This is a genomic window from Rossellomorea sp. GAMAL-10_SWC (assembly GCF_049568075.1).
GTDB lineage: Bacteria > Bacillota > Bacilli > Bacillales > Bacillaceae_G > Gottfriedia.
Genome location: NZ_CP144911.1, coordinates 2,709,583 through 2,824,925 on the forward strand (window position 1 = coordinate 2,709,583; position 115,343 = coordinate 2,824,925).

The window sequence follows — 115,343 nt, forward strand, 5'->3', positions numbered from 1 at the left end:
AAAAAACGACTCGGCCAATTATGTCCGAGTCGTTTTAAAAATTATATTCTTCTTTGGATATACCTTACAACGTTCGTAACTAATTTTCTTGGCATGAATCGAACAGAATTTGCTAGTATTTTATTCGTCATACCAGGAATCACAATTGTTTTTCCATCTCTAAATCCCCTATATGCTACTTTAGCAACATCTTTTACATTCCCTACTCCACTTTGGAATAGATTTGATTCATGCATATTAGCACGTTTTCCAAAATTCGTTTCTGTTGCACCAGGACAAACAGCTGTTACCTTAACATTTGTTCCTTTCATTTCATTCGAAAGTGCTTCCGTAAAAGAAAGAACATAAGACTTTGTAGCATAATAAACAGCCATTAATGGCCCAGGCTGAAATGCTGCAGTAGAAGCAATATTCATCACTCCACCCTTATTTCGATCAATCATCCCTTTTAAAAACAATTTTGTAAGATGTGTTACTGTACGTATATTTAAATCAATCATATTTAACTCTTCGTTTAGATTTGTAGTTGCAAACTCCCCAAATAATCCAAACCCAGCATTATTCACTAAATAATCAACTTGAATAGTTTCCGCATTTAATTCCCTTTGTAAAGAAACTATTTCCTCTTCCTTAGATAAATCCTTTGAAAATAGATGAATCTTTACTTTCGACATTGATTCAATTTCATTTTTTACTTCCATTAAATTATCAATCGATCTTGCTACTAAGACTAAATCGAATCCATCCCTTGCAAATAAAATAGCTAATTCTTTACCAATTCCTCCGGATGCACCTGTAATTAATACAGTCTCATTTGACTTCATCGTTATTTCTCCCTACTCTTCCCACTTATATTTTTTATCATTTAATCAAGATTAAGATTATACGTTTAAACATTTAAACTCATTTGATGAAACTTACTATACCTTATAAAAGAAAAAAAGACAATATTATATTGTCTTGAGAATGTTGAAATAAGCTAGTATACTTTGCTGCTTATTTATCAAGTTTTTTGTTTCAATAACTTGATAGTCTACTGATCTTTTTTTAAGTTTTCGTTTATCTTATCAAGTTTTGCTTCAACCCTCTGCATTTGAAGCCTATTTTTCCTACTGGAACGAAAAATAAATACAACTAAAATAATAATAGCAACTGGTATTAAAAATACAATCAACTGAAAGATTAAATCTCCTATAGCCATACCATTTACTCCTTTCTTATTTTAAGTGCATTAAAATAATTTCTCACTTCTAATTAAAGTATAAACGAAATTGGTAAATTATGTAACATATACTTATACCTAAAATAAATAGAGAGTACAAGTGTACTCTCTAAAGTGGATAGAATTCAACTACATTCTGGACAAAGACCGTATATCTCAAATTTATGACTTTGTACTGTATAACCAGGTAAATCAACAGATAAATTGTCCATAGGGCATCTATAAATACTTTTTGTATTACCACAATCTAAACAAATAAAATGATGATGATGCTCTGAGGAAGAGCACTTCGATCGAAAACGTTTTTCACCATCTAGTTCTGTAACTTCCACTACATCAACCTCAATAAATGTTGATAAATTACGATAAATCGTATCGAAGCTAAGTCCTTTGTATTTATCTTTTAATGCTTGTTGAATATCTCTTGCAGTTACATATTTATTTTGCCTAAAAATATATTCAAGCATATCATATCGTTTAGGCGTATTTTTGAAGCCTCTTTCTTTTAGTAATTTTGATGCATCTGCTAATTTCATTTAATCACTACCTTTGTCTCGTTCTTAATTTCTTCAAGCTTAAAGTAAAAATAAGAATAAGGATTTGCAGGATCACAATCGTACCACCAGGCGCGAGATTTAAATTATAAGAAAGCAAAATACCTGCAACAACTGAAAACTCTCCGAAAATAATAGAAAAGATAATTGTTTGCTTAAAACCCTTCGAAATTCGTATGCTCGCTGCTACTGGTAAAGTCATTAGAGATGATACTAATAAAACACCTACAACTCTCATAGAAATGGATACTACCAAAGCAACTAATAAGATAAACAAATAATGAATCCATTTTGCATTAATACCTGAAGCAACTGCATATTCTTCATCAAATGATAATAGGAACAATTCTTTATAAAGTACTATGATAGATATTACTACAAATACAGCTATAATTATGACAGTAATTAAATCTTCTTGTGACACAGCACTAACACTACCAAATAAATAACTAAATAGATCTGTATTAAATCCATTAGCTAGTGATATTAAAATGACACCTAATCCCATTCCTCCTGAAAGAATGATTGGAATTGCTAACTCTTGATAATGTTTATAAACACTTCTTAGTTTTTCAATTAAAAATGCTCCTGCAACTGAAAATGTCATCCCCATAAATAAAGGACTAATAAAGCCTGATGTAAAGAAAAACTTTTCAAGTAAAAGACTTGCTGCAACTCCTGATAAAGTCACGTGACTCAATGCATCAGAAATAAGTGATAATCTTCTAAATACAACAAATACACCTAATAATGGAGCCATAACTCCAATTATCATACCAGTGATTAATGTATTTCTCAGAAAATCATAATGAAAGAAATCCATCATATTCGATCTCCTCCATTCTCGTGATTGTGAGATAATACATGCACAGAATGGCCATATAGAAGAGACAAATCCTTCTCAGTAGCATCTTTAAACTTATCTCGACTACCATGGAAGTGTAGTCTTTTATTTAAACATGCAACATGTGATACTTTATCCGTAATAATGCCAATGTCATGAGAAACTAATAATAAAGTAATACCAAGCTTAGTATTTAAATCGCTAAGTAATTGATAAAAGCTTTCTACATTTTCAGCATCTACCCCAACGGTTGGTTCATCGAGTATTAATAGTTCTGGATTACTTACAAGTGCTCGTGCAATAAAGACACGCTGTTGTTGTCCACCTGAAAGTTCGCCGATATTACGATTTGCAAATTCATACATTCCAACTGACTTCAACGCTTCAGCGACTTTTTGTTTATCCGAATTTTTAAAACCGTTAAACAATCCAATTTTAGAAACAAGACCTAATGATACTACTTCAAAAACCGATGCTGGAAATCCAGAGTTAAAACTATTCGCTTTTTGAGATACATAACCAATCTTATCCCAACTTTTCATTTTTCGAATATCTGTACCGAATATCTCTATTTTTCCTTCATCTGGTTGTTGGATACCTAATATACATTTTAGTAAAGTTGATTTGCCACTACCGTTTGGACCAACTAAACCTAAAAAGTCTCCTTTTTTTACTAGAAGATTAATGTCTGTTAATACCTTTTGACGTTCATAGCTATAAGACAAATCTTCAATTTTTATGATATCTTGACTCATTTATTAAAACACCTTCATCTATTTAGGAATAATTACGTTTTACTTCAAGTTCTTAGTATAAGAGAATACTTCTTATTTGTAAACAAAGAAAACTCGGCAAAATATTATTAGTTTTTTAATTCATTTCTTCTGTATCAAAACTTTAAATCCCTTAATTCCTCAGTGGATTTTTAATGTATTTTTAATAAATAAGATTTATCACTTTGTGACAAAAAATACAATGTGTTACAATTATCATATAAATATAGATAAAGAGGTGGTTTTTTGAACGCAATTACACATCGTAAGCTTTCAAACTTTAAAATTATTAGACGGGGGTTTTTTATCACACTAGGAGCTGCATTGATGGCAGCTTGCTTAAAAGCATTCTTTATTCCAACTGATATCATTGATGGTGGAATCGTAGGTATCTCTTTGATCCTCTCCCATATTACTTCGATTAATCTCGGTATTTTTCTATTCTTGTTAAACTTACCTTTTGTAATAGTAGGTTATAAGCAAATCGGTAAAACATTCGCTATCTCAACTTTATTTGGTATCACTGTACTTTCAGTATTTACCTCTCTTTTTAAGGACATTCCTCATTTAACTAATGACCCTTTACTAGCTGCATTATTTGGTGGATTAGGTTTAGGAATTGGCGTAGGCTTAGTAATTCGTAATGGTGGCTCACTTGATGGGACTGAAATTATAGGAATACTTTTAACAAAATCATCACCTTTTTCAATTGGTGAAGTTGTTATGGCATTTAATGTATTTATTCTCGGAAGTGCAGGATTTGTATTCGGATGGGATAATGCTATGTATTCATTAATTGCCTATTATGTAGCATTTAAAACAATTGATTTAACAATTGAAGGGTTCCAGGATACTAAATCTGTTTGGATTATTAGTGATAATGATAAAGAAATCGGTGATGCATTAAATGCCCGATTAGGTCGAGGTGTTACATATTTTCATGGCGAAGGTGGCTTTATGGGTGAAGATAAAAAAATCATCTTTACAGTCATTTCAAGACTTGAAGAAGCAAAATTAAAATCGATTGTTGAAGACTATGATGAAAATGCCTTTGTAGCAATCGGAAATATAGCAGATGTCAAAGGTGGAAAGTTTAAGAAGAAAGCAATCCACTAATAGTAAACAATTAAGCTTGAATTCTATCATGAATTCAAGCTTTTCTATTTTAATAGTTTAATTGAGTTGTTCAAATAATCCGCTTTACGACGCCTCAATGATCCAATTATAAGATACCGCGAATAGGAGTGTCTTTTATTTTTTTCTGAATCTCCATGTGAAATCAGTACAGTTTTTTGCACTGCCTCCCACTGTTATCCATAATAGTTTTGAAAAATCAATTGAGATTAGTGTCCTATGCTCATTATTTATAACAACCCTTCATAAAATTTATTGATGAAATATTTCACCCAAGAGGAGGTTCAGAATGAATATTATCCAAACACTCATAAATAAAAAGGTAAATAGTATAACACCAAAGGATTTATTAAAATTAAGCCAGCAATATCAAGTGTATATTACGCCAGATCAAGCCAATAAAGTGGCTGCAATATTAAACGGGAAAAATTATAATATTTATGACGCTGAACATAAAAAGCAAATTCTTTCCCAAATTGCAAATGTTACTTCTAAAGCCACTGCACAACAAGTTGATATTATTTTTCAAAAGCTAACTTAAGCTTGGTTTAAATGTTCATTAAAAAGCTTTAATTTATAACTCTACTCATTTCACAAATCATATAATGCTCATACAAAGAATCACCTAACTATTTTAAAACGAAATGAGAGGGATTAATATGGATTTGCATGAGCTACATTATGAAATAATTTATTTAGACAAAGAAACAGATGACGAAGTGAAATTCAAACACATGTTTCATATGGATGATTTAAGCCATAACTTAGCTCTTAATATCGCTAGTAGTTTAATCGAACGTGACAAGGCACATGTGGTCTATATTAAATTAATGCACTTAGACGAACATGATCACGAATTAGTTAGTAATGTTGTCACTGTGAAAAGAATTATTGATGGAAAAATAATTGCTTCATATTTGGATAGTAAGTTAAAGAAGGTTGTAGAAATAGAATTATAAACTAGATTGAATGGGGCTGTCTCATAAGTCGAATTAACTGACTTATGGGTGCCCTTTTTTTATTACTAGTGCTATTAGGGGTATATCATTATATTGCTTTCTATTTGTAACTGATAATTTAAAAATAATTAACAGTTTATTATTCACTTAAGTAAGAATAAGAGCATATTTGCTAGAATTCATTTAAAGGTATCTACTTTTATCTGATTTCCAAGTCGTTATACTTCTAGGGGTATGGGTAATGTTGGATATTATTTGCGATTCTTAGGAATTTAATTGCAGTTTTGCTAAATTTATTTGCGATTCTCTAATTTTAATTGCAGTTTTACCGATTTTAATTGCGATTTCCAGATTTTATTTGCAGTCCAATAAGAAAATAAAGAAAACCAGCCCATTATTTAAAATGAACTGGTTCTTTGAATTAAGCTTTCAATAATTCTTGAATTAAGTTTTCGTTAAATTCTTGATTGCGTAACATTACAATTTCTAATTTATACGGTGGTACCTTGTTGTTTTTATCTTCACCAACATATGGAGTTTCTAAAATTTTAGGGATGTCCATTAGTTGTGGATGATGAACAATATAGTTTAATGCTTTAAATCCAATCGACCCAAAGCCAATGTTCTCATGTCGATCTTTTCGACTTCCCATTGGATTTTTACTATCGTTAATATGAAGTACTTTTATTTTATCGATCCCAATTAAGTGATCGAATTGCTGTAAGACACCATCAAAATCATTAACGATATCATAACCAGCGTCATTAATATGGCATGTATCAAAACAAACTGATAATTTATCGTTGTAGTGTACACCTTCCATAATTCTCGCTATTTCTTCGAATGATTTACCACATTCTGAACCTTTTCCAGCCATTGTTTCAAGCGCAATTTGTACTGGAGTTTCAGCTGTTAATACTTCATTTAAACCTTGAATAATTCTGTCGATTCCAGCATCTTCACCAGCGCCTACGTGAGCACCTGGATGTAATACGATTTGTTTTGCTCCTAATGCTGCTGTACGGTCTATTTCTTTTTGTAAAAATTCAACACCTAATTCATATGTAGCTGGATTTGTCGTATTGCCAATATTGATAATATATGGTGCATGGACAACTATATCAGCAATTCCATTTTCAGCCATATGTTTTAAACCCGCTTCAATATTTAAATCTTCAATTGCTTTACGACGTGTATTTTGAGGCGCACCTGTATACACCATAAATGTATTAGCACCATAGCTTGCAGCTTCTTCACTAGCGGCCAAAAACATCTTTTTACCGCTCATTGAAACATGAGATCCTATTCGTAACATTCTTTCAGCTCCTACCTTAATTAATCATACTTACCATTTTAACATGAAAATCAATCATGTTAAATTGTTCGCCTGCTTATAAAGAAAACTTTCCGATTGGCAAGGCTTAGGCGAAGACAGAGGTTTAGTTGCACTTATACTTTATTCCTAAAATTGGCTACCACGTCGAATTAACTTCTCGTTGCCAATTTATACTTCTTAAAGTGTAAAAGAAAAAGAAAGGAATATTCTTCCTTTCTTTTTTCAAACTATCTACTCGTTTTTCTTTTCACTTTATTTTTAAATGATTCTCTTTGTTCATTCAGTTTACGTTTATAGCCAGGTTTAACTTTAGATGGCTTTTTAATTGCTTTACCAGCAACTGCATCTAAATTACGATCAGTTCTTTTACGTAGCTTACGTTTTGAACGCGGTCCTAAATCAACCCATTCACCATTTTTAAGTTCACGATGCTCAAATGTAATTCCACGATCTTGAAGTTTGTCTAATGCTTGTTCATCTTCTTGATCATAAATTGTAATAGCAGTTCCAGAGAAGTTTGCACGCCCTGTACGTCCTACACGGTGTACATAAAAGTCTAAATCTGCTGGTAGTTCGATATTGATTACATGACTTACACCTTCAATATCGATCCCTCGGGAAGCTAAGTCAGTAGCAACAATATATTGGAACTCTAAATCTTGAATTTGCTTCATCATTTTTTTACGTTCACGAGGAGTTAAATCTCCGTGAATTTGACCAACTTTTAAGCCATATGATGCTAATTGAGTAGCAACTTCTTCAGCCTTTTTCTTCGTATTTGTAAAGACAATTGCTAAATATGGCTGACAACTTAATAAAATATCTTTAGCCATTTTAACTTTGTCTTTATGGCGACTTGGAACAATAATATGTTCAATTTTCTGAGCTGAAAGTTGTTGCGGATTAATATGAATATGTTCAGGATTTTCCATATACTTTTTCAAAAACGGTTTAAGCTTTTCAGGAATTGTCGCTGAAAAAACAAGCATTTGTAGTTTCTTTGGCATTTTTGATGCAACTTGGTCCACATCATGAATAAATCCCATATCTAACATTAAATCCGCTTCATCCACTACTAAATACTTCGTAGTATGAACTAATAATACATTATCGTTTACTAAATCTTTAATACGTCCAGTAGTACCGATTACGATATGTGGCTGTTTTTTTAGTTTTTCAACAGTACGTTTGTAGTCGGTTCCTCCAACGAAGTTTTTTGCAGTTAATTGCTCATCTTCTGGACAACATTCAATGATCGCTTGAACATCATTATAAATTTGAGTCGCTAATTCACGAGTTGGAGCAGTTATTACTAATTGCACTTGATCTAAAGATGGATCTAATGTATTAATTGTCGGAATTAGATATGCATGAGTCTTTCCTGACCCTGTTTGCGATTGACCGATTACACTACGTCCAGTTTTAACTTGAGGAATGATCTTTTGTTGAATTTCTGTTGGTTCTGTAAAGTGTTTCTTCTCTATCGCTTCCAAAATAAATGGTTTTAATTGAAAATTTTTAAATGAAATTGCCATATAACTCACCTTCTTAATTTAAACTTTCTATGTAATGAGGAAACTATATCCTCTTACAAAATAGCTACAATTATCTATTATACAATAGATTAGCCCAATAAAGCTAATTCTAATTTTTCTTTCTTCTTTAGTAGCATTTTAATTTTTATTCTGTCCTATACTAACCATTTCAAATTATGTGCATAGCCTAAGTAATAAAGAGTATTTTTGAAAGGAGGTATTAGAATGGGATTACTTGATAAATTTAAGAAAAAAAATAAACAGCCTTTTCCTATGAACGGTCCAAATTTTTATAATAGTTATCAACAGCCTTATCAAAATTTACAAAATCCATACGGTGCAAGACCAAATTTTGATCAACGATACCCATATCCCCAATCACCGCAGCAACCTTATATGCAACATCAACAACAGTTTTATCCACCTGTCCAACAAATTGTTGGGCAACAAGGTCATTATCAACAACCAATTTCATATCAACCACAGTTAAACGCACATCAACAATATATAAGCCAAAATAAAATTTTACAACCTGTTCCTTTTCAAAACCAACCAGTAATGCAGCCACAGGGCGGTAGTAATTATCAGCAACAAGGATCACAAAATCAATACCCAATGACTGGGCAACCACCCGAAAAAGAAGATGATGGAAGTCCAGGTTTTTTCTCGCGATTAATGGGAGGAGACACTTCAATTACAGGTGTCATCGGTGGTATGCAAAAAGCTGTTCAAGCAGCTCAACAAGTCACGCCAATGATCCAACAATACGCTCCTGCTATTAAAAATTTCCCTTCAATCTATAAAATATTTAAGGCAGTAAATACCGACGACCCAGTCGACACAAAAAAAAGTAAAAAAAATGATTCAAATGGAATAATAGATGCTGTGCAAACAGAAGAAAAAAAACCTAAAAAAAGAAAGAAAGCTCCAATTAAGTCAGAAGTAGTAGAACCATCCCATAGTATTGAAGAAACTGCATCAAACGTAAATCCAAAACCAAAATTGTTTATGTAAATTTTCTTTTTCTTTGTATAGTAGTATCTCCCTCCTTTATAATAAAAAATGACAACAATATTATAAAGGAGGGGCTACTCCATGAAAGTTATTAAAGTTACCCCACGAGGCTATTGCTACGGAGTTGTAGATGCAATGGTCATTGCTAGAAATGCAGCTAAAGATCCATCATTACCAAGACCAATTTATATACTTGGTATGATTGTTCATAATAAACATGTTACAGACGCATTTGAAGAAGAAGGTATCATTACTTTAGATGGTCCAAGCAGATTAGATATCCTAGATAAGATTGAAAAAGGTACTGTTATTTTTACGGCTCACGGAGTTTCTCCAGAAGTAAAATCAAAAGCAATTAAAAAAGGGCTTACGACGATTGATGCGACTTGTCCAGATGTAACGAAAACTCATGATTTAATTAAAGAACGAATGGCTGAAGGCTATCACTTTATTTATATTGGTAAAAAAGGACATCCGGAACCAGAGGGCGCAGTTGGAATCGCACCTTCGATTGTTCACCTAATTCAAAATAAATCTGATATTGATGCTTTAGAAATTCCTACTGATAAAATTATCATTACAAATCAAACAACTATGAGCCAATGGGACGTAGTTGAATTAATTCAATACGCAATTATAAAGTACCCGACTGCTCATGTTCATAAAGAAATTTGTATGGCAACTCAAGTTCGTCAAGAAGCAATTGCTGATCAAGCTAGCCAAGCAGATCTAACAATTGTTGTAGGTGACCCAATGAGTAATAACTCAAATAGACTTGCACAAGTTTCGCATGAAATTGCAGGAACAAAGGCATTTCGTATTTCAGATATAACTGAACTTCAGTTAAAATGGTTAGAGGGCGTTGAGACTGTAGCTGTTACGTCTGGAGCTTCTACTCCAACACCGATCACACGTGAAGTTATCGCATTTTTGGAGAAGTATGATCCAAACGATGAAAGCACTTGGGATACAAAATCTGGAGTAGAATTAAGTAAAATACTACCTAAAGTTAGAATAAAAGACTAAAAAATAGGACTTCTGGATTTTTAACCCGGAAGTCCTATTTTTTAATTCGCAAAAAACGTTTAAATAAATGTAAATGGATCAGTGTGGATCGTTGAAGCGATAATTTCACAAGCCATGTTTTTTTCTTTTAATTTATTATCTAAAAGACGTTTAACACCTAATTTCATCACTTTTTCAATATTGTGACCTGCATCAACTATATTTAAATTAAGCATTTTCCAATCCTGTGCTACGTGGTAATATATATCACCACTTAAATAAACATCTGCACCGTTTCTTTTTGCATGATAGGCAAACTTATTTCCGTCTCCACCTACAATAGCAACCTTTTTTACTCGATCACTTAAGTTCCCTACCACTCTTACACCTTGTAAATCTAATTTTTCTTTTACATAATGCGCAAATTCTTCTAATGAAATCTCTTCTTTAAGGCTTCCGATTCTCCCAATCCCGAATGTTTTGCCTTCATTTTCTAGTGTGTATGTATCATATGCTATTTCTTCATATGGATGAGCTTTTTGCATCACTTTTAGCACTTGTTTTAATTTTAATTGTGGAACAACTGTTTCGAGCTTTACCTCATCAACTTCTTCTAATTGCCCCTGTTGCCCAATAAATGGTGTTGTCCCCTCTAACGGTATAAATGTCCCTGTTCCATTCGAAATAAAGCTACAATGGCTGTATTGACCAATATGACCTGCTCCAGCATCACAAATTGCATTTAATACAATTTCAGCATGTGTTTTCGGTACATATACAACTAACTTAATTAATTTTTCAACATAAGTTGGAGCGAGAACATTCGTATTTTCTAATTGTAAAGCTTCAGCTAAAAAATCACTCACACCGTTTTCTGCGATATCAACATTTGTATGTGCTGCAAAAACAGCTAGATCATGTTTAATACAAAGTTCCACTATTTTACCCGGTTCACTGTCTGTATCAATCTTTTTTAAAGGACGATAGATAATAGGATGGTGAGCAATAATTAGGTTTGCACCAATTGAAATTGCCTCTTCTACAACCTCTTTTGTGACATCTAATGCAATTAATACCTTTGTCACTTGTTTTGATAATGTACCAATTTGAAGACCATTTGGGTCACCTTCCTCAGCTAAATGCTTAGGGAATAGTTCTTCAAATTGCTGTACTAGCTGAAAACCATTTATCGATTTCATGAAAGCACCTCTTTTATCCACTCAAGTTTCTGTTCAACTTCTTTCATCTTCTGAACTGATTCCTCTGTTTGTTTTGCTGATTCAAGTTGTGTTAAGATTCTTTCAAAATTCTTTTTTTCATGCTCCCATTTCTTCTTAAATGCATCATTTTTGTTTTTTAATAAGTAAGGACCTATAAATAGCTCCATATCTTTCTTTTCACTGTATGCACTATTTGGATTTGATTTAGAAGCTACTAGAATTTCATAGATTTTTCCATCCTCTTCTAATATATCTTCTTCCACAAGAGAATATCCTTCATAATCAAGCCAATTTCTAATTTGATTTGCACCAATATTTGGTTGCAACACTAACGTTTCAACACCTTGAAGTTTTTCTTTACCTTTTTCTAATATGCTCGAAATTAAAGAACCACCCATTCCAGCTATTGTTATGACATCTACTTCGTTCGGTACTAAAACCTCTAGCCCGTCTCCCATTCTCGCTTCTACAATTCCTTCTAACCCACTTTGACGAATCGTAGATCGTGCTGAATTATATGGACCTTCAGTAATTTCCCCTACAATAGCTGAGGTGCATCTTTTATTTAAAACTGCATAACAAGGTAAATAAGCATGATCTGATCCAATATCAGCTAATTTCGTGCCCTCTGGTATGTAATCAAATACTCTTTTTAAACGATTTGATAAATTAACTTCATTCATAATAAAATCACCATTTCATTTTATTTTCATAACATCATTTTACACTATAGTAGTCAAGAAACCAAAATGACCCCTTCTAACGAAGAGGTCATTTTATATGCTTGCTTATTTTTTCTCAGATAACCATTTAGCAACAGCATCCAATTGTGGTCCTTGTAGTAAACCAGCTGGCATTCCGCCTTCTTTACCGTTTTTAAGAATGTTTTTGATTTGATCTTCTGAGTATCTTGAACCTACTTTAGTTAAGTTTGGTCCTACAACCCCTTGTAATTGATCACCATGACAGCTAACACATGTTTGAGCATATATTTCATCTGGCTTAGTTGATGCTGTTTGCGCCGGTTTTTTATCACCGTTTGCAATTTCATCAGCCTGTTTTGCTCCTTTTAATGAAATAATTAGCATGACTGCGATTCCTAGTGCTGCAATTAGAGCAAAAGGAATTAATGGATTTCGTTTCATTATGATCCCCCTTATGTAACCCCTTAAAAAAATAAAATTAATTACTATAACATTATTATTGTATACGATTAAAAACAATAAAAAAAGTATTATATTGGATAAATTTAAAAATTGTTAAACGATTTCAAAATTATATAAACCTTCCTACTATAAAGAATTAAATTCTATATAGCATAATTACAAATTATATTTGTATAAACTCACCTCTTGATAAATGAAATAAGTAAGTTTTTTTAAGAAACCATTTAAAACCATCGTTACTCATTAAACTTTTATTTTGAATTTAATCATTTTCACAAAAAGCTTAAGCAAAAGATTTAACCCATTCTATTAAAAACTCTAATAAATAATTGCTATTACGATATAGGTAATATGTCTTCAATCCATTTATTTTATATTTAGTAGTATTGAACTAATTATAAAAATTATTAAAAAAGTAGGGAAAATGAGTATTTGCAAATTTAAAGACAATTCTGTAAAATAAAGTAAATAGGTATCCAATTGTTAAAATGATGGAATTACTACTAGCGTCTCCATATTTTATAATAACCATTTTTGCTTAAATTATCCTTTGATTCATCTTTAGAATAAATTATTAAAAGATCAACCGTTTTAGCATTACTTAGTATGTAGCATAGCACTACAATTATATATTTAGTACGGACATTCGATATATTTTGACAAATTTTTTATTGTGACATATTTACTAATTAGAACGTTTTCATTTTTTATTTTTTAGTTGAAAATAAAAAAGTTTACCCAATAAAGGATAAACTCTTTTTAAACATTCTATTCTAAGAAATCTTTTAGACGTTTGCTTCGGCTTGGATGACGTAATTTACGTAGAGCTTTTGCTTCGATTTGACGAATACGCTCACGTGTAACTCCAAATACTTTACCAACTTCTTCTAAAGTACGAGTTCGTCCATCATCTAAACCAAATCGTAAACGTAAAACATTTTCTTCACGATCTGTTAATGTATCAAGAACATCTTCTAATTGCTCTTTTAGCATTTCATAAGCTGCATGCTCAGCTGGTGAAGTTGCTTCCGAATCTTCAATGAAATCACCTAAGTGTGAATCATCTTCTTCACCAATTGGTGTTTCTAATGAAACTGGCTCTTGAGCAATTTTAAGGATTTCTCTAACTTTTTCTGGTGGTAAATCCATTTCTTCACCAATTTCTTCAGGAGATGGCTCACGACCTAAATCTTGAAGCAATTGACGTTGAACACGAATTAATTTGTTAATTGTTTCCACCATATGAACTGGAATACGGATTGTTCTAGCTTGATCTGCAATTGCACGAGTAATCGCTTGACGAATCCACCAAGTCGCATATGTACTAAATTTATAACCTTTACGATAATCAAACTTTTCAACGGCTTTGATTAATCCCATATTACCTTCTTGAATAAGGTCTAAGAACAGCATACCACGTCCTACATAACGTTTTGCAATACTTACTACTAATCGTAAGTTCGCTTCTGCTAGGCGTCGTTTCGCTTCTTCATCGCCTTCTTCAATACGTTTCGCTAAATTGATTTCATCTTGTCCAGAAAGTAAATCAACTCGGCCAATTTCTTTTAGGTACATACGTACTGGATCATTAATTTTTACTCCAGGAGGAACGCTTAAATCATTTAGGTCAAATTCTTCTTCCTTCTCTAATTGAGTTCCTCTAGGTTCATCATCAGCGTCACCAACAATATCAATACCTTGTTCACCTAGTTGTTCATAAAACTCTTCAAGTTGATCTGAATCAATTTCAAATCCATTTAAACGATCTGCAATTTCTTCATATGTAATTACACCACGTTTTTTACCATTTTCAATTAATAATGCTTTTACTTGATCAAGTGTTACTTCTGTTTCCGTATCTTTAGAACGAGCCGATTTATCAGCCATCTGTTCCCCTCCTTCGAAAAGTTCGCGAATCATTTAACATATTTCATACTAGATCTTAGCTGTGTGATTTGTTGGAGAATCGTTGCAGCTTTTACAAAATCTCCTTCACGTTCGGCTTTTTTCAGATCTATTTCTTTTTCACGTATACGTTGTTGTTTATCATAGTTGTTTAATGCATCTAAATAATCCTTTAACTCTCGCTCTGTTAGTTCAGGTGCTATCTGTAAATTGACAATTTTTGAAACTACTTCAAGTAACCTTTTTGAAGGAAGGTAATTCATAAATTTACTAATATTAGACTCATTGCCCTCTTCATAATAAGCATAAAGATGGATTATAATCTCGGAATAATCATTATTGTAGAATAGACCCTGATATTGCTGTCTTACTTTTTCAGCCACGTCACTGCTATTTAACATATGAGCTAAAAGTAATTGTTCAGCTCTAACATGTGCAGGAAGAAGTGTCTTAGTAGTAATATCGCGTTTGATATCAGTTTTTACTTCTGTTACATTAGATATACGATTTGCCTGATTACTATATTGTCCAAATTCCTTCTTAAGTACTTCAATCGAGATAGAAAACTCTTTTGAGAGTTGATTTAAGTAATAATCTTGTTCGATCAGTTGACTTAGTTTAGCAATTTCTTGTAGCATTTCTTTTATATACTGAAATTTAACAGTTTCATCTAAAAGATTTTTTCCTTTTCGATGATATTGCATTTTAAAACTCATTAATGATACACTAGCTTCAATAATAGAGGTATTAAATTTTTCTGGACCAAATTGTCTTATATATTCATCAGGATCTAAGCCATCAGGCATTTGTGCTACTTTAATTGTAAATCCTTCTTTTTGAAGAACTTTAGCTGCTTTTTCAGTTGCATTAATACCAGCCTGATCTGAATCATAACAAATAATAATTTGATCAACAGATGTTTTCAAGACTTTCGCTTGATCCTCTGTTAATGATGTTCCCATGGTTGCAACTGCATCATGGACACCAGCTCTAAACGCAGAAATGACATCTGCAAAACCTTCCATCAAGATTGCCCGATTTTGCTTTCGCATGACATTCTTTGCTTGGTAAAATTGATATAATAATTTTCCTTTATGGAAAATTGAAGATTCAGGACTATTTAAATATTTTGGTGACCCTTCACCCATTATTCTTCCACTGAATGCAACAATTTTTCCTTGATGGTTATGAATTGGAAAAATTAATCGATTTCGAAATCGATCATAGTAATTACCATCACGTTCACTTCGAACAACTAGACCAGCTTTCTCCATGATTGGCATTGGATAGCCACGTTTTTCTAACACCTTAGTAACAGCATCCCAAGAATCTAAAGCAACCCCAAGCTCAAAATGCTTTATTTCCTCTCTAGAAATTCCTCTATTAAGTAGGTATTCTAATGCTTGTTTACCTTCTGTTGTGTTAACTAATAGATGATGATAGTACTTTTTGACAAACTCATGAGCTTCAAGCATAATGCCTTGCTCAGTAGCTTGTGGATTCTTGACTGTGTCAACCGTATCTGTAGGTAAAGTGATATTTGTCTTTTTTGCAAGCTGATGGACAGATTCTTGAAAGTTAAGTCCTTCAAGCTGCATAATGAAAGAAATCGCATTTCCTCCAGCACCGCATCCAAAACAATGAAAAATTTGTTTTTCAGGAGACACAGAAAAAGATGGTGTGCTTTCTCCATGAAAAGGACAAAGTCCAAAATAATTTCTTCCTTGTTTTTTCAGAGGAACATACTCACTTACTACATCAACTATGTCAACTGACTGACGAACCTGCTCGACAAGTTCATCGGGAATTCTGTTTCCCATACTGACAGCTCCATATACTATTTTATTCGATAAAACTCACTGTATTCCTTCATGATTCGACAAAAATATTTCCATATATTTTAAACTTAAGTTAATTCACTTTATTAAATCATATATGAATTATTAATTATCTAAAAAGAAGTGCTAAACAGTAGTTCATAAGCATTGCATCCAACTGCTAGTTCTGGTTTTCATTAACCCATTTATTTATCGCTTATGATTAATTTCTACACGTCTTTTGTAATTCCTTCAAAACATGTATCGATTTATGTAGTTTTATTTCCATCTTTCAATAAACTAGGAAGCACATATTCATAGTTTATTCGTAAGTATAAAAAGTTAAACCTATTAATTAGTTCATTTCATACAATTTTTTATTATAATCTATTTTAATTAGGAAATCTAGCAATAAGTACTAAAGAATTTTAACTTTTACATACAATCCTAATTTAACTAATTCCCTATTTAAAAAAGATGAAAACACATTAGATTACTCTAATGTGTCAGTCTAAAAAGATCGATCATTTTTAATTTCAAAAAAATTATCTAATTTGCTTATTTTGGTAATAGAAATTTAATATTACATTAGCGGATTCTTCTACTGCCTTACTTGAAACATCTACCACTTTACAGCCAATTTGTTTAACAACATTATTGAAATGTTTTAGTTCATCTTCAATTCTTGAAATATTAGCATAACTAGCTCCATCGTGAAGTCCTAATGAAATTAATCTTTCTTTTCGAATATGGTTTAACTTTTCTGGAGAAATCATTAGTCCTATGCACTTTTCTTTCGGAACATTAAATAGTTGTTCTGGTGGATCAACTTCTGGAACTAAAGGCACATTGGCAACTTTAAATCCTTTATGAGCAAGATATTGTGATAAAGGAGTCTTTGATGTTCTCGATACACCGATTAAGACTATATCAGCTTTTTCAATACCTCTGGGGTCTCTTCCATCATCATATTTAACCGCAAATTCAATTGCCTCTATACGCTGGAAATAATCTTCATCTAGTTTACGAACAACACCAGGTTCATTTCTAGGTTCAAGTTTATGAATCGTTGAAATTTTATCGATTAATGGACCGATTAAGTCATATACGATTACACCAGCACTTTGCGATTCCTCTAATAATTTCTTTCTCATATCAGGTTTTACTAATGTAAATACAATAATACCATTATTTTCTTTTGCTACTTGAACTATTTCAATTAATGTTGCGTTATCTTCAACGTATGGTACACGTCTAATCTCGAATTTTTGATGAAATTGACTAATAGCCGCCTTTACGACATGCTCTGCTGTTTCACCAACAGAATCTGATACAACATAAACGATTGAATTGCCCATATGTTCACCTCTTAACTTTACTAAAACATATCATTGTTCATTAAGTCTACAATCGCACGAGTAAAATTTGTTTTTGTAAATCGACCAATAACCTCAAGTCCATGCTCACTTTCACGAACAACAGGGACAGCATCAATTTGTTTTTCAATTAAACTCTTAGCTACATTATAAATTGTATCATCTTTAAAGCAAATTGTAATGTTTGGCATCCTCGTCATGATAATATCTACGGGTAATGTATGCAAATCTTTATTTCCTATACTTGCACGGAGTAAGTCTTTTCTCGATAGTACTCCTGTTAATATCGAATTTTGATCAACAACAAATAACGTTCCTACATCTTCAAGAAACATTGTAACTATCGCATCATATACTGATGAACTTCGATCTACTACAACAGGAATAGCCTGAAAATCCTTTACAGTCAATTTTTTAATTCTGTCAATGACTTGTGCACCGCTTGTTCTTCCTGTGTAATAATATCCTACTCGTGGTCTTGCCTCTAAAAAACCAGTCATTGTAAGAATAGCTAAATCCGGGCGAAGCGTAGCTCTTGTAAGTGCTAGCTGATCAGCTATATGTTCACCTGTAATTGGTCCATTATTTTTTACAATTTCAAGTATTTGAGTTTGTCGCTTTGTCAGTTCTATTTCCCTCACCCCTAACTATCCAATATGTTATACTCTCTAATAAATATTATATACTATTTTTACAATTTAAAAAAGAAAGAAGGAAATAGGTAGCCTATTTCCTTCCTTAGGTTTCTGAATTTTTATTTGTTTTCAGAAAATTATCCATATTTTTTAATTGCTCTAAAAATTTGCGTGACTTTAAATAGATTCCACTATATTCATCATAGTATGAAAATAAAATTTGTTGTAAGTTTTTCTTTGTTGCTTCACTAACCTCAATTTTTCCAAGTCGATTTACATCAAAATGATAAAATAATCTCATTAACTTAACCGACTTTTCAGTAACAGAAAAAGCATATGGATCAGTATGTTTACAACGCTGACATAAAAACCCACCTTCTTTAACAGAAAAGGCTAAAAATATATTTTCATTTGCACTACATCTACAATTCACACACAGATCAAAAAATGGGTGATATCCTAATACAGGTATCATTTTTGTCATAAATAAATAAGTCAAAACTTCAGCGTCGGCACCTTCATTCATGTGCTGTAGTAATTGAAGGACCAATTCAAATAAATACGGATTATTTTTTTTCTCTTCAACCGCTTTATCAGTTAGCTCTACAACAATCGAAGCATACGCTGTTGCAACTAAATCACTTCTTAACTCACGAAATGAATCAATCAGTTCTCCTTGACTTAATGTACCTAAACCGGATCCTTTTTGAATCAAAAACGACCCATATGTAAAGAGTTGTGTAACAGAAGCAAGTCGACTATTCGTCTTCTTTGCTCCTCTTGCCACAACTCCTATCTTACCTAATTCTCTTGTTAAAAGAGTAATAATAACATTTGATTCTCCATAAGCGTTTGCCCGTAATACAATTCCTTCTACACGCTGTAACATTTAACTCACCATCCAATTGGATGAAGGTTAAGTATGTAGGGAATCAATATCAGCTATTTCTTCATCAATGTAACTTTTCTGATCCACATGTTCCTGTTCAAGCTGCTTAAACAATAAATATGTCTCAACATTTCCAGTTTTAGAAAAGACATCCCAGGTAAAATTCAACATTGAGAAACCACCTTTCAAGAATAGCTACAACTCATTGCTCATTACCTATAGCCAATTACTTTCCCTGCTTACTTATAATGTGACCTTCTCTCCCGATTTTCATGTGTATAAAATTTATTAAAATAACAAATAAAAAGCTTGCAAAATCCAGAAAAATATGTTGGGCTTTTTTGAACAAATGGTAATATTATTAGCCCCTGATGCTAAGCCCTAGTCCCTTGATTTTTGCTTTTTAATATTCATCCTCACGGAAACCTAAATCTCTTAATTGAGACATACGATTACGCCAATCTTTTTGAACCTTAACCCATAACTCTAAGAATACTTTTGTATCAAGCAAGTTTTCTATATCTAAACGAGCACGCTTGCCAACCTCTTTTAACATGCTACCTTGCTTACCGATAATGATTCCTTTTTGGGAAGACCTTTCAACGACAATTGTTGCATTTACGTATATTGCATTTCCTTCTGGTCTTCTTTCAATTTGCTCAATAATAACAGCAATTGAATGTGGAACCTCTTCTCTAGTCAAATGCAATACTTTTTCTCTTATTAATTCTGAAATGATAAATCTTTCAGGATGATCTGTAACTTGATTTGCAGGATAATATTGCGGACCTTCTGGTAAATAAGTTTTAATAACTTTTAATAAGCGATCGACATTATTCCCTTGTAATGCTGAGATCGGAACAATTTCAGCAAATTGGAATAAATCTTTGTATTTATTGATTAAATCAAATAACTGATCAGGATGAATTGTATCAATTTTATTAATAACTAAAATTACTGGACTACGACTTCCTTGCAGCTTCTCAATAATGAATTCATCACCACGACCAAATCCTTCATTGGCATTTACCATAAATAGCGTAGCATCAACATCCTTAATCGAATCTTGAGCTACCTTTACCATAAAATCACCAAGCTTGTGTTTTGGCTTATGGATTCCTGGCGTATCTATAAAGACAATTTGTGCATCATCTTCTGTAAAAACGCCTTGAATTTTATTACGAGTAGTTTGAGGCTTATCACTCATTATAGCTATTTTTTGACCTATTACTCGATTTAGGAATGTACTTTTCCCTACATTTGGTCTACCTATAATTGAGACAAAACCTGATTTATAACTTTCTTTATTCATTCAAATCCTCCGATGTAAATGCTCCTGGCAATAATTCTTTTACTGTTGTTTCTTGGATTACTCCATTTAAGTTTGATAAATATACGACTGTATCTGGACCACTAAGTTCAAATAAAACTTGACGGCATGCCCCACAAGGAGCAACAGGTCCCTCGGTATCAGCGACAACTGCTACTGCTGAAAACTCTGTAATACCATCTGAATATGCTTTGAATAATGCAGTTCGCTCTGCACAATTCGTTAGACCATATGATGCATTTTCTATATTACAACCATGAATAACTCGACCATCCTTTGTTAGTAAAGCTGCACCAACTTGGAATTTCGAATATGGTACATATGCGTTTACTCTAGCTTTTATCGCTTCATTTATAAGTTGTTGTTTATCCATTATGTAGCCTCCTATTATAAGCCCGAACACGAAAGTGGGGTCTTATTAACGTAGTATAGTAAAATACGGAAAAAATAGCAAAGCACCTATAATGATTGAAACGATTGCAGCGACTAACACCGCCCCAGCTGCCACATCCTTTGCTTTCTTTGCTAAAGGATGTTTATTAGGTGATGCTAAATCTACAACTGCTTCAATAGAGGAATTAACTAACTCTAGCGAAATGACAATTGTAATAATAAGCAGAAGAATTAACCAATCTATTCGACTAATATGTAAATAAAACGCAAGGCCGATTGAAATAAGTGCTGCAAATAAGTGGATTTTTATATTTCTTTCATCCTTAATGACTTTAAAAATACCACTAAATGCAAAACCAAAAGATTTAAGTAATGTCGCTCTTTTTTTAGAGTCTTTCAAGGCCATATCTTTCTAATATTTCCTTTTGTTTTGTAAACATCACTTTCTCATCGGCTTCATTCATATGATCATAACCAAGTAAATGTAAGCATCCGTGAACTGCTAAAAAACCTAATTCACGGCGGAACGAATGACCATACTCCTCAGCCTGTCTCTTAGTAGTAGGAATCGAAATGACAATATCACCTAAAGTACGCGGTAAGTCCACTCCAATGATTTCAATTTCACCTTCCCCTAATTCTTCCATTGGAAACGAAATAACATCTGTAGCACGGTCTTTCTCTCGATACTCCTTATTAATTTCATGAATTCTTTCATCATCTACAAATGAAACCGCAATTTCAACTTCACCCGTTACACCCTCATATTCAAGTGCGCACTCTAGTAAACCCTTTATATCAGATTGCTGTTCTTTAGTCACTTCATTTGTTTCATCTATAAAATCAATTTCTAGTTCAACCATTATCTCACCTTATCTTTCATCTGGATACTGTATTCTCGAATGGAAAGTTCCTTTTAAAGTCTCACACAATGATTTCTCAACAATATGTAATTCTTTTAAATTTAATTCACACATTGCAAACTGACCATCATTCAAACGATCATGCATAATGGAAGAAACTAATACCTCGATTTTTTCCATATCAGGCTCCTTTAACGAACGAACTGCTGCTTCAACACTATCAGCAATTCCTACAATAGCAGATTCCTTTGAATGAGCTTTTGGACCTGGATATCTAAAATCAATTTCTTTAACATCAGGATTCGTCTCTTTTTCCTTATAATAAAAATACTTTAATAAAGTTGTACCATGATGCTCCGCTGCAATATCAATAATATCTTTTGGCAAATTATATTTTTTTAGTATTTTTACCCCATCACTTACATGTCTTAAAATGATATCTTTACTTTGAATTGGTTTAATTCGATCATGAGGATTATGACCACCCATTTGATTTTCTATAAAGAATCCTGGATTATTCGTTTTACCAATATCATGATAATAAGCTCCTACTCTAGCTAACAAACCATTTGCACCGATTGCTTCACAAGCACCTTCAGCTAAATTTGCAACCATTATACTGTGATGGTATGTACCCGGAGCCTCTAATAATATTTTTCTTAATAAAGGATGATTTGGACTACCTAACTCAACAAGTTTAAATGAGGACACCATTCCAAACGAATCCTCTACAAAAGGTAAAATCCCCATCGTAATAACACTTGATAAAACTCCAGAAGTAAGTCCCATTAATAAATAAATCCCAATTTCTACTGATGAATATTGACCATTCCGAATTAAGATTAAAGAAAACAGGGTTGCTATATTAACAAGCGAAATTAAAAATCCCGCATGTAGAATCATTGAACGCTTATTTTTAACCTCATTTAAAAATAAAACAGTGATTGAACTAAATAAAATATAGATTCCAGTCGAGTAATTAATTGCGCCATTTACATCTTCATTAAACATTAAACTACCGCAAATAGAGAAAATAATCGACGATACCATTAAATATCGATTACCTAATAAAAACTTTATCAATAAAGTCCCAATCGCAACTGGAGCTACATATACAAGGCCAGAAAACTCAACTTTTTGAAACAAGCTTACAATTTTCAAAATTAAGATTGTAAAAATTACAATGCTATAGTATGTAACGATGTATATATTCCCTTTTTCTTTTAAACTTGCCGTTTGCTTCAATACGAAGTACGCCAATACTCCAATTAATAAAATTAATCCAATATACGGTTGAATCGACTGTTTGTTTTTTATTAAACCAACTAATTTTAACTGATCATATTTTTCCTTTGTAATTGTCTCTCCGGCTTTAACTAAGACTTGTCCTTGTAAAATATAGACACTATCTACACTTTCACTTTCTAGACGTCTTCTTTCTTTTGTCGCTTCGACATCATAAAAGTAGTTTGGAACAATAGCAAAATCGCCTATAGCGATCATCGCATCTTTTAGTGAAGGATTAATGCTTACATATGATAATTCAGTTCTTAACTTTCCACGAGATTCTTCGATTTGATTCGCTGTAATTTCCTCAGACATCACATTATTAATCGCAGTATTTAACGAAGCTTTAGAAATATTTAGCTGTTCTTCAGACGATTTTATTAATGCAGTATATACACTATCTTCTAAGCTTTTACGAATATCTTCAGGCAGTTTTTTCTTAACATCACTTGTTTCTTTATCAATTAATGCTTGTCCTGTAGGATTATCACTATTGGCATTTTTATTTTTCACTTCTGTTACAATATCAAAAATTGAATTTACTATGTCAATACGTTTTTGTGTATAACTTTCCTCGTACTTATATACATCCTCAACTCTTGATTCAGCCTCAAGTCGTTTTTTAGCCGTAGCTCCTTTGTCCTCAATCGTGATAGGTGAATAAATATTATCATCAGCAATTGATAATAGCTGAATGTCGTATTTTACTGGTCTAACATGACTAACTAAAAGAAGAAAACTTAATAAGCTGAATGCAATAGTACATAGTAATATGACAAGAGTTTGATTCTTAAAACGCTGAATTAAAGCTTGCAAACTATTCATTGTTTCCCCTTTCTAGAAATGCACCTCATCATAAAAATACGAAATGACCCTATCAATGTAGGGTCACTACGAATCATTCTTTTGCTAAATCATAAGCTTGAATAATCTTTTGTACTAGTGGGTGACGAACTACGTCAGTTTGTTCTAAGATTGTCATACCAATACCCTCAACACCTTTAAGTGTATTTTGAGCTGATAGTAAACCAGACTTTACTCCTTTAGGTAAATCAATTTGTGAAGGGTCACCTGTTATAACCATTTTAGAGCCAAATCCTAAACGGGTCAAAAACATCTTCATTTGAGCCATCGTCGTATTTTGAGCTTCATCCAAAATGACAAAGGCATCTTCTAAAGTACGTCCCCTCATGTATGCTAAAGGTGCAATTTCAATCGTTCCTCTTTCAATTAAACGTACAGTATGCTCTTGTCCTAAAACATCATGTAGGGCATCGTATAATGGTCTTAAATATGGGTCAACCTTTTCCTTTAAATCTCCTGGTAAAAATCCTAAACTTTCTCCAGCTTCCACAGCAGGTCTTGTTAAAATAATTTTACTTACTTTATTATTTTTTAATGCTTGAACAGCCATGACAACTGCAAGATATGTTTTACCTGTACCAGCAGGTCCAATCCCAAATACTAAATCATTTGATTGAATTGCACGAAGATAATGTCTTTGTCCAAAAGTCTTAACTCGAATTGGTTTTCCTTTTGAATTCTTAATAATTTCTTCGTCATACAATCTAGCAAATGATGACAGCCTTCCTTCTTTAGCCATCTGAATTGAGTACGTAACATCCCTCGATGTAATACTCACTCCATTTCGAATAACCTCTAAAAGAGCTTGAATGATTTGCTCAACAGTTTTCACATCTTCATTCGTACCTGAAACTTGTACAGATTGACCACGTGACACAATCTTAACATCAAGCAAATTTTCAATTATTTCTAGATGCTTATCGTTTGTACCAAATAAGGCAATTGCTTCGTTTGGATCCTCTAGTTGTTGATTAATCGTTAGTAGTTGTTCTGGCATTACTCAGTCCCCTTGAACAATAGTTTTCGTTTTTGTGATATCTTCTAAAACTTTATAATACATTCTTAAATTAACTTTACCATTGTCTATTGACTCGTGCAAAACTTTTTCTTGTAAAATCTTGGCATCTGGACTTAACTTTTTCATTAATTCCTTCTTACCAATTTGTTTTCCAAGTTGAGCAGCCTGCACTTTAGAGTATGTTCTTACATATTTTTCACTTTCTAGAGTTGTTTTTTTACTAAAAAAGATCGGTAATTTCCATTTTAAAAATTTAAATTGATACGAACTACTTTCATCTTCAAAAGACTTATATTTATTCTTATCAAAACCCCAAAATTTTATTTGATTTTCCTTAGTTCCAATATAATAACTAGTTTTTCTCTCTCCTGTAAGAACCGTAAACGGAGTATCTAAAGGAACACTAATAATTTCCTCTCTCCAAACTTCCCCCATGATTTTGCCAACTGCTGGGACTAAAATAGGATGTTCTTCCGTTCCGATTATTCCAGATACTAATATTTGACCTTTTTTCACAAAGTCATTCTTTACTACAAGAGGTTTCCCTTTTTCAACAAACATACTTGAAATAACAGCTTCTTCTCTTGCAATAATATGACGTGGACTTAACGCCTTCTCAGGCTTAGGAATATGCTTTTCTACTACTTCAAAATGAAAGGTAGTCCCATTTAATTGTACACCGATCCAGGTTAATGTTGGATTATCATCTTGTAGCTTTTTCTGGATTGTTTGCATTCTAGGTAAAGTAAATTGAGATGCGCCTGTCTTAACACCCATCGCAGTTAAATCTTTCCGAAGTTTATATTCCACTTCAGGTGAAGCACCCTTTATATCAATTCGCCAAACCATATTTGAAAGTAAAAATAATACAACTAAAAAACCAACTACCCCTACAACAAATCCAAAATACTTCCATGCTCGTCTAACTTCAAAAGGCAGCCCCTTCCTGCCAATAAAATAAACCTTATACTCTTTTTTCCGAGGAATATTCTTGATTCGTTTATAATCTTTCAACTCAATTGTAAACGTAATCGAATTTGTTCCACTTTTCTTTACATCACGAAGTGGAATCCCCTTTCGCATACAATCATTTAAAAAACGTTCTGGTCCAAGCCCAATTACTTTTACTTGAACCATCCCCGTAAGATTTGAAGTCCATTGGTTTTTCATCCTAAATCCCCCATGTTCATTAGACTGATCATGGTGTAAGTTCTAGATGCTATTCATTAATAAAATACACATGCTCAATTTCGCCTTCCAACAAAATCTCCTCAGGCAACATCGTCTTCAAAACAAAATCTTTTCCCTTAATCAACAACTGCCCCTGCTTCATTAACAAACGCAATTCATTATCCGAATACACAAGTAACCCTCTATGGTTTTCAATATAAATATGTAGTTGACCTAACATTGTAATACGTGGCAATTCCAATAGTACATCTGGTGGTAAGTCCATCTTACTTGACATCCAGGTTTTTAAATTATGGGCTAATCTTTTCAAGATAGACTCCTCCCCCTTTCATATCATATTTATGATGAATTTTGTGAAGGTATGATATAAAAAGAAAATGGTAAAGGAAATTTAAGATGAATATTTAGATTTCAAAAAGTGTGTTTATTGATTTAATTTATGGGGATGAAGTTGGGTTTTATAGGAACTAGCGTCTGTGTAGTGCGGAAAATCAATCAATATTTAGGAGTCGAATGTCTTTCCCAAGAGCCCTCTTATAGTTTTATGACAAAGAAAAAAACCGAGAACTAATACCTATTCTCGGTTTAAATTTTTTTACATTTTTACATTCTTCTTTGGAGTGAAACATCTTGATAAACATCTTGTTTACCTTGGGAAGTAGCAACCCACCATAGAACCCCTTGTGTGAGAAAGAACAGACTCCACATGACTACAAGACCAATTGAAGTTATATCAATATTCCCATCACCATATATCCCTTTGACTGTAACATAAGTGATGAGTACACTCACTACCAAACCTACCAACTTAAGTGGTAACGGCCTTTTAGCCATAGTTGTATCCATTTGTGGTGAATCAGTTGTTTCTGTTATGAACTGTTTTTTATTTGATCTAGCATAGTCATGAACCCCTTGTTTGATCTCATCTTGTAATCGTTCTTCGTCACCTATTGCCATCTCTCTCGTAACATAGATTAATGTAAATGCGAATGGTACGACAATTATTAACCAACCTAAAGCAAATGCTATCCCCCCAAGATCATTGTGTAAGTCCCCGAACGGTGTCATTATTCATCTCTCCTTTACCAGTAGGTGTTAATCATATGAATTGTTTATCTGAATTCATCATACCGAATAACATCATTTCTTTATGTGACATAAATCACACAATTAGATAAATATTGACTAAAATATTAATAATTTTTTTCCATTGACTCTTTTGATTGGAGTTTTCTCTAGACTGGAATTATGCAGATATTAAAACAACCAAACTGGATATGAGGAGCTAAATAAGTTTGCACATGACTGAATATGGTGCAGTTGTAGGATTGTGGATAAGAATAGTTAACGGTTTTAAGAGAATTTAGATTTTTTTTGTGAACCGTACTGTTTTCGTGAAAATTTAAGCAGTTTTATGTGATTTATTGGACTGAAGCAACATTTTGAAGGAGTTAATTGCAGTTTTGATTTTTTTATTTGCAGTTTCAAGAAATTTATTTGCAGTTTAGGAAATTTTATTTGCTCTTCCGAAGCTTTTAATTGCAGTTTTGGAAATTTTATTTGCACTTCCGAAGCTTTTAATTGCAGTAACTAAAAAAACAAAAAAAATAAACGTCTATAAATAGACGTTTATTTTAACAGACTTGCTACAGCTTTATTCACAGAAGAGCCATCAGCTTGTCCTTTTACTTTAGGCATAACTGCACTCATTACTTTCCCCATGTCAGCTTTTGATGTAGCACCGACTTCTGAAATTGTAACACGTACAATTTCAAGAAGTTCCTCTTCAGATAATTGTTGAGGCAAGTATTCTTTTAGAATCAGTAACTCTTGCTTTAATTTATCCACAAGGTCTTGACGACCAGCTTTTTCGAATTCCAGGAGGGAGTCTTTACGTTGTTTCACTTCACGAGTTAAAATTGTTAACTCTTGATCAGCTGACAATGTCACATTATTCCCTAAGCTAATTACTTCATTTTGTAATGACGCTTTCACCATTCGAATAACTGCTAACTTGTCTTTGTTTTTTTCCTTCATCGCTTGTTTCATATCTGAATTCAAACGTTCGAGAAGACTCATAGTAACACCCTCTCTTAGAATTTACGTTTTCTCGCTGCCTCTGATTTTTTCTTACGTTTTACACTTGGCTTTTCATAAAATTCGCGTTTTCTTGCTTCTTGTAGCGTACCAGTTTTAGAAACTGAACGTTTAAAACGACGAAGAGCATCTTCTAAAGATTCGTTTTTACGAACGACTGTTTTAGACATCTTACTTTTCCCTCCCTCCAAGCTACCAATCAATAAAACACTGCAAAAAAGAACACTTTTCCACATGTCTTTTACGATTATAATACATAAACTATTGATAGGTCAACAGGTAAATGTCAAGTTTGAAACTTAACAGCCTTTGCTTTTAAAAGGAATCAATAGCCTTCTGTTGCTACGTTTCCTTGGACAATCGTGATTCCATTACTTGTACCAATTCGAGTTGCTCCGGCTTTAACCATTTCATTTACACTTGCTATATCACGTACTCCGCCAGAAGCTTTAACTCCAATATCAGGTCCAACTGTTTTTCTCATTAGTGCTACATCCTCAACAGTTGCACCACCAGTTGAAAATCCTGTAGATGTTTTAACGAAATCTGCTCCAGCCTTTACAGAAAGCTTTGAAGCCATTTCTTTTTCTTCATTCGTTAAAAGACTTGTTTCAATAATTACTTTTACTAATGCTTTACCTTTTGCTGCATTAACAACCGCTGCTATATCTTGTTCAACAGTGTCATATTCCTTATCCTTTAAAGCTCCGATATTGATTACCATATCGACTTCCCCTGCACCATTTTCAATGGCATTCTTCGTTTCAAACGCTTTCGTTTCTTTTGTATTCGCACCTAAAGGAAATCCAATTACAGTACAAACTAATACTTCAGAGCCTTTTAACAAACTTGCACAATGACTCACCCAAGTTGGATTCACACAAACTGATGCAAAATTATGTTCTTTTGCTTCTTGACATAATTTTTCAATTTGAGATTTAGTTGTTTCAGGTTTTAAAACTGTATGATCAATCAATTTATTGATATTAGTTGTCATTTTGTAGTGCTCCTAACTTATGTTTATTTCAAAATTTCTCTTTTAATAGACACTGAAATATCAGCATTTATTATTATTTGTTTTTTAATTTTAATTATGTGAAACCTAAGCTTTAAATTTAAAAACTCAGCCAAAAAAATTCAAAGCATCAATTTTATATAGATGCATTTGAATTTTTTTCGACTGTTTTATGATTATCTTTTACTTTAAGCATCATGAAAAATGAAATTGTAATAAAGAAGCAACCATACAAGAACATAAACTTGAATCCAATTAAATCCATAATTGCACCTAATAATGGTGGTGATATAATATTGGCAATCGATGAAAATAAATAATATAAACCTGTATATGTTCCAATAAAACCAATCGGTGCCATCTCGGCTAAGAAAGGATAAGAATTAATATTTACTAATGCCCATAAACATCCCATAATCAAAAAGACTAATCGAATGAAAAATAAATCTTTTAAGAAAAATAAAATAATAAATCCTATGATAATTCCAAATATACCAATTAATATGCTGCGTTTCTTACCAATTTTTGTTCCAATAAACCCGGCAGGAATGGCAAAAATTAAAAATGCTAGTGATATGAAAGCAAATGAAAACGCTGCTGCACTAACTTTTACTCCTAAATAAACTTCCCCATAACGTGTAAAAAAGGTTTCAATTCCATTAAATCCCGTGAACCAACTCAGAATTGCTAATAATAGAAATAATGCACTATTATTCTCAATAGCTGAACGAAAACCTTCTCTTAACTTTACCTTTTCTTCAGCCTGCTCATAATTTAGAACATCTCTTTTTTCTCTAATAAAGAAAAAAAGAATTAGAAAGCTAAATAACATTAAAAATCCAGCCAAGTAAAAAGGAAATCCTTTATTTAAATCCCACAATATTGAACCAATAAAGAATGCAATTAAAGCACCAATTCCACCCATAAAATTAATGACACTGTTCGCCTTGCTTCTTTGTTCAACTCTTGTTAAATCGGGCATAAGTGCTATTACTGGAGAACGGAAAATACTCATACTTAAATTCATAAACACAATAAAAAAGATCAACATAAAAAGTGTTTTATGCACTGGAATTAAAAAGGTAAATAATGCTGCAAGTGGCATACCGACTATTAAAAATGGCATTCTTCTTCCAAATCGTGTATCTAAACGATCACTATACATTCCAACGGCAGGTTGTAAAAATAATGCAAAATAATTATCAAACGTCATAATAAATCCGATTAAAGCAGATGACTTTAAATAATCGCTTAAAAGCTTTGGCATAAAAGCATTATAGACTGACCAAGTAAGACTGATTGCAAAAAATCCAAATCCTAAAAGCATAATTTTTTTGTAATTTAGTTTAGCCATTCGAATTTCTCTCTTCTTATCTGTCTAAAAACATTTTCTAAATGAGTTCGATCCAATGACACAATCATCCCCCCTCATTCTCAGTATAGTAAGCACAACAATCAAATATTTACCCTTTTTTCAATTTTAATAAAATATTAATTTATTAGAAAAAGTTTATAAAATGGACTTCTTTCATAAAAAAAAGAGCTTTAAACCGACAAAAATACCTAGCGTAAACACTAGGCATTTTCTTTGACCATTTTAATAATATAAAACGTACAACCGGTAATAATACCGCAGCACCCACCAATTAAAAAAGATAATAAGTAAATCATTATTCCTCATAAAATATCTCTTTTACTTGCATTTTACATTCTTTCTTCTAAGGCTTTCGCAGTATTACTTGTAACTACTTCCTTCTCATCCTTCAATGTACCAAAAATTCCATCAAAGATAGGTGTCGATACGCCATACCAAAAGTTTTCATTTTTAAAATGATGCAGGATATGTAGCTTCTTAATCTGTCGCCCTACTTTCGTTAATGGTTTAATTGGCCTATGAGCTACATAATGCTTCCATTCGTACACTAGTAACATAAAAACTAAACCAGAACCAAATGCGATCGCTTGAATTAGATCTTTCGATATCAAAAAATATATGATACAAAGTGAGCCTAAATTCGGAATGCTATACCATATCGGTAAAAATAATAATTTCAAATCATCTGGATACGTATGATGATCATAATGAATTCTTTTCATAAATTTAAGTAATAGTTTATGTTTTGGTGCTTTTAAATGAAAAATGAACCGATGAGTTATATACTCACTAAACATAAAAAAGATTAATCCTATAATGAAAATTAAGACAGTAAGCCATGATAAATGTAATCCTACACTATAAATAATTCCAACTAAAAAAAGTACTCCCATTACAATAATATCGAAATGAAGAAAAAAGTCTCGATATAGTCCTTTCATAAATTCCCCCCTCATCTATACATAAATTATCTTAATATCAAATTTATATTTCAATATTATTTATGAAATTCCTTTTTATATTCCACTCAAGCTTATTATTAATTTTGAATAAAGCACTGGTCGGTGAGGATAATAAAAAGGATAACCAAAAATACGTAAAAGGGAGATCTATATGGAAAAAAGGAGATATTATGTATCCGTTCAAGCAAAAACAATTGTTCCAAACCAAGGGGACGCACCTTATGAGCTAGAAATCGATGCTACGATCGATGAAAAACATAGACTCGAAAGAATTTTCCATCAGATTGACAGCTATGATGAAGCAGCAGGTATTCAAACTGCTTTCATCATTCCAATCACAAATTGGAGCCAAGAAAACAATGATGGATATGACTATTTTTTAAAACAAGCCTATGCGATGATTTATGAATTAGGTACTGAAGAAACACGTGCTCATATAAGCCAAATGAAAATTTTAAAATAAAAAGAAAGCTCCATGAGCTTTCTTTTTATTTTAAACATCAATTACTTTTGTTTTTGCAATTAAATCATGTAGAGTTCTTCGTTCAGAAGAAAAAATGAAAAACGGATCAACAAATGCAACAAAACCTACAACTAATGATAAATATGGTATTTTTATGTATCCAAAAAGGAAAAAAATTTCTCTTATAAACATCGTCTTTAAATTTACTTCTTGATCATCGTTCTTAACGATTGCAATATTTAACCAACGCTTTCCTATTGTTTGCCCTTTCCAAACAAATGTAGGGATCAAAATAAAAAATATAATGACACTAATAATAGATAGTAGAGAGGATCCAATATCAAATTCGTCTACTCTATTAGGATTAAAAAATGTTGAAAACTTTGTCATTCCAGTAATAATCGATATGACAAAAATAAAAAGAAAACTTATAAATCCATCAACCAATATTGCTAATAACCTACTTGATCTACTTGCTAATTTAGAATACGATTCCAATAAAATCTCCACCTTTAGTTTCTAAGATGTCCTTAACGACAGTTTAAATTATACAGAATTTTTAATTAGAAAAATATAAAAAGCCTAACAGAAATTTCCTATCAGGCGAATAAATATTGATTAAGCTTTTTTATGTAAATTCAATTATACACCTGGAGCATCTACTAGTGTCCAAGTAACAATTGCTTCATGATTACCTACTGTTGCTGAACCACCAGGAATTTTTAATGTAACATTATTATTTATTGCACCATCATTTACATCAGGATTTGGACCTAACCATCTTGTTAACCAAGTACCAAGTCCCGTACCAGTTTCAGCAGTAACAACTGAAGATTCAGTTAATCCATCTGTATTTAGAGTAATCGTTTGAGCAGGCGTTGGGCCAGTTCCACTACCTGGTGTTACAACTGAACCATTTTTAAAAGTAAGAACCGCTCCGGGTAGTGATTCTTTTTTACCGTCTGTAAACTTACTAGCTTTCGCTGTCACTTTCCACCCTGCACCAGTACCTCGGCGGTCAGAAACTTGGATAAAAGGCTTTTTAGATGTAGAAGAATAAACCTTATCACTAGTTGAAACTTCATTCGAACCAAATTGAACTGAAGAAACAAAGTCTAAAGTTAAAGCACCTGTCTCACCAGTAGGAGGATCTGTTGGATCAGTAGGACCAATTGGCTCTAACGGAGTTGATGGATCAGTTGGATCTACAGGTGTTACTGGACCAGAACCTTCTGTAAAATTAATAACTGCTTTTGAATTTGCTTGAGACGTAACAGCTGCAAATGATGTATTTGCCGCTCCTACAAGTGTTGAAAAACTTACTACTCCAATTGCTACAATCTTAGAAACTTTCATTCAATCAAAACCCCTTACAAAAAATTCTTCATATAAAGATGCTTTCAAAAAAGGACTAAACATCTATCTAGAAGTTACAGCCAATTATAGTAAAGGAAAATAGAATTGTCTGTGAATAATTTGTGAAAGTGTTCACTAATTTTTTACTTTTAACATTACAAATCCCCTAAATATAAGGAATTTAATAGAGTCAAAAATGAATATTTTGTGAAGCAACTGACTTAGTTTTATTATTTTTAATTCGAAATTTCTAACTTCCCGATTAAAATCCACTAAAAAAAAGGAAGCCTACTTAAAAATAAGTAAACTTCCGAGTTAAAATTATATTGAAAAATTACTGAAATTTTGGAATAAGGAAAGATATTTCCCTACTTACTTTTAAGTGTTATTTCCCATTCTATACCTGTATCAATTCCGTATTCATCAGTAAACGATCCTTGATTTACAGCAACTGCCATTTGATCTAGACTGTTTGCATATAAGATTGGTTCTCCAATGGCTACATCAGCAAATGATTTTCCATATTTTACGGCTTCTTTGTATACTTTTCTTCCTTGGTGTGTAATTAGTACTTCGGCAAAGTCCCCATGAGAAACGCCTTGTTTGAGAAAATCTGATCGACCAATATTCGTCCAAATACTACCATAGCGAACATCAAGTATATCAATTGTTCCTGTTATCGAATTGTTTTCACTCTGACATTCTTTAATTGGTAATTTTATGTATGAATCTGAATCTACTTCTGGACCAATATTTTCGAAATCGATTATTCCAGAAGCTAATCTTGCACCTGTAAAAGCAAAAATATCTCTCCCATGAAAAGTATAGGATTCACTTGAATTTGGTAGTCTATTAATTTCTTCGTCAATGACTCTTAATTGGTTGATTCCATATATTTTGCCAACATGTGTTAATGTTCCGTTATCAGGTGTTATAATGAAGTGATTCGTATTTGTGCGAGCCACTATACTTCTACGATCCGAGCCTACACCTGGGTCTACAACTGAAACAAATACTGTTCCAACTGGCCAGTAATTCATTGTTTGTACAAGTCGGTAAGAAGCTTCCCATATATTGTATTGAGGTATATCATGGGTCAAGTCGTAAATCTTTATATCTTGATTTACACTACAAGAAACACCATACATAGCGCTAACTGCTCCATCTAGTAATCCAAAATCTGACTGAAACACTAATGCATTTCCCATCTAAACACCCCTAGTTGTTTGAATATTTAAAATTAAATATAAATTCAATCTATTATTTAGTCAATGATATTATTCTTATTTTATTGAATGAATTTAATTATAGCTTTGATTTTTTTTATTATTACGTTGGAATTGTATAGTTTTGGTAAATTCTAATTCTTTTAACCTTAATGTCTGTTTCGACTTCAAAATAAAAAAGATATAGTTGTTAGAGACTATATCAATTAATTAGCATTTGAAAGTATATAATTTTGAAATGCTGGCACATAAACATTTATTATTACCTTTAGTGTCCCCTAGGTTTATGTAAAAATGTATTCTAAATTAAAAGATACAATTTGGGGGAACTTTTTCATTTAAGTGGACATGTGATAAGTAAAATTTTCTTTTATTTTAATAGAAATCTTCCTATTAAATGTTAGAGTGGACGAACTGTACGAATGTCTTGAAGATAAGATCATATAATGGATGCCATATAGGTTCTGCATTGTATATCCCCCTCCATTTTTTAACTCCCTTACAATAACAACTAAAGCACTAAAAAAAGAATTGGCTATATATAGGAAAATAGCACCCACTATTTCATCAGATGGAATTTCCCTATACTTTAGTAACACTCCAATTAACTTTAAAAAGGGAATTTAGTCCTCTATAACGAATAGTTATTATGTGGAAAAATATAGGGAGGCTGACTATTGTACACTTTTATTGAATTTTTATGTCTTATAGGAATCCTATTCTTTATTATTAAGGGGATTATCTCTTTCTTTAAAATGAACGGAAAATCTTTAAAGAATTTTATTATTGCTGGAGCCTTATTTTTTTTATTTATTTTTACCTCTATTGCAGATCCTTCAAATGAAGTAGAACATAAAGAAGCAACAGAAAAAGACAAAAGTATTAAGCCAACCAAAGTAATTTATAAAACTGAACACTCTAAACTAGATACTGTTCAAAAAGAAAAAACAAAAATATTTAAACCTAAAAACAGTAGGAACCTAATTCAATCCTGTAAGAATAGAGTAGGATGTAAAACGAAATCTGATAAAGCACCTATCCAAGAACCGAAAAAAGTAAAAATAGAAAAAGGAACATATAGAATTGTTTTTATGGTATTCGGGTTGATGTAGTAGTATATAGCTTTTGACGTGCTTTAATATGTAATTGGGGGCTATATGGGAGGTTGTTTTACCTCTCATATAGCCCCCATTTTTATATCGATTCTTTTAAAAAAGGTGAATTATTTTGGAGTGAAGAGTTGAATTAATTCTGCGCAACTAATTTTCCTTAGTAGATCGAAACTTGCCCAACTACAAACACGATCCTCCCAAGCTACTAAGCAATGATTATCTTTAGTTTCCATAACCGTTCCCACAGCACCATCTAAGCTAAACATAACATAGTTGCCTATCGAGAACATTCCCATCACCCCAATCTAAATATAATTCCGTGCCCACCTTTCGGATATTCCCATTTAATATTTTGATGAGGACAGCCTATTCTACAGCTTCCACATTCATGACATCCCTCGTATCCAACATGCATTCGAATATTTTCCCATTTATAAACTTCAGCTGGACAAAATATCGTACAGATTTTATCAGGACATTTTGTCATACAAATATCGGAATCTAGTACAGTTAAGTGCGATTTTGTATCAGCATTAAAACGAACGAGATACTGCTTTTCTTCGATTGTACTTTCTTTTTTTGTCTCACTCATTTATTTCATCACCTTCCATGCTTTGTATACATCTTTCGCAAGCTTAAGTTTAGCTTTTGCTCCTCCTATATTACTCATAATATTCTTTTGTTTTTCCCATTTAGATTTACCATCTACTGTAAACATTTGGCTGGCAGATTTATTTAATAGTGGAATATATTGCTCGAAATATTGAGGGAATTTTTCAAAATGATGTGTTGCATCTTTATATTTTTTCAAATCCTGTCCTACGAAGCTATTTAGTAATTTATCAGCGTACGGATTTAAAGCAACTTCAGAGTAGTTATCAATCGCTTTTGCTTCGATAATGGTCTCTGCTGCTAATCTTCCAGATGTCATTGCCATATTTGATCCTTCACGGTGAATTGCGTTTACTAATTGTGCTGCATCACCAATTACTAATACTCCGTTTCCTACCAATTTAGGAATTGATTTGTACCCACCTTCTGGAATTAAATGAGCAAGGTATTCTTGTGGTTCGCTTCCTTGAATATACGGTCTAATCATCGGATGATTCTTAACGTATTCTAGTAATTCATAAGGTTTCAATTTGTTTTCAATCATTCCTGATAATAATGTACCGACCCCAATACTAAGAGAATCTTTATTTGTATATAAAAATCCTGTGCCAACTATGCCTTTTGTCGCATCTCCAAATAGCTCGATTGCTACACCTTGGTTACCTTCAAGACCGAATCGATCTTGAATTATTTTACTATCTAGCTTTAAAATTTCCATTGTAGCTAAAGCAACTTCATCTGGTCGCCATTCTTTATGGAAACCTAAAGATTTTCCTAAAAGTGAATTTACGCCATCAGCAAGTACTACCACATCGGCATATATATCACCATCTGGTCGATCCGTTCTTACCCCAACTACCATATCGTTTTCAACAATACACTCGAGAACAACAGTTTCATTGATTAATAATGCACCTTGTTCTACTGCTTTTTGAGCAAACCATTGATCAAACTTTGAGCGAAGAACCGTAAAATTATTATAAGGTTCTTCAGCAAATTCAAGACCTTTATATCCAAAGGTTGTAGCGGATTGTTTATCAAGCATCATAACTCGTTGCTCTACAATCACACGTTCAATTGGTGCATCCTTCCAAAATTCAGGTATAACGTCCTCCATCATTTTACGATACAATACGCCACCCATAACATTTTTTGAACCAGGATATTCTCCTCTTTCAATAAGGACAACATTAACACCATTTTTTGCGAGTTCGTATGCACATGAAATTCCTGCTGGGCCTGCTCCAACGACAATTACATCAAATTTTTCCGGCATGATCGTGATTTTCCTCCTTTAAAGAAAAACTTTCTTGGAATTGGTTAATCAGCATTGGTACAATTTCAAATGCGTCTCCTACGATGCCATAATGACAAGATTGAAAAATTGCCGCATTCGGATCTTTATTGATTGCAATAATGAGACCTGAATTTTGCATCCCAACAATATGTTGTATTGCGCCAGATATCCCAATTGCAAAATAAATTTTTGGTGTAACCGTTAAGCCAGTCTGACCAACTTGATGATGATGTTCAACCCAGCCAGCTTCAACTACATCACGACTTGCTCCAACAGCCGCTCCAATCGATTCTGCAAACATATGAATCAACTGAAATCCGTCTTTACTACCTAATCCTTTACCACCAGCGACGATAAGATCTGCTTCGTCAATGCGAACTTTCTTAGTTGTTGCACGTACAATCTCTAATACTTTTGTACGAATATCTTCTTCTTTTAAATCAATTTCCTCTTCAATCACAACACCCTCAGCACCAGGAATAGGAGTGAGCGCTTTCATTACCTTCGGACGAACTGTAGCCATTTGAGGTCTATATTTCTTACAAAGAATAGTTGCCATTATATTTCCACCAAATGCAGGTCGACTAGCTAATAATAGTCCTGTATCTTCTTCAACATCTAATACAGTTGTATCGGCTGTTAACCCTGTAGGTAAGTCAGTTGCAACTGCACTAGCTAAATCCTTCCCTTTAGAAGTTGCACCATACAATAAGATTTCGGGCTTATATTTGTTACAACATTCCAGTACTGCTTTCATATAAGACTCCGTACGATAATCTTTAAAAATTGGATCATCATATACATAAACGATGTCAGCACCGTATTCAAATAACGTAGGGGCCAATGATTTCACATTTTCACCAATTAATAATCCTGCTAATTCGCAACCACGTTTTTCAGCTAATTCTTTACCAGCTCCAAGCAATTCAAGTGACACGGGTGCTATGACTTTATCGTTTTCTTCAATAAACACCCAAATACCTTTGTACTCTGAGAAATCCATTTATACCCCTCCTTTCACTTCAAATAACTCTTTCTTCTCATTTAAAATCTTCATCAGTTCATTTACTTTTTCTAGTGAAGTTCCTTCAAAAACCGTTCCACCTTTAGCCTTCGGTGGAGCCCATACTTTCGATACAATTGTTGGTGAACCTTTCAGACCTAATTGTTTAATATCAATATCTTCTAAATCCTTCACTGCCCAGATGGTCGGGTTATACCTGGCAGCCTTTATCATATTTGTAAGTGATGAATAAGGAACTTCATTGATTTCCTTCTCAACTGCAAATAAACAAGGTAAACTCGTTTTAATCACTTCATGGCCATCTTCTATTTTTCGATGAACAATTGCATAACCTTCATCTTTATTAATTTCTTGAACCTTCTTAACTGATGTTAACGGTGGTATATCTAAACGACGTGCAATACCTGGTCCAACTTGTCCAGTATCACCGTCAATTGTCATCTTTCCACAAATGATTAAATCAATCGCTTGAATTTGTCCTATTTTCTCAATCGCCTTCGTCAAAGCATAACTTGTCGCTAAAGTATCTGCCCCTGCAAATGCACGGTCTGAAATCATATACCCTTCATCTGCACCGATTTCTATACATTTTCTGATAGCTTTTACAGCAGGTGGTGGCCCCATGGTAATAACCGAAACTGTTCCACCATATTTATTCTTAATTCGAACAGCTTCCTCAACAGCATGAGCATCATACGGATTTAATATTGCTGGAGCACTTGCTCGGTCCATCGTATTCGTTTTAGGATTCATCTTAATGATCTTCGTATCAGGCACTTGTTTTATACAAACCACAATATGTAACACTTTTTCACTCTCCCTTTTTCTTCCCGTCTCCCATAGTTAGTAAATGTACATGTTGTTCAAATATATTATTTTTATTGAAGAAATATGATAGAAAGCAACTAAAAAATAGAAACGAAAAAAAAGAGACATTCACAACATTGTAGTTGAAAATGTCTCTTTAGACTGCCTGCCAAACGCTCGCTTTCTTCGTTGCTTCGCCTGCCTGCGCGGTGCTCATTACCGTCTAAGGTAACTCCGCTCCTCACCAGACTTCACGCTTGGAAAGACAAGCGCTTGCAATCAGTCTGATACTCATATTTTTTGTATTTTTATTTTTCATTACCAACTAATAGTTGGATTGTTATGCCTGAAGGGTCCTTCGTAAATGTAACGCCATTTTCTTCAAAAACAAAAGCTCCCATATTCTTTAAACGATTTACTACCACCGATTTTTCTTCTTCACTCGGATATAACAACGTAAAATTCTTTAATCCTGCACTTCTATCAGAAGGCGCAACTCCTCCTGCGCTATGCCAAGTATTTAAACCGATGTGATGATGATAACGTCCAGTTGAAATAAATAATGCCTGGCTTCCATATTTCGTTACAACATCAAATCCAAGCCCTTCACAATAAAACTTCTCTGTGCTATTTAAATCAGATACTTGTAAATGGATATGCCCCATAATTGTTCCTTTTGGTAGTCCAGTAAAAGCTTCATTCTCAGCAAGTGCCAAAAGCCCATCTACATCTAATCGTTTACTATCCATAACGACATACTCATTATGCCATTGCCAATTCTCTGATGGACGATCTGTATAAATTTCAATACCATTCATATCTGGATCCGCTAAATAGATTGCTTCACTGACTAAATGATCCGAACCACCTTGAAGTGGATTTCTAGTTTCAATCAGATGTTTAAGCACGATACCTAAATCTTTTCGAGTAGGTACTAATAAAGCAAAATGATACAATCCTGTATTTTGCTCATTTCTAGGTGTAACATTGGCTGGCTGCTCTAATTTAATTAAAACATTTACTCCATCCGCTGTTAAACTGGCATTTGTAGTTGAATGGTCCAAAACATTTAAACCGATAACCTCTTGGTAAAACGCTAATGAACGCTCTAAATTTGCAACTTTTAATTCAACTGTTGGAGCATAAACTTTTGGCTTTTGATGAAAATTCATTTTAATTTACCTCCTCTAGAAAATAGTACAATTAATGTTAACACTAACAGAACGAATGGAGCCATTGCAACACCCATGCCTTGACCCGCATGTAAATGAGTAAATACAGCGCCTACCATAATAATTGCTAATCCAACTGAAGAAAGCTTACCTATTATCAACTTCCAATAACCAACTAATAAACCAATTGCACCTAACACCTCAAACGAACCAATCGTATACATCATCCCTTTTGAATAACCATAAACCTCTTTAAAATCATGTAACATCTGAGTATTGCCACTTAATTTTACAAATCCAGACATTAGAAATGCAATAATTAAAATCCCTTGAATAATTCGAGTAAACCATTTCATTTAAAAAATCTCTCCCTTTTGTTTTTTACTGAACTTAAATTAAGTACAGTTAATTTTAGAATATTATACTGAAACCTTACTGTTCTTAGATTAAAAACAGTAAAACTTAAAAAAATAGTGTGGTTTATACTTGTTGGTTACTTTTTGTAAGTGCATTTGATTTAAGTAAAGTATATGCGATAACTGTTCTCATTTCAAGTGCATTTTTTTATTTATGTTTAACTATTCTCTCAAGGTTAGAATTTTGAGGCTTGTTGAAACATTTCTGCTAAAAGAGATCGTAACTCTATCCAATCGATCCCCATTAGGCTATAAAAATAATTGTTGATTGAACTTTATACCTAAAGGTACAACTGTTTGATAAATAAGATTTAATATTTTAAAACTGTCTAGATCTACTCCTTCTTTCAATTGATTTTTAACATGGATAATTACGATATCATCAATGCTTTCAAACCTAGGTTTTCGGGGAGAGATATTATTAGCTTTACAAAGCCTTTTTAATAAATTTTGATAATAATCCAGATTTGACTATTTTATTTGCACCTCACTCGTTATTCGAAGACATGACAGCTTATATGAATCACCCCGGTTTTTATATATAGTCCTCTATCCTAAATAAAATAAAAATATCGTACATCCAAATGTACGATATTTTCAAAGTGATTCGATCGTTTTATGACTGGCACGTCTTACAAAATCCGCCAAAGTATAGTTACATAAAAAGCCAAGTAAGTGCTCTTCTGCTTCAATTGCAAAGTCTGAGAATACGTTGTTCATTACACGTCCACTAGTACAGTCAGATGTGGATTCAATTAGTGCGGTTGATAGAGGTTCTGTCATTTGTAGGGCAATGTAGACTTGTTTTAAGGTAATTTCCTCAGGTGACTTAGCTAATAAATAGCCGCCATCTCGTCCCTCTCTTGCTTCTACTATTTTTTCTTTTACGAGGGGAGCCATGATCCTTCTCATAAATGAAACACCTGATCTAATATGTTTTGCGATTGCTTTACTTGGTGTAACCCCTTCTGTTGTTGCTAGTAAAACTAATGCCTGAATAGCAAATCCGAACCACTTAGGTGTAACGGAATTTTTACAACTTGACATCATTTATCACCATCCAGTGATATTATTATCCTCCGTTTTTGTTTCCCTTGCAAGTATATAGTAGTTTTAGTCTTGTTTAAATGTAAGTAGATACCAATTTACTGGATGGATCTAGTTGTTTTTAGACAATAAAAAAAGGATAGAAACTTTGCTTTCCATCCTCATTTTTTATTTAACGAGAGTATCCGCCTAGGCTTTGTTCTGCCATTTGAACTAGACGCTTCGTAATTTCTCCACCAACTGAACCGTTAGCGCGTGAAGTTGTGTCTGGTCCTAAATGCACTCCAAATTCAGAAGCTATTTCGAACTTCATTTGCTCAATTGCTGAACTTGCATTTGGTGAAGCATATTGATTTGAAGATCTTCTGTTTGCCATGTTGTTGACTCCTTTATCTTTTGGATGCTCTGATGTTGTTTATCAGATTAAAGATAGTATGATTCTAAAAATTTATTCTATACATTTATTTACAAATTTTTTTCTTTTTACCAATAATACTTCTTGTTACCATATGAAGTTTACCTGTATAAATATTTCCAAGTTCAAAAGCTTGTATTATGTCTTAAGATTTTCTATAATCTTAGCATACTGTATATAATTAAAACACAGTTTATCAAATGAAAACATCTCGTTATTTCCATATATTGAAAATTGTTTTTTAGGAGGAAAATTTTATGATGAATAATCGTTTCCAAGATAAAGTTGCTAAGAATTTAAGTGAAATACCTTTATCTGTATTAGACTTAGCACCAGTTGTTGAAGGAAGCACTCCTGCAGATGCGTTTAAAAATAGTCTTGATTTAGCACAGCATGCAGAAAAATGGGGATATCACCGTTACTGGTTTGCCGAACATCATAATATGCCAGCAGTTGCAAGTTCAGCTACCTCAGTTGTAATTGGACATATTGCAAGTGGAACATCAACGATTCGAGTTGGTTCTGGAGGCATCATGTTACCAAATCATGCCCCATTAGTCATAGCAGAACAATTTGGTACTTTAGAATCACTACATCCAGGTCGAATTGATCTCGGATTAGGTCGTGCCCCTGGTAGTGATATGTCAACAACTAGAGCGTTACGAAGAGATTTACGCAGCCACGAAGACTTTCCTGCTCAATTAGAAGAATTACGTAATTACTTTAATCCGCCAGGTGGAATTGGAAGTTTAACAGTTCAAGCTGTACCTGGTGAAGGTTTAAATATACCAATTTGGTTACTAGGATCAAGTGGCTTTAGTGCTCAGTTAGCTGCTGAATTAGGTTTACCATTTGCATTTGCAGCGCATTTCGCACCAGACTATACAGTCCAAGCAATGCAGTTGTATCACAATAACTTTAAACCATCTGAAGTATTAGATGAACCTTATGCAATGATTGGCTTAAATGTTGTCGTTGCTGACACAGATCAAGAAGCAAAAAGACTTTTCACAACACAGCAACAATCATTTTTAAACTTAGTGCGTGGTGGCAAACCAGCTCTTTTAAAACCACCAGTTGACGATATGGATGAAATTTGGAGTCCATTTGAAAAAGAAACACTTGAAAATCAAATGAAACTATCTGCTATTGGTACAATCGAAACCGTTACTGAAAAACTACAAGCAGTATTAAATATAACAAAAGCTGATGAGATTATGGTAAATGGTTCTGTTTTCGATCATGCAGCGCGTTTATATTCATATGAATTATTAAGTAAAGTATCAAAATAAATAAAAAAAGGAGAGTTTTAGATGCTCTCCTTTTTTTTGTATAGAAGCTTTTATTAATCGTTCTACTTTAAAGCTTCTTGTTCAACTCTTTCTAAAAATTCATGTACAGCTTTTAAATTATTCCCCTTTGGATTAGCTAGCTTTAACATTGCTCGTCCGATAAAATTCACTCCAGCATTCGTGCCTTCATAAATAAATTTTGTATGTGTATCATCGATTTTTTCTAATATAAATGTCAGATTCGTTTCAAATGCATTCGCTAAAACAAAATGGATTTGCTTTTTTTTATATGATTCAGTGTCTTCGTATGCTAAAGTTTCAACAATATAAGATTCAACACGTTTTCCTTCTCTATAACTTTGCTGATGCTTTGCACCTACTTCGTTTTCGTTTTTATCGATTAAATTATGCTCTTCAACCTTTGGCATTATTTTCTTAATATTTTTATCTAAAAATAGACTCCATACTTTTTCGATATTTGTATTAATAACAATATCTTCTTTCCATTTAATCATTATTTCTATTCTTCCTTCCTGAAGCAATCTGTTTATCTATTTCGCACAATTTCAAATACTAGTCCTATTATACCGAAATATGTTTTCATATCATAAAAAAAGTCCTCTCATTTAATGAGAAGACTCTGATTTTTATTTAATTTACCTTAAGCTTTTTCGGTATTTATATTGGTTCCATTGAAAATGAATATAGCATCCAATGCAAAATCCATTGATTGCGATAAACGATGCTAATGCGACCATTATTGAAAACACATAAAATAATACGTTCCAACCAACTATTGCACCAAGAAATGCTAGGGATAAGCAAGTTACTGCAATTGTTTGATTAAAATTTTGTTGTCCTTTATCCTCTTGTGGATAGCTCGATGGTTTCTTTTTTAAAAAACGTTTAGCAAATTTTATGATTGGATGGAAATCAAAAAGTAATCCACTAAGTCCACTTATTAAAGGAATGAGTAGTAGCCAGTATTGTCCAGTGACCCAAGTTAATATAACAGAAATAAAGATCGTCCATTGATTTGTACGAACTAAAGGTAATGGAATTGTATTTATTTTTGAATTAGACATACATAAAACCAACCTTTCGTATCGGAATAATTAAGTATAATCATAATATGATTTCAAAAACAATACAATCAATAAAATCTGAAAAAGTAAAATTATTATTAAACAAATGGCTCTAATAAAATTAAATGTTGATTTTTGAACTAAAAAAGGTTGTCTAATTTGACGACCTTTAGGAACTCTTATTCGACTAAAGCATTTCGTTCTTTAACCCTGTTCTTTTTCAATTTTGTATGCCTTAAGTTTATCAAACACGTCGATTATATATTTTCAAGAATATCTCTATAATACTGTCGTAAAGTTTCCTTTAAATTAGTAGGCTCTATGATTTTTACTGTTTGTCCTAATCTGGCAAGATATTTAATGATAAAGCCAAGTTCATTTGGCTCATACGTACCAATAATATATGAATTTTCCAACTCGTAGATTAATTCCATGGATGGATAATGTTCCTGTTGAAATAATTCTATTCCTGCTTGATTAATCAACCATTTAAATTGTATTGCATTTTCTGACGGCTTCCAAAGTGAATGCGAATTTTGCTTAGTAATTTCTTTTAATTCCTCCAAAGGTTGAATGGTTGTTATTTCAGCTGAAGAGATACGATCACAACGAAAAACACGGTAAGCCGTTTTATCCATATCATATGCTTGACAATACCAATAACCCTTCATTACGTATATAGCAATCGGGTGAATAGTACGAAAGCTGTTTTGATATGTTATTTTTAATACAATATTTTGAACAGCTGCCATTAATAATATTTCTAAATGTATGCTTTCTTTGTTTTGTACAGTATGTTGAAAGGATACACGATTTTGCATCCGCTCTATTTCTTGTTTTTGCCATTCCGACAGTACATTTATGAACTTTTCATGAATTGTACGATAGGATACTTGAAAAGGTAAATTTGAAAAGCTTCGAAGTGACTGCATTGCAAAGTAAAGAGCAAGGATTTCTTGATTATTAAAATAAATAGGTGGAAGCTTCATTTGATTAAGTAAGCGATATCCCCCATAACGACCATATTCTGCGTAAATTGGAGCTCCTATTTCTTCTAAGGAAGCTACATCTCTAAGTGCTGTCCTTTTTGAAATCTGAAATTCCTGCATCAAATCTTGAAGTGTAAAATGCTGTTTTTGATTGATGAATCGAAGTATTTGATTTATTCGTTCTGATTTTTTCATAAACACCTCTTAATGGTGCCTAGATTTGTCACCTTTAGGCACTACACTAGTAAGTGTAATCAATATTGATGTAGGAAACAATACAGTCTCATTTTTATATTGAATTACTAACTTGACCAAAGATTTAAACAAGCATATTACACTAAAATCCAAAGGAGTTGTTTAATTTGACAGTACAATTGAATTCATTTTTGATGATGGATGGTAATGCAAAGGAAGCTATTGATTTTTACAAGGAATCACTCGATGCAAATCTTTTATTTTGCCAATCATTTGGGGATGCACCAGAAGATCCTAATTCCCCTCTACCAGAAAATTTGAAGGATTTAGTAGCACACGCAATATTAAAAATCGGCGAGACCAATATCATGATTGCTGATCTGTTTCCAGGTTTACAATATCGAAACGGGAACAATGTTAATATCTGTATTACTACCAATGAAATAGAGAAAACAAATAAGTTTTACGAATTATTGAAACAAGATGGTCATGTGGTAATGCCACTAAAACAAGTTCATTTTAGTCCTGCCTACGCTATTGTAACTGACAAATTCGGTATTACTTTTCAAATTTTCACAGCACTATCAGAAGAGGCTGTAAAAAGAGGTCATCAAAAGGAAAATTGATGGTTTTGAATTGATTGCACAATAGGCATCTATTTAACCTCAATTTTAAATTAGTCATTTTTTTATAAGTAATAAAAGTGTATTTATTCAAATGCCAATAGATATACCATTTCGTAGTGACTGAAATGCGGTTAACTTGATAAAAAAGCAAAAAGCTATCGAAGCAGGTTAAAGGTTTTGCAACTAATGCATGAATTAGTTGTTCAATGAAAACAAAAGAACCTTCTATGATAGAAGGTTCTTTTTCTATTCTCCAGTTTCAGAAAACTGTTTAATACGAAGTCCAATTTGATCACGAACTTTTTGGAATACACTCCATTCTTGACCTGCTGGGTCATCAAATCCCCAATGAACACGTTTCACATTTGGTGGTGTTACTGGACATACATCATTCGCATGACCACATAAAGTCACTACTAAATCTGCATTGTTTAAGATGTTATGATCGATTACATCTGAAGTTTGATTTCGGATATCGATGTTAACTTCATTCATTGCTTTAATTGCATTTGGATTCACACCGTGTGCTTCGATCCCAGCTGATAAGACATTCCATTCATTTCCTAAATATTGTTTCCCCCAAGCTTCTGCCATTTGGCTACGGCAGGAGTTTCCAGTACATAAGAAGTAAATTGTTTTATTGTTATCTGCCATGTGGATTCCACCTTTGTTTAAATTTATATTGTTGTTTCTTTTGCAAAATATTTTCTTCTCATCCATAACGCTGCGTTAACCAATGCAATCATTACAGGTACTTCAACCAATGGACCAATTACTGCTGCAAATGCTGCTCCTGAATTAATTCCAAACACTCCAACTGCAACTGCAATTGCTAATTCAAAATTATTACTTCCAGCTGTAAAAGCTAAAGTTGTTGAAACTCCATAACTTGCTCCTGTTTTCTTCCCTAAGAAAAAAGAAACAAAGAACATAATGATGAAATAGATTAATAAAGGAATTGCGATACGAACAACATCCATAGGAAGTTCTACAATTACTTCTCCCTTCAATGAGAACATCACAACAATTGTAAACAATAATGCAATTAACGTAATTGGACTGATTTTAGGAATAAAATTTTTTTCATACCAATCTCTACCTTTGACTCTTACAAGTATTAACCTTGTAAATAGTCCTGCTAAAAATGGAATTCCTAAATAGATAAAAACTGATTTTGCCACTTCTGGCATTGTAATATCAATTAACATTCCTTCTAAACCAAAAACTTTTGGTAATACTGTTACGAATAAATATGCGTAAACAGAGAAGAAAATCATTTGGAAAATGGAGTTAAAGGCTACTAATCCAGCCGCATATTCACGATCTCCATCAGCTAAATCATTCCATACGATAACCATCGCAATGCATCTTGCTAAACCGATCATGATTAAACCAACCATATACTCTGGATAACCTCTTAAAAAGATAATTGCTAATAAAAACATTAATACTGGTCCAATTAACCAGTTTTGAATTAACGATAGAAATAATACTTTTACATCTTTAAATACTCTTCCAATCTCTTCATAACGAACTTTAGCCAGTGGTGGATACATCATTAATATCAATCCGATAGCTAAAGGTATTGAAATCGTTCCAACTTGTAATTTGTTTAAACTATCTACAAATCCAGGGGTTGAAATGCCAAGAATTATCCCAATTGCCATTGCTACGAATATCCAAAGGGTTAAATATCTGTCTAAAAATGATAATCGTTTCATTCTCTTCTCCTTTTACTCACTAACAACAAAAATTAACTTTTGATTCAATTGAAGTATTACAACAAGACGTATTCTCTATTTTTTGAACTTCACTATCTGCTTTTGTATAGAAGAATTCCCACTCATTTCCGTCTGGATCTGTCACCCAAAACATGTCTTGTACCGCGTAACAACAAGTTGTATCCATTTCTTCCCGTGCAAAGAAACCTTCTTTTTCTAGTCTCTCCTTATGAGCTAAGATTTCTTCAGCTGTTTCAACTTGGAAACCAAAGTGATTTACTTGATTCCCTGCAACTTGATCACGAACATTTAGTGTGAAATTAAGACCTGGATTTTCTAACAGGAATTTCGCATATCCTTCTTTCACTTTAACGGGTACCAAACCAAATACCTTTTGATAAAAAGCGATTGATGCCTCTAAATTTGTCACGTTAACCCCTACATGAACATATTTCAAACAGAATTCCTCCCTTAATTTATTAATCAAAAAAAATTGATTTAATGATTAAAAAAAATTAACAACAATTACTGTTACGTTTACCGTTATCTGATTTTCGGAAAATACAACAAAGCTCTTCTGATAGTAAACTGTTAACTTCTGTGTCGTTTAAATCGTAATAGCTCCATGTACCTTTTGTCTCTTTTATAATGAGCCCTGCGTCTAGTAATATTTTCAAATGATATGAGAGATTTGATTGTGTCATATCAAATGTTTCCGTTAAATCACATACACATGTACTACCTCTTTGGCAAAGCTCATACATGATTTCAAGACGCTTCTGATCAGCTAATGCTTTAAATTTCTGCTCATATTTCTGGAACTGTTGTGTCATCTCAGTCATATAATTTCTCCTTCATCAAATTTTATTGATGAATTTAATATAAGTTAGTTTACCAAATAAATGCAATATATAAATCAAAAAAAATTGATTTATTTTAAAACTTCTTATGCAACAAAACTGTTATTTAACAGAACCAAACAAAAAAACGATCAAAAATGATCGTTTCAGTTTTAATTAATAGGTGTCCCATATTGAACAGGATATAAGCTTCCTTTATAAGCGAAAGATATATTTCCTGTTTCTTCTGATACTACTAGAGCAAGTGCATCGCTTTGTTCTGAAATTCCAACTGCTGCACGGTGCCTTGTTCCAAGTTTTTTATTATCGTATGTAATTTTAGAAAGAGGAAGTACATTACCTGCTGAAATGATCATGTTATTTTCAACCAGTACCGCTCCGTCATGTAACGGGCTTCCTGGATAAAAAATTGATTCTAGCAATGCTGGAGATAGTTTTGCACCGACGTGGATCCCGGAACTCATCAATTCTTCAAGTGAGTCATCTCTTTTTACAACAATTAATCCGCCATGTTTACGTTTTGATAAATGTTGAACTGTGATTGTCAATTCATCAAAGATATCAGTATACGGCGAAAGATATGAATTCAAATAAAATGAGGCTGCATCCATTTGTAAATTATTAAAGACACGATGAATATTTTCAAATTCAGTTAAGATGCCGCATCCTTTATTTTCAATTCTTCCAATCATGCCTTCGATTTTTAAATTAAGTTGAGTTAGTGTTTTTGTTATATTTTTTCTTACAGTGGGATTTAATTGAGACTCGAATTCATCCATTTCAATTTTTCATCTCGCTTTCGAACCGAATTACCTCCACTTAAGTTTCCCAAAGTTGGCTATGTTATACCAATCATTACCATACTTGGTTTTTTCGATAACAATTGATGGTACGTAACGAACTGAGTTGGTTATCTTGCTACTACCTATGCTTCAACTTCTATTTTAATTGCTGGATTTGATAAAGCGCTTATACATAAGCATAATTTGTTGTATGTGGGTTACCAGAATGAAATTGGCTCCAACAGTTTTGTACCTACCAAAGTACAGGGCCAACAGATTGGGGAAAATACATAAATTTAAGGCGTATAAATTTTGGAATTGTTTACCTATTAGTTATTTATACATGATATTATGAAAATGAAAGGTGGTGATATTGTGGTATGGTTTATTGTAATTGTAATTGTAATCATTGGTATAATACTTAAAATGAATAGCACTTCTAGCCATAACGAAGAAAAACATTCCCCTGAAGAAATCGTAGAAATTGCAGAAATCGAACTTAAATTCAGGTCAGAATTTGCAAAAAATAAAATGTTATTAAAGAGTGGTAGGATAACAGATAGACAATCAATGGAATGGTCAAAAAAATTATTGGAAGAACACAATGAAATTCAAAAAAAGTACAATATAACAGAAGAAAAAATGTCTGAATACTATGAACTTGTCTATTCTAAATCAAGCGTGCGTTTATCATAATTAAAATTATTTTTAATCCTTAGTAAAAACTAGGGATTTTTATGTAGTCCCTAAGTTCCGGACAAACTAGACCTGATAAAACAACTAGCTCTGCATGTCTTAGGACAATTGTGACATGACTATATTGTCCAACAGGTGCAGCAACAGAATCGGGATTTACTTTTTTAATTATCATTTTTATTTCCTCCTTTTTTCTTTCAAAAAACCTCAAATGTCATAAACATTTGAGGTAGTCATTTTCTATGTATACATATCATCTTAATAATTCTATTACTCTAGCTAATCCTGTAGGTGTTATTGAAATATTAAATAATGAAGCAATTTCTTTTTGATCTATATCACTCTTAATCCAAGTTAAACCGTTTATAAATCCTTGCATTTCCAATTCTATTAATGCAGGTTCGACATCATCAATTTCTACTCCTACTTCATTATGAAGCCCTTTTTCAAAGTCTGGCTCCTTTTCTTGAAGTTCATTAAAAATAGCCAATAGCATTAATCCTGCATCTGAAATCTTACTACCCAGAAAGAACACCACCTTTTTAGACTATTTATTCGACAAAAGGTGGTAATTTCCTTTTTTTGCTAATTTTTCTACTTCTTTAATAATTGATTTGTTTTTTCAACGAGCTTTTGAAGATCCATCGGCTTTACTTGATGATTATCTAGTTTATATTTTTGTTTTAGTAAAATGATTCGTTTTACACTCTCGTTTATACGTTCTTCAGAAATTGTCTTGTTTTTCACGGCTGTTTCGATTTCTTTATAAACAGCTTTTACTTTGTTAGGATCATGAGCAACCATAATGATATCACTTCCAGCTAAAATGGAAGTAACTGCTGCTTTTTCTAAATTATAATTTTTTCCAATTGCATTCATCGTCATATCATCCGTCATAACCACTCCATCATATGTTAAATCATCCCTTAACATTGAAGTAATGATTATTTTAGACATCGAAGCAGGGTATTTAGGATCAATTTTTGGTAATAAAATATGAGCAACCATAACAGCATCTGCGTTTTGATTGATCGCGTCATTAAACGGGATTAATTCCAATGATTTTAAATCAGTATACGATTTGTTTACAACTGGTAATTCTAAATGGGAATCAACTGAAGTATCACCATGCCCCGGAAAATGCTTTATAACTGGGATGATTTTCTCTGATTGAATCCCTTTCATTGTTTGGATTCCTAAATTACTTACAGTTTTTGGATTATTACTAAATGAACGATCACCAATGACCGGGTTTTTAGGATTACTATTTACATCTAAAACAGGAGCAAAGTCCATATTTAACCCAAAAGCTTGTAGCTGTTCCCCTAGTATTTGACCAATTTCAAATGAGAACCGTCCATTATTTTTCTTTCCAATTATTCCGTTTGACGGTATCTGACCAAGATTTCCTGGTAAACGTGATACCCTTCCACCTTCTTGATCAACTCCGAATAAGATCGGTAAATGATTATTTCGATTAGCAGCCTTTATTGAATTTACAAGTTTAACCGTTTGACTGTTATTCGTTAGATTTTCATTGTAAAAAATAAATCCACCAATATGATATTGTTCAACTAGTTCTTTTAAACTATTTGAGTAATTCGTTCCGTAAAAACCTGAGAAAATCATTTGACCTATTTTTTCTTGAAGTGTCATCGTACTTAAAAGCTGTTCTAGATTAGAGCCAGTACTAGGATTAAGCTGCTCAATAAATGATACTGACGTATGATGCAATGTTGGATTATTATTTTCACTAGTTGGTCTTGGTAAGATAAACTTCAGTTCAATATGATTTGGCAGTTCATAAACTAATATAATTTGATCAACTTGTTGATCTTTATAATATTTAATCTTATTCGGCTTTTTTAATTGATTCATAATATCGTCATAGTGAATTTTTTGTAAATTAGCATCATATGATCTAACTTCGTAAATTCGATTTTGATGATCATATCCTACTGCAAATCCTTGTTTTTGATAAGTTAAGTACGTACCATTAGTCACCTGATCTTTTTGGGTAGATCCCCCAAACTGCTCCGTTAAATCTTTTAAAGAAGTCTTCCCTACTTCTATATTTTTTTGGTTTGGAATTTTGCCTTGTTTAGCGCTTGAAAGGATATTATTTAAAATTTCTTCCGTTGAAAGTTGACTCGATTGATTAGTCTCCGTCTCCGTTTGATGATGTGTATTTTTATTTGGATTCGATTTTGATGAATCTTGGAAAACTTTATCTTTCACAGCAAAGTAAACACTTGTACAAACAATTAACAATAGTATTAATAAAAAAATAGCTTTTTTGATAATATTCTCCTCCTAAAATTTTATTTTCCCCTCTTTACTTACTTATATTTCCATTAGTTAAGTGGGCACCTTCTAACGAATTGGTGCATACGATGAGAAAGATTAACGAGGAGGGACTAATTAGCATGACCAGTAAAAAATCCCATGAAATGATTCAACCTATAAACTACAGAAATCAAAATATGAATCCAAATCAGAATAATCCTTACTATGATTATCACCAATATTGGTATAACGAATATCAATCATATCCTATTCATCAACAGCATCATTTAATTGACCAATCTGACATTTTTTATCGTCAGCATGCTCAAGCTACTTTCGTTTTGGTTCACGGCTCATGGGTTGATCCATTCTTTTGGCACGGTATAACACGAGAACTACAAAAAATGGGACATATTGTTCACACACCACAGTTACCTGGGCATGGTACAGATAAAGATAAAAATGTAAATCATGAGATGATTACAAAACAAGTTGTTCATTATATAACGTCTAATAAGCTTAATAATATTATTTTGATAGGTCACAGCTTTGGTGGGACTGTCATTCAAAAAGTCGCCGAACAGCTTCACGACCGAATTAAACGATTAGTTTTTTGGAATGCTTTTGTTTTAAATGACGGCGAAAGCCTGGCAGATCAATTTCCACCTCAAGCACAAAAATTCCTTTTAGACTTAGCAAAACAATCGTCTGATAATACAATCAAACTACCATTTCAATACTTCCGAGATGTGTTTGTTAACTTGGCTGATTTACAAACTGCGCGGCAAATTTATAATGCGACAACACCTGAACCGGCTACGCCCCTTGTCGAAAAGCTAGATTTAAAAACGTTTTACCAATTATCTACTCCAAGAAGCTTTATAAATTTACAAGAAGATACAGTAGTACCTCCAGGCGAAAATTCGGGTTGGTATCCTCATATAGCTAGTAGATTAGGAGTTTATCGTTTTATTCAAGGAAGTGGCGATCATATGTCAACTGCAAAAATTTACCCAAGAAGAATGGCACAATTAATTGTAAATGCCTCACGAGACTAAAAATGGACTTTGCTAGTTTATGATTGTATCACTTAATTTATTTACCTTTAAGTGAAGTGAATTTATTTAACTTCATTTAAAGGTAATTTAAATTAGATTTAATCCTATTAATATATATTTAATATTTCAGTAACATGTAATATACTAATCGTATGAAAAGTTTTAATATTATATTATTAGGAGACCGAAATGAATAAATTTAAGAAAATCGCAACTATAGCAACTGCAACAACTCTATCAGCAGGCATTCTATTAGGTATGCTACCAACTGAAACCCAAGCAGCAACTAATACTAAAGTTGTCCAAGCTCAAAATGATTTAAAAAAACAAGTAAGCTCTTATATTAAAGTACTAAACAACTTAAAAAGTGAAATCTATTATACAGATCAAGATGTTTATGATTATTATAAAGAACTACAAACTGATGTTACTTTATTTAATAAGTACGGATATACAGGTAAAGACGAACTGGTGAAAAAAACAGCGAGCTTTAAAACAAGAATTGATAAAGCGCGAAAAGACAATGCAACAGTAGATATGAAAAAAGTAACAGCACAGTTTAATACATATATTAAAAAAGTAGATTCAAAGGGTGCTAAAACATACTTTACAACTCAAAAAAATAAATTGATGGCAATTAGAAATTACCAAAACCACACATATGATACGATCGAGTCGTATGTATACGATATTGAAGACCAAATTTTTACGGAAAATGAAATTTATATTCGCAAACAATTAACTGTTGAATATAAAAACTATGAAACTGAAAAGACTTTAGTCAATCAACACTTTTTTGGAATGACAACTAAAGACCAAGAAATTATTAGCTATGCATACGATGTTCTTGATATGGATTACACAACACATCGTCAAATTGAAAAAGATCTAGATTCTATGTTTGATAAGTATTTTAAAGATGGTTTTGATGAGATCTATGATGTAGAAGACAATGAAAGCTTAGATAATGCAATTCAAAAAAGAGATGTAGCAAAAGCAAAAGTTGCTCTTGTAAATTATACTGCCGTTTATAAAAAATTTAATAATACTTACAATCAATTTGAAGCTGCGGCCGACGTATATAAAACAAATCTAACAGTTAAATTCGCTAATAAAGTAAAAAAAGCGCCTGCTACACAACAATAAGAACAGCATCTAAATAAAAACAGTCCCTTGTTTGAAAAGCATCTTTTCCAAAGGACTGTTTTTTATGTTTAACTTGATTTAATTTTTCTTGTTTCGTTTTTGTTCTACGCGTATTTAAATCTAACATCGCAAATGAACTTCTACTTAATTCTGGATTTCGTTTACCTTCTCTAACTAGTTTGTCTCGTAATTTTCTTGCTTTTGATTTACTCATTCTTTCCACCTCTTTTAACTTTATTCCTCTATTATATACAAGCAATCAAAGTTTTCCACTAACTCTTCATAATTTATTTTTTTGAAATTGGAATAAAGTGATTAAATAAACCGACCACTTTTATTTCCTTGTCTAAAGCCTTAACCTCGTAAACTGAAAAAAAGACATAATCTTTTTTAGTTGTAACCTTACTAATAAGTTTTTCACCTAATAAGTCAATCCCGAAATCAATATATTTGTTTTTTGATTCCAATTTAAGTTGATCCTTTGCCCAAGTGACAAACTCTCCTTTAGACGGATTTGTTTGTGCAGAAATAATTAGACAGATTGCGAAAGCCCCGATAACAAGTAATTTTTTCATAAAGTCACCTTTTCATTATTTTTACTAATTATATGATAAAGGATATTACTGAATTGTCCAGAAAATATCCTTTTTTATTAATAAAATGTCTAGAAAAAATAAAAAAGGGTCCTAATTGCGACCCCTGAAAGTAAAAACAAGTTCATTTTGAAACTTATTTAATTACTGCATTTTTTACAATTTTTGAATCTAAAAATGGAATCACTGAAAAAATTTCATTAATGCCATGTTTTGATATAGCATCTAAAGCAAGTTCATTAAGTAGGTCACCTTCAATAAATGGACAGATTGGTGTTAATGACTTGATCCCGTTTAATTCATAACTCTTTCTTGTGCATTCATCAATTATTTCACCACTAATAAATGGTGCCACCCGAGCTAGTCCATTTATACCATTTATTTCAAACTCTTTCTTTGCACATTCATCAATTATTTCGTCACTGATAAATGCTGCCATTGATGTTATTTCATTTATGCCATTCAACTCAAACTCTTTCCTTGCACACTCATCGATGATCTCGTCGCTAATAAATGGTGCCACCTGAGTTAATCCTTTTATTCCATTCGTTTCAAACTCTTTCTTTGCACACTCATTCATTACTTCTTCGCTGATAAATGGTGCAACCCGAGTTAATCCTTTTATTCCATTTGTTTCAAACTCTTTCTTTGCGCATTCATTCACTACTTCTTCACTAATAAATGGCGCCAAAGACGTAAATCCTTTTAAACCATTTGTTTCAAACTCTTTTTTCGCTAATTCATTAATTAACTCTTGAGATATAAACGGTGCAACTCGTGTTAATTCTTCAATCCCATTTGACTCAAACTCTTTCTTCGCAAATTCATCAATTACTTCGTTACTAATATAAGGTGCGATCCTTGATAATCCCCTGATTCCATTCGAATCAAATTCTTTCTTTGCACATTCATCGATTAGTTCTTCACTAACAAATGGAGCAATATCCGCTGTATCAATAATCGTAAGGTCGTTCTCAACGTTTCTAAATACTAAGTCTGCTTGATCGATATTAAGAATCGGAGCAACATTTATAAATTCTTCTTTTTCCACTTCTAACTCAATTGAAGAATCAGGATTTTCTTTTTCAATTAAATTATTAATCAACTTAACACCTTTTTCATTTCCTAAAATTTCATCAATGCTTACATTAAATATTTCAGCAAGCTCGGGTAGTTTTGAAATATCAGGCATTGTCTCTCCACGTTCCCAATTACTAATTGCTTGAAAGCTAACACCTAATTGATCAGCTAGCTTCATCTGTGTAATCTTGTTTGCTTTTCTTAATTGAGCGATTTGTCTACCTACTTTTTTCATATCAAACATTTATATCACCTCTATTTAAAAGTTAATTTCATTGTATCTAGTTAATTGACTAGTTAAAATCAAGTGTTACTTGAATTGAGGAAAAATGGACTCAAGTAATACTTGAGTTTCTAGAAAGCAGGCAATTTAAATAAAGTGTATTAATTTAAAGTGTAGCTTTCTGCCATGAACTTAACTTAATGCTCAATTTATTATAACAATTTTTATAAATATAAGTTTGAATTTTCAAGCAATAAAAAAAACAACCCCAAATGAGTTGCCTTTAGAAATATCATTATGATTAATCTTTTGTAGTCCATTCGTAAAGTGCTTCAAAATTTAATTTTTCTAACCAATGTCGTTCCGCTAAAATAACTGGGTGAATCAATATATCCTTCCGATTTGAATCATCACAAAAATTATATAATTTATCTTTATAAGGTTCTAACAGATCTAGAACTTCTTTTATTCGCCATTTAAATCGTTTACTTGAACCCCAACCTACTATAATAATGTCTGCGTTACTAATCGCTAATTTAATTGCTTCATCGTTATGTTCGCCAACTTCGCATTCTTTTCCTTTTAGCTTTGTTGAATCCGGTTCCATTAATGCAAAAAGATTTACTAGTTCTAGCGATCCGAAGTTACCTTTCTTATAATCTATAAAAAAGTTAAGACATCTCGCCAATATATAATCACTCTTTAGATGATTTGCTCGACAAGGATTAAGTAATACAAGAGTAGCTTTCTTTTTTGATTCATCCCAAGTTCTTGTAAGCGAATATCGCATTAATTTATTTTGTTTATCGAAGACCGCCTTCGTATTAATTTGCATTGAATGACAGTTTACAAAATCTTCAAATGACATATACTCACTCTTTTCATCATTAATTAAAACAAAATCAACAAGGTATTATATTCCATTTAATCGTCATTTGTACTATATTATTAATTTAAAATAAATAAACCTTACATTGTAACTAAAAAAAAGTGAAATTTTTAGTAGCTTCCTATTTACTAATTCATATTTTCCTAGTACGATAGTGGATAATTTATACAGTTCATTAGGAGGGGCTTTTTTATGATTAAAGGAATCATTTTTGATTTGGATGACACATTACTTTGGGACCAAAAAAGCGTTCAAGTTGCATTTGAAAAGACATGTAAGCTTGCTACAGAAAAATACGGTATTGATTCAGCTGAATTTGAAAATGCCGTTCGTAATGAGGCTAGAAAGCTTTATGAATCATACGATACATACGAATTCACAAAATTAATTGGCATCAATCCATTCGAAGGACTTTGGGGGAATTTTTTAGATGATCATGATCAATTTCCAAAAATGAAGGCGAATTCTCCTACCTATCGAAAAAATGCATGGACGCTTGGATTAAAAGCATTTGGAATAGATGATCGAGAATTTGGTCATTTATTAGCTGAAACATTCCCTGAAGAACGCAAAGGAAACCCTTTTGTATACGATGAAACATTTGATGTGCTCGATCGATTAAATGGACAGTATAAATTACTCTTATTAACAAACGGCTCCCCTGATTTGCAACATACGAAGCTTTCAATTACACCAAAGATTAAAGAGTATTTTGATCAAATCCTAATTTCTGGAGACTTCGGAAAAGGCAAACCTGATCCAAGTATTTTTGAACATGCCTTATCATTAATGGAACTATCAAAAGATGAGGTCATTATGGTTGGAGATAATCTTATGACTGATATTTTAGGCTCAAGCAGAATTGGAATGAAAAACGTTTGGATTAATAGGCATCATAAAGAACGAAATGAAGTTGTACCTTCATATGAAATTACTCATTTAGAAGAGCTTTATCCGATTATTGATTCATTGAATAAGTAGGTTTTGTTAAAAAATCTAGTGGCCCATTTTTATGAGGGCTTGCTGGATTTTTTTATTGATCGGGTATTCGTTCGGAATTACTCAAGCCAGTGCAAATAAATTCCCAGAATCGCAATTAAAAATGGCAAATCTGCAATTAAATTCCCGGAATCACAATTAAAAATTCTAGAAATGCAATTAAAAGGATGAAAAACGCAATTAAACTAAAAATATACCCATACTACGATCCGTATATCGTGCTTCTTTTCATCATAAGCTGGTGCCTTTAATTAAATTTTCAAGTAAAACCGTCTATTGAACAAAAAAATCAAATCAAACATGCAATTTCACAACGACATTATTATAAAATATTACGATTTTGACTAGATATACCCCCTATTTATGTCAAAAATCTTAAAAATCTTTCATTTGAAGACTGCTCGTCCTATTAATTTTTTTAACTAATGAAATTGACCGTTTCGATCTGTATGATTCGTTTCAGTAAAATGTAGTATCAAATTTATGGAGGTTAACAACTATTGTCGAAACAACATGGAATTAGCATCTCTAAAAGCACTTCACCAGAGAATAGAAGTCATATTTTAAAAAGAGCTAAGAAATTAATTGGGAAAAAAGTTTTTTTGGAGACGTTTTTATTTAATTATAGAGGAAGATTAGTACCAATTAATGAAGACCATTCATTAAATATGATCATTTTGGCATCTGATGAGGTGTTCAGACAAATTAAAATTGATTTAGCGTTAGTGATTGAGATTGGTAAATTATCTTGTAAAAGTGTTTCTTCAAGAAATGAGCAAGGAGATTTTACAAGTGATGAGTCATGGCAGGCGAAGAGACATTATATAACTGTATCTGAAAGTACGCCTCCTCAAACAGAAAAGAGGGTTAATCGTCTTGCAAAAGAGTTTAAAGGTGAGATAGTCATCGTAAAAACACTAATTTATCATTATGTTGTCTGCATTAATGAAATTCATAATTCATATATAACAGTCCATCAACTCATCGATTTTGATCCACATTTTGCCATTGAGTTTAGGATTGATAAAAATATTATTTATGAAATTGTTGATTTTCAAAATTAATTTTAGAGCTAAAACAAAAAGTACTTTCTAAGAAAATTTAGAAAGTACTTTTTTATCAACCCTTTATTAACAAACTGTATTGCTACTAGATTTAAGTAAAGCTTGTTGTAAGTCGGCTACGATATCTTCCCATGCTTCTAACCCAACTGACATGCGTAGCATATTTTCTGTTATACCCATTTTTTCTCGCAACTCTTTTGGAACGACTGCATGTGTCATCGTCGCCGGATGCTGTACTAATGTCTCTGTATCACCTAGACTTACTGCTATTTTTATCATTTCTAAATGGTTAATAAATTCCTGTGTTTCTTCCTTTGTCCCGTCAATAGTAAATGCGAAGACTCCTCCACCTTTTTTCATTTGCTTACTTGCAATAAAATAATTTTGACTTTTAAAATCTCCAGGGTAAAATACATCCTTTACCATTGGATGCGATTGTAAAAATGAAACGACCTTTTTTGCATTTTCACATTGACGGTCCATTCGAACTGCTAATGTCTTTAATCCTCGAAGTAGCAGCCATGCATCAAATGGTGACATTATTGCTCCTATATCTTTTCGGATGGGGATCATTCGTTCAGCTAGCTCTTTTGTTTTACAAACAACAATTCCTGCAACTACATCACCATGACCACTAATATATTTCGTTGCACTATGTAGCACAATGTCACAGCCTAGTGTTAATGGCTTTTGTAAATAAGGTGAACAAAATGTATTATCAACTACTACGGTAATATTATTTTTCTTTGCAACTTCGACAACCATTTCAATATCAATGACTTTCATTGTAGGGTTGATCGGAGTTTCGATAAAGATAACTTTCGTGTTTTCTTGGATTAAGTTTTGAATTTCTTCCTCCGTATCCATTTCACAAAAGTTATGTTCAATTCCAAATTTGCTCTCTAGCATTTCTAAAAAACCATACGTACATCCGTATATGCCTTTTGAACATAAAATATGGTCTCCGGTGCTAATTAAAGAGAAAATTGTAGCAGACACAGCAGCCATACCAGAACCAAATGCTAACGCTACTTCCCCTTCTTCTAAGGCAGCCATTCGTTCTTCCAAAATCTGAACGGTTGGATTTCCTAACCTTGAATAAATAAAGTCATCTCTTTCTCCAGCAAAGGACTGTTCTCCATGTTGTGCAGTAGGAAATGTATAGGTAGCCGTATGAAATAATGGAGGAGTTAAACTCCCGTTATACTCCCTAGTTTTGTAGCCTTCGTGAATCAACTTTGTATCAAACTGATTTTTCTTCATTTCTAATTAGCCTCCTTAATTAAGTGCGTGTTGATCAAACGTTAATTAAAGCAAAAAACTAAAATGAAAGCCCTTACAAAATATTCACTTAGACTACTTCTATATATAGGAAAGTAATACCTTTTAAGAAGTCATACTATAGGTGAAATTACATGCTCTTAATCCTAAATAAGACTTTAATTCAAAATAGAAAGTATCAAAATAATCAAATATACATTGGTTCTTACTATTTATTCACTGAAATTTCCTACCTGACTTTTTCCCTATTAATATTCCGAAATACTCAGACAGAAATTATCATAAAAGAATCATCCTCTTTAACAAGGTTGATTCTTTTATCTTAATCGATCATGAAAAAAAGCACTTTCTAAAAATCTAGAAAGTACTTTTTTATTTTTAAATATTCTTATTTCGTTAATCTTCTAACCACTTCAGAATTTCATCAATTCCAATCGCTTCTTCAACTTCTGGAAATTTCTTAATAAAATTTAAATCGGTATCATTTGGTATCAATTCATCAAATTCGTTTGGATCATGGAAGCTCATTGACTACACCTCTTTAGTAAATTTTATTTAATTTTCGTATTGTTAACAAACCTACTTAATAAAATACATATCCAATTTTCAATGAAAAAAGTACTTCGATTAACGAATGAATTAGTAATTATAATAGTTCGTAGTTTTTTTATTTTTTCCTCTTTTTTTCATAAAAAAACTTGTACAAAATAGTTCAGTGTCTAGAACAAACTCTTGCTTTCGACCATTTAATATAATATCTATTTCATTAGATGTATTTTATGATCACATTTATTACCGAGTCTATGTAACGAAGATTTTCTACAACATTTTATTACTGATTATAAAGTCATCCCTATAATTACTTCTTCTAGCCTTAAATTTAATCTAAAATTAGTACTTTTCAATTCGAAACTTCTTCTCCTAAACTTTCCTTTCGACTTATTCCCCGAATTGATTTTAAAAGTAATACAAGCTATTATGAAAAATTTCATTTATGTAGATTTCGGTCCAAATAAGGTAGGTGTTATTTCAGATAGAAATAACATCTACTTTTTATTTACTTTCCTAAACTTCCTTCTTACTTCACCATTCCATTCCTAAGTGCAGTTACGACTACTTGTTTTCGGTCCTCACAGCCAAATTTTTGTAATATACGATGAACATGTGACTTAACAGTACCTTCCGTTATAAATAATTTCTTACCGATTTGGTCATTTCGAAGTCCATAGGCCATTTCCTGAAGGGATTTCTTGTTCACGATCCGTTAGTTTTTCGATTAGTATTGATTCACCTTTTTTACTTGGAACAGCAAATCCAGAAACAATCGCTCTAGAAAGTGCATTGGCTGCAAGGGTTGTTTTAAAAATAGCTTCTCCTCGATAGGCTGAGCGAATCGCATCAAGCATTTCTTCAACTTCAGCATCCTTTAATAAAAATCCTACAGCTCCTGAGCGAAAATGTAGTTAAAATAATTATTTTCGTAGTAGGTAATTGGTTCATTATTTCTTTTGTAGCATCTATTCCTGAAAGAGTTGGCATTTGTATATCGTTTTAACCTATATTTTGATTTCAAAATGATGTTTTAACTAATAGATTACAAAGTATGGATTCTGGATGGTCTGCTGGGCTAATGCTAATCATGTTTGCCTATTATATTGTCTTCAACTTATATATGATTCGAAAAGAGAAAACACTTGCTCAAGCAAACAACGATTTCCTATTGAAGGTTAATTGTTCTAAATCGTAAAATACGAAAACCCACAAGGAAATTTTTATACCTTGTGGGTTTCTTTTATTATTGAATACCTAAAGCAAAATCCACAGCACTTTCTGCATGAATTCTTGTTGTATCAAAGACAGGGATCCTGCAATTTTCCTGAGAAATTAACATCGTTATTTCAGTACATCCCAAAATAACCGCTTCCGCTGCGTGTTCAATTAAATGATCGATTATGTTTAAATAAACTTGCTTAGATTCCTCTTTTACAATTCCAAGACAAAGTTCTTCATAAATAATAGTATGTATTCGTTTTCTTTCAGCTTCATTTGGGACGATCACATCTAAACCAAACTGCTCAATTAATCTTCCTTTATAAAAATCATGCTCCATTGTATATGCTGTTCCTAACAAAGCAACTTTTTTAATTCCATTATTTACAATTTCTTTTGCAGTTGCATCAGCAATATGTAATAAAGGTATTTTGACCGTTTCTTCAACTTCCTTTGCCATCTTATGCATAGTATTCGTACAAATAACAAGACAATCTGCCCCACTTGTCTCCAGCTTTTTAGCAATATCAATCATAATTTTCGTTAACTCATCCCATCGATCCTCAAACTGAAGTGTTTTAATTTCTTGAAAATCGACTGAATACAGTAAGCTTTTTGCGGAGTGATGACCACCAAGCTTTTCTTTCACACGTTCGTTCATAATTTGATAATACAGTAACGATGACTCCCAACTCATACCACCAATCAGCCCGATTGTTTTCATCAACATTCAACTCCAATTTCTCTTTAAATTTATACTCATCTGTACATTAAAAAAATTCAAGACCTATTATGATCTCTTAGTTTAACAAGGAAATTTATTTAGAACTATAGAATAGTTTAAGCACAATATTATGACGTAGGAGAGAACAAAATGCAGATTGAAAAAGAAAAAATATACCCTAATTGTCCATCTATTACTAGAATAGTAGAAATTGGTGGCCATACGAAATCACAGTTAATCGAGAAACTACAACAAGCTTCTATCTCAATGAACGAATATGGTGAGATGCTATTAAAAGATGATCACTTTACAATATCAAATACAAAGTACAGCCTTCAAACAGTTGAACTAACGGTTGGCGATCTTGGATTTTTAGAAGGAGCTACAACACTTCAAATTTATCAAAAAGCAAAGGAACTAAATTTGGAATTGTGCCTATTAAGCTAGGACCTTATCTAAGACTGTCGTATTTAGATCAACCAGAAGGTTTTTCAGGGAATTTTGTAAAGAAACATCAAGCTCCATCCGGTTCAATCACAATTGCATCTGAGGCACTATCTGAAGATGAAGATTTTCCGAAAGGTTTTTACATTAGACGAATTAATGGTGTACTATGGCTTCGCGGATATCGTGCCGATCATCTACATGTTTGGAACAACGATGATCATTTTATCTTTTGTCAAAGATAGTGATTAGTTTGCTTTAGATAATCGATCAATTGCTTCTTGTTCTGTTGAAACAAAAAATACATTTTTCCCTTTATTACACTCATAAACGAAATCTTTTAGTGCCTTACTTGTATAACTAGAAAAGTCGCCTATAATTGCAAACTTAATACTGTAGTTAACGAACTTCTGAAGCACCGCACCTGCAAGTTTTGTACTAAGATTAAAAAAATCTTCTGAAATTGCTTCTTTGTTAAGTGCTATACGATTACTTTGATGATCATAACTTATTGTCATAATAAGATCTAAAGCACTTTGTTCATCCATAAGAATTACTGAATCTACATTGGCAATTGCAATTATATGTCCGTTAGCTTTTGTTGTTCTTATATTCATCTACAAATCTCCTTTTTAAAATTCAGATTATTTCTACTAGTTTAAAACAAAGATTGTGTAGCGTGAAGCGATACTTTGTTTTTTATTTTTCTGGATGTTCATTAGATTACTGATTTTCTTATGTAAGTAAATGGCAGATTAGGAACAAACAAGTATTCCATGGAGTACGATGTAGTATTCGATGTTAGGGAGGAATATACATTGAGTAATACGAATGTACATGGATTACTTAGATGGAAGAAAGAATTAAACGCAGAAATCAAAAGACTAGATAAAGAGTTAGTCGATCTAACTAAAGAAATAGATAATGTTAGGACAAGATATTCAGCAGCTGAGAAAGCATTTATACAATATCGTAACGAAACAATCTCACAAGAATTTGTTACACCATTAAGTGTACAACTTAATGAATTAAATAATAAGTACGATGCTTTATTGATAGTGAATGAACAAAAAAAAACAGCTATTACTTCAATTTTAGAAACTGTGGATTCAATTATTAACGGATATTTCACAAATTAATGGGGTTTCCAATTTTGAGGAGCTCCCTAGCCGATCGGCAAGAAAAACAAAGGTTTCGACAATAAGAAGAGAAAGAGGATTTGTGCTCTTATCAACTAATGCATGCCTTAGTTGAACAACATGAGCCGCAAATATACAGTTTTTTATTCCAGTAAATGGCATAGTAGTTAAATAAAGAACTGTTGTTAAATTTTACGCACCCCTCCCTATCGTAGATTAAGGATTGGGCTCCTTAGAGATAAAGGCTAAGTATATCTACACTGTTCTTTTTCTGGAAATTTCAAAAAAGGAGGCTATACAATTGAGTAAAAAAGAAATCTTGCAAAATGGAGTCAAGCAAGTTTTTTACGAAGAAGAATGGTACCCACCGATTTCAGAAGCGTTAAAGAATCTAACCGCTGCACAAGCATGCTGGCAACCAGAAGGAAAGGCCAGTAATACGATTTGGGAAAATGTAAACCATTTACTCATCTTTAAAGAGCGCTTACTTTCCCGCATACATCAAGATAATACATTTGTGGCTCCACAAAATAACGATGACACATTTATCCAAGGCGGACCTAATGATGATGATGCTTGGCGACAAACAGTGAAGCGAACACTTCAAGTACATGATGCCTTGCAATCTACATTAGCCTCCCTTCAAGAAGCAGAACTAGATCAACCATGCCCTTCTCTACCAATTTGGCAACAATATCAGAATATCCTTTTGCACGATGCTTATCATACTGGACAAATTGTACAACTCCGCAAACTCCAAGGTTCATGGCCAACTCAGCGCTCATATTTATAAAGGATTAAAATTGCCTGAATGTCTCACACAACAAAACAATTCAAAGTAGCAAATAATATAAAATCCCAATTTCTCATGTTAAATTGAGAAATTGGGATTTTTGTTACTCCACTTATGCACCCATTTTGCAATAAGCTTTTTACTAACTAAATATATTACGATTCGCTCCTCATACTGAATTTAAGATAACAGCAATTAAAAATACCTTAGTAAAAAGCAGTATATAAATAGAGAAAAAATAAGCTGTTTGTACACAGACCAAATAAAATTAAAAGTCTTTTTTTAGAACTCAAAGTTCTTTATAGTAATGAGTATCAAATCTAATGGATTTTAGTTTCATCCAACTTATTTAAAGAGAGGAATCACTATGAAAATCGATACACCTACTATCCCCAAAGAATTAATAGCTAGAAATTTTTATGATATTTTTTATGAAGAGGACCCAGAATTAGGAATGTGTGAGATTTCTGGATCTGTTTTTGAAAATGAAGTTATCGATCGAGTATATTTATATAAAGCGGTCATCAAAAATTGTAAATTTACGAATACAGATTTTAAAAATATCAGTATGACTGATGTATATTTTGAAGACTGTGATTTATCAAATTGCAATATGAGAAATTCTTCTATCCATAAAGTTATCTTTAAAAATTGTAAATTATTAGGCGCCAATTTTACGGAATCTAGCATCGGAAATGTACAGTTTGAAAATTCTGTTTTAAATTTGTCACTATTCGGAGATTCAAAACTAGAAAAAGTAATTTTTCATGACTCTGTTCTAAAAAGTACTGATTTTTATGATTGTAAATTCAAAAAAATTGATTTTAATAGATGTGATATTGATGGAGCAAATTTTGAACAAACATCTCTCAAAGGTATAGATATTAGTAGTTCTACTTTTAATGAATTAACTGTTTCAATTAGTAATTTAAACGGCTGTAAGGTTTCATCAAATCAAGCCGTTCAATTTGCAGCATTGATGGGTTTAAAGATTGTAGATTAAAAGTAGAGTATTTGATTAAATCTTAAGATTTTTAATTAGAAGTACGATTTAAATCCTGTTAGTAATTGGAGGTAAAAACATGGATTATCCTTCACCGAACGAAGCGGAGTTAAAAGTGAAAATGAGGCCTAAAGATACTATAGCAGCAGGTTATCGTCATTCTGTCGGGCTTAAATCCGACGGAACGGTTGTGGCTGTAGGATAGAATAAGCATGAACAATGCAATGTAAGCGACTGGTGCGATATTGTGGCAATTGCGGCTGGTTGGCGTCGTTCCGTTGGACTTAAATCAGATGGTACTGTCATAGCTGTAGGTCGAAACAACGATGGTCAGTGCAATGTAAGTGAGTGGCACAACATTGTGGGGATTGCGGCAGGTGACTGGCATACAGTCGGACTTAAATCGGATGGCACAGTTACAACTGTAGGTAATAATCGGTATGGCCAATGTAAAGTGAGTGGATGGCATGATATTGTTGCGGTTTCTGCGGGTTATCTTCATACGGTCGGGCTTAAATCAAACGGCACGGTTGTTGCTATCGGATTGAATAAGGATGGTCAATGCGATGTAAGCGAATGGCACGACATTGTTGCGATCTCGGCTGGTAGTAATCATACGATTGGACTTAAAGCGGACGGCTCAGTTATGGCTACCGGATTGAAGAGACATGGCGAATGTAATGTAAGTGACTGGTGCGATATTGTAGCGATTTCGGCGGGTTGCACACATACCCTAGGACTTAAATCAGATGGAACAGTTGTAGCTGTAGGTAGTAATGAATTTGGCCAATGTGATGTAAGTAGCTGGCACGGTATCCAACTATCCGAAAAATAGTTTTAAATAACAACAAGCAAAAATTTTCTGAAAATAACCCTTCTCCTCTACTGTTACTAATGATATATTTTCTTCTATAAGGTGTAAAAAATATCCAATTCTAAGGGGAGATTAATTAATGAAAAAAACAGCTCTTTTAGTAATTGATGTACAGGCTTTTATGTTCTCCGAATCTAATCCGGTATATAACGGAGAAACATTATTAAATAATCTAAACAAATTGATCGATAAAGCAAGAGCTACGAATACGCCAATATTTTATATACAACATTCTGAAGAGGGCTCTCCACTTGAATACGGTACACCTGGTTGGGAAATTCAGTCAGATATTGCTCCAATTGATGGAGATATCATTATTCATAAAAAAACACCAGACTCATTTTTTAAGACGAATTTAAAAGAAGAGCTGGCAAAACAAGAAATTAATCACTTAGTCATGGCGGGAATTCAAACAGAAATCTGTGTTGATACAACGACTAGAAACGCCTTTGGAAATGGCTATGAAGTTACACTTGTTACGGATGCTCATAGTACATGGGATTCAGATGAGCTTACAGCAGAGCAAATTATAAAACACCATAATCAGACTCTGCGCTGGCTAGCTGATCCTAAAACTACTAGTGAAGTTGAATTGTGAACTACCCACCACTTAGTTAACCTTCCGGTCTACTTGAAGTGGGGGCTTCTCGACTTATTGTTGCTCTTATTAGCCAACGAAAACTGACCGAGCTAACCCTCTTGTTCCAAGAGTTTTTGATTCTATGCTAATAGGCGAATGCCTTCATTTTTGATATTGACTGCTGAATTGTAGTCACGATCTGTCTCATAACCGCATGAACAATGGTATGTGCGTTCAGATAGTTTCATCAGTTTTTCTGAACCACAACAAGAACACTTCTTAGTGGAAGGAAACCACTTATCAATTTTCACAAGCTGTTTTCCTTGTTCTTTCAGTTTATATGCTAAGAAAGTAGTGAACATACCCCAACCATTATCGTGAACGCTTTTACCAAAGTGAAGGGATTGAGACATTCCTTTCATGTTCAAGTCCTCAATCACGACAGCATCAAAATTAGAAGCTAATTCTTTTGACTTATGGTGAAGGAAATTTCTGCGTTGGTTCACTACTTTCTCATGAAATTTAGCCACTACTAGACGTTGCTTATTCCAACGTGCAGAACCTTTTTTACGCTTAGAAAGAATGCGTTGTGCTTTTGCTAATTTTTCTGACACAACACGATAGTAGCGAGGATAATTGGCTTTCTCATTCTCGCTACTCACATATAATTCAGCCATCGCAAAGTCTAATCCAATAACGTTTTTCACTTCTTTTTGTACAATTTCTTTTTCGTATTCTGTCAAAATAGAAACATAGTATTTACCAGTAGATGTCATGGAGATTGTGCATGACTTGATTATGTGGTCTTGTGGAATTGTTCGATGTTGTCTGATCCGTACCAATTTTAGCTTTGGTAGTTTAATATGGCGTTCAAATAGCATAATGTTTCCGTTTACGAGATTGGTTGTATATGAATTTCTACTCTTTTTATTCTTGAATGTGGGAAAGTCATTGTGACCACTAAAGAAATTCTTATAAGAAGTTTGCAAATTTAGTTGAGCGTTTGCCAAGGCTAAAGAATCAACTTCTTTTAACCACTCAAATTCTGTCTTGTATTTTGCAGGAGTTGGAAACTTTTGTTTCTTTAGTTGTTCCTGATTATCTTTGTATTTCTCGTATATTTCTTTTCGTTCTGCCAACATTTTGTTGTATACGAATCTCACACAACCGAAAGTTTTTCGCATAAGAAATGCTTGTTCTTCTGTTGGGTATAAACGAAACTTATATGCTTTATTGTGCTTTGCCATATCATTCCACCTCACTTTTGACCTTGATTTTCAATGTATTTCTTAATGGTATCTATTGGAGCACAGCACTATCAAAAACTTGTCTACGATATTTCACAACCAGTACAAGATGATAATACATCGAGAACACTGAATGGTTATTTCTGTCTAATTTCATTGTAATATCAGCATTTATTTTATCTAAGACTGATTAGACTAAAGCCAACCGAAATTCAACTCCACCCACTCATTGTGCTATCGCCCTTCATATTCCTTGAGGATGAGAGACTTCTTTCGGAAATCCTTTAAAAAGGCAGCGGATTAGCTGCCTCAGATTGTTGCCAAACGCTCGCTTTCTTCGTTGCTTCGCCTATCTATAGTGCTCATTTACGTCTTAGGTAAATTTCCACCTCGTAAAGCAAGCGCTTGCATTCAGTCTGGAAATCTTCTGAAGAGATGTCTTTAAGTATGCGAAACAATTATTTCACAATCTCCATCTAAAACAAATTCCCCAAATCCAACAGGAATAATGAAGTTCAAGCCTTTTGATAAACTATATTCTTCTCCGCTATGGATCAGTTTTCCATTACCGTTTATTACACTTAAAAGTAAATATTGATCATTATAAGTTAAATAAGCTTTACCAGTAATATCCCATTTATATACGGTGAAAAATTCCGAATCTACAAATGTATTAATCTTTAAATTTTCTTTTTCCTCTGTCTTAAATTCCACTTCTGTTTCTTGATGAGGAACTGTTGTTACATCGATTGCTTTATTTAAATGAAGCTCTCTTAAATTTCCTTCATGGTCTTTTCGATCATAATCGTAAACCCGATAAGTTGTGTCAGAGCTTTGTTGTGTTTCTAATACGAGAGTTCCTTCACATAATGCATGAATGGTACCACTTGGGACATAGAAAAAATCACCTGGCTTAATTTTTACTCGGCGAAGTAAATTTGACCACTCGCCTTCTTTAATTTGGTTAATTAGTTCTTCTTTTGTTTTGGCATTATGGCCAAATATCATATGTGCATCTTCTTTACAGTCAAGAATATACCAGCATTCTGTTTTACCGAGATCACCATTTTCATTAACCTTAGCATAAGAATCTTCAGGATGTACTTGAACAGATAAATCCATATTTGCATCTAATATTTTCGTTAAAAGTGGAAAAACTTCTTCCTTTGGGTGACCAAATAACTCCGGTTGCTTTTTCCATAATTCATTTAATGCAATACCTGCAAATGGTCCATTTTCAATAATGGATGCACCGTTAGGATGAGCTGAAATTGCCCAGCATTCACCTGTATTTTCATTTGGTATATTATAGTTAAAATCTGATTTTAAAGCTGTTCCACCCCAAATTCGTTCTTTAAATACTGGTTTTAAAAATAATGGTTGCATACTAATTTCCTCCTATAGGCTAATTAAACTAGTGCATTTTTATTTAAAGCATTATGTGCAAGCATAAGAGCTCCGATAATTCCAGCGTTATTTCCTAAACTAGGTGGTACAATATACTCATTCAATTCTGGTAAACTAACATAATCGCAAACTAGCTCTTTCAAATATTTGTAAACACTTTCAAAAACTTGCATTTGATTCATTACGCCCCCACCAAGAATGATTTTCTTAGGCGAAAGAATTAATATGTATTGCATAAGTGCTTGGGCAATATAATATCCTTCTAAATCCCAAACCTCTTTTCGATTGATCAGATTTGAACCTGTTTGTCCCCAACGTGCTTCAATTGCAGGTCCAGAAGCTAAGCCTTCTAAGCAATCACGATGGTATGGACAGTTCCCTACAAACTCATCATTTGGATGACGTCTCACTAATATATGTCCCATTTCAGGGTGTGTGATTCCTTGAAGTAAATTACTATTTACGACAGCTCCAGCTCCTATACCCGTACCAATTGTTATATATAAACAGCTATCTAACCCTTTTGCTGCACCAAAAGTAGCTTCACCTAGTGCAGCTGCATTCACATCCGTATTAAATCCAATTGGAACAGAAAGATGCTGACTAATTGCTTGTACGAAAGGAAAGCCCTGCCATGCCATTTTAGGAGTTGATGTAATGGATCCGTAAGTAGAGCTCTTCTCGTTTACATCAATCGGACCGAATGATCCAATACCAATTGCTTTTATAGGATAGTTCTTAAAAAATTCAACTACTTGTGAAATCGTTTCTTCTGGCACAGTTGTTGGAAATTGAATACGCTCAATTAAATTGCCATTTTCATCTCCGATTGCACAAACAAACTTTGTTCCACCTGCTTCGATTGCACCTAACATTCGCCATTACCTCCAATTAAGATCAACTAGTTAAACCTTACATTATTTAAAGTAATTAGAAGCTCTCCTTACTTTTTTTGTATATAGAAACAATTTTTAAAGAAAATCATGCGATTAATTGCACATAATTTATTTGACGAAATATTTTTTTAATCCATATATATTTATGAAAGCTATATAAAAAGAAGACTCTTTTCATGTACCAAAAAAAGAAGCCCCTCTCCCTCGAGCGACTTCCTTTTTCCTAAATTTAAAACTAAACTATAAACGCCTATCTAACCGATTTTTGCAATCGTAAGCTAAATAAATCCATGAAATTGCATAACATATTTAATAAAATCAAACACTTGTCCATTTCATTTTGCTTGTCCAAACATAGGATATCTAGATGAAATTAAAAGAAAAGGTAGTGTTATGATGAGTTGCAATTGTAACAATGGAAGAAATAATGAGAGAAATAACGAGAGATTTTTTAATGATAGAAATAACGAAAGATTTAATGATAGAAATAATAATAGAAATAATAGAAGAAATAACGAGGTTACGTTTAATGCGAGAATCACAGTTAATCAAGAAGACTTCTGTCGTGCAGTAGATCGTTGCGACGATGAAAGACGAGATAATTCCGGACGTCGTAGTGACAGATGGTGGAACTTTTAAGTTCAAAAAACAAAAAATAGGCAAATCAATTTTTTCCTCTACTAGGAATTGATTGAATGATAGGATCATCTTCAATTTCTTTTACGAGAACATCTGTCCCTGCCTTTATATGGGATAGATGTTCTTTTGCATTTCAAAAATAAATTTGAAATGATTTATTCCCGAAAAAATGGAATGATGCCAATTTTCCATTTAATAGAAAATGAGATTGTATTAGAAGTAATTTTTAGGAGGAGTCTTAATATAAAAAAGCATTTTAATAGAAAAAGAAGCCGCTCTATCTGAAAGCGACTTCCCGTATACTAATAATATTTAAACTAAACTCTCCAAACGCTTATTTAACCGAATTCTCCAATCCTCGGCTAACTCAGGAACTTCCAATATCGCTTTTATTCCTTCAACATTTTTTGGATCATGGAAATAAATCTCGTTACAATAAAGAACGGAAACTTTATTTTTTTGAGTTTCGATTAATTCAATATTCGAATCTTTTCTGATTGTTCCCTCTTTTAATACACGGCATAAGTAGCCTGTAAAACCTGTTTCTACGATTCTCTTAAGTGCTACATTCGTTCTTCTTGTAATTGTGTCACAAGGTATTCTGCTTTGAGTAATTTGTATAATCGCATCGCCAATTTGGTAGATATCGCCAATGCATACTTCTTTTTCTAACATATTTGTGACAGTAATATTTTCTCCGAATGCTGAAAGTGGTAAATTTAGATTAAACTCTTTTTCCCAAAGTTCGTAATGTTCATATGGATACACACATACAGCTCGGTCTGGCCCACCGTGATGTTTTAAGTCAGCTACCCCATCACCTTTAAAGCCTTCTTTTGATAAGTAAACTTCCTCTATTCCTTCTTTACAAATACCCGTTATCATTTCTTTGTTTTCGCCGTATTCCATTTTACTCGGTAATCCTACTGCAAGATTAATTAACTCAACTTTATTTGCCATACGTTCCACCCTCTCATTTTTAAGTTTCTAATTGTAAAACTGGGTTTTATTTTATGTAAATAAAAATTTTGGAATAAAAAGGAAAAACATCCTACATACAGCATTATATACTAATTTGAGACAATACCAATCTCCAAAATCATTTTTGTTTCAACTGTACGACTAACAGCATAATAAAAGAAATTACAACCATTGAAAGCACCCATAGCCATGCCATTTTCATATTTCCAGCATCAATTGCTAAATATATTGCTGTCGGGACAGTTTGTGTTTTTCCTGGTATGTTTCCAGCAAACATAAGTGTAGCTCCGAATTCCCCTAGTACTCTTGCAACGCTTAATATACTTCCCGAGATAATGGCTTTTAATGAAAGTGGAATTGAAATCAAGAAAAAAACATTCCATTCATTTGCACCACAAACTCTAGCTGCCTCTTCAATCTCATTGTCTACACTTTGAAATCCAGTTTTTGCAGATTGATACATAAGTGGAAACGCTACAATAATGGATGCAATTACAGCTGCCCACCATGTAAAAACAATGGGGTGGTTAAATACCCATTCAATCATTTTTCCAACGAAGCTTTGTCTTCCGAAAATGACTAATAGTAAAAACCCTACAACTGTAGGAGGAAGAACTAAAGGTAACATTAAAATTGTTTCTAGAAGTGTTTTACCTTTAAATGATTTCATCGAGAGAATTCTTCCAGCTATAGTCCCTAAAATAATAACGAAAAATCCTGCCACGATTGTAACCTTAATGGAAATCTTAAGGGGAATTAAAAACTCTTCAAACAATTAAATTCCTCATTTCAAAATAAACCATTTATTTTCATCTATTTTTTTAATCCTCTATGAAATTACCTTTTGACATTTCATTCATCAAAAAATCTAAATAATTTTCTTCATCATAAAGATGGAAATATTGATAATCTTTCAATCTACCTTCTTCAATCTCAAAATGGCTGATCACACAAATAATATTCGTTAATGAATCGAGTAAATTCAGATCATCCTCACTTCTTATAAATACTACTTTTGGGTAACTTTCCCTTTTATAACCTTCAATAAAAATAAAATCTGTTGAAAAAAAGCGATATAATTCAATTGTTTTCTTTAAATCCCAATTGATAAAATTTGTTCTTAATTGCAAGACACCATCACCTTCAACACTAGAAACGATTGCTCCTGCATCCAAGTGACGACTACTGTCTTTACGTTCTATTTCTAAATCAGGCACACCGCCATGTCCATGATGTTTTATTGTAGCAGCTGATAATCCTTGGTGATTGGCCTTTTTAATGAGTTTTTCAGTAAGTGTTGTTTTCCCACTATTTTGATAGCCTACAATTTGCAAAATGGAATAGTTCTTTTTCATCGCTTTCAATTCCTTTTTATTATTTTCCGACAGAAGACTCCTCTTCAATCGTGTGAAGGGCAAAGCCTAACGATAAGGAGGAGATGAATGTCGGTTGGCGATAGCCAAAACTTTCCTCTCCATGATACAACAGGAACGAATGTTCTTGTAATATGAGGTGAAAAACAGTGTTAGTCAACAAGGCTTACAAATTCCGTATTTATCCGAATAAGGAACAAGTGGTTCTTATCAATAAAACAATCGGATGTAGTCGTTTTGTATTCAATCGCTTTTTAGCGCAATGGAATGACACATACGAAGAAACAGGCAAAGGATTAACCTACAATACGTGTTCTGCTGAATTACCCCAACTTAAAAAAGAATTAGTATGGCTAAAAGAAGTGGATAGCATTGCCCTTCAATCTTCATTAAAAAACTTTGCTGATTCGTATGCACGATTCTTCAAGAAGCAAAACAAAGTACCACGCTTTAAGTCTAAAAAAAATAGAGTACAATCCTACACGACAAAAGAAACAAACGGAAATATTGCCATTATATGCAATAAAATCAAGTTACCAAAACTTGGTCTTGTTCGTTTCGCCAAAAGTCGTGAAATAGAAGGACGTATTTTGAATGCAACCGTTAGACGTAATCCTAGTGGTAAATATTATGTATCCGTTCTTGCAGAAGTAGAAGTACAACCCTTAGAAAAAACAGGCTCTTCTGTTGGTCTTGATCTTGGAACAAAAAACTTTGCTATTCTTTCAGACGGAACAAAATATAAAAATCCAAAATGGCTTCAAACATTAGAAAAAAAGTTACTTGATGCACAGCGCGTTCTGTCCAGGCGACAGCAGTTAGCCTTGAAACGAAAATGTAAATTGGATGAAGCGAAAAACTTTCAAAAACAAAAACGTAAAGTAGCTCGCATCCACGAAAAAATCACCAACGCACGAACAGACTACTTGCAACAAATCTCTACTGAAATTGTCAAAAAACACGATATCATTGGTATTGAAGATTTGCAAGTGTCGAATATGCTAAAGAATAAAACACTAGCTAAGGACATTAGTGAAGTATCTTGGGCAAAATTTCGAACCATGCTAGAGTACAAAGCGAAATGGTATGACAAGCAAGTAATTGCTGTATCGAAAACCTTCGCTAGTTCTCAACTTTGTTCGTGTTGCGGATACAAAAACAAAGACGTTAAGACTAAAAACCTTCGTGAGTGGGATTGCCCTTCCTGTGGCACACAACACGACAGGGATATTAGCGCAGGACAAAATCTTAAAGATGAAGCGATAAGACTTCTAACCATAAGGACTATGAGGATAGCCTAATCAATTAGAAGCCAATAGGCTACTGTACTTAAGAATCTCCCACTTCAAACAACCCGTAAGGGTGTTAAGTGGTGAGTAGTTCAATAAATACTTTTATTATAAGAAGCCTACAGAAAACACCATTAATACAAAAATCAATTTAATCGATTCTTGTATTGATGGTGAAGCAGTTTAGTAAAGTCTTAAAGAAGATGTTCACTAAAAGTTTTTTTCTTTAATATTTCTAATCATTGTTTTATGATAAGATAAACGAGAATTAAGTTAAGGGGTATATGTAATGTCTAAAGTCATCCATGAATTTAATGACTATATACGAAAACTGCGTAAAGAATTATTTGGTAAAGGCCCTGAAAGAATCCATACTGTTTTTGTTGAAAATATGGCTGTTTCAACTTTGTATGGAAATCTAACACCTACTGAGCTATTTATCGCTCAAACTTCTGAAGGGCGTGATATCGTACATAATGCTAGAACAAAGATGATTCAAGATGTATATGCGAAAAATCATCCAGTTAAGCTAGAAGAAATCGTTGATGCAAAATTTATCAATCTTTTCTCGGATATGAAAGTTGAAGAAGATATTGCGATTTCAGTTTTTGTATTTGATAAAAAATTAGAAAACTTAATTGATTAGATCGTCGATGCTACTAATCAATTAAGCTTTTGTTCCAATCTTATTTATGGAAAAAGTCGCCGCTTTTACCACCTTTTTTTTGAACTAAAAACGTTTCTTTTATGACCATACTTTTATCAACGGCTTTACACATATCGTAAAATGTAAGGCCAGCTACACTTACAGCTGTAAGTGCCTCCATTTCAACTCCAGTTTTCCCACTACATTTCACTGTCGCACGAATGATTAAATCATATCCATTAGGTGCCTCTACATATTCGAATGTAAAGTCAGTTCCTGAAAGTGCGATTGGGTGACACATTGGAATAATGTCAGAAGTTTTTTTAGCTCCCATAATTCCAGCAATTTGTGCAACATTTAGTGGATCACCTTTTTTAATTGATCCATTTTGAATTGCTTCATATAATTCCTTTGAAATCGAAATTGTACTTTGTGCAATCGCAATTCTAGTAGTGATGTCTTTTTCTGATATATCGACCATTTTAGGTCTTCCTTCTTCATTCCAATGTGAAAATTCACTCATGCAAGTACCTCCAGGTAAGTCTTAAATTTGACAAATTAAATCCAGTCACTCGGACTATTTATATTCTTAAAGATGAGATCGTCATTTGAAAATTGTACAGTCATTACACTTACTTCACTGAATAATAACTGAACTTTTCGATTGTTTTTATCTAAAATCTCTTTCATTTTTTCGATGCAATTTCGATGATAGAGCGCAAATAGTGGTTGAAGTTTATCGGACTGGATTGGAACGATTGCAGCAACATTCGTATTTTCTGCCCGTTCGATCATGTTTTTTACAAAGTCAGCTGTAATAAAAGGTGTGTCGCATGCTAGGACAAAATACCAGTCTTTGTTTGGTATGTTGGAAAATGCATTGTACATCGCATACAAAGGTCCTTGGTATTCTTTAGCTTCTCCCTCTATGACAAACTCTAGATGATCATTTTTACTAAAATAAGGAACTAGTTTTTCGTTCGTTGAAATGATAATCGGTGAAATTGAATTTTTCTTTAATGCTTCTACACTATATTCATACAATAATTTGTCCTTATACGTTTCAAACATTTTCGGTTTACCGTAACGGGATGACTTTCCACCTGCTAAAACGACGCCAGCTATATTCATTGCCTATTTAATTCTCCCACAAAATGTTGGCATGTCGGTAAAATTAATTTTGTCATTGCTAAATTTACTGCGTTTTTTGAACCTGGAATTACGTAGATTGCTTTATCGTGAAAGCTCCCTGCGATCGCTCTACTAAACATAGCCTTTGGTCCGATTTCTGTATAACTTAATGAACGGAACAATTCTCCAAATCCTTGCATTTCTTTATCAAGTATTTTTGAAATTGCTTCATATGTAACATCTCTTTTCGTAAAACCCGTACCACCTGTTATAATCATAACTTGAATCGTTTCATCTTCACTCCATGATCTAACAATTGAATCGATCAATGCTATTTCATCTTTTGTGATTTTATAATCATGGACGATATGTTTTTGCTCTTCTAATAAAGCTTTAATTAGTTTACCGCTCTCATCATTTTCAACAGTTCTAGTATCACTAACTGTTAAAACGGCAGCGTTAACAACCGCTTTTTCATTATGATTATGCATCATTCTACCTACTTTCAAGCTTGATAAAATCCATTAGCCCCCACTTACTGGTGGAATAAAAGCGACAGTATCTCCATCATTTACAATTTCGTCATCCGTTACAAACTCTTCATTTACTGCAGTCATAATCTGATTCAATTGTGGTAAATCATAGTTAGCCTTAAGCCAGTTTTTTAACTCTTTAACGTTGATTCCATTTTTATCGGTCACTGTTAATTCATCAGTTCCAGCTTTCTCTCGTAAATGAGCAAATAATAATACTTTAATCATTTTGATTCCTCCACACTTGGTTTTCCTTCTTGGTATGGTGTATTTTCTAATTGATCACCGATCCACATCGTACCATCTTCCCAAAACTCTTTTTTCCAGATTGGAACGATTTGTTTAATTCGTTCGATTGCGTATTCATTTGCTTCGTATGCAACTTTACGGTGCGGAGAGGAAACTGCAATCACAACGGCAATATCACTAATCTCTAATCTTCCAACTCTATGCGTAATCGCAACAATTGCTTCTGGCCATTTCCCGTTGATTTCATCACCAATTTGGGCAAGTTTTTTTACGGCCATTGATTCATATGCTTGATACTCTAGCGACAAAGTCTTTTTTCCTTTTGTTAACTCTCTAACTGTACCAATAAAAACAGTAATGGCTCCTGCATTTCTACTTTTTACTTTATCTGAAACTTCTTCAACAACAATCGGTGTATCGACAATATTAAATAATGTTTGTTCCAAGTAAATCACTTCACTTTTCTTAAATTAATAGTGTTCTTTTTATTTACTTATAAGCAGGTATGAAGTCATACCAAGGCCATTTACTTCCTTCATGGTCTTCTAATAATAATAAGTCGACCGACATTCCTTTTTCATATTTTCTAGTTCCTCCAGGTAAAACAATAAAAGCATCCGTATATGCTAATGAAGATACGGCGCTAGACTTATCAAAACCTGCTGGAATTGCTGTTAATTGACCTTCATGATAAACAATTTTACCTCTTACAAATCTTGTAAAAGGATTTGGTTTTGGAAAGTTTTCTCCTAAAATTGCACAGACTCTTTTTAAATGTGGTGTTTCGTTAAATAAATAAGTTTGGACGATTGGTCTAACAAATAGCTCAAATCCAACAAAACAAGCAGAAGGATTTCCAGATAAACCGAATAATAATTTATTTTCAAAATGCGCTACTGTTGTTACACTTCCTGGACGCATGGCAATTTTATTAAATAAAACTGTAGCACCTAATCTTGCATAAATATCTGGTAAATAGTCATAATCACCGACAGATACTCCACCAGTTGTAATTAGAATATCAACTTGCTCTAGGGCATTTTGAACTTCTGAAAAACAAGTATCCAAATCATCGCTAAACTTTCCTAAATATTTAGGGATTGCACCTGCTTTTTGAATTTGAGCGAGAACCATATAAGAATTACTATTGCGAATTTTACCAGGTTCAAGCGGTTCACCCACATCTAGAAGCTCACTTCCTGTTGCAATGACTCCGATGACTGGCTTTTTCGCTACAGGAACTTGACTATATCCAAATGTAGCAAGTAAAGCGATCACTCCCGGGTTGATTTCAGTTCCCTTTTTAACAAGAATATCACCTTTAAGCGTTTCTTCCCCTTGGAATGAAATATTATCGCCTTTTTGATAAGAACGTTTAATTTCAATAAACGTTTTACCTTCAGTTTTTATCTCTTTCGCTAATTCAAGCATGACAACGGCGGAACAACCTTGTGGTATTTGAGCTCCTGTCATAATACGAACGGCCTGTAATGGTCCTACTTCATTTTGAAAAACTGAACCAGCCCCAATTTCGCCAACTACTTCAAAGATTGTTGGATTTTCATTGCTTGTAAGAATAGTATCTTCCGCTCGAATCGCAAAGCCATCATATGGAGAACGGTCAAAAGCAGGTATATCCTGATCAGCTTTTAGATCATCAGCTAATACTCGGCCATATGCTAAATCGATTGATACCATTTCTTGTGATCCGTGTTTGGCAAAATCCATCACTTTACGAACTGCTTCCTCGATCGGTAGTGGTACGCGTTTTTCAACCATTCTTTTCATCCTCTCTCTATTAACCTAATAAACGATAATATAGTTTTTTAGCTTCTTGTATATCATTTGTTCCGTGAACAAAAACCCTTCCATCCTGAAAAATAACAAATCGATAATCTTCTATCTGACAAGAGATTAAATAAGGATTTCGTTGAACTTTTCCGTGTTGTTTTAGTTGAATTTCTAGTTCATTAAAATCGTAATTTTTAGTCGTTGAAGGCCTAATTTGAACCGTGTTTCGCCCACAAAGTGTACTTGTTTTCGTTTGATTTTCAAAGGCTAAATAAGGATACGTCCTATTTGTTCCACATGAAGGGCAATCATCTGATTTGAGTTTCGTTAACTTAAATGAAAAATGTTGATTATTCCATAAATCAAATGTAAGGAATTTTGAATTAATCGCTGAATAATCCTCTACTAATAGTTTTAATACTTCAGCAACTTGGTATGCTGCTACTAATTGTACCGCAGGACTAATGACTCCAGCTGTGTCACAAGTCACACCAGGTACTGGTAAACTTTTTAATATACAGTTTAAACAAGGAGTTTTACTAGGTAGAATCGTGCAACACATACCAAAGCTCCCAACACAAGAGCCATACACCCACGGAATGTCATATTTCTGTGATAAATCATTTATGATAAAGCGAATATCAAAATTATCTGTTGCATCAATCATAACATCAGTGTCCTTCAAATGGACTTCCATATTATCTGCACTTGCATCCATTACTAGTGCATTGATGAACACATCTGAATTTATTTTTTGAAGACGCCCTTTAGCGGCAATTACTTTCGGCAATTTCTCAAATGCATCTTCTTCGGTATAAAGCTGTTGCCTTTGTAAGTTACTCATTTCAACATAATCTCGGTCAATTAAAGTTAACTTTCCAATTCCAGCTCTAACAAGTGCCTCCGCACTAGCACTTCCTAACGCACCTGCCCCAACAATTAAAACATGCTTCTTTCTAATTAATTCTTGTCCATTTTCACCAATCGGGGTAAAAAGCTGCTGACGTGAATAACGTTCTGACATAAGATATCCTCCATTAAAGAACAGGACCTAGCGAAAGAGATAAAAAGTTTTCTCCGGGTATCCTCACCAATTTTTTTGCTTTTCTTGTTTTCTCTCTAATAAATAAAGCAGCATTAAGAAATCCTCATCATATAAGGAGTTCTGAATGCTGCTTAATTTCTCTGCTAAACGAACAGAGATACCAATCATCACTTTCTAATTTTAGTTAGAGCATTATACAGATATTGTATAAACTCCAAACCTTCTATTATTGGTAATGATTAACCACCTATATGGGACATTTCAATTTTATGTGATGATTTATCATTCATTTTTTTCGTATTACTTAATCGTTCATCTGAATAACGATCAGTTCGATTGCTCCATATCGAAAGAATGGTTTCTTTTATTTGTTCATCATCTTGGTTAGATCTTACCAATTCTTTTAGATCATAACCTTTTGTTGCAAATAAACAAGTATATAATTTGCCTTCTGCAGATATACGTGCTCTTGTGCAAGTTGAACAAAATGAATCGGTCACTGATGAAATAATGCCAATTTCCTCATCACTATCTTTGTAACGATATCGATTCGCAACTTCTCCTACATAATTAGCTTCTGTAAGTTCTAAAGGCATGACTTCATTGATCGTATCGATGATTGTTTTTTTTCCTACTACTTCATCGAGCTTCCAGCCATTATAATTACCAACATCCATATATTCAATAAAACGAAGAATATGTTTTTTCTCTTTAAAATATTGTGCCATCGGGATAATATCTTGTTCATTTTTACCTTTTTGAACAACCATATTGATTTTAACCTTCATTCCGATATCAGAAGCAGCTTGTATCCCTTCAAGCACAGACTTTACATTTCCTCGATTACCAGTCATATATGAAAATCGTTCTTCATCTAAAGAATCTATACTGACAGTCACTCTTCTTAAACCAGCTTCATATAAATCCTTTGCAAACTTTTTAAGTAAAGTACCGTTTGTTGTTAAAGCAATATCTTCAACACCATCTATTATATTTAATCGTTCAATCAGTTTAGGTAAATTTTTACGTAATAAAGGTTCTCCACCAGTAATTCTAATTTTTCTTACCCCTAAAGATACAAAAATACGCGTCAATCTTTCAATTTCATCAAAGGATAGTATTTTATCTTGTGATAAAAAAGAATAGTCCTGACCAAAAATTTCTTCCGGCATACAATAACGGCAACGAAAATTGCAGCGATCGGTAACAGATATACGTAAATCCTGTAAAGGTCGATGATGTTTATCCAATGCAACATTTTTCATAACCATTGCCTCACTTCTTTTTATTTCATAAATTGTTTTTAGTTTCTATTTCAAAATCCGCTTTGAATGAGTATATACATTAAGTGCCTGATTTCGAATAAATCCCACTGTCGTAATACCTAATTCTTCAGCTAATTGAAGAGCTAATTCTGTTGGAGCTGATTTAGTTAGAATGACCTCACAACCAATTTTAGCTACTTTTAGTAAAATTTCAGAAGATAATCGCCCACTAAAAACAATTATTTTATCTGAAATACGAATATTATTTTTTAGACAATATCCATAAATTTTATCTAATGCATTATGCCTACCAATATCCATTCTATTCAAAACAATCCCATTTAAATCACATAAAGCAGCATTATGCACTCCACCTGTTTCATGAAACAAATTTGCGGACTGTTGCATTTCATTCATTAATCGAAAACAATCCTGAAATGATAGTTGAACATTCACTTCTTTCATTTTTTTTGCAGTTAATGCATCATTTACAAAAACAAACCCTTGTCTACTCATTCCACAGCATGATGTAATATATCTTTTACTTTGAATATCTTTATAATATGGATTAATATTCTTTGTTTTTACATGGACGAAGCCTTCTTTTTCTTGAAACCATATGTCTTCAATATCCTCAAATTTTCGGATAACCCCTTCGGATGCTAGAAATCCTACGACCATATCCTCGATATATTCTGGGGTACTGACCATCGTAACAAATTCTTGTCCATTGATTTTTACCGTGACGGGAAATTCCGTGACAACGCTGTCTTCAATATCGTTTGTTTCACCATTTTCAAAGCGGAGAATTCTTCTTCTCACTTCAGTTGGTAGCATCGTTAAAGATTCCCTTCTTCTTGAACTATTTTCATATCGTGTTTTTCAAAAAAAATCTTCATTAAGAGATGAACCTTTCAATTCATCTTTTGATTAAAAGGTTCATCTCTTATTATTAAACTCTTTTCTATGAAATACAAATTGTTTTTTCTATTATTCTTTTAGGCCTTTTCCCATACCTTTTAGAAAATTAATACCAAAACCAACTGCACGATTTACATCAGGATCTTTTAAAACTTTTACTAAATCAAGAATCCCTACTTTATCATCCTTTTCAAGATGTTTATTTCCTTCATCGATTCCTTTTGTTACGGAATTAATCAGCTTTGTTGTTAACTCTGGGTCCACACTTGAAAGTGCACCAGCAGCTCCCATAATATTATTGATAATATTCGTGACTGGCTCGCGGTTCATTTGTCCTAAAGCAATTTTTGTAATCTTCTCTTTCGATTGTAGCATTGAATTTGCAGCTTCAAGGACACCCGTATCATTTAATTCTGAAACGATATTTAAAATTTTATTTAATGAGTCTTCATTTTCTGCTAATAAAAGCTTCAAATCCTCTAGTTTCTGCTGATTTTGCTCTTCTTTAGTTGGTACGTATTTTTGAATCGTCGTGATTGGTTGTGCCATCTTTTTTCCGTTGCCAAAACTTATAAAAACCACTAAAAACCTATTATTTTTATAGATCTTGTTTATTTCCCTGTTCTATGTGTTCGATTTTGCCGAAGCTACTTTCGTTTGATATAACACTCCAAGGGCGTAAATTCGGATACAACAAATCCTACATATCAGTAATGACTTCTAAATGTCAGATTACTAATTTATATCGTGACAAGTTGATCGCAGCGTTAAAATCTCGATCTATTTCATGACCGCATTCACATTTAAATATTCGGTCTGATAGTTTTAAATTTTTTTTCAAATTCCCACAACTTGAACACGTTTTAGAAGATGGGTACCATTTATCAGCTTCAACAAATTCAATGCCATATTTTTCACATTTATATTGAATTTGGCGTTTGAATTTACATAAACACTGCTTCGCGATTGCTTTTGACAAGTGCTTATTCTTCATCATTCCCTTGATGTTTAAAGTTTCCATAACGATGCGATTAGGTTTGGATTTCACGATTTCGCTCGTGGATTGATGAAGATGATTTAGTCTAATATTTGTCATCCTTCTATGGAGGTGTTGTATCTTCTTTTCGATTTTTAGTATGTTGCTTGTTTTGACGAAACGGTTTCCCTCCTTATTCATTTCATATTTACGAGAAACTTGACGTTGCAACCTACATAGGCGTTTCTCCGCGCTTCTAACAGTGTTGGTTTTGTTAATATTTTTCTTCTTAGTGCCATCTGAACAAACGGCTAATTCTTTAATTCCTACATCAATTCCAAGTGAGACATTTGTAAGTTCAACAATTGGTTTTGATTCTTCAATTCCTACAGAAAGATACCAGTATTTTCCGTCGTGACTTATTCTAGGATTATAGAATTTTTCAGTTGGTATACATTCAGAAACCACAACCCAACCGACCTTCTCAATCAATACTTTATTTCCTTTTACTTTTAACTTCCCATTATCGTTATAAAAAGATGGTTTTGATTTTCTTCTACTTTTGAATCGTGGTTTGCCAGTTAATCCTTTAAAAAATTTTTTATATGCTTCACAAAGATCTTTTATAGCTTGTTTTGTAATATTATTCGATACTTCATACAACCAAGAAAATTCATCCGTTTGTTTTAATACAGTTAATTCCTTTCTTAATATGCCATCAGAAATAAACTTCCCACCTGTTTTATAATTTTCTTCCTGCTTAGCTAATGCCCAATTATATGCCCACCGAGCTGTACCAACTGATTTCCATAATTGTATTTCTTGTTCTTTAGTTGGCCTTAATCTGATTCTCTTCGCAAGAATCATTGATTTGTGCCAATTTGAAATAGTTTGTTTAGTTTCACCGATCAAATCAAATGTCAAAATCCTCACCTCATGTACATTTAAACACAATGGGTGAAATTCAATTAGAACGAATTGTGATATTTTTATAAATTTTAATAGATTAAAATTAACTTTAGTAAACCTTTATTTTGTCGTTAAGTGGACGTATCCTTCTCGTTCCCATTTACGCTGAACCTCAACTCCATTTTGAGGGTTGCGCTTTTTATTACGTGGGTTCGACTTTGGCAACGGACTTTCACCTTCTACACGTAATACTTCCATCCGTACTTTCGTTTGTTTATAAGCTGGGGTATTTGTACGGTGATCTTTAGCTGGACCTGTTAAGAAATTGATTGCAGATTCTTTACTTGTTGAATTCATCGGTAAGAACAACTCATTTTTTTGAACTCGGTCCGTAACTAGTGCTGGTAATTTCAGCGCTCCATATGGTGATACTAATCGAACTAATGAGCCATCTTTAATACCACGTTCCCTCGCAAGCTCTGGTGAAACCTCTACAAAAATCTCAGGTACTTTTAATTGAATACCGTATGATTTATTCGTCATATTCCCTTCATGGAAATGCTCAAGCATACGACCATTATTTATTAATAGGTCAAAATCTTCTGCAAACTCAACAGGTTCCATCCAATCAGCTAAAGCAAATCTTGCCTTTTTATCAGGGAAATTAAAACCATTCTCATAAAGCAGTGGCGTACTTGCTCCGTCTAAGCTACCCCAAAGGAAACTATCCCAGCCTTCCATTACATCGTAGCTTGCTTGTGAGAATAGTGGTGCTAAACTTGCCATTTCAGCGAAAATATCACCTGGATGCTGATAATTCCAATTTGCACCTAATCGGTTTGCAATTTCTTGGACAATCCACCAGTCAGCCTTTGATTCACCAAGAGTCGGTAATGCTTGATATAATCTTTGTACTCGACGCTCAGTATTTGTAAATGTTCCTTCTTTTTCAAGTGATGGCGCAGCAGGTAAAATAACATCCGCGTATTGCGCTGTTTTTGAGAAGAAGAGATCTTGTACGACAAAGAAGTCCAAATCTGATAAAACTTCATGTACGTGGTTGGCATTACAATCGACAAGCGCCATATCTTCACCAACTAAGTACATAGCTTTCATTTCGCCTTTTTCGATCGATTGAAGCATTTGGATATTATCTAAACCAGGTTTTCCTCCGATTTCAACGTCCCACGCTTTTTCAAACTTCATGCGTGCCGTATCATCCGTTACATGTTGGTAACCAGGAAGCCAACCAGGAAGAGTACCCATATCACAAGCACCTTGTACATTATTATGACCACGAAGCGGATAAGCTCCAGCACCAGGGCGTCTGTAGTTTCCTGTTGCAAGCAATAAGTTCGAGATCGCAGCAGATGTATCAGAACCACCAGTGTTTTGTGTCACGCCCATGCCCCATAAAATACAAGTACCATCCGCTTCATGAATCATTTCAGCTATTTGAATTAATGTTTCCTTTGAAATGCCAGTTACACTTTCGGCATATTCAAGCGTATATTTCTCAAGTACAACTTTAAAATCTTCAAAGAAATGAACATTCTCATAAATAAATTTCAAGTCATGCCAGCCTTGGTCAATGATATATTTCGTTACAGCCATTAACCATACTTGGTCTGTCCCTTGTTTTGGTCTAATAAAGATGTCAGAGCGTTCTGCCATTTCATTTTTACGAAGATCGGCAACAATCAGTTTTTGACCATGTAATTTATGTGCTCGCTTAACTCTTGTCGCAAGTACAGGATGACCTTCTGCTGGATTCGCACCGACGATTATAACTAGGCCAGCTTTTGCGATATCCTTTATTGTTCCTGCATCTCCACCCATACCAACTGTACGGAATAATCCATCTGTTGCTGGTGATTGACAATAACGTGAGCAATTATCTACATTATTTGTTTCGAATACTTGTCGTGCTAACTTCTGAATTAAATAGTTTTCTTCATTCGTAATTTTCGAAGATGAAATAAATCCTACAGAGCCTTTTCCATATTCTTGTTTAATGGAACCAAGTTTACTTGCGACTAAATCCAGGGCTTCATTCCAGCTCGCTTCAACAAATACGCCATTTTTTCGAATTAATGGCTTTGTTATTCGCTCTTCTGAATTGACAAAATCCCAACCAAATTTACCTTTTACACAAGTCGAAATTGCATTAACCGGTGCATCAGAGCTTGGTTGAACTTTTAAGATTTTTCGATCCTTCGTCCAAACCTCGAATGTACAGCCAACACCGCAGAATGTACAAACTGTTTTTGTCTTTTTCGTACGTGTTTCACGCATTGCTGCTTCAACCTCTGAAACTGCAAAAATACCACTATATCCAGGCTCTACTTTTTTGACTAAATCGATCATCGGATCAAGTAACTCATCGTTTAAACCAGTCATAAAACCGGCTTCACCAAGCATTGATTTTTCCATTAATGCATTACAAGGACAAATCGTTACACATTGACCACAACTTACACATGAAGAATCATTAATCGAAACACCCTTGTCCCAAATAACACGTGGACGCTCGGCTTCCCAATCGATTGATAATGTCTCATTTACTTGAAGATTTTGACATACTTCCACACACTGTCCACAAGCAATACATTGATTTGGATCATATCGATAAAAAGGATGTGTCAAGTCTACTTCACAAGAAGCAACCTTTGGCTGATAAGGATACTTTTGGTGTTCGATGCCCATTTCTTCTACCGTATTATGTAGCTTACAATTTCCATTGTTATTATCACAAACTGTGCAATATAATAAATGATTTTCTAATAAACGATCCATTGCTTCAGTTTGAGCTTCCTTCGCTCTAGGTGAAGTCAACTGAATATTCATTTCGCTCATTACTTCAGTTGAACATGAACGTTTTAGTTCACCATTAATTTCGACAATACAAGTATCACAAGTTTGAATTGGATCGACTTCAGGAACATAACAAATTTGTGGATGACTAATTTCATTTTGATTGATGATTTGTAAGATTGTAGAACCTTGCTTTGCGATTACTTCTTTTCCGTCAATCGTGATTGTAACCATGTTATTTTTCACGGTCTCCCTCCCCTTTTTTCACATAAAAAAATCCACCATGAATACACATACCTGATAAATAGGTTTTATGTCTTCATGGTGGAATAGTTTATTAGCAAATCGTACTAACATACCAATCCATTTTTTTGTTTACTAAATTGATAGAGTCATAACATCTCCCATACTATGATTCCATCTCAATAAGTTTATTATAATCTTAAAATGCTAATTAAACAATAGATTCACGATATGAAAGTAAAACGCTTACAATCTTGTTTATTTACTTACCGTTGATTTTAATTTCTCAGCATTTTTATTTAGTTTATTAACTGCTTCACCATACTCTTCTTCCAACTCATCAATAATGTCGGCAATTGAACTGATTTTTGTAATTGCTCCAACGCCATGACCTGCAGACCAAATTTCTTTCCAAGCCTTTGCATTCGATTCATTTTTCATTCCATCGAAATCGACTTTATCTTTCTTTTTCAATGTTTCTGGATCAAGACCAGCCTTCACAATGCTAGGAATTAACATATTCGCTTTCACACCAGAGAATGCATCAGTTAGAACGATATCATCTTGCGTTGCATCAACTAACATTTGGCGGTATTCATCATTTGCTAAGCTTTCCTTCGCAACAATGAAGCGTGTTCCCATATAAGCTAAATCAGCACCCGCAGCTTGTGCAGCCAATATACTTTTACCAGTTGAAATCCCACCTGCTAACACAATAATACCGTCCCAGAACGTACGAACACTATCAACGAACGCAAATCCATTTAAATTTCCAGCATGTCCACCAGCACCTGATGCAACTAAAATTAGTCCATCTACACCAGCCTCTGCTGCTTTTTTAGCAAACTTCATATCATTAACATCAGCGAATACTAGTCCACCATAACTATGTACAATATCAACTACTACTTTTGGAGAACCTAATGAAGTAATGACAAGCTCAGGCTTATGTTTTTTCAACAGCTCAAGCTCTTCTTGTAATCTACTATAAGAGCTATGAACGACCATATTCATTGCCCATGGTGCAATTTTACGCTCAGGCTCATTTGCGCGTGCTAAAGCAAGATGATCATTTAATTGACCCATCCATTGATCAAGTAACTCAATCGGGCGAGCATTCGGTGCTGGAAATGATCCAATTACACCATTTAAACAGGCTGCCTCTACTAGCTCAGGACCAGAAACTAAAAACATCGGTGCAGAAATAGCTGGCACCCTTAGTTGACTCCACCATTTTTCAGGAATTTGTTTACTCATTTACATGTCCCTCTTTTCTTTACGGAATATTCAGATTATTAATAATGATACATTAGTAAACTATTCTTTTCAACTCTATCTCTGCAAAAATGCTTCTTGAAGGCTATACGAAATAGCTAATTTAATAAACTTGATATACAAATATAATATACCGAATAATAAAAAAGGAGCTTATATACTAAATACACTAATAGATTCGTAAATTTAATAATCTTATACTTCAATAGTAGATAGAAAAATATTATTAGAATTACAGTGAATCTTTATATAATTAATTTACACTTTTTAGTCCTATCCTTTCTCTTAGCCTGTTCAAAATAAAAAAAGGAAAAAATTTCTTCATCTAAACAAATTGTGACAGAGTTCGACCAAAGAAAATTGTAGAATAGTCACATATAAGTAAATAATGTAATATAATTGTAATATTCTAATCTGAATTTCAGTAAACATTGATAGATGGACTACTTGGATATGGGAGGAATTGTTTTGGAAAGTACTTTAAATGTTAAAGGAAATAATATTCAACGGAGAAGATCGTTTAAACGCTCTTTCCCTTGGCATTTCATTATGATTGGCATCATTATTATTATGACACTCATCATTGTGTTAAGCTACCGGGCTAACCATTTTAATGCTCAAATCAAGGTAAACGGCATAAATTTAGGTGGTCTGAATGCAGAACAGGCACTAAAAAAATTAAAAACTAGCGAACTTAAAAATATCGTTTATGTTGGCGACCAGAAAGTCTTGGATGGAAAAGATACAAAAACGAACTTTACGGAAAATGATCTGCCGGCTATTAAAAAAATAGTAAAAAACCAGCGCACGTTTTTTCCTTCTTCAAAAGAGAAAAATTATTCTTTGATTCCAAGTAAACGAGATGAAGATCAAATTCACTCAATGAAAAAACAGATTGAAGATAAACTTCTCACTCTTAATAAAAACTTAAAAGCTCCAAAAGATGCGACTGTTCAATTGAAACAAGGTAAAATTATTGTCTCTAAAAGCATTAGCGGTGAGCAGTATGATGTCGATCGTCTATTAAATGATTATAAAGGACAAGAGTATACTAGTATAATCCGTCTAAAACCTGTATACATACAACCAATCAAAGAAGACAATCAAATTGTGAAAAATGAAAAGAAAAAACTTCAAGAACTACTAGGGAGAACAGTTCAATATAAGGTTCAGGATAAAGTTTATTCTTTAAATGCGAGTGAATACATTCAAAATGCTTCTGTGTCAAAAGATATGAACGTTACAATCGACTCTAGTAATCTTAAAAACAAGATTGCTGAAATAAATAATTCTCAATCTACATTAAATAAAAATTTCACCTTTAAGACACATTCAGGATCTGTTATTTCAGTTAAAGGAGAAGGCTATGGTTGGGCTTTAGATGTTGATAAAGAATCATCACTAGTTCAGCAGGCTTTTAAAACAGGTGAAAAATCGATTACTCCTACTCATATTATCGGAAATGGCTGGAACAATGAAGGTTATGGATATAATACGACTACGAACAATGGGATTGGCGATACATATGCTGAAGTGTCGATTGCCGAACAGCGTATTTGGCTTTATAAAAATGGCAAATTGGTTATCACAACGAATGTCGTTACTGGTAAACACATCACTGGTGAAGATACTTCAAAAGGAGTTTGGTATATCCTTTATAAACGAACACCATCAATCCTAAGGGGCTCACATGTAGGTCTTGGTTCTTATGAAGTTAAGGTCGATTATTGGGCACCATTCACGAACAGCGGACAAGGTTTCCACGATGCTAGCTGGCGTAGCAACTGGTCAAGCAATGCCTATCAAACTGCAGGCTCGGGTGGCTGCGTTAACACTCCACCTAGTCTTATGAAAACCGTATATGATAATCTCAGCACATACGAACCGGTAGTCATCTACTAAAAAATAGCATAATCAAAAACACTGAAACCCCATATTACGTTTCAGTGTTTTTTTATGATTAGTTTAATATCGTTACTTTCACTTGTTTTCTTCCAAAATTAATCGCATCTTGTTTATTTGGAATAAATACATCAATTCGATTTCCTTTAATAGCACCGCCAGTATCTCCAGCGATTGCTACTCCATAACCTTCTACATTCACTTTACTTCCAAGCGGGATTACACTTGGATCAACGGAAATGACTTTAGTATTTGGATTCTCTTTTAAGTTGATTCCGGTAGCCGTAATGCCAGTACAACCTTTACAAGAAGCTGTATAAGCAGATGCTTCCATTGTTATTACTTTTAAACCAGCCGAATCATTTGTTTTAGGTGCACTTTCTTTTGGTGTTGGTGCACTTTCTTTTGGTGTTGGTGCACTTTCTTTTGCTGCTGGTACACTCTCTTTTGCTGCTGGTGCACTTTCTTTTGCTGCTGGTACACTTTCTTTTGCTGCTGGTTCACTTTCTTTTGTTATTGATGCACTTTCCTTTGTTGCTGGTATAATTTCCTTTGTTTTAGGAACATCTTCTCTTGATGCCGATACAGTCTTTGAAGATTCTTGTACTGACTTCACTGTTGAAGTAGTTTTAGAATTCGTTGCAAGATTTGTATTTGTCATTTTTGATTGAGCTATATTTTTTACACCTTCAAAGATTACTAGGTTTAATCCAGGTTGAATTAGATCTGTATGTATATTGTTCCATTCTTGAAGTTGCGATACTGTTACATCATGATTTTGTGCAATATCCCATAATGTATCACCTTTTTTAACTTCATAATGTTTTTCTGGTGCAATGATCAGTTTATCACCAGGATGAATTAAGTCTGAAGTAATTCCGTTTAACATTTTAGTATTTTCAACGGTGGCATTATTTGCACGTGATAGATCCCACAAGGTATCCCCTTTTTTAACGTTGACGGTAGCAGCCTGTACATTAGCACTTACAGATACTGAGAGTGCAGCAGCTGCTAAAATGGTTGTAACTTTAACTTTGTTAATCATTTCTTTTTACCCTCCATGTTCCTTTATTTGCTAATTTTGAATAATCGTAACATAGATTTTTCTCAAAAAAAGTAACAGGGAGATGATAAATCATTTCCTTTCATCGCATGTTTATTACAGGTGTTTAACTAAAATTACTGAGCAAACAGCAAAAAAGAGCTTTCCCTCAAACTCTTCTCAAAGTAAATTGCCCATATTACTCGGTATTTAGCCCTTCCTTTTTATCGTTAAAAACTATTTCAAAATCTGACGATGGAAATTACATAAATTACAATAGATAAACAATTTCTACAATGAGTTTTTTTCTTTGAAGGCTCTGTTAGAGTAGATTGTTGATTTGTTTATTCAAGTCAACGGCTTTTTATTTACATAATTTCCCAAATCAATAGGCATTTTACTAAACCAACTCATATTAGTTTTTATATAATAATACTACATTTCTTGTTTTACTTTTTTACCAATATCACCTATTTTTAGAGAAACTTCTCTTTTGAGTTTCTCTCTTTTTACAAGCTAGTTTGCCTTAGCCCAAGATATAAATTAATCAAAAAAAGAGAATCCTCCTGTAGGGATTCTCTTTTTTGATTTTTAACGAACTAAGCATGCGATAATTGAAGATTCAAAAAAGCTTTTCTTTCTGTTGTATTAAAAGAAATTTTGATATTTCATCGTAAAATAATAAACAAGAGTTAAAAGAGCTAAAATTGAAAAGTTATAAAAGCTAAACCTGATAAGGTACTTTTTACTTTTTTGTGGATCTCTCTTAATAAAAAGTTTAAATGAAATTACACTTGCGAGGGAAGCTACAATTGTACCAAGTCCCCCTAAGTTTACACCAACTAATAAAGGCTGCCAATTCACTGAGAATTTTGATAAAAAAATCGCAGCAGGTACATTGCTTATCAGTTGGCTTAAAAATATGGAACTGAAAAAGATTGATGTGGGACTTTTGAGAATTTCGTTAGCAAATGTGTGTATTACCTTTAATTCCGATATGTTTCCTATAAATATAAAAAAACAGATAAAAGTAATAAGCAATAAATAATCAATTTTCTTCAATAATTTTATATCAAGTATACATGCGGTTCCTAATGCGATAATAAACGCAAGTTTGTAGCTTAAAACCCCTAGTATGGATACAGATATGATGCCAAATAGTATCCCCCATACTGTTGCCTTTTTTTTATTTTTTATTTGAATATTCGGAAGTTCCATTTCCAATGTTTTACTATTCAATCTTTGATTAAATACCAATAATAGAACAATTCCCAAAACCACTAATAGAAGAATTGTTGTGAAAAATTGTATAGGCTTTATTCCGTAGTAAGTAAATATGAAAAGATTTTGTGGATTTCCCATTGGAGTTAGGCTGCTTCCGATGTTAGCCGCAATTGTCTCTAGTATAATAGTATCTAGCATAGAAGTTTGTATAATCTTACTTATAATAAGTGTTAATGGTACAAATGTTATTAGCGCCACATCATTCGTTACAAGCATGGAACTAAAAAAGCATAATAAAATTAGGATTGCTGAAACACTTTTACTATTATGACATTTACTCATTATAGCAATGGCGAATTTATCCAATAGTTTTAGATCTTCCAGGGCCTTAACTACTAGCATCAGATTAAATAAACTGACTAATACTTCAAAATTTATATAATCTAGTTTTGGTGCATGGAAAAAACAGCTTACGATTGCTAATAAGAGTGATATGGTAAATACAATGTCTTTTTTTATAATTCCAAATTTCAATTTCACATTTTTTTCGTTTTCTACATAAATATATTCTTTCATCAATCCCCCTCCAGTACTTTTCTATTCTACTACACACCCCTGCTTATTGCATTTGAAACCTCAATGCACTTAATAAATACCATAATTCCCATTAAATCACAGCTATTGGAGTCTAAAAAAGAAAAAAGGTAATTGAGTATGCCTACTCATTTACCTCTTTTTTAAATTAAAAATACATGTACTTATTTTGATTCAATTGAATTAGCAGGTAATTTATCAAGCTCAAGATGATTTCTCAAACTTTTTATTATCGCATTTATGCTAGATTGATCCGGCATATAATAGTAAATTCTGTTAATATAATCGTCTTTTCCTTCCAATTTTAATGTCGTGATGTTTTTAGGATTAGCTTCTTTCATGTCATTGAATAAGTATAATCCTTCAGACAAGCTCATATTTGTTTTGACATTTTCACTAAATACACTTGCATAATTATCTATTTTAAATATTGTTTTCGGAGACTTTAATTTATCGATAATTGCCAGCATAGCTTGTTGTTGACGTTCTTCACGTCCAAAATCACCACGTGGATCGCGCTTTCTCATTCGAGCATAGGCTAAAGCTTCTGTTCCATTTAGATGTTGATTTCCTTTTTTGAAGTAAACCTTATAACGTGGTTTAGTATCTGTATATTGCCAAAAATCAAATGGAACATCAACATCAATTCCACCAATCTCATCGACAATATTTTTAAAACCACCAAAATCTACAGTAACATAATAGTCGATTGGGACATGTAAAAAGTTTTCTACTGTATTTACAGTTGATTGAAGACCACTGTTATATGCACCATTAATTTTAGATTTTCTTTTTTGAGCTGGAATTTCCACGTACGTATCACGAGGAATACTCATTTTTTGTATCGTTTTATCTTTGGGATTTACAGTTACTAAAATGATGGAATCAGTTCTACCACCTTTACCTTTTGTTGCGTAGTTTTCAATTCCAAGAAATAAAATGGAAAAAGGTTGAGTATCTTTTATTTCTTGTTTACGCAAATTTGAGTGAAGAACTTCACCCTGGGTAGCATTCTGTAATTTATAATATGTTCTTATTCCCTTATATCCAATAAATGCGATAAGAATTAGAACGATCAACAGCAATATTTTAAGAGGCTTTCTTTTTGTTTTTTTGATTTTATTACGCTTTTCTTCCATTTGAGCTCCTTTTTTAGATAATTGTATGGTCTATATTTTTTAATCAGAATATTTAAGATGAAAAATGACTAGAATATTTTAAACATTTATGTCGTTATACTACAATACAAATTTTGTTAAATTTTTTTAATGAATAAATTAAAAAGAATAAATTTAAATACAATTTTAGCAACGTAGTTTTAAATCTAAACTTGATTATTTTATATCTATATTGTTAGCGGCATTAGGGGAAATTATCATATTTAATAAGTAACAAATTTTTTGCTGGAATTGTTACTCGAACTTTAGACTAATTTTGCTTCAAAAATCAACGTTTATATTAAACAGAGCCCCTCTAAAAAAGAAAAAGGACCTATAATAATAGGCCCCATGCTGTTGAAAAACAACCATGTCAATTAAATTACCAAATTTTCATAAAAGGAGTAGAGTGATGTTGATTTCCATTACAGGATGCTCGCTTTCCATGGGGCGAGATTCTTTCGCCTCCTCGGCAAGCCTGTGGGGTCTCAGCCTTCCCGCTTATCCCATAGGAGTCGAGCATCCCTCCATTCCAATCAACTTATTCATCAAAAAATGTCTGCGATAACCCCTAATCAAATAGCCTTTACTTAGAGTAATCTAACTGTGGTATATTAATCAGATTGTAGATCAATTAATATTGAACATATATTAAATTAAACAATCGAATTTGTTTTCTAAAAAAAAGCTCATAATATTTTTAACTTCTAAAAAAAAATCATTTCTAGTGTTATTGAAATAATGAAATTGCTCAAACATATTAACATTTAAAACCATTTAAAGATCAAAAAATGCTAATTTTATCATTATAAAATGTTCACTTAAAGGCCGTTTTCCCTATTGACGATTTTATACTTCAACACTCTGGGACCTATAATAATAGGCCCTACACAAAATTAAACGCGATACTCATCTGCACGCCAATTTTTAATATTTTGTTTAATTTCTTTCGAACTCAGTCTTTCATTTACCGCTCTTTCACTTAACGCTACAAATTCCTCATCACTTGAAAATCGTAATGCAATGATTTGTCCTATTGTTAATTGAGGATTTAACGTTTTACCTGTTAGCGTAAAGTGACGAAAATTTTCTTCCATTCGAATGACACGGTCTTGTACTTTGTTGGAATAGATTCTTGTTAGAAAAAACGAAACAACTAATAAAAGCGAAGTGACTAAAATAAATACTGCTAACCAAATATGATCGCTATTTTTTATGGCGCTACATAAGTTAACGATTGAACCAATAATCGTGATTAATGCTAATGGTGCTCCAAAAAAGTGGAAAACTGGATGATACCTAACGTGATGATCTAAGCTTTGCGGTTTCATATGTACATCTCTCCTCTAAATATGTTTTATGTACCCTATTCTAACATTATTAATCTTACTACTTATTTATCATTAAAGAATTTTTATTTACAATAAAAAAATCTAATAAGTCAAAAAATGACTTCCTAGATTTGAATGTAAATTATATCCTTTTTTCATACACTGCTTCACTTATTACACTATACATATTTTCAACACCTTCATTAGAAGGTTCAAAAGTATAAGCATTTTCTTTTAAAATTCCTAGGCTACTTGCTTCTTTTGCTACATCAATATTGGCCCCCATAAATATAAATTCCCAATTATACTTTTCTTGTTGGTGATGGATCAGCTGTTTCACTTTCCTATACGTGAATTCAACACTCGCATTCTCAAACCCATCGGTAGTAATAACAAATATGACTTTACCAGGTCGTTCCATCTCATTGCATAAAGACAATCTGTTTCCTACATTTAAGATGGTTTTTCCTATAGCATCTAAAAGTGCAGTCGTGCCCCTTACAAAATAATCTTTATCCGTTAATTTTACTTCTTGTGCATTGCGTCCATTCCATAACACTTCATACTGGTCGTCAAACAGCACTGTTGTTACATTAGTTTCTCCATCAAAACTACTTTGTTTTTTCATAAATGCGTTAAATCCACCGATTGTATCACTTTCAAGTCCAGCCATTGAACCACTTCTATCGATTAAAAATATGATTTCTGTTTTATTACTGTTCATACTTAATCCGCCCCTTCATTCTTGATGTTATAATAGTAACTGAATTAATTAGTAGATAGGTCGCCTTTAAAGAGACATTTTGGAAGGGGGAATTTAACTTGCTTAACCAAGAATTTTTGATTGAATTACAACTATATGTAAAACGCCATTTAGATGAAGTAATAATAGAAGAAATACATTTTAGTCAGAATGAAATGTATGCTGCTGAGCCTTTACAAAATATAGAGATTGAAGCATTTATTAAAAACAAACTAAAACCAACATTTAAAGAGCTCTTATTTAACTTTATAGATAAAAAAAATGTCAGTGATCCACTAATCTATAAAAAGGCGGGTATTGACCGAAAACATTTTTCAAAAATTCGCTCCATTCCTAATTATCTTCCAAAGAAAAATACAATAATCGCTTTATCACTAGCACTTGAACTAAATAAAATTGAAACGAGCGATCTCTTAAATTCTGCTGGCTATACATTATCAGACAGTGATTTAACTGATTTAGTTATAAAATTTTTCTTAGAGAAAAACATTTATGATATCGATTTAGTCAACGAAGCATTGAACCACTTTAATTTAAATCCATTAATTAAATAAATAAAAAACATCTTAAATCACCTTTTCTGAAGTGATTAATAGATGTTTTTTCATTTAACCATATTCCATATTTTAGCAACTCACTTGATCTCTTCCATTATGCTTTGATTTGTATAATGCCTGATCAGCTTGCTTAACTAACTTTAAGTAATCTTGTTCAGTTTCAGCAATCAAAGAAGCTACACCAATACTTAATGTAACTAATTTTTTCTCTGATTGCTCATGTTCAATCTTTAATTTTTTTATATTTTTACATAATCGATTACCTATTTTAATTGCATCATTCAGATCTGATTTCGGTAACAAGATTGAGAATTCCTCTCCACCATACCGTGCAACAATGCCTGATGCGCTTGTCGTCTCTAATTGCAAACTAGTTGCTACTCTTCTTAAGCATTCATCACCTTTTGGGTGACCATATAGATCGTTATATTTTTTAAAATGATCCACGTCGATCATTAATAATGTCATTGGTATGGATGTATCATAGGATTTGGAACATCCATTTAAAAGTTGTTGTTCAAAGTATCTACGGTTATATAGTCCAGTTAGACTGTCTACATTTGCGATATTTTCCATTATCTTTAATTTTATTACTGTATTACGTGTTTGATAGGATATAAAGTAACTTAATAATAATGCTGGAACAAACATTAAAATCCAAAACCCAATCGTTTGAAATAACCTTCCAAATACAATCTCACCAATCGGTTTTAACATCCATTTTTCTATTAAATAGAAACTAATACATCTAAACAAAATGATAATAGTAGTCAGTACAAGAATTCTTTTCTTTTCATCCCATTTTTGATAATTCATATAAAAACCAATAAATAAAACAATTAATAACAAAAGTGAATCAATTAGGTAAACATAGTTAAATCCTTTAATAAAATAAAAAGCAATAATATCGAAGAAAAACATTGTCACTAAGGTAATATTCCCAAAAAAGATTGCCGCAATTTCCATTCCAAGAGCTCTAATTTGAATATTTGTTCCATGATCTGTGAAAATCGGGAAATTTATTAATACAATCGTTAATACACTCAATAGAATCCCGATAAAAAATTCTTGAAATTTTGATTTCCCTGCAAACCTTTGTCTTGCTTCTCCCCATAAGATGGAAGACGTTAGATAAAAAAAACTAATGATGATTGTATGGGTTATGAAAATATTTTTAAAAAGCATAATCCCCTCCAGGAATTACCTTAAAATAAATACAATTATTTTTAAATTATTAAAGAAACTGATCTATGGATTAAATTTATCTTATACTTAACTTTTCCGTAATATTATTTTAACATACTTACTCAATCGTTTGTATACAATTTTTATACAATGTTCGTAATTAAAAAAGACGTCTATCTGTCTAACAATGACCTTAAGACGTCCTTTATTAGTTCCATTCACGTTTTAATAGTTCTTCTGTTCATTTGAAACATGATCTATTCAACAATTCCTGTATGAAGTATATCTAAATTAACCTTTACATTAATTTTTGCACTCGAATACTGTTTTTTCCATTTTTTTCCATCGAATTCCCTGTAATGAGCTTCTAATTTTGAGCCGAAACCAATTGGATCAACATTACTTTTTTGAAGGAGTGAAATAAGCTCCTTTGCATCTTTTTCAATATCCCTTTCAATTGCTTTACTTATTTGTTTAATATGTTTAGGAAGTACTATTGGTTTTTCACCAGTATATTCTTGAATTCTGGCATTCATTTTCATATGAATTGTAAACTCTGGTTGTCCTTTTTTGATTTTGATATCATATTTACTTTTAGATTTTATATTATCAATTGCTACATATTCTCCATCAATTTTGAATTGATGCAATCCTTGTTTATAATTTTCTTTCATCCCTTTAAATATGAAAGCATATTTCCAAGGAATAATTGTTATAAGTTTATCTCTTTTGAAAGTTGCAATGCCATTTAATTTAATCTTGTCATTCACTATTTTTAACACTGGTAAATACGGATCCTGTCCTAATTCAAAATATTGATAGATAAACGTTGAGAAATCAGTATAGGGAAAAGGTCCAGTCTCTGAATTGTGTACAAGGAGATCGTAAAGATATAAAGCTATGTTTTCATCTTTATACTGTTTTAATGAAAGTAAATCACTTGTTTCACCATCAACTATAGCAAATTGTACGATATTCCCCACGGCCGGATCCCGATTAAATGTATCAACAATTGGAAAAAAACCTTTTTTGGCTAAAGCCAGACTGAATGTAACAACCCGCATCTGACCTGACATTAACCGATACCTCATTTGACTATCTAATCTTTCCCGTATTTTTTTTATTGATTCTCCATTTGCAGAAGACACTTTATATTCGATCTGTCCAGATGGTCGAAACACAGGAAAAACAACAGTCCCTTTCAGTTGATTTGGTTTTGGGAGGTCGAACCCAGCTGCTTCAATAATATTAAGTTCATTAACATTCGCAGACGGTACAAGTGCACAGCCATTTAAAGTTAATGCAATACAAATAATAAAAAATAGAAGGTATTTTTTCATTTTGCTTTCCCAGACTTCATTATCATAAATAGGATTGAAAAAAGTGGTATATAAATATAAAAAATGTAAAGAGCAATTCTACTTGTATAATCTGTAAATACATTAATTTGATATCGAGTTTCAAGTAATTGACAAACGATAAAACTAATTACACTAATCAATATTAATGTATACTTTTGCTTCCATTTAAAAATTAATTTTAAGCCTCTGCTTGAGCTCCATAATAATAGAGCTAAAATTGAAATAACCTTTATTAAAAAACTGGAAATTAGTATATATTCAAATCTTTCTAAAAATGGAAAATGAATTAATTTAGCTATATAGAGTCTCGCCCAGATTACATGTGCAATTTGTTTTTCACTTAATAGTAAAAAAGTTGTAAAAGCCGATAAAGTGAAGACTAAAGTTGAAAAAACGATTCCCCATTGAGCATACTTTTGAGAAGAATTTCCATTACGAATAAATGGAAAAACCATTAGTAATATTTCAAACCCCGCCATTGTATAGATTGATTTTTTTGCAGACAATAACAAATCTTTAAACGAATGATCAAGAATAGGTAAAATATTATCCATATGAACATATTTATGTGGCAAATGAAATAGCAATGTCCAAAGCAATGCTGTAAAGATTCCAGATAGAAATGCAATCCCAACTACTACACGAAACCCACCTGATACAATATAGTAGCATAATAATAAAATGATACTCGATAATAGCCACGTTGATATAGACGGAAACATCCAAACTTGAACGATTTCAATATATAATCTTAAAACAGAAATTGCTAAAATTAGATAATAGATTAGAATAACTAAACTTAAGATTGATCCGATAATATTGCCAAAAAATTGCTTATGCGCATCAATAATATCTCCTTGTGCCTTCGATAACATTTTATACATAATCCATACAACTGCGTTAACAAAGAACCCAGCAATTATGACACTGATCCATGCATCATAACCAGCATCTTGTGCGATGAGTCGTTGAAACCCTAAAACACCTACGCCTATTTGAGAGCCTGAAATAATAAAAAATAGGAGATACGGTGAAACTTGTTGTCTTCTATACGATGCCATTAATAAATCTCCCCTTTTTATTCATCAAAATCACTCGGTGGACCAGGTCTTTTTATATCATTGGTTGATCGAAAAAGTGTAGCTGGTCTTAAATTCGTAGGTCTTTTTTTCTGCTTTGCAAATGGTAATCTGATCCACAAATCATTAAATGCCGTTTTCCTAAACGGATACGATCCAATATAGGGTCTTCCTAAAGAGGTTAATCGGAGCAAGTGCGTTATTAAATAGAGAAAGCCCATAAAAATCCCTAAAAGCCCAATTAGCTGAGCCATTATGATAACTGGAAACTTTATAAATCGAATTGTATTGTTAAATTTATAGATTGCAGATGTGTAGGATGCAAGTGTACCAAGTCCTACTAAGATTAAGAGAATATTACTCGTAAGCTTAGCTTCTACAACAGCTTGCCCAATTACAATACCACCAACAATACCAAGCGTTTGTCCAATTTTTGATGGTAATCGAAGTCCAGCTTCCTTTACTAGCTCGATCGTAAGTTCTAAAAATAATACCTCAAAAATTGGAGGAAATGGTACAGATGCTCTAGATAGGACTAAAGATTCAAGTAAGCGAGGTGGAATTAGCTCATAATGATAGGTCAAAACTGCAACATAAAAAGGCGTTATGAAAATGGAAAGTGCAAAACCAAACATTCTTAGAAAACGGAAAAATGTAGCAAGTTCCCAATTGACATAATAATCTTCCATCGCGATAAAAGTCTCATCTATTAAAGCAGGAGTCAAAAGAACATTTGGAGAACCGTCAACAACAATGGCGATTTTCCCTTCAGTTAAACCTCCGACTGTCCGATCAAGTCTTTCAGTTGGAATCGATTGTGGAAAAATAGAATGCGTGTTATCACCAATCATAGACGAAATAAATGAACTATCCGGAATATGATCATATTGGATATCTTTTATCCTCTGAGTAACTGTATTAACATTTTCATCATCAGCAATACCACTTATATAGATAACAGCAACACTCGTTTTTGATAACTTCCCAACTACCAATTCCTCGACATGAAGATCAGAAATTGGTAATTTGTTTCGAATTAAATTGATGTTTACATCCAAATCTTCTACAAATCCAACTTGCGGGCCTAATGTAGTAGCTTCCATTATAGGAGGACCAATCGTTCTGGAAACATTATTCGATATATTAACAAGTAAACAATCAGTTATATTCTCACCATACTGAATTACCATATAACCTTTTAGCAATTTACTTTTGATTTTAGAACTATCTGAAGTAATCGTAAGTTGTTGAACTGGAAGTTGAGACATCAAATCTTCAAGAGTATAATTCTTTGTCAAATATGGAAGTATTTGATCATGCATGATCTCAGACCTAATTAATGTTCTGTAAAAATAAATACTATAGTAACTATCATTCTGAAGATCACTTGAAGTTTTAAATTTAATAAAATCATTTGATTTCGATAATTCATCAATCCAATTTTCTTTTGAGGAATCTTTTTTCATACCATCTTTATAAGTTCTCATACCATTCCCCTATTTTGATTTTATTTTATCATTTGAAAAGGGGATGGAAATTATTCTAATAAATGGAAGAAAAATACATCGATTAATTAATTAAACATTAAAAAGTTGGTATGTAAATTTAGGTAAGAATCAACCTATATAAATAATAAAATCCACTTAAGTTCCTTTAAGAAATTGAATTATTTTTTTCTATAGCTTATCAATTGGATTTTTAATGTATACTATTAAGGATTAAATAAGAAGATCTTTTATGAAACAGTTAATACATTTATAGTAGGAGAATAAAATGGCAAAAGAGAAAACGTTAGAACAAATTGCATATGAAAAATTAAAAAGTTTGATTCATTCAGGTGAGTATCAAACTGGTATGCATTTGAAGGAAACTGCACTTGTATCTGAATTACAAATGAGTAGAACACCGATTAGAAGAGCACTTGGAAGACTTGTATCCGAAGGGTTGTTATCACACAACAACTTTCATGGAACGACTGTTACATATACTCATTTTACTTTAAATGAAATTATTAATATGATTGAAATTCAATGGTGCTTTGCTGTATTTTGTGTAGAAAAATCCCAAAGGAAGCATACTCCATTTAATGTTAAACTACTTAGAGAAATTACTGCCTCTATGGAAAAAGCATACAATCAAGATGATGCCCATCATTATCACCGAGGGTTAACAAAGTTTTATAAAACATTCTTACTAAATTCTCAAAACAATTTAATCATCGAAATGCTTGATCAACTATGGAAGAGATTTACTGAAGAAGCAACGTCATCTAATGTATTTAATGTAAGAAAAAATAGAATTCCAAAGACAATAGAATTATATTCTTCTCTTGTTGATTGTGTGGAAAAATCTGAATTTGATAAAGCGACTGAAATATTAACTCAACTGAAAGAAGAAGCATTTATGGATTTAATGTTTTAATGTAAATTCATAAAAAACATCTAAACCTTTTAAGGCTTTAGATGTTTTTTTATTGATTAGCGAGAATTAACTAATAAAAATATTTTTGTATACAATTTTTATACTTAAATTAATATAACTTCAACTTATTTACTTCATAATTCTTTAAACATCCGCTTACTTCATTTATCACTTTGATTAATCTGATTAGATATTTCCCTTTATTTCCATATAATTGAAACAATTATTTTTCTATACTATTTAATCAATTTTATTGTATACTTTTTGTATAATATTAGTTCTTTCTTAGAGCTAAAAGAAGATTAGTAAAAGTTTTTGGACAATACATTAAATTTGTTCGTATAGTGAGTGGATTTATAAAAAATCCCCACTCTTGTTTAACTGCGCATTAAAAACACTAGAAAGTAGGATGGTGAAATACTTGCCAAATAATATAACCCTAGAACAAAAAGCATATGAAGAAATCAAAAAATTTATAATACAAGGTAAATATTCTGCTGGAACATATATTACTGAAGCATCACTTGTAAAGGATTTGAACATGAGTAGAACCCCTATCCGAAGGGCGCTTGTCAAATTGGAATCAACTGGTTTAGTTAAACATTTTAAAAACCAAGGTTCAATGGTGCAAAATGTCCAAATCACAATGATCGATATCGTTAATTTTTTAGAATATCGTTTATTTTTAGGCATTGGAAGCATTGAAAAAGCGAAAAGAAAAATGCTTGATTTCCCAATATATGAACTGAATGAATGCGTTCAGTTATTGAAAAATGCAGTAGCTAATGAACAGCATGATGTATATTTCGAAGAAGCAAATCGCTATCATAATCTTATTTTACAAACGAGCCAAAATGATTTAATGATGAAAACGATCGGGGCTTTACAAAATAAATTTGAGATTATTGCAAGTAAATTTTATTCCTATAGAAGAAGTTCAGTTGAAAATCATATTAAACAGTACGAAGAATTAACTAAATTTTTTGAAGAAAAAGAGTATGACCAAGCTTTGAAACTGTATAATGAAATGATGAAAGAAAAAATACAATCATTATTTTAGAAATATGAAAAAGCCTTATTCTTCACTTTGAATAAGGCTTTTTCAATGAAACTAGTAATTAACCTAATAACTTAAGCTGTTACATCTCGTTTTGAAAAAACAACTAATGATAATCCTAGGAAAATAACAAAATAGACTACTAGCATAATGACCGAGAATGTCATTGTCATCCCTTCAACTGGTGGAGTACCATTTACGTACTGCATTAAATTTGTATTGGCAAATAAGATAAACTTTGTCCAGTCAAAGAATCCAGCCAAAATAACTGTTACCGTATTTCCGACTGTTAATAATAAAATTGAAATACCGATCGCAATTGTGTTGTTCCTAAATACTGTTGAAACCATAAACGCCATCGTAGCTAGCATAAATGTTTCGATAAAGCTCATTACGTAAAGTTTTGCAGAATAGATAAGTCTACTTTGCTCTTCAACATGGCCATCAACATATGCAAGGTATGAAGTATTCCCACTTCCTGAACCAAATAGTACTAAACCTAATAGATTCGAAACTAGAAATAATATAAATAACATTGCAAAACCAAATAAAATACTAGTTAAATACTTTGACATAATTATTTTTCTTCTAGAAAACGGACGGATTAGTAATAGTTTAATCGTTCCCCAATTAAATTCACTCGCTACTATATTGCCAGAAACGATAATCGTAAATAAACTTACTAGTATAATTAAACTTGATGCAGTATCCATAAAAGTCCAAACATTCGTCTTTTCATCTGGTGAAATATTATGCTCTATTCTATACTCATTAATTGCAATTGTTCGTTCTAAATACTTTCTTTCAGGGTCATTTTTATCACTTATACCTTTTAATTGTTTTTTATCTTCTGCTGTTTGTACTTGTAATGTTTGCTTCCAATTCTGATCTGCATTTTGCTCTTTTTTATGTTCATAATATTTTACAAAAGAACCAGTAGCACCAACAAGTAAAATAATAAGAGCAACCATCACAATTGTACCTGGTCTTTTAATAATCTTTATCCATTCATTTTGAATCAATTTTAACATGATTTATGTTCCTTTCTTTTTGAAATTCAGTATCAACAAACTAACGAAACTTCTAAAGAGTTGTTAAACATTCGTAATTTCTAAGAAACGATCTTCCAATGTTTTAGCATTTGCTTTAAATCCATATATGCGAATGCGGTTTTCGACTAATAACTCAATTACATTCGGTACATCTTCTCTCGTTAATTCAATATGTATTTCGCCATCAACTAACTGAGCATTATGTTTAGATAATACTTTAAGTGCAGTTTCATTATTATTCACTTCAATTGAATACGTTTGAACATCTTCAGTTGTAAGCTCTGTTACTGTTTGTACATCTACAAGCTTACCTTGTTGAATAATACCAATTCGATCACACATCATTTCCATTTCTGCTAATAAGTGACTCGAAACAATAATGGCCATCCCTTTTTTCTTTGTAAGCAGCTGCAGGTGATCTCTCATTTCCCGGATACCCGCTGGATCAAGTCCATTCGTAGGTTCATCAAGAATTAAAACCTTCGGATCATGCAATAAGCATTGAGCTAGACCAAGACGCTGTCTCATACCAAGAGAATACGTTTTAACTTTTTGACGAATAGCCCCAGTTAAACCAACAAGCTCCACAACTTCATCAATCTTCTCTTTTGTAACATTTTTATCCATTCGAGCATATTGCAATAAATTATCATAACCACTTAGAAATTTATACAATTCTGGATTCTCTACAATTGCCCCTACATTCTTAATTGCATCTTCAAAGTTGGACTTAATACTATGACCATTAATAACAACGTCACCTTCAGAAATATTCATCAAACCAACCATCATCCTGATCGTCGTCGTCTTACCAGCTCCATTTGGACCTAAGAATCCAAAAACTTCGCCTTCAAAAATATCAAAGCTTAAATCAGAAACAATCTTCTTCCCTTTTATTTCCTTTGATAAGTTCTTAATTTGTACAATTGCCTTTTTCATTTCGTCCTCCTTATTTCCAATATTTTCTATATTTCTAATTCTATTTTAACAAAACTAATTTAAGAGCAAAACGGTCTAAAGTCTGAGTTTGTTAAAAATTGGAAGAAATTGTTACAAAAATATGAAAAATATTACATTATCCGTGGTTTTTCACTGTTTTTGAAATCTATACTTTACGTGGAATCTTTTTTTATCCATGCATGATATGAATGATTGATTGTAATAAAAGTGGTAATACCCGATTCGTTCTTTAGTACCACCTCAAACAAAAAAAGCAGTTTCACACTGCTCTACAACTAATCTACTATTTTCATTAAATAATCTTTATTTTAATATTATAAAATCAGCACTTGGGGCATATTTATTTTTTCTTGCAACTTTTTTTAGATTTTCTCAACCCCATAAATGTTAAGTACCTCTTCGTGCTCACCAGTTATAAAATTGTACTTTTAGATACAATATCTATTTTTATTTGATTTGGATGGGAATATGATTGATATCATTTAGCTACTCTAGAAATATGTGTAATTGTTTTTGATAATTTAGTTCTTGCGGCATCTGAGTATTCATAAGATACAGCTTTACCGTAATAATATACGGAATCCTTTGTTTGATATATTTTTGTTGTGTAATATTTTACTTGTGAACCTTTGTATAAAGGGCTTAGTGTAGCAGTTGCTGCTGCTTTAGACCACGTTTTTTTCAAAAACTTTTCTGGTATGTACGCTGATGCAAAAGAATATGTCCAATCACTTAATGAACAGATAACTTTATTAGAACCATTAAACTTATCTATTAATTTATAATCAATAGAATTCCCTTCTCCAACTACTACACGAGATTGTTTTTGAGATGACATTGGTGTACCTTCTTCAACAATTGTCTTTGATAAAAACTCACCATTTTGATTATACTCAACAACCTCAGTAAAACTAGATACAATTTCTTGTTCTTGTGTCTCGTCAACAACTTCGACTTCTTTTACTACATTCTCAGTATTTTCAACCTTAGTAGTTTCCTCTGCTTTTGTTGTAAAAGGTGCTAAACCCATTAGTAAAAATGCTGTTGACATTGCAATTAACTTTCTTTTCATAATTTTTTCTCCTTTCAAAATTTAAAGTTTAAAGTATAATTTAGTAAATTAGTATTCGATTAAAAAATAATAAAAGGTGGTAAGTATTTTGAAAAAGCCAGTATTAATAGTTGTAGCGTCACTTCTAATAGTTTTATTGTTTTTAATCATAAACATATTTGATGTAATCAATGATCCTTCTCTTTTCAGACAAATAGGTTTTGTATTTTTTACAACGCTATGGATATATGGTATTTATCAAAATAGAAAGTCATTTTTAAAGATAGGTGCGATGATATTCTGTTACTTTTTATTAATGTTTTGGGGCAATATCCTCTAATAAATTAACACAATAGTATCGACAAACTCGTTCGGATTCCTGAGCAAAAAACAACTCATTAAAAAAGTTAATGGAAATGATTTTTGACATTATTAAATATTGAATAGAGCGCTCTATAAATATTCTAATATAGTTCAAATAGTATTTTTTACATAAATAGTGGTAATTCAGTGAAAAATTGATGTATCTTCTGTTAACTTATTTGAGTTTTTCCATTTTTAATTACCTTTTTCAACTTCCTTCTTTTACATTAATTGTTACTAAATTATGAAAAATGCTTTAAGTTTTCACCTTTTCGCAACTTTTTCAGATTAATTTTATAGTCACTGCAGCGACCAAAATGTTAGGAAGAAATATGCCTATAGAATCCAAAGAATATAAAAAAAATAGCCTTAACCCTTTAATTTGGGCTAAGGCTATTTTCTAGGAAATTAACATTGTTTAACTTTTTGAAATTGGTGCTAAAATTTTATACTTTTTATGGCTGATTACAGTGTGATCGTGTTCGTAATAATGTCCGTAGTTACGATCATTTCTCATATCCACAATCACAGAGTTTGAAAGAACTTTTGTTACAATTCCTTTTACCAAATTCGGTTTGATCTCTTTTACTTTATCCTCTTTTGGCATAAATTCGATTTCGTCACCTGGTCTTACATAATATTTATTCATTGTTATGATTGTTTTATTATTTTTGCACATATGTTTATCACCTTTTTTTTTACTTTTATTTAATATTACAAAAATATCTGAATATTCAAAAGTGAACTAGATACTAGATTTCATCGTGACGGTGTACCTAAAAATCATTGAATAAACAGTGCTTGATAACTAATGTTTTATTATTTTATTGGGAACATTTGATGGGGAAGTTTAGGAATTAAATAACAGGAATTAAAAGTAAGAAAATATAATTCTAGGATAAAAGGAACAAAATTAGTGATCGTAATTTTTTTGATTTTATATGAAAAAATGTGAAGTACACCTAAAATATTATCAGTCTTATTAAGATATAAATATACATATTTTTATACATACTTGGAAATTTCCCAATACCGTCCTTTACATATCTATGAGATAATTTTTGATGAACTATTTAGGCCGTTCATCTGAATAAGAATGTTTAATTTTTGTAAAAAAAGGAGGTATTTCATAGTAACCAAAACAAAAAACTATCTATTCTTGCTCGGGGTGATTAAATGAAAATAGTAAAAGTAATTTGTAGTAGTATACTCATTATGCTTTGTTTATCTGGATGTGCTGCAAACAATGAGAAGCCAATCAAAAAAGTAGCGAAGCAATCCAATACGGTGGAGCAGCCAATTTCAGGTTTGAAACATACACCAGAACCAGAAGTGATGACGAACGATCGCCTTGGAATAATCGACATCAAGCCATACAATCATGGGTTTGAGTTAACTGGTAAAGCAACCTTACGAAAAGGTGAGCACATTACAGCGGTCGTGGAAGACGGAGCAACTGAGGTAGAATTGGGCGATTATGCTGTATACTTTGATGATGGTAAAGATGATTCCTTCTTTCTTTCTACATACGAAGGATTAGCACCAAATAAAGCGTATGTCGCAGAGATTCGGATTACATCAAGTCTTAATGAAACCATAGATTCAAAAACGATTGCTTTCCGGACGACAAACATTTCAAGCAAACCAAAAGGAGTCAAGGATGTATCATATTCAATAAATAATGAAACGGCTAGCATTCAGTACACTCGATTAGGCGATCCGAACGTTAAACAAATTCATTTCGAAGCAATTGATGGGTTATACAAAGCTATAACAAAATCAAATCAGGATGGAGTTGTATCAGAGGATCAATTAGAAGAAATGCCGTTTGATTATTCTGAAATCAAGGGGAAAACCATTCGGATTTATACAACTGATGGAAATAATAATAAAAGCTCGTTTGAGACGATCGACATCCCATAATAATCGTCTTTAACACTGCAATAAATGTGCACATCAGATGAAACAAAACCCACCATCTATTGGTGGGTTCGATTATATTATTTAACCAACGTTCTCAGTTAGCTTTATCTTTTTTGTAGGCATTCAAAATTAAATAATAAAATGATATTAATTTACTGTACGGCTCAATTCTTCATGAAGTCCGTTGCTAGCTAATTTATCCATATTTAGAAGCAAAGTTTTAACTTGTACAAAATCTTCAGTACGATCCAGTTCAAAGATTGCGAATAGATTGTTATTATTTCCTTTAGAAACCTTCATTTTGTATTTACGTTTACGGAATAGACGTTCTACCCTTGTTCCACGAGCTACAGATATTCTGTAAGTGCCATTATTATAGACTGTACCCGCATCAAATCCATTATATGAAAAATTTGTATAATTCTCTGTAGGTTTAGATACATTGATGTCTAATTCTTTGTTAAGAATAAAATCTTTCAGTAGGTCTAGTTTAGTCAATATCAATTCCTCCTTAGCCACTAGTGGCTTCTCTTGTAGTCGGAAAGTCAACCTCTGAAATATTAAAGGTCAGAGCTCATATAGATAGCTCTTCTTCCTATTCAAATGATCATTTACCTCAAAATGAACTTGAACTCGATTAATTTTATCATAATAGTCCAAAAATATATAATAGTAGCTATTTTGTTAATTTCGCAGCTTCATTTACTTTCAACTAATTTGACCAGGCTATTACATTGATAATCAAAAATCAGGAAGAAATATTCAATCGATTGCATCAACCAAAGGATTATTTTATGTTCCTTTTCTACTAAACATAATGACTGAAGTTCTTAAGTTTTTATAAAATTATATTTCATACTTTGTAGACTTTGTCTTAGAAGAAATCGAATGAGTTGAGATTATTCCATCTTTATTTACCTTGATTCCATGTAAAATCCCACCATAGGCAGCTGCCCCATCAATACAGATCTTCGTTTTACAAGGTGAATACCAAATATCAAATTTCCCTTCAGTCTTGTGAAGAATTGATGTTGGAGTATGGCCGAAGATAAATGTTTTATTTGTTTCATTTTTTCCATAATGAAACTCATCGCGGATCCAGTAAAATTCTTTGTTAGTCGTTTCTTTCCAATCCTCAAGATTAAGATCAACTCCGGCATGAACGAATACATAATTTTCCCATTCGAAATATAGTGGCCTAGATTTAATAAATTGTAGTTCAGATTCAAATTGCTCTTTCATTAATTGTGCTACTTCATTAGGTCCTCTTTTATTTGTAATTTCAAATTTAAAAAATGAATTAATTGTTTCTAAACCACCTTGTCCGTAATAATACGCCTGCTTAAACTCTGGTTGCTCTAGCCAGTCCAATAACATTTGCTCATGATTTCCTAGTATAACAACCGCTCCGTATTCTTTTTCTAATTGTTGCGCTCTTATCAAAACCTCGTATGGATTCTCACCACGATCAACTAAATCTCCAAGTAATACTAGCCTTTCATTATCTGAATTCCATTGTTTAAGTAATTTTTCTAATTCATTTATACTGCCATGTATATCTCCAATTGCAAAAACCGTATCCTTATCCATACATCCAACCCCTTCTGTAAACCTATTATTCCCACTAAATTGTTTAAATAATATTAATAGTTTAACAAATACGAATTATCAAAGTAAGTTATCCGTTTTATACCTTTTTTTCGTAATAAAATTTTATTTTAATGTCCAATTAAAGCTAGGATATTTTTTTTACCACAGGGAATAATGAAAAGGTAAAATTTTGGTAAAGGGGATTTCTGAAATGAGTAATGAGAATAAAGATTTAAATAACAGTGATTTTTTTATTGCAGATTTAACGAATGATGCGAAGAGTAAGATTGAGAATTTGGAAGAGGAATTGGATATTACTTTGGTTGCTTATGATTGTAAGAAGTAAGTTTTAGATAATATGGTAAAACGACTGCTATTAGTTAGTCAGTCGTTTTATTTTGGTAATTGAAGTTATTTTTTTCTTTTACAAAATAGAATCCTGTCCCATTTTCCTGTGGAACAAAACCTTGCTGTGCTGGACTATTTTCAACCATCTTTTGCTCGTTCACAGAAACAGTTGTAATGCTATCTCCACCACCAAATCCCTCAGAATAATTTTGTTTTTCTACAATATGAACACTTTTTGAAGAACCGCTAATTTCATTACTGGCCGGTTTTAAAAAGAAAATCAACAAAAAAACGATTACAATAAAAGTTAAAATTAGAAATAATATTACTCTAAAAAACTTCTCCATTATACTCACCTTTCTTGAAATTACTATTTAAAACCATTTAAACCCCAACATATACTAAGTTAATCCAGAGTGATGATACTAGAATTAAGCTCAAACTAAGACCAATGTTGACCTTTTCTTTCCATCTCCTATCTGATGAAATGATTGAAACCAGAAAACTAAACAAGCTTAAAATAATACTAATGCAATTTAAAATTAAAAATAGATTGAAGTTGTTAAATCCGTTGAAGGTGACATTTAAAATGAAAATTGAGTAACTAAAGATAAGATAGTAGAAACTTTTCAAATTTAACCCATCCCCAAGAAAACATTTTGTATTTTTGATTATATTAACATATTAATTTCTGGTAAAATGTTCTAAATTTGAATAATGTATGAAGTTGAACTAATTATTAACGTTTGTTCCTTAAATTGTAACAATTACTTATAATCTCTTTTATATTAGATGTTATATTGAATTTGATTGAGTACCAATCGGAGCTGGAATCCTACTAATTTAAAAAGGAAAAAAATGAATATGGTTACAAAGATTACCTTAAGTTTAACTATCTTTTTATTTGTGATTGGTGTACTTTATTCTACTAATACGCCTAATAGAGTAATTATTTCAAATGCAGTATGAAAATAAAAAGGAAAATATTACAGTAGCAGCAAAACAATTGTTTGTAGGAAGAGTAGTCGAACAATTAGATACTGAATCAGATGAGGGTGGACCATATAAACCATATAAGGTTGTAGTCGAAAATAATTTAAAAGGTGAATTGGAAGCAAATCAGGAAGTTATAGTTGAACAACGATTGGTTATGAAAGAAGTCACAAAGCTATAAGAAAGATGGCAGTCAATGATGATTTTTTAAGTACTGAAAATTCATAGGTCTTTGCAACTAGTAATATAAAAGAAAAAGAACGATATAGAATAATCGTTCCGTTAAAAGGTAATGTAAAAATTAAGGGTAAAAATGATCGATTTCCAAATGAGGAAATTTTAAAAGAATAAAAAAATGCATTAAAGAAAAACGAATTATGATTAATGCTCCCCCTTAATTATTAAGGATTTTTTTTGTTCACTTAAAGTTTTCCAAAGATCACTTCATTTGATGAAAAATTCATCCAATGCTTCCCTCATCAATTTGTTCGGATAAGAACGTAACTTGTATAAAGGCGTGTCATTAAGATCAAGATTTAAGTGAAGCAAACTAATTATTTCATTATCCTCTACCCTGTGGTAAACATAAGATTCAGCAAGATAAATCATATCACTCATCTGTGAAATAATACTTCGATCACTTGTCGCAGTGTATTGAACTTCACCTAGTTGTTTCATATATTGATCAACTTTCTCAACATCGAATTCATTTGCTAGAAAATTCGTCACAATACTTCTCTTCATTAACTCATCAAATTTGTAAAATCCTTTTTTACTAGACCATACATAACAAAACAATATCTAGTTACATTATTCATTACCAATACACATTTTTTGCGACC

General features: G+C 32.5%; 127 protein-coding genes and 4 pseudogenes (1 of these 131 running past the window's edge). 30 read left to right on the top strand and 101 right to left on the bottom strand.

Translation table 11 applies throughout. The features are described 5' to 3' along the window. Nucleotides 1–41 precede the first annotated feature (41 nt). From V5E38_RS13500 to V5E38_RS13520, 5 genes are all read right to left on the bottom strand, one after another. Nucleotides 42–824, bottom strand: coding sequence for an SDR family NAD(P)-dependent oxidoreductase (locus V5E38_RS13500; protein WP_499210383.1), 783 nt, complete (start codon nucleotides 822–824; stop codon nucleotides 42–44). A gap of 209 nt (nucleotides 825–1,033) precedes the next feature. Continuing rightward, the gene (locus tag V5E38_RS13505) at nucleotides 1,034–1,201 is read right to left on the bottom strand and encodes a DUF4083 family protein (protein WP_499210384.1); all 168 of its coding nucleotides are present in this window, start codon (nucleotides 1,199–1,201) and stop codon (nucleotides 1,034–1,036) included. Between the two features lie 146 nt (nucleotides 1,202–1,347). Beyond that, nucleotides 1,348–1,758, bottom strand: coding sequence for a Fur family transcriptional regulator (locus V5E38_RS13510; RefSeq protein WP_069034156.1), 411 nt, complete (start codon nucleotides 1,756–1,758; stop codon nucleotides 1,348–1,350). Nucleotides 1,759–1,765: 7 nt separating this feature from the next. Beyond that, the gene (locus V5E38_RS13515; RefSeq protein ID WP_097974274.1) at nucleotides 1,766–2,602 is read right to left on the bottom strand and encodes a metal ABC transporter permease; all 837 of its coding nucleotides are present in this window, start codon (nucleotides 2,600–2,602) and stop codon (nucleotides 1,766–1,768) included. Further along, nucleotides 2,599–3,375: a metal ABC transporter ATP-binding protein gene (locus tag V5E38_RS13520; protein ID WP_097974272.1), complete on the bottom strand. Its 777-nt coding sequence runs from the start codon at nucleotides 3,373–3,375 to the stop codon at nucleotides 2,599–2,601. Before V5E38_RS13520 ends, V5E38_RS13515 begins: the two co-directional genes overlap by 4 nt. Before the next feature lie 264 nt (nucleotides 3,376–3,639). Between V5E38_RS13520 and V5E38_RS13525 the strand changes: the two genes are divergently transcribed. The 3 genes from V5E38_RS13525 (at nucleotide 3,640) to V5E38_RS13535 (ending at nucleotide 5,486) form a co-directional block, all read left to right on the top strand. Further along, entirely contained in the window at nucleotides 3,640–4,509 is an 870-nt protein-coding gene (locus V5E38_RS13525) for a YitT family protein (protein ID WP_069034159.1), read from the top strand. A 307-nt stretch (nucleotides 4,510–4,816) separates the two neighbouring features. Further along, nucleotides 4,817–5,068, top strand: coding sequence for a DUF2624 family protein (locus tag V5E38_RS13530; RefSeq protein WP_097974270.1), 252 nt, complete (start codon nucleotides 4,817–4,819; stop codon nucleotides 5,066–5,068). A 118-nt stretch (nucleotides 5,069–5,186) separates the two neighbouring features. Continuing rightward, complete coding sequence (locus V5E38_RS13535) at nucleotides 5,187–5,486, top strand: hypothetical protein (RefSeq protein ID WP_088010998.1); 300 nt, start codon at nucleotides 5,187–5,189, stop codon at nucleotides 5,484–5,486. Between the two features lie 421 nt (nucleotides 5,487–5,907). On the opposite strand, the gene V5E38_RS13540 is transcribed toward V5E38_RS13535, so the two are convergent. After that, a complete protein-coding gene (locus V5E38_RS13540) occupies nucleotides 5,908–6,801 on the bottom strand; it encodes a deoxyribonuclease IV (RefSeq protein ID WP_499210385.1) in 894 nt (297 codons plus the stop codon). 248 nt (nucleotides 6,802–7,049) lie between these two features. Continuing rightward, the gene (locus V5E38_RS13545) at nucleotides 7,050–8,357 is read right to left on the bottom strand and encodes a DEAD/DEAH box helicase (protein ID WP_499210386.1); all 1,308 of its coding nucleotides are present in this window, start codon (nucleotides 8,355–8,357) and stop codon (nucleotides 7,050–7,052) included. 225 nt (nucleotides 8,358–8,582) lie between these two features. Between V5E38_RS13545 and vrrA the strand changes: the two genes are divergently transcribed. Next, nucleotides 8,583–9,371 (top strand): VrrA/YqfQ family protein, encoded by a 789-nt coding sequence (gene vrrA, locus V5E38_RS13550; RefSeq protein WP_499210387.1) that lies wholly within the window; start codon nucleotides 8,583–8,585, stop codon nucleotides 9,369–9,371. An 81-nt stretch (nucleotides 9,372–9,452) separates the two neighbouring features. Continuing rightward, nucleotides 9,453–10,397, top strand: a complete 945-nt coding sequence (locus tag V5E38_RS13555) for a 4-hydroxy-3-methylbut-2-enyl diphosphate reductase (RefSeq protein WP_097974262.1) — start codon at nucleotides 9,453–9,455, stop codon at nucleotides 10,395–10,397. A gap of 59 nt (nucleotides 10,398–10,456) precedes the next feature. On the opposite strand, the gene V5E38_RS13560 is transcribed toward V5E38_RS13555, so the two are convergent. The 23 genes from V5E38_RS13560 to V5E38_RS13670 form a co-directional block, all read right to left on the bottom strand. Next, the gene (locus V5E38_RS13560; RefSeq protein ID WP_499210388.1) at nucleotides 10,457–11,575 is read right to left on the bottom strand and encodes a Nif3-like dinuclear metal center hexameric protein; all 1,119 of its coding nucleotides are present in this window, start codon (nucleotides 11,573–11,575) and stop codon (nucleotides 10,457–10,459) included. Continuing rightward, entirely contained in the window at nucleotides 11,572–12,279 is a 708-nt protein-coding gene (locus V5E38_RS13565) for a tRNA (adenine(22)-N(1))-methyltransferase (RefSeq protein ID WP_335480540.1), read from the bottom strand. Before V5E38_RS13565 ends, V5E38_RS13560 begins: the two co-directional genes overlap by 4 nt. Before the next feature lie 105 nt (nucleotides 12,280–12,384). Next, nucleotides 12,385–12,741, bottom strand: coding sequence for a cytochrome c550 (gene cccA, locus V5E38_RS13570; protein WP_025671599.1), 357 nt, complete (start codon nucleotides 12,739–12,741; stop codon nucleotides 12,385–12,387). 789 nt (nucleotides 12,742–13,530) lie between these two features. Further along, a complete protein-coding gene (gene rpoD / locus V5E38_RS13575; protein ID WP_069034168.1) occupies nucleotides 13,531–14,649 on the bottom strand; it encodes an RNA polymerase sigma factor RpoD in 1,119 nt (372 codons plus the stop codon). A gap of 29 nt (nucleotides 14,650–14,678) precedes the next feature. After that, nucleotides 14,679–16,487: a DNA primase gene (dnaG, locus tag V5E38_RS13580; RefSeq protein ID WP_499210389.1), complete on the bottom strand. Its 1,809-nt coding sequence runs from the start codon at nucleotides 16,485–16,487 to the stop codon at nucleotides 14,679–14,681. Between the two features lie 542 nt (nucleotides 16,488–17,029). Further along, on the bottom strand, nucleotides 17,030–17,842 hold the full coding sequence (locus tag V5E38_RS13585; protein WP_097974256.1) for a pyruvate, water dikinase regulatory protein: 813 nt from the start codon (nucleotides 17,840–17,842) through the stop codon (nucleotides 17,030–17,032). Between the two features lie 20 nt (nucleotides 17,843–17,862). After that, nucleotides 17,863–18,501: a helix-turn-helix transcriptional regulator gene (ccpN, locus tag V5E38_RS13590; protein WP_499210390.1), complete on the bottom strand. Its 639-nt coding sequence runs from the start codon at nucleotides 18,499–18,501 to the stop codon at nucleotides 17,863–17,865. A gap of 97 nt (nucleotides 18,502–18,598) precedes the next feature. Beyond that, nucleotides 18,599–19,384, bottom strand: a complete 786-nt coding sequence (gene recO / locus V5E38_RS13595) for a DNA repair protein RecO (protein ID WP_499210391.1) — start codon at nucleotides 19,382–19,384, stop codon at nucleotides 18,599–18,601. 27 nt (nucleotides 19,385–19,411) lie between these two features. Then, nucleotides 19,412–19,555 carry a YqzL family protein gene (locus V5E38_RS13600; protein ID WP_069034173.1) on the bottom strand — a complete coding sequence of 48 codons (144 nt, stop codon included), beginning with the start codon at nucleotides 19,553–19,555 and terminating at the stop codon, nucleotides 19,412–19,414. 232 nt (nucleotides 19,556–19,787) lie between these two features. After that, the gene (gene era / locus V5E38_RS13605) at nucleotides 19,788–20,696 is read right to left on the bottom strand and encodes a GTPase Era (RefSeq protein ID WP_097974251.1); all 909 of its coding nucleotides are present in this window, start codon (nucleotides 20,694–20,696) and stop codon (nucleotides 19,788–19,790) included. After that, the gene (locus V5E38_RS13610; RefSeq protein WP_097974249.1) at nucleotides 20,689–21,087 is read right to left on the bottom strand and encodes a cytidine deaminase; all 399 of its coding nucleotides are present in this window, start codon (nucleotides 21,085–21,087) and stop codon (nucleotides 20,689–20,691) included. The genes era and V5E38_RS13610 overlap by 8 nt, the downstream gene beginning before the upstream one ends. Before the next feature lie 45 nt (nucleotides 21,088–21,132). Then, nucleotides 21,133–21,513, bottom strand: a complete 381-nt coding sequence (locus tag V5E38_RS13615; RefSeq protein ID WP_499210392.1) for a diacylglycerol kinase family protein — start codon at nucleotides 21,511–21,513, stop codon at nucleotides 21,133–21,135. Then, complete coding sequence (gene ybeY / locus V5E38_RS13620) at nucleotides 21,494–21,970, bottom strand: rRNA maturation RNase YbeY (RefSeq protein ID WP_097974246.1); 477 nt, start codon at nucleotides 21,968–21,970, stop codon at nucleotides 21,494–21,496. The genes V5E38_RS13615 and ybeY overlap by 20 nt, the downstream gene beginning before the upstream one ends. 9 nt (nucleotides 21,971–21,979) lie before the next feature. Beyond that, nucleotides 21,980–24,082: an HD family phosphohydrolase gene (locus tag V5E38_RS13625; RefSeq protein ID WP_499210393.1), complete on the bottom strand. Its 2,103-nt coding sequence runs from the start codon at nucleotides 24,080–24,082 to the stop codon at nucleotides 21,980–21,982. A gap of 73 nt (nucleotides 24,083–24,155) precedes the next feature. Continuing rightward, nucleotides 24,156–25,118, bottom strand: coding sequence for a PhoH family protein (locus V5E38_RS13630; protein ID WP_499210394.1), 963 nt, complete (start codon nucleotides 25,116–25,118; stop codon nucleotides 24,156–24,158). 3 nt (nucleotides 25,119–25,121) lie between these two features. Continuing rightward, entirely contained in the window at nucleotides 25,122–26,309 is a 1,188-nt protein-coding gene (yqfD, locus tag V5E38_RS13635) for a sporulation protein YqfD (RefSeq protein ID WP_499210395.1), read from the bottom strand. Nucleotides 26,310–26,358: 49 nt separating this feature from the next. Then, nucleotides 26,359–26,607 carry a sporulation protein YqfC gene (gene yqfC / locus V5E38_RS13640; protein ID WP_088011443.1) on the bottom strand — a complete coding sequence of 83 codons (249 nt, stop codon included), beginning with the start codon at nucleotides 26,605–26,607 and terminating at the stop codon, nucleotides 26,359–26,361. A 326-nt stretch (nucleotides 26,608–26,933) separates the two neighbouring features. Then, on the bottom strand, nucleotides 26,934–27,398 hold the full coding sequence (locus V5E38_RS13645) for a hypothetical protein (protein WP_499210396.1): 465 nt from the start codon (nucleotides 27,396–27,398) through the stop codon (nucleotides 26,934–26,936). 561 nt (nucleotides 27,399–27,959) lie between these two features. Further along, nucleotides 27,960–28,409, bottom strand: a complete 450-nt coding sequence (locus tag V5E38_RS13650) for a GatB/YqeY domain-containing protein (protein WP_069034181.1) — start codon at nucleotides 28,407–28,409, stop codon at nucleotides 27,960–27,962. 14 nt (nucleotides 28,410–28,423) lie between these two features. Further along, nucleotides 28,424–28,597 (bottom strand): 30S ribosomal protein S21, encoded by a 174-nt coding sequence (rpsU, locus tag V5E38_RS13655; RefSeq protein WP_003152957.1) that lies wholly within the window; start codon nucleotides 28,595–28,597, stop codon nucleotides 28,424–28,426. Nucleotides 28,598–28,752: 155 nt separating this feature from the next. After that, entirely contained in the window at nucleotides 28,753–29,424 is a 672-nt protein-coding gene (deoC, locus tag V5E38_RS13660) for a 2-deoxyribose-5-phosphate aldolase (RefSeq protein ID WP_499210397.1), read from the bottom strand. 154 nt (nucleotides 29,425–29,578) lie between these two features. Next, nucleotides 29,579–30,796 (bottom strand): MFS transporter, encoded by a 1,218-nt coding sequence (locus V5E38_RS13665; RefSeq protein ID WP_499210398.1) that lies wholly within the window; start codon nucleotides 30,794–30,796, stop codon nucleotides 29,579–29,581. Nucleotides 30,797–31,146: 350 nt separating this feature from the next. Then, nucleotides 31,147–31,758 carry a sterol desaturase family protein gene (locus tag V5E38_RS13670; RefSeq protein WP_499210399.1) on the bottom strand — a complete coding sequence of 204 codons (612 nt, stop codon included), beginning with the start codon at nucleotides 31,756–31,758 and terminating at the stop codon, nucleotides 31,147–31,149. A 172-nt stretch (nucleotides 31,759–31,930) separates the two neighbouring features. Between V5E38_RS13670 and V5E38_RS13675 the strand changes: the two genes are divergently transcribed. Next, the gene (locus V5E38_RS13675; RefSeq protein WP_025568175.1) at nucleotides 31,931–32,242 is read left to right on the top strand and encodes a hypothetical protein; all 312 of its coding nucleotides are present in this window, start codon (nucleotides 31,931–31,933) and stop codon (nucleotides 32,240–32,242) included. 30 nt (nucleotides 32,243–32,272) lie between these two features. Here the strand turns inward: V5E38_RS13675 and V5E38_RS13680 are convergent, their stop codons facing one another. The 3 genes from V5E38_RS13680 to V5E38_RS13690 all read right to left on the bottom strand — a co-directional run bounded on the left by V5E38_RS13680 (nucleotide 32,273) and on the right by V5E38_RS13690 (nucleotide 34,806). Next, nucleotides 32,273–32,740, bottom strand: a complete 468-nt coding sequence (locus V5E38_RS13680; RefSeq protein WP_499210400.1) for an RDD family protein — start codon at nucleotides 32,738–32,740, stop codon at nucleotides 32,273–32,275. 144 nt (nucleotides 32,741–32,884) lie between these two features. Beyond that, nucleotides 32,885–33,598, bottom strand: a complete 714-nt coding sequence (locus V5E38_RS13685; RefSeq protein WP_499210401.1) for a WxL domain-containing protein — start codon at nucleotides 33,596–33,598, stop codon at nucleotides 32,885–32,887. Between the two features lie 368 nt (nucleotides 33,599–33,966). Further along, complete coding sequence (locus tag V5E38_RS13690; RefSeq protein ID WP_499210402.1) at nucleotides 33,967–34,806, bottom strand: SAM hydrolase/SAM-dependent halogenase family protein; 840 nt, start codon at nucleotides 34,804–34,806, stop codon at nucleotides 33,967–33,969. 695 nt (nucleotides 34,807–35,501) lie between these two features. On the opposite strand from V5E38_RS13690, the gene V5E38_RS13695 reads away from it, so the two are divergent. Then, nucleotides 35,502–35,936: a hypothetical protein gene (locus tag V5E38_RS13695; protein ID WP_499210403.1), complete on the top strand. Its 435-nt coding sequence runs from the start codon at nucleotides 35,502–35,504 to the stop codon at nucleotides 35,934–35,936. Between the two features lie 110 nt (nucleotides 35,937–36,046). On the opposite strand, the gene V5E38_RS13700 is transcribed toward V5E38_RS13695, so the two are convergent. From V5E38_RS13700 to V5E38_RS13740, 9 genes are all read right to left on the bottom strand, one after another. Beyond that, nucleotides 36,047–36,226, bottom strand: a complete 180-nt coding sequence (locus tag V5E38_RS13700) for a tudor domain-containing protein (protein ID WP_025568179.1) — start codon at nucleotides 36,224–36,226, stop codon at nucleotides 36,047–36,049. Nucleotides 36,227–36,231: 5 nt separating this feature from the next. Beyond that, nucleotides 36,232–36,528: a ferredoxin family protein gene (locus V5E38_RS13705; protein ID WP_025568180.1), complete on the bottom strand. Its 297-nt coding sequence runs from the start codon at nucleotides 36,526–36,528 to the stop codon at nucleotides 36,232–36,234. After that, nucleotides 36,529–37,824 (bottom strand): FAD-dependent oxidoreductase, encoded by a 1,296-nt coding sequence (locus V5E38_RS13710; RefSeq protein WP_499210404.1) that lies wholly within the window; start codon nucleotides 37,822–37,824, stop codon nucleotides 36,529–36,531. Continuing rightward, nucleotides 37,808–38,848 (bottom strand): electron transfer flavoprotein subunit alpha/FixB family protein, encoded by a 1,041-nt coding sequence (locus V5E38_RS13715; protein ID WP_499210405.1) that lies wholly within the window; start codon nucleotides 38,846–38,848, stop codon nucleotides 37,808–37,810. Before V5E38_RS13715 ends, V5E38_RS13710 begins: the two co-directional genes overlap by 17 nt. Continuing rightward, entirely contained in the window at nucleotides 38,849–39,676 is an 828-nt protein-coding gene (locus V5E38_RS13720) for an electron transfer flavoprotein subunit beta/FixA family protein (RefSeq protein ID WP_025568183.1), read from the bottom strand. Between the two features lie 308 nt (nucleotides 39,677–39,984). Then, a complete protein-coding gene (locus V5E38_RS13725; protein ID WP_499210406.1) occupies nucleotides 39,985–40,848 on the bottom strand; it encodes a VOC family protein in 864 nt (287 codons plus the stop codon). Further along, entirely contained in the window at nucleotides 40,845–41,204 is a 360-nt protein-coding gene (locus V5E38_RS13730; RefSeq protein WP_499210407.1) for a DoxX family protein, read from the bottom strand. Before V5E38_RS13730 ends, V5E38_RS13725 begins: the two co-directional genes overlap by 4 nt. Before the next feature lie 657 nt (nucleotides 41,205–41,861). Further along, complete coding sequence (locus V5E38_RS13735; RefSeq protein ID WP_084006921.1) at nucleotides 41,862–42,314, bottom strand: RrF2 family transcriptional regulator; 453 nt, start codon at nucleotides 42,312–42,314, stop codon at nucleotides 41,862–41,864. A 169-nt stretch (nucleotides 42,315–42,483) separates the two neighbouring features. Then, nucleotides 42,484–42,687 (bottom strand): alpha/beta-type small acid-soluble spore protein, encoded by a 204-nt coding sequence (locus V5E38_RS13740; RefSeq protein WP_097974212.1) that lies wholly within the window; start codon nucleotides 42,685–42,687, stop codon nucleotides 42,484–42,486. 296 nt (nucleotides 42,688–42,983) lie between these two features. Between V5E38_RS13740 and V5E38_RS13745 the strand changes: the two genes are divergently transcribed. Then, the gene (locus V5E38_RS13745) at nucleotides 42,984–44,018 is read left to right on the top strand and encodes an LLM class flavin-dependent oxidoreductase (RefSeq protein WP_286145503.1); all 1,035 of its coding nucleotides are present in this window, start codon (nucleotides 42,984–42,986) and stop codon (nucleotides 44,016–44,018) included. A gap of 62 nt (nucleotides 44,019–44,080) precedes the next feature. Here V5E38_RS13745 and V5E38_RS13750 read toward each other — a convergent pair whose 3' ends face one another. From V5E38_RS13750 to V5E38_RS13760, 3 genes are all read right to left on the bottom strand, one after another. Continuing rightward, nucleotides 44,081–44,533 carry an SRPBCC family protein gene (locus tag V5E38_RS13750; RefSeq protein WP_499210408.1) on the bottom strand — a complete coding sequence of 151 codons (453 nt, stop codon included), beginning with the start codon at nucleotides 44,531–44,533 and terminating at the stop codon, nucleotides 44,081–44,083. Between the two features lie 141 nt (nucleotides 44,534–44,674). Next, nucleotides 44,675–45,103: a DUF4395 domain-containing protein gene (locus V5E38_RS13755; RefSeq protein ID WP_499210409.1), complete on the bottom strand. Its 429-nt coding sequence runs from the start codon at nucleotides 45,101–45,103 to the stop codon at nucleotides 44,675–44,677. A gap of 257 nt (nucleotides 45,104–45,360) precedes the next feature. Next, nucleotides 45,361–46,287 (bottom strand): helix-turn-helix transcriptional regulator, encoded by a 927-nt coding sequence (locus tag V5E38_RS13760; protein ID WP_499210410.1) that lies wholly within the window; start codon nucleotides 46,285–46,287, stop codon nucleotides 45,361–45,363. A 167-nt stretch (nucleotides 46,288–46,454) separates the two neighbouring features. Between V5E38_RS13760 and V5E38_RS13765 the strand changes: the two genes are divergently transcribed. After that, nucleotides 46,455–46,913 (top strand): VOC family protein, encoded by a 459-nt coding sequence (locus V5E38_RS13765; RefSeq protein WP_499210411.1) that lies wholly within the window; start codon nucleotides 46,455–46,457, stop codon nucleotides 46,911–46,913. Nucleotides 46,914–47,159: 246 nt separating this feature from the next. On the opposite strand, the gene arsC is transcribed toward V5E38_RS13765, so the two are convergent. The 5 genes from arsC to cdaS form a co-directional block, all read right to left on the bottom strand. Continuing rightward, nucleotides 47,160–47,567: an arsenate reductase (thioredoxin) gene (gene arsC / locus V5E38_RS13770; RefSeq protein WP_499210412.1), complete on the bottom strand. Its 408-nt coding sequence runs from the start codon at nucleotides 47,565–47,567 to the stop codon at nucleotides 47,160–47,162. Between the two features lie 23 nt (nucleotides 47,568–47,590). Further along, nucleotides 47,591–48,634, bottom strand: coding sequence for an arsenic resistance protein (gene arsB / locus V5E38_RS13775; RefSeq protein ID WP_499210413.1), 1,044 nt, complete (start codon nucleotides 48,632–48,634; stop codon nucleotides 47,591–47,593). A gap of 19 nt (nucleotides 48,635–48,653) precedes the next feature. After that, nucleotides 48,654–49,091 (bottom strand): ArsI/CadI family heavy metal resistance metalloenzyme, encoded by a 438-nt coding sequence (locus V5E38_RS13780; RefSeq protein ID WP_499210414.1) that lies wholly within the window; start codon nucleotides 49,089–49,091, stop codon nucleotides 48,654–48,656. A 58-nt stretch (nucleotides 49,092–49,149) separates the two neighbouring features. After that, nucleotides 49,150–49,467, bottom strand: a complete 318-nt coding sequence (locus V5E38_RS13785) for an ArsR/SmtB family transcription factor (protein ID WP_499213580.1) — start codon at nucleotides 49,465–49,467, stop codon at nucleotides 49,150–49,152. A gap of 179 nt (nucleotides 49,468–49,646) precedes the next feature. After that, nucleotides 49,647–50,273 carry a sporulation-specific diadenylate cyclase CdaS gene (cdaS, locus tag V5E38_RS13790; protein WP_499210415.1) on the bottom strand — a complete coding sequence of 209 codons (627 nt, stop codon included), beginning with the start codon at nucleotides 50,271–50,273 and terminating at the stop codon, nucleotides 49,647–49,649. A gap of 378 nt (nucleotides 50,274–50,651) precedes the next feature. Here cdaS and V5E38_RS13795 point away from each other — a divergent pair, with 378 nt between their 5' ends. Beyond that, nucleotides 50,652–50,972 (top strand): hypothetical protein, encoded by a 321-nt coding sequence (locus V5E38_RS13795; protein WP_499210416.1) that lies wholly within the window; start codon nucleotides 50,652–50,654, stop codon nucleotides 50,970–50,972. 19 nt (nucleotides 50,973–50,991) lie between these two features. Here the strand turns inward: V5E38_RS13795 and V5E38_RS13800 are convergent, their stop codons facing one another. The 3 genes from V5E38_RS13800 to nagZ all read right to left on the bottom strand — a co-directional run bounded on the left by V5E38_RS13800 (nucleotide 50,992) and on the right by nagZ (nucleotide 53,210). Then, a complete protein-coding gene (locus tag V5E38_RS13800) occupies nucleotides 50,992–51,147 on the bottom strand; it encodes a hypothetical protein (RefSeq protein ID WP_499210417.1) in 156 nt (51 codons plus the stop codon). Nucleotides 51,148–51,225: 78 nt separating this feature from the next. Further along, a complete protein-coding gene (locus V5E38_RS13805; protein ID WP_097974194.1) occupies nucleotides 51,226–51,462 on the bottom strand; it encodes a hypothetical protein in 237 nt (78 codons plus the stop codon). A gap of 104 nt (nucleotides 51,463–51,566) precedes the next feature. Beyond that, the gene (gene nagZ, locus V5E38_RS13810) at nucleotides 51,567–53,210 is read right to left on the bottom strand and encodes a beta-N-acetylhexosaminidase (protein WP_499210418.1); all 1,644 of its coding nucleotides are present in this window, start codon (nucleotides 53,208–53,210) and stop codon (nucleotides 51,567–51,569) included. A gap of 188 nt (nucleotides 53,211–53,398) precedes the next feature. Here nagZ and V5E38_RS13815 point away from each other — a divergent pair, with 188 nt between their 5' ends. Both V5E38_RS13815 and V5E38_RS13820 read left to right on the top strand, forming a co-directional pair. Beyond that, nucleotides 53,399–54,316 (top strand): alpha/beta hydrolase, encoded by a 918-nt coding sequence (locus V5E38_RS13815; RefSeq protein WP_499210419.1) that lies wholly within the window; start codon nucleotides 53,399–53,401, stop codon nucleotides 54,314–54,316. Between the two features lie 189 nt (nucleotides 54,317–54,505). Next, the gene (locus tag V5E38_RS13820) at nucleotides 54,506–55,462 is read left to right on the top strand and encodes a hypothetical protein (protein ID WP_499210420.1); all 957 of its coding nucleotides are present in this window, start codon (nucleotides 54,506–54,508) and stop codon (nucleotides 55,460–55,462) included. Here the strand turns inward: V5E38_RS13820 and brfA are convergent. The 4 genes from brfA to V5E38_RS13840 form a co-directional block, all read right to left on the bottom strand. Next, the gene (brfA, locus tag V5E38_RS13825) at nucleotides 55,449–55,676 is read right to left on the bottom strand and encodes a ribosome rescue factor BrfA (RefSeq protein ID WP_499210421.1); all 228 of its coding nucleotides are present in this window, start codon (nucleotides 55,674–55,676) and stop codon (nucleotides 55,449–55,451) included. The genes V5E38_RS13820 and brfA overlap by 14 nt on opposite strands. 73 nt (nucleotides 55,677–55,749) lie before the next feature. Further along, nucleotides 55,750–56,037, bottom strand: a complete 288-nt coding sequence (locus tag V5E38_RS13830; protein ID WP_499210422.1) for a hypothetical protein — start codon at nucleotides 56,035–56,037, stop codon at nucleotides 55,750–55,752. 154 nt (nucleotides 56,038–56,191) lie between these two features. Beyond that, a complete protein-coding gene (locus V5E38_RS13835) occupies nucleotides 56,192–57,379 on the bottom strand; it encodes a helix-turn-helix domain-containing protein (protein WP_499210423.1) in 1,188 nt (395 codons plus the stop codon). A 280-nt stretch (nucleotides 57,380–57,659) separates the two neighbouring features. Continuing rightward, nucleotides 57,660–58,226 carry a DUF1643 domain-containing protein gene (locus V5E38_RS13840; protein ID WP_097974182.1) on the bottom strand — a complete coding sequence of 189 codons (567 nt, stop codon included), beginning with the start codon at nucleotides 58,224–58,226 and terminating at the stop codon, nucleotides 57,660–57,662. A gap of 213 nt (nucleotides 58,227–58,439) precedes the next feature. On the opposite strand from V5E38_RS13840, the gene V5E38_RS13845 reads away from it, so the two are divergent. Together V5E38_RS13845 and V5E38_RS13850 are read left to right on the top strand one after the other, a co-directional pair. Further along, a complete protein-coding gene (locus V5E38_RS13845) occupies nucleotides 58,440–59,228 on the top strand; it encodes an HAD family hydrolase (protein ID WP_499210424.1) in 789 nt (262 codons plus the stop codon). A gap of 518 nt (nucleotides 59,229–59,746) precedes the next feature. Further along, a complete protein-coding gene (locus V5E38_RS13850; protein WP_499210425.1) occupies nucleotides 59,747–60,310 on the top strand; it encodes a hypothetical protein in 564 nt (187 codons plus the stop codon). A gap of 66 nt (nucleotides 60,311–60,376) precedes the next feature. Here the strand turns inward: V5E38_RS13850 and megL are convergent, their stop codons facing one another. From megL to V5E38_RS13875, 5 genes are all read right to left on the bottom strand, one after another. Further along, nucleotides 60,377–61,573 carry a PLP-dependent aminotransferase family protein gene (gene megL, locus V5E38_RS13855; RefSeq protein WP_499210426.1) on the bottom strand — a complete coding sequence of 399 codons (1,197 nt, stop codon included), beginning with the start codon at nucleotides 61,571–61,573 and terminating at the stop codon, nucleotides 60,377–60,379. A 414-nt stretch (nucleotides 61,574–61,987) separates the two neighbouring features. Next, a complete protein-coding gene (locus V5E38_RS13860; protein ID WP_282439847.1) occupies nucleotides 61,988–62,119 on the bottom strand; it encodes a hypothetical protein in 132 nt (43 codons plus the stop codon). Nucleotides 62,120–62,669: 550 nt separating this feature from the next. Next, a complete protein-coding gene (locus tag V5E38_RS13865; protein WP_499210427.1) occupies nucleotides 62,670–62,825 on the bottom strand; it encodes a response regulator transcription factor in 156 nt (51 codons plus the stop codon). Next, on the bottom strand, nucleotides 62,803–62,997 hold the full coding sequence (locus V5E38_RS13870) for a hypothetical protein (protein WP_499210428.1): 195 nt from the start codon (nucleotides 62,995–62,997) through the stop codon (nucleotides 62,803–62,805). Before V5E38_RS13870 ends, V5E38_RS13865 begins: the two co-directional genes overlap by 23 nt. Nucleotides 62,998–63,386: 389 nt before the next feature. After that, a complete protein-coding gene (locus tag V5E38_RS13875; RefSeq protein ID WP_499210429.1) occupies nucleotides 63,387–64,085 on the bottom strand; it encodes an aspartate/glutamate racemase family protein in 699 nt (232 codons plus the stop codon). 150 nt (nucleotides 64,086–64,235) lie between these two features. Here V5E38_RS13875 and V5E38_RS13880 point away from each other — a divergent pair. Further along, nucleotides 64,236–64,774: pseudogene (locus V5E38_RS13880) on the top strand (helicase). Nucleotides 64,775–64,777: 3 nt separating this feature from the next. Here the strand turns inward: V5E38_RS13880 and V5E38_RS13885 are convergent. Then, entirely contained in the window at nucleotides 64,778–65,146 is a 369-nt protein-coding gene (locus tag V5E38_RS13885; RefSeq protein ID WP_499210430.1) for a DUF4180 domain-containing protein, read from the bottom strand. A gap of 201 nt (nucleotides 65,147–65,347) precedes the next feature. Here V5E38_RS13885 and V5E38_RS13890 point away from each other — a divergent pair, with 201 nt between their 5' ends. The 5 genes and pseudogenes from V5E38_RS13890 (at nucleotide 65,348) to V5E38_RS13910 (ending at nucleotide 68,936) form a co-directional block, all read left to right on the top strand. Beyond that, nucleotides 65,348–65,668, top strand: coding sequence for a hypothetical protein (locus V5E38_RS13890; protein WP_097974163.1), 321 nt, complete (start codon nucleotides 65,348–65,350; stop codon nucleotides 65,666–65,668). 301 nt (nucleotides 65,669–65,969) lie between these two features. Continuing rightward, on the top strand, nucleotides 65,970–66,461 hold the full coding sequence (locus V5E38_RS13895) for a DinB family protein (RefSeq protein WP_097974161.1): 492 nt from the start codon (nucleotides 65,970–65,972) through the stop codon (nucleotides 66,459–66,461). Nucleotides 66,462–66,828: 367 nt separating this feature from the next. Then, entirely contained in the window at nucleotides 66,829–67,464 is a 636-nt protein-coding gene (locus V5E38_RS13900) for a pentapeptide repeat-containing protein (RefSeq protein WP_499210431.1), read from the top strand. A 79-nt stretch (nucleotides 67,465–67,543) separates the two neighbouring features. Next, nucleotides 67,544–68,299 (top strand): annotated as a pseudogene (locus V5E38_RS13905) (RCC1 domain-containing protein). 118 nt (nucleotides 68,300–68,417) lie between these two features. Then, entirely contained in the window at nucleotides 68,418–68,936 is a 519-nt protein-coding gene (locus V5E38_RS13910) for a cysteine hydrolase family protein (RefSeq protein WP_499210432.1), read from the top strand. 122 nt (nucleotides 68,937–69,058) lie between these two features. Here the strand turns inward: V5E38_RS13910 and V5E38_RS13915 are convergent, their stop codons facing one another. From V5E38_RS13915 to V5E38_RS13930, 4 genes and pseudogenes are all read right to left on the bottom strand, one after another. Beyond that, nucleotides 69,059–70,165, bottom strand: coding sequence for an RNA-guided endonuclease TnpB family protein (locus tag V5E38_RS13915; protein WP_499210433.1), 1,107 nt, complete (start codon nucleotides 70,163–70,165; stop codon nucleotides 69,059–69,061). Between the two features lie 70 nt (nucleotides 70,166–70,235). Then, nucleotides 70,236–70,322 (bottom strand): annotated as a pseudogene (locus tag V5E38_RS13920) (transposase); the annotation flags it as partial. Between the two features lie 284 nt (nucleotides 70,323–70,606). Beyond that, nucleotides 70,607–71,551, bottom strand: a complete 945-nt coding sequence (gene manA / locus V5E38_RS13925; protein ID WP_499210434.1) for a class I mannose-6-phosphate isomerase — start codon at nucleotides 71,549–71,551, stop codon at nucleotides 70,607–70,609. A gap of 23 nt (nucleotides 71,552–71,574) precedes the next feature. Continuing rightward, entirely contained in the window at nucleotides 71,575–72,447 is an 873-nt protein-coding gene (locus V5E38_RS13930) for an ROK family protein (protein WP_499210435.1), read from the bottom strand. A 417-nt stretch (nucleotides 72,448–72,864) separates the two neighbouring features. Here V5E38_RS13930 and V5E38_RS13935 point away from each other — a divergent pair, with 417 nt between their 5' ends. Continuing rightward, complete coding sequence (locus tag V5E38_RS13935) at nucleotides 72,865–73,107, top strand: hypothetical protein (protein ID WP_499210436.1); 243 nt, start codon at nucleotides 72,865–72,867, stop codon at nucleotides 73,105–73,107. A gap of 312 nt (nucleotides 73,108–73,419) precedes the next feature. Here the strand turns inward: V5E38_RS13935 and V5E38_RS13940 are convergent, their stop codons facing one another. The 3 genes from V5E38_RS13940 to mobB all read right to left on the bottom strand — a co-directional run bounded on the left by V5E38_RS13940 (nucleotide 73,420) and on the right by mobB (nucleotide 75,443). Further along, nucleotides 73,420–74,067, bottom strand: coding sequence for an MOSC domain-containing protein (locus V5E38_RS13940; RefSeq protein ID WP_499210437.1), 648 nt, complete (start codon nucleotides 74,065–74,067; stop codon nucleotides 73,420–73,422). Between the two features lie 139 nt (nucleotides 74,068–74,206). Next, a complete protein-coding gene (gene modB / locus V5E38_RS13945; RefSeq protein WP_499210438.1) occupies nucleotides 74,207–74,863 on the bottom strand; it encodes a molybdate ABC transporter permease subunit in 657 nt (218 codons plus the stop codon). Between the two features lie 46 nt (nucleotides 74,864–74,909). After that, nucleotides 74,910–75,443: a molybdopterin-guanine dinucleotide biosynthesis protein B gene (gene mobB / locus V5E38_RS13950; RefSeq protein ID WP_499210439.1), complete on the bottom strand. Its 534-nt coding sequence runs from the start codon at nucleotides 75,441–75,443 to the stop codon at nucleotides 74,910–74,912. 167 nt (nucleotides 75,444–75,610) lie between these two features. On the opposite strand from mobB, the gene tnpB reads away from it, so the two are divergent. Together tnpB and V5E38_RS13960 are read left to right on the top strand one after the other, a co-directional pair. After that, nucleotides 75,611–76,762 carry an IS200/IS605 family element RNA-guided endonuclease TnpB gene (gene tnpB / locus V5E38_RS13955; protein ID WP_499210440.1) on the top strand — a complete coding sequence of 384 codons (1,152 nt, stop codon included), beginning with the start codon at nucleotides 75,611–75,613 and terminating at the stop codon, nucleotides 76,760–76,762. Between the two features lie 277 nt (nucleotides 76,763–77,039). Beyond that, complete coding sequence (locus V5E38_RS13960) at nucleotides 77,040–77,396, top strand: Na-translocating system protein MpsC family protein (RefSeq protein ID WP_097974143.1); 357 nt, start codon at nucleotides 77,040–77,042, stop codon at nucleotides 77,394–77,396. Between the two features lie 40 nt (nucleotides 77,397–77,436). Here the strand turns inward: V5E38_RS13960 and moaC are convergent, their stop codons facing one another. The 13 genes from moaC to V5E38_RS14025 all read right to left on the bottom strand — a co-directional run bounded on the left by moaC (nucleotide 77,437) and on the right by V5E38_RS14025 (nucleotide 90,530). Further along, nucleotides 77,437–77,919: a cyclic pyranopterin monophosphate synthase MoaC gene (gene moaC, locus V5E38_RS13965; protein ID WP_499210441.1), complete on the bottom strand. Its 483-nt coding sequence runs from the start codon at nucleotides 77,917–77,919 to the stop codon at nucleotides 77,437–77,439. A 35-nt stretch (nucleotides 77,920–77,954) separates the two neighbouring features. Continuing rightward, nucleotides 77,955–78,527: a molybdenum cofactor guanylyltransferase gene (locus tag V5E38_RS13970; protein WP_499210442.1), complete on the bottom strand. Its 573-nt coding sequence runs from the start codon at nucleotides 78,525–78,527 to the stop codon at nucleotides 77,955–77,957. Further along, nucleotides 78,524–79,018 carry a MogA/MoaB family molybdenum cofactor biosynthesis protein gene (locus tag V5E38_RS13975; RefSeq protein WP_499210443.1) on the bottom strand — a complete coding sequence of 165 codons (495 nt, stop codon included), beginning with the start codon at nucleotides 79,016–79,018 and terminating at the stop codon, nucleotides 78,524–78,526. Before V5E38_RS13975 ends, V5E38_RS13970 begins: the two co-directional genes overlap by 4 nt. A gap of 33 nt (nucleotides 79,019–79,051) precedes the next feature. Continuing rightward, nucleotides 79,052–79,288 carry a MoaD/ThiS family protein gene (moaD, locus tag V5E38_RS13980; protein ID WP_499210444.1) on the bottom strand — a complete coding sequence of 79 codons (237 nt, stop codon included), beginning with the start codon at nucleotides 79,286–79,288 and terminating at the stop codon, nucleotides 79,052–79,054. Beyond that, nucleotides 79,285–79,755, bottom strand: a complete 471-nt coding sequence (locus V5E38_RS13985; RefSeq protein ID WP_499210445.1) for a molybdenum cofactor biosynthesis protein MoaE — start codon at nucleotides 79,753–79,755, stop codon at nucleotides 79,285–79,287. The genes moaD and V5E38_RS13985 overlap by 4 nt, the downstream gene beginning before the upstream one ends. A gap of 43 nt (nucleotides 79,756–79,798) precedes the next feature. Beyond that, nucleotides 79,799–81,088 (bottom strand): molybdopterin molybdotransferase MoeA, encoded by a 1,290-nt coding sequence (locus V5E38_RS13990; RefSeq protein ID WP_499210446.1) that lies wholly within the window; start codon nucleotides 81,086–81,088, stop codon nucleotides 79,799–79,801. Between the two features lie 19 nt (nucleotides 81,089–81,107). Further along, nucleotides 81,108–82,124 (bottom strand): molybdopterin-synthase adenylyltransferase MoeB, encoded by a 1,017-nt coding sequence (locus tag V5E38_RS13995; RefSeq protein ID WP_499210447.1) that lies wholly within the window; start codon nucleotides 82,122–82,124, stop codon nucleotides 81,108–81,110. 260 nt (nucleotides 82,125–82,384) lie between these two features. Further along, nucleotides 82,385–83,410 carry a GTP 3',8-cyclase MoaA gene (moaA, locus tag V5E38_RS14000; RefSeq protein ID WP_499210448.1) on the bottom strand — a complete coding sequence of 342 codons (1,026 nt, stop codon included), beginning with the start codon at nucleotides 83,408–83,410 and terminating at the stop codon, nucleotides 82,385–82,387. Nucleotides 83,411–83,455: 45 nt separating this feature from the next. Next, on the bottom strand, nucleotides 83,456–84,247 hold the full coding sequence (gene fdhD, locus V5E38_RS14005) for a formate dehydrogenase accessory sulfurtransferase FdhD (protein WP_499210449.1): 792 nt from the start codon (nucleotides 84,245–84,247) through the stop codon (nucleotides 83,456–83,458). 153 nt (nucleotides 84,248–84,400) lie between these two features. Then, nucleotides 84,401–84,880 (bottom strand): helical membrane plugin domain-containing protein, encoded by a 480-nt coding sequence (locus tag V5E38_RS14010; protein WP_129688351.1) that lies wholly within the window; start codon nucleotides 84,878–84,880, stop codon nucleotides 84,401–84,403. Nucleotides 84,881–85,058: 178 nt separating this feature from the next. Then, entirely contained in the window at nucleotides 85,059–86,174 is a 1,116-nt protein-coding gene (locus V5E38_RS14015; RefSeq protein WP_499213581.1) for an RNA-guided endonuclease InsQ/TnpB family protein, read from the bottom strand. Nucleotides 86,175–86,336: 162 nt separating this feature from the next. Beyond that, complete coding sequence (gene fdhF / locus V5E38_RS14020) at nucleotides 86,337–89,276, bottom strand: formate dehydrogenase subunit alpha (protein ID WP_499210450.1); 2,940 nt, start codon at nucleotides 89,274–89,276, stop codon at nucleotides 86,337–86,339. Nucleotides 89,277–89,531: 255 nt separating this feature from the next. After that, on the bottom strand, nucleotides 89,532–90,530 hold the full coding sequence (locus V5E38_RS14025; protein WP_499210451.1) for an NAD(P)H-dependent flavin oxidoreductase: 999 nt from the start codon (nucleotides 90,528–90,530) through the stop codon (nucleotides 89,532–89,534). Nucleotides 90,531–91,001: 471 nt separating this feature from the next. Between V5E38_RS14025 and V5E38_RS14030 the strand changes: the two genes are divergently transcribed. Then, nucleotides 91,002–92,450 carry a L,D-transpeptidase family protein gene (locus V5E38_RS14030; RefSeq protein WP_499210452.1) on the top strand — a complete coding sequence of 483 codons (1,449 nt, stop codon included), beginning with the start codon at nucleotides 91,002–91,004 and terminating at the stop codon, nucleotides 92,448–92,450. A 58-nt stretch (nucleotides 92,451–92,508) separates the two neighbouring features. On the opposite strand, the gene V5E38_RS14035 is transcribed toward V5E38_RS14030, so the two are convergent. The 5 genes from V5E38_RS14035 to V5E38_RS14055 all read right to left on the bottom strand — a co-directional run bounded on the left by V5E38_RS14035 (nucleotide 92,509) and on the right by V5E38_RS14055 (nucleotide 98,522). Further along, nucleotides 92,509–93,495 (bottom strand): LysM peptidoglycan-binding domain-containing protein, encoded by a 987-nt coding sequence (locus V5E38_RS14035; protein WP_499210453.1) that lies wholly within the window; start codon nucleotides 93,493–93,495, stop codon nucleotides 92,509–92,511. A gap of 645 nt (nucleotides 93,496–94,140) precedes the next feature. Then, nucleotides 94,141–95,292, bottom strand: coding sequence for a transporter permease (locus tag V5E38_RS14040; RefSeq protein WP_499210454.1), 1,152 nt, complete (start codon nucleotides 95,290–95,292; stop codon nucleotides 94,141–94,143). A gap of 182 nt (nucleotides 95,293–95,474) precedes the next feature. Then, a complete protein-coding gene (locus V5E38_RS14045; protein WP_499210455.1) occupies nucleotides 95,475–96,449 on the bottom strand; it encodes an LCP family protein in 975 nt (324 codons plus the stop codon). Between the two features lie 914 nt (nucleotides 96,450–97,363). Further along, nucleotides 97,364–97,798: a DUF6526 family protein gene (locus V5E38_RS14050; protein ID WP_499210456.1), complete on the bottom strand. Its 435-nt coding sequence runs from the start codon at nucleotides 97,796–97,798 to the stop codon at nucleotides 97,364–97,366. A 142-nt stretch (nucleotides 97,799–97,940) separates the two neighbouring features. Further along, nucleotides 97,941–98,522: a vWA domain-containing protein gene (locus V5E38_RS14055; RefSeq protein WP_499210457.1), complete on the bottom strand. Its 582-nt coding sequence runs from the start codon at nucleotides 98,520–98,522 to the stop codon at nucleotides 97,941–97,943. A 98-nt stretch (nucleotides 98,523–98,620) separates the two neighbouring features. On the opposite strand from V5E38_RS14055, the gene V5E38_RS14060 reads away from it, so the two are divergent. Beyond that, nucleotides 98,621–99,115, top strand: coding sequence for a hypothetical protein (locus tag V5E38_RS14060; RefSeq protein WP_499210458.1), 495 nt, complete (start codon nucleotides 98,621–98,623; stop codon nucleotides 99,113–99,115). A gap of 72 nt (nucleotides 99,116–99,187) precedes the next feature. Here the strand turns inward: V5E38_RS14060 and V5E38_RS14065 are convergent, their stop codons facing one another. The 4 genes from V5E38_RS14065 to V5E38_RS14080 form a co-directional block, all read right to left on the bottom strand. After that, nucleotides 99,188–100,303, bottom strand: coding sequence for a GGDEF domain-containing protein (locus V5E38_RS14065; RefSeq protein ID WP_499210459.1), 1,116 nt, complete (start codon nucleotides 100,301–100,303; stop codon nucleotides 99,188–99,190). Between the two features lie 257 nt (nucleotides 100,304–100,560). Next, nucleotides 100,561–101,643, bottom strand: a complete 1,083-nt coding sequence (locus V5E38_RS14070; protein ID WP_499210460.1) for a Ger(x)C family spore germination protein — start codon at nucleotides 101,641–101,643, stop codon at nucleotides 100,561–100,563. Continuing rightward, nucleotides 101,640–102,725: a GerAB/ArcD/ProY family transporter gene (locus V5E38_RS14075; protein ID WP_499210461.1), complete on the bottom strand. Its 1,086-nt coding sequence runs from the start codon at nucleotides 102,723–102,725 to the stop codon at nucleotides 101,640–101,642. Before V5E38_RS14075 ends, V5E38_RS14070 begins: the two co-directional genes overlap by 4 nt. Nucleotides 102,726–102,742: 17 nt before the next feature. Beyond that, on the bottom strand, nucleotides 102,743–104,230 hold the full coding sequence (locus tag V5E38_RS14080) for a spore germination protein (RefSeq protein ID WP_499210462.1): 1,488 nt from the start codon (nucleotides 104,228–104,230) through the stop codon (nucleotides 102,743–102,745). A gap of 286 nt (nucleotides 104,231–104,516) precedes the next feature. Here V5E38_RS14080 and V5E38_RS14085 point away from each other — a divergent pair, with 286 nt between their 5' ends. After that, nucleotides 104,517–105,164: a GntR family transcriptional regulator gene (locus V5E38_RS14085; RefSeq protein ID WP_499210463.1), complete on the top strand. Its 648-nt coding sequence runs from the start codon at nucleotides 104,517–104,519 to the stop codon at nucleotides 105,162–105,164. A 421-nt stretch (nucleotides 105,165–105,585) separates the two neighbouring features. After that, complete coding sequence (locus tag V5E38_RS14090) at nucleotides 105,586–106,224, top strand: GntR family transcriptional regulator (RefSeq protein WP_499210464.1); 639 nt, start codon at nucleotides 105,586–105,588, stop codon at nucleotides 106,222–106,224. Nucleotides 106,225–106,295: 71 nt separating this feature from the next. On the opposite strand, the gene V5E38_RS14095 is transcribed toward V5E38_RS14090, so the two are convergent. The 4 genes from V5E38_RS14095 to V5E38_RS14110 all read right to left on the bottom strand — a co-directional run bounded on the left by V5E38_RS14095 (nucleotide 106,296) and on the right by V5E38_RS14110 (nucleotide 110,326). Next, the gene (locus V5E38_RS14095; protein ID WP_499210465.1) at nucleotides 106,296–107,252 is read right to left on the bottom strand and encodes an ABC transporter permease; all 957 of its coding nucleotides are present in this window, start codon (nucleotides 107,250–107,252) and stop codon (nucleotides 106,296–106,298) included. A gap of 63 nt (nucleotides 107,253–107,315) precedes the next feature. Continuing rightward, nucleotides 107,316–108,212, bottom strand: coding sequence for an ABC transporter ATP-binding protein (locus tag V5E38_RS14100; RefSeq protein ID WP_499210466.1), 897 nt, complete (start codon nucleotides 108,210–108,212; stop codon nucleotides 107,316–107,318). Nucleotides 108,213–108,711: 499 nt separating this feature from the next. After that, complete coding sequence (locus tag V5E38_RS14105) at nucleotides 108,712–109,305, bottom strand: hypothetical protein (RefSeq protein WP_499210467.1); 594 nt, start codon at nucleotides 109,303–109,305, stop codon at nucleotides 108,712–108,714. 760 nt (nucleotides 109,306–110,065) lie between these two features. Next, nucleotides 110,066–110,326, bottom strand: coding sequence for a DUF2187 family protein (locus tag V5E38_RS14110; RefSeq protein WP_499210468.1), 261 nt, complete (start codon nucleotides 110,324–110,326; stop codon nucleotides 110,066–110,068). Nucleotides 110,327–110,823: 497 nt separating this feature from the next. Between V5E38_RS14110 and V5E38_RS14115 the strand changes: the two genes are divergently transcribed. Further along, nucleotides 110,824–111,570 (top strand): hypothetical protein, encoded by a 747-nt coding sequence (locus V5E38_RS14115; RefSeq protein WP_499210469.1) that lies wholly within the window; start codon nucleotides 110,824–110,826, stop codon nucleotides 111,568–111,570. A gap of 147 nt (nucleotides 111,571–111,717) precedes the next feature. Here V5E38_RS14115 and V5E38_RS14120 read toward each other — a convergent pair whose 3' ends face one another. After that, the gene (locus V5E38_RS14120; protein ID WP_499210470.1) at nucleotides 111,718–112,068 is read right to left on the bottom strand and encodes a hypothetical protein; all 351 of its coding nucleotides are present in this window, start codon (nucleotides 112,066–112,068) and stop codon (nucleotides 111,718–111,720) included. 348 nt (nucleotides 112,069–112,416) lie between these two features. Then, nucleotides 112,417–113,160, bottom strand: a complete 744-nt coding sequence (locus V5E38_RS14125) for a metallophosphoesterase family protein (protein WP_499210471.1) — start codon at nucleotides 113,158–113,160, stop codon at nucleotides 112,417–112,419. A 211-nt stretch (nucleotides 113,161–113,371) separates the two neighbouring features. On the opposite strand from V5E38_RS14125, the gene V5E38_RS14130 reads away from it, so the two are divergent. Continuing rightward, nucleotides 113,372–113,506, top strand: coding sequence for a hypothetical protein (locus V5E38_RS14130; protein ID WP_286133442.1), 135 nt, complete (start codon nucleotides 113,372–113,374; stop codon nucleotides 113,504–113,506). A gap of 34 nt (nucleotides 113,507–113,540) precedes the next feature. On the opposite strand, the gene V5E38_RS14135 is transcribed toward V5E38_RS14130, so the two are convergent. Then, nucleotides 113,541–113,855 (bottom strand): hypothetical protein, encoded by a 315-nt coding sequence (locus tag V5E38_RS14135; RefSeq protein ID WP_499210472.1) that lies wholly within the window; start codon nucleotides 113,853–113,855, stop codon nucleotides 113,541–113,543. Nucleotides 113,856–114,466: 611 nt separating this feature from the next. Between V5E38_RS14135 and V5E38_RS14140 the strand changes: the two genes are divergently transcribed. Further along, nucleotides 114,467–114,682: a hypothetical protein gene (locus tag V5E38_RS14140; protein ID WP_499210473.1), complete on the top strand. Its 216-nt coding sequence runs from the start codon at nucleotides 114,467–114,469 to the stop codon at nucleotides 114,680–114,682. 263 nt (nucleotides 114,683–114,945) lie between these two features. Here the strand turns inward: V5E38_RS14140 and V5E38_RS14145 are convergent. Together V5E38_RS14145 and V5E38_RS14150 are read right to left on the bottom strand one after the other, a co-directional pair. Next, nucleotides 114,946–115,325, bottom strand: a pseudogene (locus V5E38_RS14145) (DUF6933 domain-containing protein). After that, nucleotides 115,319–115,343, bottom strand: partial view of a hypothetical protein gene (locus V5E38_RS14150; protein ID WP_499210474.1) — the 3' portion only. 113 nt of this gene lie beyond the right edge of the window; the window shows 25 of its 138 coding nt (coding positions 114–138); its start codon lies beyond the right edge, outside the window; the stop codon is at nucleotides 115,319–115,321. Before V5E38_RS14150 ends, V5E38_RS14145 begins: the two are co-directional and overlap by 7 nt.

Coding starts and splice junctions, on each gene's coding strand:
- V5E38_RS13500 (WP_499210383.1), bottom strand. CDS start 824: ATGAAGTCAAATGAGACTGTATTAATTACAGGTGCATCCGGAGGAATT.
- V5E38_RS13505 (WP_499210384.1), bottom strand. CDS start 1,201: ATGGCTATAGGAGATTTAATCTTTCAGTTGATTGTATTTTTAATACCA.
- V5E38_RS13510 (WP_069034156.1), bottom strand. CDS start 1,758: ATGAAATTAGCAGATGCATCAAAATTACTAAAAGAAAGAGGCTTCAAA.
- V5E38_RS13515 (WP_097974274.1), bottom strand. CDS start 2,602: ATGATGGATTTCTTTCATTATGATTTTCTGAGAAATACATTAATCACT.
- V5E38_RS13520 (WP_097974272.1), bottom strand. CDS start 3,375: ATGAGTCAAGATATCATAAAAATTGAAGATTTGTCTTATAGCTATGAA.
- V5E38_RS13530 (WP_097974270.1), top strand. CDS start 4,817: ATGAATATTATCCAAACACTCATAAATAAAAAGGTAAATAGTATAACA.
- V5E38_RS13535 (WP_088010998.1), top strand. CDS start 5,187: ATGGATTTGCATGAGCTACATTATGAAATAATTTATTTAGACAAAGAA.
- V5E38_RS13540 (WP_499210385.1), bottom strand. CDS start 6,801: ATGTTACGAATAGGATCTCATGTTTCAATGAGCGGTAAAAAGATGTTT.
- V5E38_RS13545 (WP_499210386.1), bottom strand. CDS start 8,357: ATGGCAATTTCATTTAAAAATTTTCAATTAAAACCATTTATTTTGGAA.
- vrrA (WP_499210387.1), top strand. CDS start 8,583: ATGGGATTACTTGATAAATTTAAGAAAAAAAATAAACAGCCTTTTCCT.
- V5E38_RS13555 (WP_097974262.1), top strand. CDS start 9,453: ATGAAAGTTATTAAAGTTACCCCACGAGGCTATTGCTACGGAGTTGTA.
- V5E38_RS13560 (WP_499210388.1), bottom strand. CDS start 11,575: ATGAAATCGATAAATGGTTTTCAGCTAGTACAGCAATTTGAAGAACTA.
- V5E38_RS13565 (WP_335480540.1), bottom strand. CDS start 12,279: ATGAATGAAGTTAATTTATCAAATCGTTTAAAAAGAGTATTTGATTAC.
- cccA (WP_025671599.1), bottom strand. CDS start 12,741: ATGAAACGAAATCCATTAATTCCTTTTGCTCTAATTGCAGCACTAGGA.
- rpoD (WP_069034168.1), bottom strand. CDS start 14,649: ATGGCTGATAAATCGGCTCGTTCTAAAGATACGGAAACAGAAGTAACA.
- dnaG (WP_499210389.1), bottom strand. CDS start 16,487: ATGGGAAACAGAATTCCCGATGAACTTGTCGAGCAGGTTCGTCAGTCA.
- V5E38_RS13585 (WP_097974256.1), bottom strand. CDS start 17,842: ATGGGCAATTCAATCGTTTATGTTGTATCAGATTCTGTTGGTGAAACA.
- recO (WP_499210391.1), bottom strand. CDS start 19,384: ATGTTACAGCGTGTAGAAGGAATTGTATTACGGGCAAACGCTTATGGA.
- V5E38_RS13600 (WP_069034173.1), bottom strand. CDS start 19,555: ATGTTGAATTTTACCTGGGATGTCTTTTCTAAAACTGGAAATGTTGAG.
- era (WP_097974251.1), bottom strand. CDS start 20,696: ATGAATAAAGAAAGTTATAAATCAGGTTTTGTCTCAATTATAGGTAGA.
- V5E38_RS13610 (WP_097974249.1), bottom strand. CDS start 21,087: ATGGATAAACAACAACTTATAAATGAAGCGATAAAAGCTAGAGTAAAC.
- V5E38_RS13615 (WP_499210392.1), bottom strand. CDS start 21,513: ATGGCCTTGAAAGACTCTAAAAAAAGAGCGACATTACTTAAATCTTTT.
- ybeY (WP_097974246.1), bottom strand. CDS start 21,970: ATGGTTGAACTAGAAATTGATTTTATAGATGAAACAAATGAAGTGACT.
- V5E38_RS13625 (WP_499210393.1), bottom strand. CDS start 24,082: ATGAATAGTTTGCAAGCTTTAATTCAGCGTTTTAAGAATCAAACTCTT.
- V5E38_RS13630 (WP_499210394.1), bottom strand. CDS start 25,118: ATGCCAGAACAACTACTAACGATTAATCAACAACTAGAGGATCCAAAC.
- yqfD (WP_499210395.1), bottom strand. CDS start 26,309: ATGAAAAACCAATGGACTTCAAATCTTACGGGGATGGTTCAAGTAAAA.
- yqfC (WP_088011443.1), bottom strand. CDS start 26,607: ATGTCAAGTAAGATGGACTTACCACCAGATGTACTATTGGAATTGCCA.
- V5E38_RS13645 (WP_499210396.1), bottom strand. CDS start 27,398: ATGACACCGTTCGGGGACTTACACAATGATCTTGGGGGGATAGCATTT.
- V5E38_RS13650 (WP_069034181.1), bottom strand. CDS start 28,409: ATGAGTCTTCTCGAACGTTTGAATTCAGATATGAAACAAGCGATGAAG.
- rpsU (WP_003152957.1), bottom strand. CDS start 28,597: ATGTCTAAAACAGTCGTTCGTAAAAACGAATCTTTAGAAGATGCTCTT.
- deoC (WP_499210397.1), bottom strand. CDS start 29,424: ATGACAACTAATATCAATAAATTGATTGATCATACAGTTTTAAAACCT.
- V5E38_RS13665 (WP_499210398.1), bottom strand. CDS start 30,796: ATGGCTAAACTAAATTACAAAAAAATTATGCTTTTAGGATTTGGATTT.
- V5E38_RS13670 (WP_499210399.1), bottom strand. CDS start 31,758: ATGAAAGGACTATATCGAGACTTTTTTCTTCATTTCGATATTATTGTA.
- V5E38_RS13675 (WP_025568175.1), top strand. CDS start 31,931: ATGGAAAAAAGGAGATATTATGTATCCGTTCAAGCAAAAACAATTGTT.
- V5E38_RS13685 (WP_499210401.1), bottom strand. CDS start 33,598: ATGAAAGTTTCTAAGATTGTAGCAATTGGAGTAGTAAGTTTTTCAACA.
- V5E38_RS13690 (WP_499210402.1), bottom strand. CDS start 34,806: ATGGGAAATGCATTAGTGTTTCAGTCAGATTTTGGATTACTAGATGGA.
- V5E38_RS13700 (WP_025568179.1), bottom strand. CDS start 36,226: ATGTTCTCGATAGGCAACTATGTTATGTTTAGCTTAGATGGTGCTGTG.
- V5E38_RS13705 (WP_025568180.1), bottom strand. CDS start 36,528: ATGAGTGAGACAAAAAAAGAAAGTACAATCGAAGAAAAGCAGTATCTC.
- V5E38_RS13710 (WP_499210404.1), bottom strand. CDS start 37,824: ATGCCGGAAAAATTTGATGTAATTGTCGTTGGAGCAGGCCCAGCAGGA.
- V5E38_RS13715 (WP_499210405.1), bottom strand. CDS start 38,848: ATGGATTTCTCAGAGTACAAAGGTATTTGGGTGTTTATTGAAGAAAAC.
- V5E38_RS13725 (WP_499210406.1), bottom strand. CDS start 40,848: ATGAATTTTCATCAAAAGCCAAAAGTTTATGCTCCAACAGTTGAATTA.
- V5E38_RS13730 (WP_499210407.1), bottom strand. CDS start 41,204: ATGAAATGGTTTACTCGAATTATTCAAGGGATTTTAATTATTGCATTT.
- V5E38_RS13735 (WP_084006921.1), bottom strand. CDS start 42,314: ATGATGTCAAGTTGTAAAAATTCCGTTACACCTAAGTGGTTCGGATTT.
- V5E38_RS13740 (WP_097974212.1), bottom strand. CDS start 42,687: ATGGCAAACAGAAGATCTTCAAATCAATATGCTTCACCAAATGCAAGT.
- V5E38_RS13745 (WP_286145503.1), top strand. CDS start 42,984: ATGATGAATAATCGTTTCCAAGATAAAGTTGCTAAGAATTTAAGTGAA.
- V5E38_RS13750 (WP_499210408.1), bottom strand. CDS start 44,533: ATGATTAAATGGAAAGAAGATATTGTTATTAATACAAATATCGAAAAA.
- V5E38_RS13755 (WP_499210409.1), bottom strand. CDS start 45,103: ATGTCTAATTCAAAAATAAATACAATTCCATTACCTTTAGTTCGTACA.
- V5E38_RS13760 (WP_499210410.1), bottom strand. CDS start 46,287: ATGAAAAAATCAGAACGAATAAATCAAATACTTCGATTCATCAATCAA.
- arsC (WP_499210412.1), bottom strand. CDS start 47,567: ATGGCAGATAACAATAAAACAATTTACTTCTTATGTACTGGAAACTCC.
- arsB (WP_499210413.1), bottom strand. CDS start 48,634: ATGAAACGATTATCATTTTTAGACAGATATTTAACCCTTTGGATATTC.
- V5E38_RS13785 (WP_499213580.1), bottom strand. CDS start 49,467: ATGACACAACAGTTCCAGAAATATGAGCAGAAATTTAAAGCATTAGCT.
- cdaS (WP_499210415.1), bottom strand. CDS start 50,273: ATGGATGAATTCGAGTCTCAATTAAATCCCACTGTAAGAAAAAATATA.
- V5E38_RS13800 (WP_499210417.1), bottom strand. CDS start 51,147: ATGATAATTAAAAAAGTAAATCCCGATTCTGTTGCTGCACCTGTTGGA.
- V5E38_RS13815 (WP_499210419.1), top strand. CDS start 53,399: ATGACCAGTAAAAAATCCCATGAAATGATTCAACCTATAAACTACAGA.
- V5E38_RS13820 (WP_499210420.1), top strand. CDS start 54,506: ATGAATAAATTTAAGAAAATCGCAACTATAGCAACTGCAACAACTCTA.
- brfA (WP_499210421.1), bottom strand. CDS start 55,676: ATGAGTAAATCAAAAGCAAGAAAATTACGAGACAAACTAGTTAGAGAA.
- V5E38_RS13830 (WP_499210422.1), bottom strand. CDS start 56,037: ATGAAAAAATTACTTGTTATCGGGGCTTTCGCAATCTGTCTAATTATT.
- V5E38_RS13835 (WP_499210423.1), bottom strand. CDS start 57,379: ATGTTTGATATGAAAAAAGTAGGTAGACAAATCGCTCAATTAAGAAAA.
- V5E38_RS13840 (WP_097974182.1), bottom strand. CDS start 58,226: ATGTCATTTGAAGATTTTGTAAACTGTCATTCAATGCAAATTAATACG.
- V5E38_RS13845 (WP_499210424.1), top strand. CDS start 58,440: ATGATTAAAGGAATCATTTTTGATTTGGATGACACATTACTTTGGGAC.
- megL (WP_499210426.1), bottom strand. CDS start 61,573: ATGAAGAAAAATCAGTTTGATACAAAGTTGATTCACGAAGGCTACAAA.
- V5E38_RS13860 (WP_282439847.1), bottom strand. CDS start 62,119: ATGAGCTTCCATGATCCAAACGAATTTGATGAATTGATACCAAATGAT.
- V5E38_RS13865 (WP_499210427.1), bottom strand. CDS start 62,825: ATGGCCTATGGACTTCGAAATGACCAAATCGGTAAGAAATTATTTATA.
- V5E38_RS13870 (WP_499210428.1), bottom strand. CDS start 62,997: ATGCTTGATGCGATTCGCTCAGCCTATCGAGGAGAAGCTATTTTTAAA.
- V5E38_RS13875 (WP_499210429.1), bottom strand. CDS start 64,085: ATGAAAACAATCGGGCTGATTGGTGGTATGAGTTGGGAGTCATCGTTA.
- V5E38_RS13885 (WP_499210430.1), bottom strand. CDS start 65,146: ATGAATATAAGAACAACAAAAGCTAACGGACATATAATTGCAATTGCC.
- V5E38_RS13900 (WP_499210431.1), top strand. CDS start 66,829: ATGAAAATCGATACACCTACTATCCCCAAAGAATTAATAGCTAGAAAT.
- V5E38_RS13910 (WP_499210432.1), top strand. CDS start 68,418: ATGAAAAAAACAGCTCTTTTAGTAATTGATGTACAGGCTTTTATGTTC.
- V5E38_RS13915 (WP_499210433.1), bottom strand. CDS start 70,165: ATGGCAAAGCACAATAAAGCATATAAGTTTCGTTTATACCCAACAGAA.
- manA (WP_499210434.1), bottom strand. CDS start 71,551: ATGCAACCATTATTTTTAAAACCAGTATTTAAAGAACGAATTTGGGGT.
- V5E38_RS13930 (WP_499210435.1), bottom strand. CDS start 72,447: ATGTTAGGTGCAATCGAAGCAGGTGGAACAAAGTTTGTTTGTGCAATC.
- V5E38_RS13935 (WP_499210436.1), top strand. CDS start 72,865: ATGAGTTGCAATTGTAACAATGGAAGAAATAATGAGAGAAATAACGAG.
- V5E38_RS13940 (WP_499210437.1), bottom strand. CDS start 74,067: ATGGCAAATAAAGTTGAGTTAATTAATCTTGCAGTAGGATTACCGAGT.
- mobB (WP_499210439.1), bottom strand. CDS start 75,443: ATGAAAAAGAACTATTCCATTTTGCAAATTGTAGGCTATCAAAATAGT.
- V5E38_RS13960 (WP_097974143.1), top strand. CDS start 77,040: ATGTCTAAAGTCATCCATGAATTTAATGACTATATACGAAAACTGCGT.
- moaC (WP_499210441.1), bottom strand. CDS start 77,919: ATGAGTGAATTTTCACATTGGAATGAAGAAGGAAGACCTAAAATGGTC.
- V5E38_RS13970 (WP_499210442.1), bottom strand. CDS start 78,527: ATGAATATAGCTGGCGTCGTTTTAGCAGGTGGAAAGTCATCCCGTTAC.
- V5E38_RS13975 (WP_499210443.1), bottom strand. CDS start 79,018: ATGCATAATCATAATGAAAAAGCGGTTGTTAACGCTGCCGTTTTAACA.
- moaD (WP_499210444.1), bottom strand. CDS start 79,288: ATGATTAAAGTATTATTATTTGCTCATTTACGAGAGAAAGCTGGAACT.
- V5E38_RS13990 (WP_499210446.1), bottom strand. CDS start 81,088: ATGGTTGAAAAACGCGTACCACTACCGATCGAGGAAGCAGTTCGTAAA.
- V5E38_RS13995 (WP_499210447.1), bottom strand. CDS start 82,124: ATGTCAGAACGTTATTCACGTCAGCAGCTTTTTACCCCGATTGGTGAA.
- moaA (WP_499210448.1), bottom strand. CDS start 83,410: ATGAAAAATGTTGCATTGGATAAACATCATCGACCTTTACAGGATTTA.
- fdhD (WP_499210449.1), bottom strand. CDS start 84,247: ATGCTACCAACTGAAGTGAGAAGAAGAATTCTCCGCTTTGAAAATGGT.
- V5E38_RS14010 (WP_129688351.1), bottom strand. CDS start 84,880: ATGGCACAACCAATCACGACGATTCAAAAATACGTACCAACTAAAGAA.
- V5E38_RS14015 (WP_499213581.1), bottom strand. CDS start 86,174: ATGATTCTTGCGAAGAGAATCAGATTAAGGCCAACTAAAGAACAAGAA.
- V5E38_RS14025 (WP_499210451.1), bottom strand. CDS start 90,530: ATGAGTAAACAAATTCCTGAAAAATGGTGGAGTCAACTAAGGGTGCCA.
- V5E38_RS14030 (WP_499210452.1), top strand. CDS start 91,002: ATGGGAGGAATTGTTTTGGAAAGTACTTTAAATGTTAAAGGAAATAAT.
- V5E38_RS14035 (WP_499210453.1), bottom strand. CDS start 93,495: ATGATTAACAAAGTTAAAGTTACAACCATTTTAGCAGCTGCTGCACTC.
- V5E38_RS14040 (WP_499210454.1), bottom strand. CDS start 95,292: ATGAAAGAATATATTTATGTAGAAAACGAAAAAAATGTGAAATTGAAA.
- V5E38_RS14045 (WP_499210455.1), bottom strand. CDS start 96,449: ATGGAAGAAAAGCGTAATAAAATCAAAAAAACAAAAAGAAAGCCTCTT.
- V5E38_RS14050 (WP_499210456.1), bottom strand. CDS start 97,798: ATGAAACCGCAAAGCTTAGATCATCACGTTAGGTATCATCCAGTTTTC.
- V5E38_RS14055 (WP_499210457.1), bottom strand. CDS start 98,522: ATGAACAGTAATAAAACAGAAATCATATTTTTAATCGATAGAAGTGGT.
- V5E38_RS14065 (WP_499210459.1), bottom strand. CDS start 100,303: ATGCTTTTTAAAAATATTTTCATAACCCATACAATCATCATTAGTTTT.
- V5E38_RS14070 (WP_499210460.1), bottom strand. CDS start 101,643: ATGAAAAAATACCTTCTATTTTTTATTATTTGTATTGCATTAACTTTA.
- V5E38_RS14075 (WP_499210461.1), bottom strand. CDS start 102,725: ATGGCATCGTATAGAAGACAACAAGTTTCACCGTATCTCCTATTTTTT.
- V5E38_RS14080 (WP_499210462.1), bottom strand. CDS start 104,230: ATGAGAACTTATAAAGATGGTATGAAAAAAGATTCCTCAAAAGAAAAT.
- V5E38_RS14085 (WP_499210463.1), top strand. CDS start 104,517: ATGGCAAAAGAGAAAACGTTAGAACAAATTGCATATGAAAAATTAAAA.
- V5E38_RS14095 (WP_499210465.1), bottom strand. CDS start 107,252: ATGTTAAAATTGATTCAAAATGAATGGATAAAGATTATTAAAAGACCA.
- V5E38_RS14100 (WP_499210466.1), bottom strand. CDS start 108,212: ATGAAAAAGGCAATTGTACAAATTAAGAACTTATCAAAGGAAATAAAA.
- V5E38_RS14105 (WP_499210467.1), bottom strand. CDS start 109,305: ATGAAAAGAAAGTTAATTGCAATGTCAACAGCATTTTTACTAATGGGT.
- V5E38_RS14110 (WP_499210468.1), bottom strand. CDS start 110,326: ATGTGCAAAAATAATAAAACAATCATAACAATGAATAAATATTATGTA.
- V5E38_RS14115 (WP_499210469.1), top strand. CDS start 110,824: ATGAAAATAGTAAAAGTAATTTGTAGTAGTATACTCATTATGCTTTGT.
- V5E38_RS14125 (WP_499210471.1), bottom strand. CDS start 113,160: ATGGATAAGGATACGGTTTTTGCAATTGGAGATATACATGGCAGTATA.
- V5E38_RS14130 (WP_286133442.1), top strand. CDS start 113,372: ATGAGTAATGAGAATAAAGATTTAAATAACAGTGATTTTTTTATTGCA.
- V5E38_RS14135 (WP_499210472.1), bottom strand. CDS start 113,855: ATGGAGAAGTTTTTTAGAGTAATATTATTTCTAATTTTAACTTTTATT.
- V5E38_RS14140 (WP_499210473.1), top strand. CDS start 114,467: ATGCAGTATGAAAATAAAAAGGAAAATATTACAGTAGCAGCAAAACAA.